General features: G+C 55.0%; 104 protein-coding genes (2 of these 104 running past the window's edge). 77 read left to right on the forward strand and 27 right to left on the reverse strand.

What is annotated here, in order from left to right; all coding sequences use genetic code 11:
- Together dapD and dapC are read right to left on the reverse strand one after the other, a co-directional pair.
- On the reverse strand, positions 1 to 206 hold the beginning of the coding sequence (dapD, locus tag H7U06_RS08460; RefSeq protein WP_124573893.1) for a 2,3,4,5-tetrahydropyridine-2,6-dicarboxylate N-succinyltransferase. Its footprint begins 619 nt before the window's first position; the window shows 206 of its 825 coding nt (coding positions 1-206); its start codon is at positions 204 to 206; its stop codon lies beyond the left edge, outside the window.
- Positions 207 to 248: 42 nt separating this feature from the next.
- Positions 249 to 1,463 (reverse strand): succinyldiaminopimelate transaminase, encoded by a 1,215-nt coding sequence (gene dapC, locus H7U06_RS08465; RefSeq protein ID WP_175625696.1) that lies wholly within the window; start codon positions 1,461 to 1,463, stop codon positions 249 to 251.
- Positions 1,464 to 1,752: 289 nt separating this feature from the next.
- On the opposite strand from dapC, the gene smc reads away from it, so the two are divergent.
- The 5 genes from smc to def all read left to right on the forward strand — a co-directional run bounded on the left by smc (position 1,753) and on the right by def (position 10,262).
- Positions 1,753 to 5,280, forward strand: coding sequence for a chromosome segregation protein SMC (gene smc / locus H7U06_RS08470; protein WP_175625697.1), 3,528 nt, complete (start codon positions 1,753 to 1,755; stop codon positions 5,278 to 5,280).
- Between the two features lie 380 nt (positions 5,281 to 5,660).
- On the forward strand, positions 5,661 to 6,779 hold the full coding sequence (locus tag H7U06_RS08475; RefSeq protein WP_175625698.1) for a cell division protein ZipA C-terminal FtsZ-binding domain-containing protein: 1,119 nt from the start codon (positions 5,661 to 5,663) through the stop codon (positions 6,777 to 6,779).
- A gap of 3 nt (positions 6,780 to 6,782) precedes the next feature.
- Positions 6,783 to 8,867: an NAD-dependent DNA ligase LigA gene (gene ligA / locus H7U06_RS08480; RefSeq protein ID WP_175625699.1), complete on the forward strand. Its 2,085-nt coding sequence runs from the start codon at positions 6,783 to 6,785 to the stop codon at positions 8,865 to 8,867.
- Positions 8,854 to 9,729 carry a UTP--glucose-1-phosphate uridylyltransferase GalU gene (gene galU / locus H7U06_RS08485; protein ID WP_175625700.1) on the forward strand — a complete coding sequence of 292 codons (876 nt, stop codon included), beginning with the start codon at positions 8,854 to 8,856 and terminating at the stop codon, positions 9,727 to 9,729. Before ligA ends, galU begins: the two co-directional genes overlap by 14 nt.
- Complete coding sequence (def, locus tag H7U06_RS08490) at positions 9,726 to 10,262, forward strand: peptide deformylase (protein WP_175625701.1); 537 nt, start codon at positions 9,726 to 9,728, stop codon at positions 10,260 to 10,262. The genes galU and def overlap by 4 nt, the downstream gene beginning before the upstream one ends.
- Before the next feature lie 58 nt (positions 10,263 to 10,320).
- On the opposite strand, the gene H7U06_RS08495 is transcribed toward def, so the two are convergent.
- From H7U06_RS08495 to map, 4 genes are all read right to left on the reverse strand, one after another.
- Entirely contained in the window at positions 10,321 to 11,304 is a 984-nt protein-coding gene (locus H7U06_RS08495) for a porin (RefSeq protein WP_175625702.1), read from the reverse strand.
- A 324-nt stretch (positions 11,305 to 11,628) separates the two neighbouring features.
- On the reverse strand, positions 11,629 to 12,375 hold the full coding sequence (locus tag H7U06_RS08500) for a pseudouridine synthase (RefSeq protein ID WP_175625703.1): 747 nt from the start codon (positions 12,373 to 12,375) through the stop codon (positions 11,629 to 11,631).
- Between the two features lie 58 nt (positions 12,376 to 12,433).
- Positions 12,434 to 14,986 carry a [protein-PII] uridylyltransferase gene (locus H7U06_RS08505; protein WP_175625704.1) on the reverse strand — a complete coding sequence of 851 codons (2,553 nt, stop codon included), beginning with the start codon at positions 14,984 to 14,986 and terminating at the stop codon, positions 12,434 to 12,436.
- A 17-nt stretch (positions 14,987 to 15,003) separates the two neighbouring features.
- Entirely contained in the window at positions 15,004 to 15,840 is an 837-nt protein-coding gene (gene map / locus H7U06_RS08510) for a type I methionyl aminopeptidase (RefSeq protein ID WP_175625705.1), read from the reverse strand.
- Positions 15,841 to 16,125: 285 nt separating this feature from the next.
- On the opposite strand from map, the gene rpsB reads away from it, so the two are divergent.
- The 16 genes from rpsB to H7U06_RS08590 all read left to right on the forward strand — a co-directional run bounded on the left by rpsB (position 16,126) and on the right by H7U06_RS08590 (position 31,591).
- On the forward strand, positions 16,126 to 16,872 hold the full coding sequence (gene rpsB, locus H7U06_RS08515; protein ID WP_175625706.1) for a 30S ribosomal protein S2: 747 nt from the start codon (positions 16,126 to 16,128) through the stop codon (positions 16,870 to 16,872).
- A gap of 130 nt (positions 16,873 to 17,002) precedes the next feature.
- Positions 17,003 to 17,884 carry a translation elongation factor Ts gene (gene tsf / locus H7U06_RS08520; RefSeq protein ID WP_175625707.1) on the forward strand — a complete coding sequence of 294 codons (882 nt, stop codon included), beginning with the start codon at positions 17,003 to 17,005 and terminating at the stop codon, positions 17,882 to 17,884.
- Positions 17,885 to 18,058: 174 nt separating this feature from the next.
- Entirely contained in the window at positions 18,059 to 18,775 is a 717-nt protein-coding gene (gene pyrH, locus H7U06_RS08525; protein WP_124573906.1) for a UMP kinase, read from the forward strand.
- Positions 18,776 to 18,835: 60 nt separating this feature from the next.
- Positions 18,836 to 19,396 carry a ribosome recycling factor gene (frr, locus tag H7U06_RS08530; protein WP_175625708.1) on the forward strand — a complete coding sequence of 187 codons (561 nt, stop codon included), beginning with the start codon at positions 18,836 to 18,838 and terminating at the stop codon, positions 19,394 to 19,396.
- 49 nt (positions 19,397 to 19,445) lie between these two features.
- The gene (gene uppS, locus H7U06_RS08535; RefSeq protein WP_175625709.1) at positions 19,446 to 20,210 is read left to right on the forward strand and encodes a polyprenyl diphosphate synthase; all 765 of its coding nucleotides are present in this window, start codon (positions 19,446 to 19,448) and stop codon (positions 20,208 to 20,210) included.
- Positions 20,204 to 21,022: a phosphatidate cytidylyltransferase gene (locus tag H7U06_RS08540; protein WP_175625710.1), complete on the forward strand. Its 819-nt coding sequence runs from the start codon at positions 20,204 to 20,206 to the stop codon at positions 21,020 to 21,022. The genes uppS and H7U06_RS08540 overlap by 7 nt, the downstream gene beginning before the upstream one ends.
- A 7-nt stretch (positions 21,023 to 21,029) precedes the next feature.
- Complete coding sequence (gene ispC / locus H7U06_RS08545) at positions 21,030 to 22,202, forward strand: 1-deoxy-D-xylulose-5-phosphate reductoisomerase (RefSeq protein ID WP_175625711.1); 1,173 nt, start codon at positions 21,030 to 21,032, stop codon at positions 22,200 to 22,202.
- Positions 22,199 to 23,566, forward strand: coding sequence for an RIP metalloprotease RseP (gene rseP, locus H7U06_RS08550; protein ID WP_175625712.1), 1,368 nt, complete (start codon positions 22,199 to 22,201; stop codon positions 23,564 to 23,566). The genes ispC and rseP overlap by 4 nt, the downstream gene beginning before the upstream one ends.
- Before the next feature lie 56 nt (positions 23,567 to 23,622).
- Positions 23,623 to 26,022, forward strand: coding sequence for an outer membrane protein assembly factor BamA (gene bamA, locus H7U06_RS08555; protein WP_175625713.1), 2,400 nt, complete (start codon positions 23,623 to 23,625; stop codon positions 26,020 to 26,022).
- 93 nt (positions 26,023 to 26,115) lie between these two features.
- Positions 26,116 to 26,595 (forward strand): OmpH family outer membrane protein, encoded by a 480-nt coding sequence (locus tag H7U06_RS08560; protein ID WP_254873210.1) that lies wholly within the window; start codon positions 26,116 to 26,118, stop codon positions 26,593 to 26,595.
- Between the two features lie 15 nt (positions 26,596 to 26,610).
- Complete coding sequence (gene lpxD / locus H7U06_RS08565) at positions 26,611 to 27,663, forward strand: UDP-3-O-(3-hydroxymyristoyl)glucosamine N-acyltransferase (RefSeq protein ID WP_175625715.1); 1,053 nt, start codon at positions 26,611 to 26,613, stop codon at positions 27,661 to 27,663.
- 11 nt (positions 27,664 to 27,674) lie between these two features.
- Positions 27,675 to 28,145: a 3-hydroxyacyl-ACP dehydratase FabZ gene (gene fabZ / locus H7U06_RS08570; RefSeq protein WP_041296526.1), complete on the forward strand. Its 471-nt coding sequence runs from the start codon at positions 27,675 to 27,677 to the stop codon at positions 28,143 to 28,145.
- Positions 28,145 to 28,933, forward strand: a complete 789-nt coding sequence (gene lpxA / locus H7U06_RS08575) for an acyl-ACP--UDP-N-acetylglucosamine O-acyltransferase (RefSeq protein ID WP_175625716.1) — start codon at positions 28,145 to 28,147, stop codon at positions 28,931 to 28,933. The genes fabZ and lpxA overlap by 1 nt, the downstream gene beginning before the upstream one ends.
- Positions 28,917 to 30,116: a lipid-A-disaccharide synthase gene (gene lpxB, locus H7U06_RS08580; RefSeq protein ID WP_255485094.1), complete on the forward strand. Its 1,200-nt coding sequence runs from the start codon at positions 28,917 to 28,919 to the stop codon at positions 30,114 to 30,116. Before lpxA ends, lpxB begins: the two co-directional genes overlap by 17 nt.
- A 77-nt stretch (positions 30,117 to 30,193) precedes the next feature.
- Entirely contained in the window at positions 30,194 to 30,781 is a 588-nt protein-coding gene (rnhB, locus tag H7U06_RS08585; protein WP_175626090.1) for a ribonuclease HII, read from the forward strand.
- An 18-nt stretch (positions 30,782 to 30,799) separates the two neighbouring features.
- The gene (locus H7U06_RS08590; protein WP_175625717.1) at positions 30,800 to 31,591 is read left to right on the forward strand and encodes an RNA methyltransferase; all 792 of its coding nucleotides are present in this window, start codon (positions 30,800 to 30,802) and stop codon (positions 31,589 to 31,591) included.
- 6 nt (positions 31,592 to 31,597) lie between these two features.
- Here H7U06_RS08590 and H7U06_RS08595 read toward each other — a convergent pair whose 3' ends face one another.
- Positions 31,598 to 32,443, reverse strand: a complete 846-nt coding sequence (locus H7U06_RS08595; RefSeq protein WP_175625718.1) for a pyruvate, water dikinase regulatory protein — start codon at positions 32,441 to 32,443, stop codon at positions 31,598 to 31,600.
- 191 nt (positions 32,444 to 32,634) lie between these two features.
- On the opposite strand from H7U06_RS08595, the gene ppsA reads away from it, so the two are divergent.
- From ppsA to H7U06_RS08610, 3 genes are all read left to right on the forward strand, one after another.
- Positions 32,635 to 35,073: a phosphoenolpyruvate synthase gene (gene ppsA, locus H7U06_RS08600; RefSeq protein ID WP_175625719.1), complete on the forward strand. Its 2,439-nt coding sequence runs from the start codon at positions 32,635 to 32,637 to the stop codon at positions 35,071 to 35,073.
- A gap of 162 nt (positions 35,074 to 35,235) precedes the next feature.
- Positions 35,236 to 35,694: an NfeD family protein gene (locus H7U06_RS08605; protein WP_175625720.1), complete on the forward strand. Its 459-nt coding sequence runs from the start codon at positions 35,236 to 35,238 to the stop codon at positions 35,692 to 35,694.
- Positions 35,695 to 35,707: 13 nt separating this feature from the next.
- Positions 35,708 to 36,640 (forward strand): SPFH domain-containing protein, encoded by a 933-nt coding sequence (locus tag H7U06_RS08610; RefSeq protein WP_175625721.1) that lies wholly within the window; start codon positions 35,708 to 35,710, stop codon positions 36,638 to 36,640.
- Positions 36,641 to 36,688: 48 nt separating this feature from the next.
- Here the strand turns inward: H7U06_RS08610 and smpB are convergent, their stop codons facing one another.
- Positions 36,689 to 37,138: an SsrA-binding protein SmpB gene (smpB, locus tag H7U06_RS08615; protein ID WP_175625722.1), complete on the reverse strand. Its 450-nt coding sequence runs from the start codon at positions 37,136 to 37,138 to the stop codon at positions 36,689 to 36,691.
- Positions 37,139 to 37,201: 63 nt separating this feature from the next.
- On the opposite strand from smpB, the gene H7U06_RS08620 reads away from it, so the two are divergent.
- A complete protein-coding gene (locus H7U06_RS08620; protein ID WP_124573922.1) occupies positions 37,202 to 37,633 on the forward strand; it encodes a type II toxin-antitoxin system RatA family toxin in 432 nt (143 codons plus the stop codon).
- On the forward strand, positions 37,626 to 37,931 hold the full coding sequence (locus H7U06_RS08625; RefSeq protein WP_175625723.1) for an RnfH family protein: 306 nt from the start codon (positions 37,626 to 37,628) through the stop codon (positions 37,929 to 37,931). Before H7U06_RS08620 ends, H7U06_RS08625 begins: the two co-directional genes overlap by 8 nt.
- Before the next feature lie 46 nt (positions 37,932 to 37,977).
- Here the strand turns inward: H7U06_RS08625 and H7U06_RS08630 are convergent, their stop codons facing one another.
- A complete protein-coding gene (locus tag H7U06_RS08630) occupies positions 37,978 to 38,481 on the reverse strand; it encodes a DUF4124 domain-containing protein (RefSeq protein WP_175625724.1) in 504 nt (167 codons plus the stop codon).
- Between the two features lie 162 nt (positions 38,482 to 38,643).
- On the opposite strand from H7U06_RS08630, the gene guaB reads away from it, so the two are divergent.
- The 9 genes from guaB to H7U06_RS08675 all read left to right on the forward strand — a co-directional run bounded on the left by guaB (position 38,644) and on the right by H7U06_RS08675 (position 50,744).
- Positions 38,644 to 40,104, forward strand: coding sequence for an IMP dehydrogenase (guaB, locus tag H7U06_RS08635; RefSeq protein WP_175625725.1), 1,461 nt, complete (start codon positions 38,644 to 38,646; stop codon positions 40,102 to 40,104).
- Between the two features lie 9 nt (positions 40,105 to 40,113).
- Positions 40,114 to 40,587 (forward strand): GAF domain-containing protein, encoded by a 474-nt coding sequence (locus H7U06_RS08640; protein ID WP_254873179.1) that lies wholly within the window; start codon positions 40,114 to 40,116, stop codon positions 40,585 to 40,587.
- Between the two features lie 48 nt (positions 40,588 to 40,635).
- Positions 40,636 to 42,255 (forward strand): glutamine-hydrolyzing GMP synthase, encoded by a 1,620-nt coding sequence (gene guaA, locus H7U06_RS08645; RefSeq protein WP_175625726.1) that lies wholly within the window; start codon positions 40,636 to 40,638, stop codon positions 42,253 to 42,255.
- Positions 42,256 to 42,444: 189 nt separating this feature from the next.
- Complete coding sequence (locus H7U06_RS08650; RefSeq protein ID WP_175625727.1) at positions 42,445 to 42,966, forward strand: sigma-70 family RNA polymerase sigma factor; 522 nt, start codon at positions 42,445 to 42,447, stop codon at positions 42,964 to 42,966.
- Positions 42,963 to 43,952 (forward strand): FecR domain-containing protein, encoded by a 990-nt coding sequence (locus tag H7U06_RS08655; RefSeq protein ID WP_175625728.1) that lies wholly within the window; start codon positions 42,963 to 42,965, stop codon positions 43,950 to 43,952. The genes H7U06_RS08650 and H7U06_RS08655 overlap by 4 nt, the downstream gene beginning before the upstream one ends.
- 206 nt (positions 43,953 to 44,158) lie before the next feature.
- Complete coding sequence (locus H7U06_RS08660) at positions 44,159 to 46,483, forward strand: TonB-dependent siderophore receptor (protein ID WP_254873211.1); 2,325 nt, start codon at positions 44,159 to 44,161, stop codon at positions 46,481 to 46,483.
- Positions 46,484 to 46,684: 201 nt separating this feature from the next.
- Positions 46,685 to 47,218, forward strand: coding sequence for a sigma-70 family RNA polymerase sigma factor (locus H7U06_RS08665; protein ID WP_175625730.1), 534 nt, complete (start codon positions 46,685 to 46,687; stop codon positions 47,216 to 47,218).
- A complete protein-coding gene (locus H7U06_RS08670; RefSeq protein WP_175625731.1) occupies positions 47,215 to 48,237 on the forward strand; it encodes a FecR family protein in 1,023 nt (340 codons plus the stop codon). The genes H7U06_RS08665 and H7U06_RS08670 overlap by 4 nt, the downstream gene beginning before the upstream one ends.
- Positions 48,238 to 48,341: 104 nt before the next feature.
- Positions 48,342 to 50,744 carry a TonB-dependent receptor gene (locus H7U06_RS08675; RefSeq protein WP_254873180.1) on the forward strand — a complete coding sequence of 801 codons (2,403 nt, stop codon included), beginning with the start codon at positions 48,342 to 48,344 and terminating at the stop codon, positions 50,742 to 50,744.
- Positions 50,745 to 50,813: 69 nt separating this feature from the next.
- Here H7U06_RS08675 and H7U06_RS08680 read toward each other — a convergent pair whose 3' ends face one another.
- From H7U06_RS08680 to H7U06_RS08690, 3 genes are all read right to left on the reverse strand, one after another.
- Positions 50,814 to 53,291, reverse strand: coding sequence for a TonB-dependent receptor (locus H7U06_RS08680; RefSeq protein WP_175625732.1), 2,478 nt, complete (start codon positions 53,289 to 53,291; stop codon positions 50,814 to 50,816).
- Between the two features lie 88 nt (positions 53,292 to 53,379).
- The gene (locus tag H7U06_RS08685) at positions 53,380 to 54,366 is read right to left on the reverse strand and encodes a FecR family protein (protein WP_175625733.1); all 987 of its coding nucleotides are present in this window, start codon (positions 54,364 to 54,366) and stop codon (positions 53,380 to 53,382) included.
- Positions 54,363 to 54,866 carry a sigma-70 family RNA polymerase sigma factor gene (locus tag H7U06_RS08690; protein ID WP_217703449.1) on the reverse strand — a complete coding sequence of 168 codons (504 nt, stop codon included), beginning with the start codon at positions 54,864 to 54,866 and terminating at the stop codon, positions 54,363 to 54,365. Before H7U06_RS08690 ends, H7U06_RS08685 begins: the two co-directional genes overlap by 4 nt.
- Positions 54,867 to 55,210: 344 nt before the next feature.
- On the opposite strand from H7U06_RS08690, the gene azu reads away from it, so the two are divergent.
- A complete protein-coding gene (gene azu, locus H7U06_RS08695; protein ID WP_175625734.1) occupies positions 55,211 to 55,663 on the forward strand; it encodes an azurin in 453 nt (150 codons plus the stop codon).
- 78 nt (positions 55,664 to 55,741) lie between these two features.
- On the opposite strand, the gene H7U06_RS08700 is transcribed toward azu, so the two are convergent.
- Positions 55,742 to 56,146: a group III truncated hemoglobin gene (locus tag H7U06_RS08700; RefSeq protein ID WP_175625735.1), complete on the reverse strand. Its 405-nt coding sequence runs from the start codon at positions 56,144 to 56,146 to the stop codon at positions 55,742 to 55,744.
- 142 nt (positions 56,147 to 56,288) lie between these two features.
- Complete coding sequence (locus tag H7U06_RS08705; protein WP_175625736.1) at positions 56,289 to 57,185, reverse strand: LysR family transcriptional regulator; 897 nt, start codon at positions 57,183 to 57,185, stop codon at positions 56,289 to 56,291.
- Between the two features lie 115 nt (positions 57,186 to 57,300).
- Here H7U06_RS08705 and H7U06_RS08710 point away from each other — a divergent pair, with 115 nt between their 5' ends.
- The 10 genes from H7U06_RS08710 (at position 57,301) to tadA (ending at position 68,450) form a co-directional block, all read left to right on the forward strand.
- Entirely contained in the window at positions 57,301 to 58,041 is a 741-nt protein-coding gene (locus H7U06_RS08710; RefSeq protein ID WP_175625737.1) for an SDR family oxidoreductase, read from the forward strand.
- A gap of 395 nt (positions 58,042 to 58,436) precedes the next feature.
- Positions 58,437 to 60,113 (forward strand): thiol reductant ABC exporter subunit CydD, encoded by a 1,677-nt coding sequence (gene cydD / locus H7U06_RS08715; protein WP_254873181.1) that lies wholly within the window; start codon positions 58,437 to 58,439, stop codon positions 60,111 to 60,113.
- Positions 60,110 to 61,816 (forward strand): amino acid ABC transporter ATP-binding/permease protein, encoded by a 1,707-nt coding sequence (locus H7U06_RS08720; protein WP_175625739.1) that lies wholly within the window; start codon positions 60,110 to 60,112, stop codon positions 61,814 to 61,816. The genes cydD and H7U06_RS08720 overlap by 4 nt, the downstream gene beginning before the upstream one ends.
- Positions 61,817 to 61,873: 57 nt before the next feature.
- Positions 61,874 to 63,478, forward strand: coding sequence for a cytochrome ubiquinol oxidase subunit I (locus tag H7U06_RS08725; protein ID WP_175625740.1), 1,605 nt, complete (start codon positions 61,874 to 61,876; stop codon positions 63,476 to 63,478).
- Complete coding sequence (cydB, locus tag H7U06_RS08730; RefSeq protein WP_175625741.1) at positions 63,475 to 64,629, forward strand: cytochrome d ubiquinol oxidase subunit II; 1,155 nt, start codon at positions 63,475 to 63,477, stop codon at positions 64,627 to 64,629. Before H7U06_RS08725 ends, cydB begins: the two co-directional genes overlap by 4 nt.
- A 72-nt stretch (positions 64,630 to 64,701) precedes the next feature.
- Complete coding sequence (gene cydX, locus H7U06_RS08735; protein ID WP_012079865.1) at positions 64,702 to 64,827, forward strand: cytochrome bd-I oxidase subunit CydX; 126 nt, start codon at positions 64,702 to 64,704, stop codon at positions 64,825 to 64,827.
- Between the two features lie 202 nt (positions 64,828 to 65,029).
- Positions 65,030 to 66,661, forward strand: coding sequence for a Na+/H+ antiporter (locus tag H7U06_RS08740; protein ID WP_175625742.1), 1,632 nt, complete (start codon positions 65,030 to 65,032; stop codon positions 66,659 to 66,661).
- Between the two features lie 209 nt (positions 66,662 to 66,870).
- Positions 66,871 to 67,506 carry a 7-carboxy-7-deazaguanine synthase gene (gene queE, locus H7U06_RS08745; RefSeq protein ID WP_175625743.1) on the forward strand — a complete coding sequence of 212 codons (636 nt, stop codon included), beginning with the start codon at positions 66,871 to 66,873 and terminating at the stop codon, positions 67,504 to 67,506.
- A gap of 6 nt (positions 67,507 to 67,512) precedes the next feature.
- The gene (gene queD / locus H7U06_RS08750; protein ID WP_175625744.1) at positions 67,513 to 67,962 is read left to right on the forward strand and encodes a 6-carboxytetrahydropterin synthase QueD; all 450 of its coding nucleotides are present in this window, start codon (positions 67,513 to 67,515) and stop codon (positions 67,960 to 67,962) included.
- A gap of 8 nt (positions 67,963 to 67,970) precedes the next feature.
- On the forward strand, positions 67,971 to 68,450 hold the full coding sequence (tadA, locus tag H7U06_RS08755) for a tRNA adenosine(34) deaminase TadA (RefSeq protein WP_175625745.1): 480 nt from the start codon (positions 67,971 to 67,973) through the stop codon (positions 68,448 to 68,450).
- Here tadA and H7U06_RS08760 read toward each other — a convergent pair.
- Together H7U06_RS08760 and H7U06_RS08765 are read right to left on the reverse strand one after the other, a co-directional pair.
- Positions 68,428 to 69,240, reverse strand: a complete 813-nt coding sequence (locus H7U06_RS08760; protein WP_175625746.1) for a YggS family pyridoxal phosphate-dependent enzyme — start codon at positions 69,238 to 69,240, stop codon at positions 68,428 to 68,430. The genes tadA and H7U06_RS08760 overlap by 23 nt on opposite strands.
- A complete protein-coding gene (locus tag H7U06_RS08765; RefSeq protein WP_175625747.1) occupies positions 69,240 to 70,481 on the reverse strand; it encodes a benzoate/H(+) symporter BenE family transporter in 1,242 nt (413 codons plus the stop codon). Before H7U06_RS08765 ends, H7U06_RS08760 begins: the two co-directional genes overlap by 1 nt.
- Before the next feature lie 98 nt (positions 70,482 to 70,579).
- Between H7U06_RS08765 and H7U06_RS08770 the strand changes: the two genes are divergently transcribed.
- From H7U06_RS08770 to nadC, 7 genes are all read left to right on the forward strand, one after another.
- Positions 70,580 to 72,088, forward strand: a complete 1,509-nt coding sequence (locus tag H7U06_RS08770; RefSeq protein WP_175625748.1) for a PLP-dependent aminotransferase family protein — start codon at positions 70,580 to 70,582, stop codon at positions 72,086 to 72,088.
- Positions 72,089 to 72,166: 78 nt separating this feature from the next.
- Positions 72,167 to 72,967 (forward strand): triacylglycerol lipase, encoded by an 801-nt coding sequence (locus H7U06_RS08775; RefSeq protein ID WP_175626094.1) that lies wholly within the window; start codon positions 72,167 to 72,169, stop codon positions 72,965 to 72,967.
- Positions 72,968 to 72,978: 11 nt separating this feature from the next.
- Entirely contained in the window at positions 72,979 to 73,920 is a 942-nt protein-coding gene (locus tag H7U06_RS08780) for an alpha/beta fold hydrolase (RefSeq protein WP_254873182.1), read from the forward strand.
- 3 nt (positions 73,921 to 73,923) lie between these two features.
- The gene (ldcA, locus tag H7U06_RS08785) at positions 73,924 to 74,883 is read left to right on the forward strand and encodes a muramoyltetrapeptide carboxypeptidase (RefSeq protein ID WP_175625749.1); all 960 of its coding nucleotides are present in this window, start codon (positions 73,924 to 73,926) and stop codon (positions 74,881 to 74,883) included.
- 170 nt (positions 74,884 to 75,053) lie between these two features.
- On the forward strand, positions 75,054 to 76,655 hold the full coding sequence (locus tag H7U06_RS08790; protein WP_175625750.1) for an ABC-F family ATPase: 1,602 nt from the start codon (positions 75,054 to 75,056) through the stop codon (positions 76,653 to 76,655).
- A 230-nt stretch (positions 76,656 to 76,885) separates the two neighbouring features.
- Positions 76,886 to 78,025 carry a quinolinate synthase NadA gene (gene nadA / locus H7U06_RS08795; protein ID WP_175625751.1) on the forward strand — a complete coding sequence of 380 codons (1,140 nt, stop codon included), beginning with the start codon at positions 76,886 to 76,888 and terminating at the stop codon, positions 78,023 to 78,025.
- Complete coding sequence (nadC, locus tag H7U06_RS08800; RefSeq protein WP_175625752.1) at positions 78,022 to 78,894, forward strand: carboxylating nicotinate-nucleotide diphosphorylase; 873 nt, start codon at positions 78,022 to 78,024, stop codon at positions 78,892 to 78,894. The genes nadA and nadC overlap by 4 nt, the downstream gene beginning before the upstream one ends.
- Positions 78,895 to 79,322: 428 nt before the next feature.
- On the opposite strand, the gene nadB is transcribed toward nadC, so the two are convergent.
- Positions 79,323 to 80,927, reverse strand: a complete 1,605-nt coding sequence (nadB, locus tag H7U06_RS08805; RefSeq protein ID WP_175625753.1) for an L-aspartate oxidase — start codon at positions 80,925 to 80,927, stop codon at positions 79,323 to 79,325.
- Between the two features lie 413 nt (positions 80,928 to 81,340).
- On the opposite strand from nadB, the gene H7U06_RS08810 reads away from it, so the two are divergent.
- Positions 81,341 to 82,660 carry a dicarboxylate/amino acid:cation symporter gene (locus H7U06_RS08810; protein ID WP_175625754.1) on the forward strand — a complete coding sequence of 440 codons (1,320 nt, stop codon included), beginning with the start codon at positions 81,341 to 81,343 and terminating at the stop codon, positions 82,658 to 82,660.
- 21 nt (positions 82,661 to 82,681) lie between these two features.
- Here the strand turns inward: H7U06_RS08810 and H7U06_RS08815 are convergent, their stop codons facing one another.
- From H7U06_RS08815 to H7U06_RS08825, 3 genes are all read right to left on the reverse strand, one after another.
- Positions 82,682 to 85,312: an EAL domain-containing protein gene (locus tag H7U06_RS08815; RefSeq protein WP_175625755.1), complete on the reverse strand. Its 2,631-nt coding sequence runs from the start codon at positions 85,310 to 85,312 to the stop codon at positions 82,682 to 82,684.
- Positions 85,312 to 86,532 carry a formate-dependent phosphoribosylglycinamide formyltransferase gene (gene purT / locus H7U06_RS08820; RefSeq protein WP_175625756.1) on the reverse strand — a complete coding sequence of 407 codons (1,221 nt, stop codon included), beginning with the start codon at positions 86,530 to 86,532 and terminating at the stop codon, positions 85,312 to 85,314. The genes H7U06_RS08815 and purT overlap by 1 nt, the downstream gene beginning before the upstream one ends.
- 228 nt (positions 86,533 to 86,760) lie before the next feature.
- On the reverse strand, positions 86,761 to 88,422 hold the full coding sequence (locus H7U06_RS08825; RefSeq protein ID WP_175625757.1) for an MFS transporter: 1,662 nt from the start codon (positions 88,420 to 88,422) through the stop codon (positions 86,761 to 86,763).
- Positions 88,423 to 88,684: 262 nt separating this feature from the next.
- On the opposite strand from H7U06_RS08825, the gene H7U06_RS08830 reads away from it, so the two are divergent.
- The gene (locus H7U06_RS08830; RefSeq protein ID WP_175625758.1) at positions 88,685 to 89,119 is read left to right on the forward strand and encodes a PaaI family thioesterase; all 435 of its coding nucleotides are present in this window, start codon (positions 88,685 to 88,687) and stop codon (positions 89,117 to 89,119) included.
- 31 nt (positions 89,120 to 89,150) lie between these two features.
- A complete protein-coding gene (locus tag H7U06_RS08835) occupies positions 89,151 to 90,053 on the forward strand; it encodes an SDR family oxidoreductase (protein ID WP_175625759.1) in 903 nt (300 codons plus the stop codon).
- Between the two features lie 32 nt (positions 90,054 to 90,085).
- Here the strand turns inward: H7U06_RS08835 and H7U06_RS08840 are convergent, their stop codons facing one another.
- From H7U06_RS08840 to H7U06_RS08850, 3 genes are read right to left on the reverse strand one after another with little or no spacing between them, the layout of a single operon-like run.
- Positions 90,086 to 90,820 carry an NRDE family protein gene (locus H7U06_RS08840; protein WP_175625760.1) on the reverse strand — a complete coding sequence of 245 codons (735 nt, stop codon included), beginning with the start codon at positions 90,818 to 90,820 and terminating at the stop codon, positions 90,086 to 90,088.
- Positions 90,811 to 91,098, reverse strand: coding sequence for a DUF4936 family protein (locus H7U06_RS08845; RefSeq protein WP_175625761.1), 288 nt, complete (start codon positions 91,096 to 91,098; stop codon positions 90,811 to 90,813). The genes H7U06_RS08840 and H7U06_RS08845 overlap by 10 nt, the downstream gene beginning before the upstream one ends.
- A gap of 41 nt (positions 91,099 to 91,139) precedes the next feature.
- A complete protein-coding gene (locus H7U06_RS08850) occupies positions 91,140 to 92,189 on the reverse strand; it encodes a folate-binding protein YgfZ (protein ID WP_175625762.1) in 1,050 nt (349 codons plus the stop codon).
- 114 nt (positions 92,190 to 92,303) lie between these two features.
- Between H7U06_RS08850 and mltG the strand changes: the two genes are divergently transcribed.
- The 7 genes from mltG to H7U06_RS08885 all read left to right on the forward strand — a co-directional run bounded on the left by mltG (position 92,304) and on the right by H7U06_RS08885 (position 97,453).
- Positions 92,304 to 93,293, forward strand: coding sequence for an endolytic transglycosylase MltG (gene mltG / locus H7U06_RS08855; protein ID WP_175625763.1), 990 nt, complete (start codon positions 92,304 to 92,306; stop codon positions 93,291 to 93,293).
- 28 nt (positions 93,294 to 93,321) lie between these two features.
- Positions 93,322 to 93,936, forward strand: coding sequence for a dTMP kinase (gene tmk / locus H7U06_RS08860; protein ID WP_175625764.1), 615 nt, complete (start codon positions 93,322 to 93,324; stop codon positions 93,934 to 93,936).
- Entirely contained in the window at positions 93,933 to 94,967 is a 1,035-nt protein-coding gene (locus tag H7U06_RS08865; RefSeq protein ID WP_175625765.1) for a DNA polymerase III subunit delta', read from the forward strand. The genes tmk and H7U06_RS08865 overlap by 4 nt, the downstream gene beginning before the upstream one ends.
- 10 nt (positions 94,968 to 94,977) lie before the next feature.
- Positions 94,978 to 95,355 (forward strand): PilZ domain-containing protein, encoded by a 378-nt coding sequence (locus H7U06_RS08870; protein ID WP_175625766.1) that lies wholly within the window; start codon positions 94,978 to 94,980, stop codon positions 95,353 to 95,355.
- A gap of 39 nt (positions 95,356 to 95,394) precedes the next feature.
- Complete coding sequence (locus H7U06_RS08875; protein ID WP_175625767.1) at positions 95,395 to 95,892, forward strand: GNAT family N-acetyltransferase; 498 nt, start codon at positions 95,395 to 95,397, stop codon at positions 95,890 to 95,892.
- A 78-nt stretch (positions 95,893 to 95,970) separates the two neighbouring features.
- Positions 95,971 to 96,750 (forward strand): TatD family hydrolase, encoded by a 780-nt coding sequence (locus H7U06_RS08880; RefSeq protein ID WP_175625768.1) that lies wholly within the window; start codon positions 95,971 to 95,973, stop codon positions 96,748 to 96,750.
- A 19-nt stretch (positions 96,751 to 96,769) separates the two neighbouring features.
- Positions 96,770 to 97,453 (forward strand): ankyrin repeat domain-containing protein, encoded by a 684-nt coding sequence (locus H7U06_RS08885; protein ID WP_254873186.1) that lies wholly within the window; start codon positions 96,770 to 96,772, stop codon positions 97,451 to 97,453.
- Positions 97,454 to 97,468: 15 nt separating this feature from the next.
- Here H7U06_RS08885 and H7U06_RS08890 read toward each other — a convergent pair whose 3' ends face one another.
- From H7U06_RS08890 to moaA, 4 genes are all read right to left on the reverse strand, one after another.
- Positions 97,469 to 98,323, reverse strand: coding sequence for an HDOD domain-containing protein (locus H7U06_RS08890; protein WP_254873187.1), 855 nt, complete (start codon positions 98,321 to 98,323; stop codon positions 97,469 to 97,471).
- A gap of 250 nt (positions 98,324 to 98,573) precedes the next feature.
- Entirely contained in the window at positions 98,574 to 99,893 is a 1,320-nt protein-coding gene (gene glp, locus H7U06_RS08895) for a gephyrin-like molybdotransferase Glp (RefSeq protein WP_175625770.1), read from the reverse strand.
- 59 nt (positions 99,894 to 99,952) lie between these two features.
- Entirely contained in the window at positions 99,953 to 100,549 is a 597-nt protein-coding gene (gene mobA, locus H7U06_RS08900; RefSeq protein WP_175625771.1) for a molybdenum cofactor guanylyltransferase MobA, read from the reverse strand.
- Positions 100,550 to 100,602: 53 nt separating this feature from the next.
- A complete protein-coding gene (gene moaA / locus H7U06_RS08905; protein WP_175625772.1) occupies positions 100,603 to 101,715 on the reverse strand; it encodes a GTP 3',8-cyclase MoaA in 1,113 nt (370 codons plus the stop codon).
- A 213-nt stretch (positions 101,716 to 101,928) separates the two neighbouring features.
- On the opposite strand from moaA, the gene apbC reads away from it, so the two are divergent.
- From apbC to H7U06_RS08975, 14 genes are all read left to right on the forward strand, one after another.
- Complete coding sequence (gene apbC, locus H7U06_RS08910) at positions 101,929 to 103,017, forward strand: iron-sulfur cluster carrier protein ApbC (RefSeq protein ID WP_175625773.1); 1,089 nt, start codon at positions 101,929 to 101,931, stop codon at positions 103,015 to 103,017.
- Positions 103,018 to 103,224: 207 nt separating this feature from the next.
- Complete coding sequence (locus tag H7U06_RS08915) at positions 103,225 to 103,743, forward strand: DUF3305 domain-containing protein (RefSeq protein WP_175625774.1); 519 nt, start codon at positions 103,225 to 103,227, stop codon at positions 103,741 to 103,743.
- Entirely contained in the window at positions 103,733 to 104,326 is a 594-nt protein-coding gene (locus H7U06_RS08920; RefSeq protein ID WP_175625775.1) for a DUF3306 domain-containing protein, read from the forward strand. The genes H7U06_RS08915 and H7U06_RS08920 overlap by 11 nt, the downstream gene beginning before the upstream one ends.
- A gap of 32 nt (positions 104,327 to 104,358) precedes the next feature.
- On the forward strand, positions 104,359 to 106,461 hold the full coding sequence (locus tag H7U06_RS08925; RefSeq protein ID WP_175625776.1) for a 4Fe-4S binding protein: 2,103 nt from the start codon (positions 104,359 to 104,361) through the stop codon (positions 106,459 to 106,461).
- Between the two features lie 49 nt (positions 106,462 to 106,510).
- On the forward strand, positions 106,511 to 107,131 hold the full coding sequence (locus H7U06_RS08930; protein ID WP_175625777.1) for a molecular chaperone: 621 nt from the start codon (positions 106,511 to 106,513) through the stop codon (positions 107,129 to 107,131).
- Between the two features lie 161 nt (positions 107,132 to 107,292).
- Complete coding sequence (locus tag H7U06_RS08935; protein ID WP_175625778.1) at positions 107,293 to 107,493, forward strand: hypothetical protein; 201 nt, start codon at positions 107,293 to 107,295, stop codon at positions 107,491 to 107,493.
- 14 nt (positions 107,494 to 107,507) lie between these two features.
- Positions 107,508 to 110,471: a formate dehydrogenase subunit alpha gene (locus H7U06_RS08940; RefSeq protein WP_175625779.1), complete on the forward strand. Its 2,964-nt coding sequence runs from the start codon at positions 107,508 to 107,510 to the stop codon at positions 110,469 to 110,471.
- Positions 110,472 to 110,537: 66 nt separating this feature from the next.
- The gene (fdh3B, locus tag H7U06_RS08945; protein WP_124572458.1) at positions 110,538 to 111,167 is read left to right on the forward strand and encodes a formate dehydrogenase FDH3 subunit beta; all 630 of its coding nucleotides are present in this window, start codon (positions 110,538 to 110,540) and stop codon (positions 111,165 to 111,167) included.
- A complete protein-coding gene (locus H7U06_RS08950; protein ID WP_175625780.1) occupies positions 111,164 to 111,391 on the forward strand; it encodes a hypothetical protein in 228 nt (75 codons plus the stop codon). The genes fdh3B and H7U06_RS08950 overlap by 4 nt, the downstream gene beginning before the upstream one ends.
- A gap of 22 nt (positions 111,392 to 111,413) precedes the next feature.
- Positions 111,414 to 112,559, forward strand: a complete 1,146-nt coding sequence (locus H7U06_RS08955; RefSeq protein WP_175625781.1) for a formate dehydrogenase subunit gamma — start codon at positions 111,414 to 111,416, stop codon at positions 112,557 to 112,559.
- 12 nt (positions 112,560 to 112,571) lie between these two features.
- The gene (locus tag H7U06_RS08960) at positions 112,572 to 112,898 is read left to right on the forward strand and encodes a hypothetical protein (RefSeq protein ID WP_175625782.1); all 327 of its coding nucleotides are present in this window, start codon (positions 112,572 to 112,574) and stop codon (positions 112,896 to 112,898) included.
- A gap of 222 nt (positions 112,899 to 113,120) precedes the next feature.
- Entirely contained in the window at positions 113,121 to 113,966 is an 846-nt protein-coding gene (locus tag H7U06_RS08965) for a formate dehydrogenase accessory sulfurtransferase FdhD (RefSeq protein ID WP_175625783.1), read from the forward strand.
- Positions 113,967 to 114,072: 106 nt separating this feature from the next.
- Entirely contained in the window at positions 114,073 to 114,777 is a 705-nt protein-coding gene (locus H7U06_RS08970) for an ABC transporter permease (RefSeq protein WP_175625784.1), read from the forward strand.
- Positions 114,777 to 115,343, forward strand: the 5' portion of a protein-coding gene (locus H7U06_RS08975) for an energy-coupling factor ABC transporter ATP-binding protein (RefSeq protein WP_175625785.1). 123 nt of this gene lie beyond the right edge of the window; the window shows 567 of its 690 coding nt (coding positions 1-567); its start codon is at positions 114,777 to 114,779; its stop codon lies beyond the right edge, outside the window. Before H7U06_RS08970 ends, H7U06_RS08975 begins: the two co-directional genes overlap by 1 nt.

Genomic DNA, 115,343 nt, shown 5'->3' on the forward strand with positions numbered 1-115,343 from the left:
CGGAAGGACAGCAATACCGCTTTTTTGACCCATTGATTGACGACCCACGAGCCGCTGTCTTTTTGCGCTACGCGCAGGGTGCCTTCGTTCAGTTGGGCGATGACTTGCGCGACTGCGTTACGCACATCTGCAGGTGCATTTTTCGGGGAGAAATCCGCACGGTTTTCCCAGGCTTGGTCGATGATCTGTTCGAGTTGTTGAGTCATTTGATGGTCTTGTCAGTTGATAGAAATGATTACTAGGAAAAATTACGCGGCAGTACTGGCCAATTTCTTGGCGAATTCAACTATGCGCTGGGCGGCTTCGAGGCATTCGTCCACTTCGGCGACCAGCGCCATGCGGACCCGGTTCTGTCCCGGATTGATGCCATGTGCTTCGCGGCCCAGATAGCTGCCCGGCAATACCGTGACATTATATTCGGCATACAGGCGCTTCGCGAATTCAACATCGCTGATGTTGACGAGTTTGTCGACCTTGGCCCACAGGTAGAAACCGGCGTCCGGCAGGGAGACATCTAGGACTTCCTGCAGCAAAGGCGTGACCTGATTGAATTTCTTGACGTATTTCTCGCGGTTTTCGATGACGTGCTGTTCGTCATTCCAGGCGGCAATCGACGCGCTTTGCACGGACGGGCTCATCGCGCTGCCGTGATAGGTACGGTACAGCAGGAAGCTCTTGATGATCTCTGCATCGCCGGCGACGAAGCCGGAGCGCATGCCAGGGACATTCGAGCGTTTCGACAGGCTGGAGAAGCCGATCAGGCGCGGATAGCCGGTGCGGCCCAGCTTGTGTGCCGCTTCCAGGCCACCTAAAGGCGCTTCCGTCTTGAAATAGATTTCCGAATAGCATTCATCGGCTGCGATGACAAAGTCATAGCGATCCGACAAGGCGAACAGTTCAGCCCAGTCTTCCAGCGTCAGCACCGCGCCAGCCGGATTGCCCGGAGAGCAGATGTAGACCAGTTGTACGCGCGCCCAGACATCTGCCGGGATGCTGGCAAAGTCAGGGGCAAAGTTGCGCGCCGGGTCGCAATTGACGAAGTAGGGCTCGGCACCGGCCAGGTAGGCGGCACCTTCATAGATTTGGTACAGCGGGTTCGGGCAGACCACCAAAGCCTGTTTGCTCGGATCGATCACCGTCTGCGCCAATGCAAACAAGGCTTCACGCGAACCATTGACTGGCAGCACCTGCGTAGCCGGATTCAGCTTCGGCAGGTTGTAACGACGCTCGAGCCAGCCCGCGATAGTGGCGCGCAGCGCATCGGTGCCAGCGGTGGTCGGATAGACTGCGAGACCGTCGAGGTTATCTGCCAGTGCTTTTTGTATAAAAGCCGGGGTTGGGTGCTTAGGCTCACCGATGCCGAGGCTGATAGGACGATAAGCAGCGTTCGGCGTGACGCTCGCAAACAATTGCTTCAGTTTTTCAAAAGGATAGGGTTGGAGCTGTTTAAGAAGTGGATTCACGGCTGAGGGCAGAAATGTGAGTGTGATGTTCGTAGTCGCTGTTTGCAGCACCGCTTTGCATGAGCGACAACCGCAGGCTTTATTTACACGAGGTTCAAAGTGGCAACATTATACCGCCCATGAGGGCAGAACCGCTGCCTGCGTAAAGTCTGGCTGTAAATGCTTGGAATCGTTGTTCCAAATGCTATGATTAGCCCCTTTTACGGCCTCTTTTGCCGCATCCGCCATGCTGGTCGGATGCTTGATAAATATTTAATTTGCGCTGCATATTCTAGGAACGGTTGATAACGTGCGTCTAACTTCCATTAAATTATCGGGATTCAAGTCTTTTGTTGATCCGACGAATTTTCAGGTGCCGGGTCAATTGGTCGGTGTCGTCGGCCCGAATGGCTGCGGCAAGTCCAATATCATCGATGCTGTGCGCTGGGTTTTGGGTGAATCCAAGGCTTCCGAGCTGCGCGGTGAATCGATGCAGGACGTTATTTTTAACGGTACGACGCACCGCAAACCGGCGGGTCGCTCATCGGTTGAGCTTGTATTTGACAATGGCGAGGGCAAGGCTGCCGGTCAATGGAGTCAGTACGCAGAGATCGCGGTCAAGCGTACGCTGACGCGTGACGGTACCTCGACTTACTACATCAACAATCAGGCGGTACGCCGCCGCGACATCCAGGATATCTTCCTCGGCACCGGTCTGGGCCCACGCGCTTACGCGATCATCGGGCAGGGCATGATTTCGCGCATCATTGAAGCGCGTCCGGAAGAGCTGCGCATCTTCCTGGAAGAGGCTGCCGGTGTGTCGAAGTACAAGGAACGCCGTCGCGAAACCGAGAACCGTTTGCAGGACACGCGTGAAAACTTGTTGCGCGTCGAGGATATCCTGCGCGAGCTGAATACCAACCTGGAAAAGCTGCAAGGCCAGGCTGCTGTCGCGCAAAAATTCCACGAGCTGCAAGCCGACCAGGACGAGAAGCAAAAGCTGCTGTGGCTGCTGCGTAAAAACGAAGCGAAGAATGAGCAGGAAAAATTCTTCCGCGATATCGAAAAAGCGCAGACCGATCTGGAAGAACAAACCGCCAAGCTGCGTCACGTCGAAACCGAGCTCGAGCATATGCGCCAGGCGCATTACTCGGCTGGTGACCGCATGCACCAGGCGCAAGGCCATCTGTATCAGACCAACTCTGAAATCGGCAGCCTGGAAGCGCAAATCAAATTCGTTATCGAATCGCGTACACGCCTGCAATCGCAACTGAATTCGTTAACCGCACAACGCGACCAATGGCAACGCCAGGGCACACAATTCCAGGATGACCTGGTTGAAGCCGAGATGCATCTGGAAGAGCAGGCGATGCGCGTTGAGCAAGCGCAGGAAACCGCACAACGTGAAAACGATCGCTTGCCAGCACTGGAACAGGCATGGCGCGAAGCGCAACTGAAAACCACAGAGTCGCGCGGCAAGATTATGCAGGCGCAACAGCAGATCGAACTGGAATCCGCACACCAGCGTAATGCATCGAATATCTTGTCCAGCCTGACCGTGCGTCGTGAACGTCTGCAGCAGGAAAAGCAGGGCTTGAACCTGCCGGATACTACACATCTGGCTAATCTGAAGATGCAGCTGGAAGAGAAGCAGGCGACGCTGGAAGAAGCGACCGAGCAACTCGAAGTCGCGCAGGAGCAATTGCCCAAGCTGGAAGAAGAACGTCGCGCTGCGCAGGAACAGGTCAACACCGAGACTGCAAACAATGCGCAACTGGAAGCACGCCTGGCTGCACTGAAGCAGTTGCAGGAAAACGTGCAGACCCAGGGCAAAGTACAGCCATGGCTGCAAAAACATGAGCTGGGCGAGTTGCCGCGCCTGTGGCAAAAATTGCAGATAGACCAGGGCTGGGAAACCGCACTGGAATCCGTCTTGCGTGAGCGCACCTCGGCATTGGAAATGTCGAATCTGGATTGGGCCAAAGCCTTCTTCAGCGATGCGCCACCAGCCAAGCTGGCCTTGTTCACACCGAATGCAACCGCATCGGAAGCGGTGGAAACACCGGCTGGCCTGAAGCCTTTCCTGAACCTGCTGCAACTGAACGATCCTGGCCTGCGTGCCTTGATGCAGGACTGGTTGCACAACGTGTATATCGCGGACGATACCGCTGCTGCTTTCGTAGATCGTAACAAGCTGCCGGTCGGCGCGTATTTCGTCACACGCCAGGGCCATGTCATTAGCAAAACCAGTGTGCGTTTCTACGCTTCGGATTCGGAGCAGGACGGCATGCTGGCGCGCCAGCAGGAAATCGAAAACATTACCAAGCAATTGCGTGCGCAGCACATGCTGGCCGATGAAGCAAAATCGCGTTCGATCCGCTCTGAATCAGCAGTGACCCAAGCGACACAGCGTCTGCAAGAAATTCGTCAGCGCGTGAATACGCTGACTCAAGCAGTGCATGGCTTACAAATCGATGTGATGAAGCTGTCCGAAGTACAGGAGCGCTTTAACCAGCGCAGCACGCAGATTGCGACCGATCTGGAAGAGATCGCGATGCAGGAAGCCGAGCAGCAACAAGTCAAGGCAGAATCGGAAGCGAAGTTCGAGCAACTGGATGCCGAGCTGGGCGAACTGCAAGAGACGCATGAAGAAGGTCAGACCGATTATCTGAGCAAAGAGCAGCAACTCAACGATGCGCGCCAACGTGCGCGTGACCTGGAGCGTGCTGCACAGGAAACCGCGTTTGCCGAGAAATCACAGCGTAACAAGATAGAAGAATTGAAGCGCAGCATTGCGACCGCACTGGAACAAGCGGCGCAACTGTTTGCGAATATGCAGCAGGGTAGCCTGGAACTGGAAAGCCTGGACGATCAGGCTGCGCAAGCCGGTTTGCAAACCTTGCTGGATACCCGTAGCGAACAGGAACGCGCGCTGGCGGATGCACGCCATGAACTGGATCAGTTGACGCAGCAATTGCGCGGCCATGACGAAGCACGCATGCAGGCAGAACGCAGCCTGCAGCCACAGCGTGATCGTATTACCGAGCTGCAGTTGAAAGAACAGGCCGCGCGCCTGAATCAGGAACAGTATGCGCAGCAATTGCTGGAAGCCGAAGCAGATGAAGCGGCACTGGCAGAGAAACTGAACAGCGATATGCGTCCATCCTATCTGCAAGGCGAAGTCACACGCCTGACGAATGCGATTGCCGCTCTGGGTGCAGTCAACCTGGCAGCGCTGGACGAATTGGCGACGGCATCGGAACGTAAGAACTTCCTCGATGCACAAAATGCCGATTTGACGGAAGCGATCACGACGCTGGAAGATGCGATTGCCAAGATCGACAAGGAAACACGCGAATTGCTGCAAGACACCTTCGACAAGGTCAATCATCACTTCGGTGAATTGTTCCCTATCCTGTTCGGCGGTGGCCAGGCCAAGCTGACTATGACCGGTGACGAGATCCTCGATTCCGGCGTGCAGGTGATGGCGCAGCCACCAGGCAAAAAGAATGCAACCATCCACTTGCTGTCCGGTGGTGAAAAAGCCCTGACTGCGACGGCGCTGGTGTTCTCGATGTTCCAGCTGAATCCGGCACCGTTCTGTCTGCTGGATGAGGTTGACGCACCGCTTGATGATGCGAATACCGAACGCTTCTGCAATATGGTTAAACGCATGTCCGCGCATACCCAGTTCCTGTTCATCTCGCATAACAAGATTGCGATGGAAATGGCGCAGCAGCTGATAGGTGTGACCATGCAAGAGCAGGGTGTGTCACGTATCGTGGCGGTGGATATGGAATCGGCCGCCGATTTTGCGTCTGAAGCGCAGCTGGCCTGAGTGTAGTTTGCTGCTGACATACTCGTTTTATACAGTAGTGATTAAAAGCAAAAAGTAAGGCGGGCAAGCAAACGATTTGGTGACCGGCAGGTCGGTAAAGGATGCTTACCCGTATGTTTTTCAGAGGGTAGTCTGGCTTGACAAGCCAGATTGCTAAAATTAACCTGAGTGTCTAGTCACACGGGTCGCAAGTGCATCAATGACGCTGGTCGCCGCCATGTAACTTTATCGGCAGGCGCGCGTTATGGATGTATAGATTGACGACCATCCAACCTTTGGATTTTTATGACCCTATCTGCTTTTTCCCGATTTGCTCGCGGCGCGTATAGCGTGCAGCCGAACAGATTTTCCCTGCAATCCACAGTCACGGCAGGTGCAGCATGAATGATCTCCAGACCAGTTTGTTTGTCATCGGTGGCGTGATCGTTGTCGGTGTTATTTCCTACAATAAGTGGCAGGAACACAAAGCCAAGAAAAGCGTGGAGCGTGCTTTTTCTTCATCGCACGATGATGTGCTGATGGCACCGGAAGGACGAGAGTCGCCGGAAGAGCGCCTGGAACCGATCATAGACGGCGAGCGTCACGAGCCTACGTTCTCGGAGAATCCATACGACGACGTGGCACCGGTGCAGCAGGATGCGGCAGCACCGCATGCCGAGGCAGAGATGGATGCGCCGGTTGATTTCGTGCAGCCGGTAGAGGAAAAAGAATTGCCTGTCGATTACCTGATCGATTGCACCATCCCGCTGGCGTTGACGACGCAATTGCGCGGCGAAAAAATCCTGTCTGCCTTGCAGTCGCTGCGCCACGTCGGCAGCAAGCCCGTGCATTTCGCCGGTCAGCACATCGATGGCGGCTGGGAAGCAATCACGCATGGCGGTATCTATAAATCGCTGATGGCTGGTGTGCAGCTGGCGAATCGCAGCAATGCACTGAATGAGCTCGAGTATTCCGAGTTCGTGATGCGCTTGCGTCAGATCGCCGATGACTTCGACGCAGATCCGGATGTGCCGGACATGGCAGAGGTGATGGTGACCGCACGTTCGCTGCATCATTTCGTGACTGAATACGACGCCAAGCTGAGCGTGAATGTACATACCAATGGTGCGCCATGGTCAGTGACGACCTTGCTGGCAGCACTGGAGCGCCAGGGCTTCGACGTGCGTCCGGAAGGTCGTCTGGTGATGCCGGATGGCGATGGTGGCGTGTTGTTCTCGCTGTCTACCAATGTGACGCTGGCGGAAGAAACCACCAGCCGTTTGACCTTGTTGCTGGATGTGCCGGTAGTAGCGCCGGAACGTGATGGCTTCGGTGCGATGACAGCCTGTGCCCGTTCATTGGCAGCGCGTCTGGATGGCACGGTAGTCGATGATGGCGGCCAGCCCTTGTCCGATGCGTCGCTGAATGAAATCTCTGGTCAGATCGAAGCGTTTTATGCCGACATGGAAGCGGCAGATATTCCAGCAGGTTCCACCAGGGCTTTACGCTTATTCAATTAAATTATGCAGCCGGATTTGTTTTCTACGGCATCGCAAACAGATGCAAACGCGACGCCGGAGGAGCCGGATGCCAGCAATCCCCCGGCACGCGCAGCATGGTTACGCGATGAACTGAATCGCCACAATTACGCTTATCACGTCCTCGATAATCCTTCCATTCCTGACGCGGAATACGACAAGCTGTTCCGCGAGCTGCAAGCGCTGGAAGCCGACCATCCCGAACTGCTGGTAGTCGATTCACCTACACAAAGGGTGGGGGCACTGGCTTTGTCCGCTTTCCCGCAAGTGACGCATTCGGTACCTATGCTATCGCTCGGCAATGGCTTTGAAGATGAAGACATCGTTGCCTTTGACCGTCGCGTCTGTGAAGGCCTGAACACCACCGAAGTTGAATATGCGACCGAACTGAAGTTTGACGGCTTGGCGATCAACCTGCGCTATGAAGATGGCGTACTGGTAGAAGCCGCCACGCGCGGTGATGGTGCGACTGGTGAAAACGTCACGACGAATATCCGCACCGTGCGTGCGATACCACTGCGCTTGCATACTAAAACACCACCGAAGGTGCTGGATGTGCGTGGCGAAGTGATGATGTACAAGGCCGACCTTGCCAAGCTGAATGCGCGCCAGCGCGAGGCTGGTGCCAAGGAGTTTGCGAATCCACGCAATGCAGCGGCAGGTAGTTTGCGTCAGTTGGATTCACGTATCACCGCACAGCGTACCTTGCGCTTTTTTGCCTATGGCGTAGGGCTGCTGGAAGGCGCAGAGATGCCGGTTTCGCATTCGGCTTTGCTGGACTGGTATGCCGAGTTGGGTTTGCCGGTCTGCGCCGAACGTGCAGTGGTAAAAGGCGCCGCTGGTTTGCTGGAATTCTACAAAGCGGTCGGGCAGAAGCGTCCGGGTCTGCCGTATGAAATCGATGGCGTGGTCTACAAGGTCAATCGCGTCGAGCAGCAGCAACAGCTGGGTTTTGTCTCGCGTGCTCCGCGTTATGCGATTGCCCATAAATTCCCGGCGGAAGAAGCGTTGACGACCGTGCAGGGCATAGAAGTGCAGGTCGGACGTACTGGTGCAATCACACCGGTAGCCCGGCTGGCGCCGGTGCTGGTTGGCGGCGTGACCGTAACCAACGCGACCCTGCATAATGAAGATGAAGTGCGGCGCAAGGATATCCAGATCGGCGATACCGTGATCGTGCGCCGTGCCGGTGATGTGATTCCTGAAGTAGTCGCCTATGTGCCGGAAAAACGTCCGGCCGATGCGCAGCCGTTTGTCATGCCGACTGCTTGCCCGGTCTGTAACTCTCCTATCGTGAAACTGGAAGATGAAGCGATCGCACGCTGCTCCGGTGGCTGGGTGAAATGTGCGGCGCAACGCAAAGGTGGTTTGCTGCATTTCGTGTCACGCCGTGCGATGGATGTCGAAGGTCTGGGCGATCAACTGGTCGAACAATTGGTCGACAAGCACATCATCACCACCGCAGCGGATTTGTACAAGCTGGGTTTCCGTGCGCTGGCGGAGCTGGATCGCATGGCGGACAAGTCTGCGCAAAACGTATTGGCGGCGCTGGAGAAATCCAAATCGACGACGCTGGCGCGCTTTATTTACGCGCTTGGCATACGTCATGTCGGTGAAGCGACGGCGAAGGAACTGGCGCGTCATTTCGGCAATCTGGACGCCTTGTTGCAGGCGTCCGAAGAGCAGTTGCTGGAAGTGGCGGATATCGGTCCGGTGGTGGCGCAGTCTATCCGCAGCTTCCTCAGCGATCCGCTGAATATGGAATTGATTGAACAATTGCAAGCCGCAGGTGTCAGATGGCCCGAACATGTGGTGGAGAACAAGCCCAAGCCTTTCGCAGGCAAGACCTTCGTTCTGACCGGAACCCTGCCGACACTGAGTCGTGACCAGGCTGCTGAAAAGATAGAGGCGGCGGGTGGCAAGGTCGCCGGTTCCGTCTCCAAGAAAACCAGCTACGTGGTAGCGGGTGCCGAGGCTGGCAGCAAGCTGGCCAAGGCAGAGGAGTTAGGCGTCGCCATACTTGATGAATCTGCATTGCTGCAATTATTGGAATCCCATGAGCAAAATTAGAAAAGCCGTTTTCCCCGTCGCAGGCCTCGGCAGCCGTTTTCTGCCAGCCACCAAAGCACAACCCAAGGAAATGCTGCCTGTCGTCGACAAGCCTTTGATCCAGTATGCGGTGGAAGAAGCGGTCGCGGCCGGGATTACCGATATGGTCTTTATTACCGGTCGCAACAAGCGCGCGATCGAAGATCATTTCGATACCGCTTACGAGTTGGAATCCGAGTTGGAAGCAGCCAACAAGAATGCCTTGCTGGATCTGGTGCGCAACGTCATCCCTAAGAATATCAATTGTATTTACATCCGTCAGTCGGCACCGCTGGGTCTCGGCCACGCCGTCCTGTGCGCACGTCCGGTGATCGGTAACGATCCGTTTGCCGTCTTGCTGGCAGATGACTTCATGGACACTGCCGATGGTGTGAAACCGGTACTCGCGCAGATGACCGACGTGTTCCAGCGCGAAGGACATAGTGTATTGGCAGTGCAAGACGTACCGCGCACCGATACCAAGCAATACGGAATAGTCAGCGCGACCGCTTATCAGCCACAGCTGGAGTTGGTGAATGCGATCGTGGAAAAACCGCAGCCGGATGTAGCGCCATCGACGCTGGCCGTGGTTGGTCGTTATGTGCTGAGTAACAAGATTTTTGATTATCTGGAAACTCTCGGCAAAGGTGCAGGTGGTGAAATACAATTAACCGACGGCATTGCTGCCTTGATGCAGGCCGAGAAGGTGCTGGCGTATCGTTACGACGGCCAGCGCTATGATTGCGGTTCCAAGCTGGGTTACCTGAAGGCGATGGTGGCGATGGGGCTCAAGCATCCTGAAACCGGTGCAGGCTTCACTGAATACTTGAAGACATTGAAATGACGGTAAGAGAAATTTTGAAGATGGGTGATCCACGCTTGTTGCGCGTGGCAGAGCCGGTCAAGGAATTCGGCACGCCCGAACTCGAGGCACTGATTGCCGATATGTTTGACACCATGCATGCGGCGAATGGCGCGGGTCTGGCTGCGCCGCAAATCGGCGTCAACCTGCGCCTGGTGATTTACGGTTTCAAGCAAAACACTCGCTATCCGGATGCACCGCCGGTACCTGAAACCGTGCTGATCAATCCCAAGCTGCGACCACTGTCGGCCGAGATGGTGGATGGCTGGGAAGGTTGTCTGTCAGTGCCGGGTTTGCGTGGCGTGGTGCCACGTTTCAGTGCCTTGCACTATGACGGTTTCGACCAGTACGGCAACGTCATCAGCCGTGATGCGGATGGCTTCCATGCCCGCGTGGTACAACATGAATGCGATCACCTGGATGGCATCCTGTATCCGATGCGGATTACTGACTTATCGCAATTCGGTTATGTCGACATCCTATTCCCCGATCTTGATCCGAACGATGACGACTGATGTGCATTAAGAGATAGACGTAAAAAAGGGCGACTGGATGTCTCCCTTTTTTTTCGGATTAAAACTTGTGTCGAATACCGACATTGAACAGCTTGTCGGTCTTGCCGGGTGCGACCACCCGGTACATGGCATTGTCATCGTTGCTCAGGCGCGCCCAACTGGTATACAAATTGGTGCGTACGGATAGATTGTGGGTGTAGCCGATGGCGATTTGCTTCGCATCGGCATTGTCGGTGTAGCGGTCACGCTTTTGCATATAGGAAGTCATGATGGTATCGGCGCTGGTCAAATTGATCTTCAAACCAAGCAAGGCATCACGCGTGTCCAGCGTGAGGGGGCCTTTGTTTACGGCATAGGCGATAAAGGGCTGTAGCAAACCGAAGTTGTAGTTGCCGCCGATCAGCGTCGTCTTGGCGCTGTCGTTCCCCGTCACGTCCTTGGTGTCCTGGTAGGTCAATACCGTGGCAAGCGGACCGGATGCATAGCCGATGGCGCCGGCCACGGTGCGACTGGCGCTGCTATTGCCTGCTACTTCGCCGAAGCTATAGGCAGCCTGGCCGTTGATGCCGTTCTTCGCGTTAAAACTGTAGTTGACGGTATTGTCTATGCGGCTGCCGCCGTAGTTGAAGATACGCACGGAATCACCGGCCAGGGTATCGGCAAATGGATCGAATACCGCAGAGTTGGTGAAGACCATGGTTTGGACGCGGCCCAGCTTTACTTCGCCAAAGTCACCAGCCAGGCTGACATAGGATTGTCGGTTGAAAAACCGGGTGGCATCACTTTGCGCACCAGTGTCTGCACTGAAGCCTGCTTCTAGGACAAAGTTTGCTTTCAGCCCGTTGCCGAGATCTTCTGTGCCTTTGAAGCCGACACGGCTGACGCTCTGATTGCCGCTATCAATGCCGGTTACTGTGCCAGCGCCAGCATTCTCTATCTTCAGACCCAGATCGACCACACCATACATGGTGACGCTGCTCTGTGCGTAGCTTGCTCCTGCTACCGATGCCAACATTGAAAATGCGCATAGAGTTTTTTTCATTTAGCCACTCCCTTTTGTTTTCAGTTGAAACAACGATCTGATGACAGCGTGCTGCCAGCTTGGGTTGCGTTACTAAACTTAGGTCGGTATTAAATGTAATTCAACAGCATTTTCCCGCGTCGGACTGTCCACGGTGTGACTGGTGTGGATGCAACGGAATGCGTTGATATTGAACCAATATCGATGAAAGAGGGAGATTTATTTGCGAAGTTAACTGTGGTCAACAAATTGTGTTGCGCTTTTGGCGACAGTTACTGGTGCGGGGGACGGACAGATGGGAGATGCGGATGCGGAGAGGGTGGCAAGCCACCCATTAGATCGGATTCAGAACTGTTCGTCTTCGCGCAGATAGCGCCACTGTCCTACCGGCAAATCACCGAGTTTGACATTGCCTATGCGTACCCGTTTCAGGCCGATGACTTTCAGGCCGACCATGTCGCACATGCGGCGGATCTGGCGTTTTTTGCCTTCGCGCAGGATGAAGCTGAGCTGGTCTTCGTTTTGCCATTTGACCTTGGCTGGCAGCAGTTTTTTGCCGTCCAGCGTCAAGCCGTGATTCAGGCGTTTCAAATCGGCTTCCGGCAATTTCCCAGGCTTGGTGTATTGCACACGCACCAGATATTCCTTCTCTACCGATGTATCTTCACCGATCAGGTGTTTGGCGATGCGACCATCCTGCGTCAACACCAGCAAGCCTACTGAATCAATGTCAAGCCGACCTGCAGGTACCAGGCTGCGTAATTGCGTAGGGTGGAACAGGGTAGGGGCTTTATCTTCATTCCAGCGGGTGCTGGCATTGACCAGTGCGACGGCGGGTTTGTAGCCGTCTTCGGCCTGGCCACTGACATAGCCCATCGGCTTGTTGATGAGTACGGTGACGCGTTTGGATTGTTCTGCTGCGGCTTGTCGTTCAACGGTAACGCGCTGCGTAGGCAAGACCTTGCTGCCCAGTTCAGACACGACTTTGCCATCGACCCGCACCCAGCCACGCGCTATCCATTCGTCGGCTTCGCGTCGCGAGCAAAGTCCCAGCTCGGACATACGTTTGGAAAGGCGGAGTGGTTCATTCATGATGGTGCAATTCTATAAATCTGAAATTGAAAAAATGCTGTCCTGCGGAGTGTAACGGTCAGACGCGCAAAGCATCCAGTAAATCTGTTTCCAGCTGGATCTGGCTGCGCGGATTATCGAGTACCTGGCCATCGACCAGGAACACGTCTTCGACGCGCTCGCCCAAGGTCATGACCTTGGCAGTGTGCAGGTTGACTTTGTATTTCGCCAGGATGTTTGCAACCGAATACAGCAAGCCATTCCTGTCATTGGCCGATATCGTCAGCAAATAGTAACGACCACGTTCATCCGGACGGAGGTCGACGGTAGGCGTGGCCGGGAAGTTGCGGCACAGGCGTGAGAGGCGGCCTTTGCAAGGCGAGGGCAAGTCCAGCTGCGCGCTGAGTACTTCTGTCAGCTCATGTTCGATCAGGCTGATCAGGTCACGATAGTTGTCGGCAAAAGCAGGCTCGGTAATCAGGAATGTATCTAGGCCATAACCATGTTTGGTGGTGTGGATCTTCGCATCCAGGATGCTGAAATTTTTACGATCAAAGTAGCTGCAGATACGGGCAAACAGATCAGGCTGATCCTTGACATAGACCGTCACTTGCAAGCCTTCACCTATGGGCGCGAGGCGGCATTTGACGACGGGTGTCGGGCTGTCGATTTTGTCGTATAGCGTGCGGGTTTGCCATGCGATATCAGCTGCATCGTGACGCAGGAAGTAAACCACGTCGAGCTGCTTCCACAAAGCTTCATGCGCATGCGCAGACAAGCCGTACAGACGCAGGGATTTGAGTGCTTCTTCCTGCCGGTTCTTGAGCTCGCGATCAGCCGATGGCGCATCACCGCCGAGCGCGCGCAGCGTCATGTTGTACAAGTCTTCCAGCAACTTGCCTTTCCACGCATTCCATACCTTCGGGCTGGTGCCTCGAATGTCGGCGACGGTCAGCAAGTACAAGGCAGTCAGGTGACGTTCGTCACCGACCAGTTTGGCAAAGTTGCTGATGACTTCCGGATCGGACAGGTCCTGCTTTTGTGCGATCTGCGACATCATCAAATGGTTTTCAACCAGGAACACTACCAGCTCGGTTTCTTCTTCCGTCAGGCCGTGATCGACACAGAAGATGCGCGCATCTTCCTTGCCCAGTTCCGAGTGATCACCACCGCGCCCTTTAGCGATGTCGTGAAAAAGGGCGGCGATGTACAGCAACCAGGGTTGGCTGAAGTTGGCCGCGAGCTGGCTGCAGAATGGGTATTCGTGTGCGTGTTCACTCAGCATGAAGCGGCGCACATTGCGCACCACCATCATGATGTGCTGATCGACGGTGTAGACGTGGAATAAGTCGTGCTGCATCTGGCCGACGATCTTGCGAAAGTTCGGCAGGTAGCGACCCAGGACACTGGTCTGGTTCATGCGACGCAAGGCATGCGTGATGCCCTGCGGCGCCTGCAGGATTTTCATGAACAGCGCACGATTCACCGGATCGCGACGGAATTGATTGTCTATCTTGAAGCGCGCATTCCAGAGTGAACGGAAGGTACGCGCCGTCATGCCTTTCAGTTCCGGATGCAATGACAGCAGCAGGAAAACTTCCAGCATGGTCGATGGTTTGGCCTCAAAGGTGTCGTCATTGGCGATATCGATGAAGCCGTTGACTTCGTTGAAGTCTTCATTGATCGCGACTGGCGAAGTCATTTGTGGGAAGAGCTGCGCCTCGATGTTTTGCAGCAGGATCGCATTCAGTTGTGTGACGGCCTTGGCTGCAAGGTAGTAACGCTGCATCAGGTATTCGCTGGCGCGGCGCGTTTCGGTCGTCTTGAATCCTATCGATTCGGCGATGGCAGTCTGGATGTCGAAGACGAGGCGATCTTCATGGCGATTTGCAATGATGTGCAAACGTATGCGCACATCTTTGAGTGAACGTTCTTTTTGCGTCAACTGACGTGCTTCGGTCGGTGTGATCAAGCCTTGTACTGCCAGCTCGCGCCAGGAGTTGCCGAGTCCGGCTGCTTTCGAGACCCACAGAATGACTTGCAGGTCGCGCAGGCCGCCCGGGCTTTCCTTGCAGTTAGGCTCCAGGCTGTATGGCGTGTCTTCGTACTTGGCGTGACGCTGGCGCAGTTCCAGGGTTTTGGCCTGGAAGAAAGCTTGTGGGTCCATCGCTGCATTGCAGCGGACTTTGAGTAACTGGAACTGGGTGGCGTTGCCTATGACCAGGCGTGCTTCGAGCAAGCTGGTTTGTACCGTGATGTCAGCTTCGGCTTCGTTCAGGCATTCATCTATGGTGCGTATGCTGTGACCAATTTCGAGGCCGATATCCCAGAATAGTTGTACCAGCTCTTCCAGCTTGGCTTGCAGTGCTGCGTTCGGTGCTTCCTGCAGCAGGATCAGGACGTCGACATCGGAATGCGGGAATAGCTCGCCCCGGCCATAACCACCGACCGCAACCAGGGCTGCGCTATCCGGCAGTTCGAAGGCAGTCCATGCTTTGCTGAGCGCTGCGTCAACATTAATTCTGAGCTGCGTCAGCAGGTGCTCTGCCTTGCCATCCTGCAAAAAACGATCAATGACGATTTGACGTTCGGCTTTGAGTTCTTCTTTTAATGCAATGGCAAGTGAGGGCATGGAGCTTAGCTGTGGTTTCAGGCGTTGACGACTTGTGGTGTAGTGGCAGGTGGCACGATGAATTCAGGTGGTGCCGGGGTGCCAGCCGATTGTGTCAGGATTTCGTAGCCGGTTTCGGTGACGAGCACGGTATGTTCCCATTGCGCGGACAGGCTGCGATCCTTGGTTTTGATGGTCCAGCCATCGCCCATTTCACGGATTTCGCGGCGACCTGCATTGATCATCGGCTCGACGGTGAAGATCATGCCTGCTTCGAGTTTTTCCAGGGTGCCGGGACGACCGTAGTGCAGTACTTGCGGCTCTTCGTGGAATACCTTGCCGATGCCATGGCCGCAGAATTCACGTACTACGCTGTAGCCGGCTTTTTCTGCGTGCTGCTGGATGACGTAGCCGATATCGCCCAAATGTGCGCCCGGTTTGATTTTGGAGATGCCCAGCCACATGCACTCATAGGTGATCTGGGTCAGGCGGCGCGCCAGGATGGAAGGCTCGCCGATAAAGAACATGCGGCTGGTGTCGCCGTGATAGCCGTCTTTGATGACGGTAATGTCCAGATTGACAACATCGCCGTTTTTCAGAACTTTATCGCCCGGGATGCCGTGGCAGATGACGTCGTTGACCGAAGTGCAGATTGCCTTGGGGTAAGGGGTGTAGCCTGGCGGGCAGTAATTCAGTGGGGCCGGAATGGTGCCTTGTACGTTGACCATGTATTCGTGGCACAGACGGTCCAGCTCGCCGGTGGTGACGCCGGTTTTGACGAAAGGTGTAATGTAATCAAGGACTTCGGATGCGAGTCGGCCTGCGATGCGCATGCCCTGGATGTCTTCTGCGGTTTTAATTGAAATATTGCCCATAGGAAGCCGGAAATTGCTGGAATGACAGCATGAAAAAATTGTTCGATGAGGAATTATAGACGAGCGGGCATTTATTCGCCGGGCAATGTGGCGGGACACTTGAAAGGAGTGGCGGTTATAGGGTAGAATCTTGGGCTTGCTCGAATTAACTTTTTATTTAATTAAGTCGGGCAAGACTTTATGTAAATCGCGAACTCGTTCGAAAAGGGTGCTGCGGTCAGGCTGAGAACAGCCAAATGACCACGGTGACTGAGCGGGTTCCAGACCTTAACCCTGGAGATATTTATGTCCGTAACAATGCGCGAAATGCTGGAAGCTGGCGTCCACTTTGGTCACCAAACACGCTTCTGGAACCCAAAGATGGCCCCTTTCATTTTCGGCCATCGCAACCGTATTCACATCGTTAACCTCGAAAAAACGATGGGTATGTACCAAGAGGCGATGAAGTATATCCGCCAATTGTCGTCCAATCGTGGCACCGTCCTGTTCGTAGGTACCAAACGTCAAGCACGTGAAACCATCGCAGCTGAAGCGCAACGCGCTGGCATGCCTTACGTCGACCAACGCTGGTTGGGCGGCATGCTGACCAACTTCAAAACGATCAAAACATCGATCAAGCGTTTGAAAGAAATGGAAGCAGCAATCGAAGACGGTTCCGTGCAAAAACTCAGCAAAAAAGAAGCGCTGATGTTTGAACGCGAAAAAATCAAGCTGGAAAAATCCATTGGCGGTATCAAGGATATGGGCGGCATTCCTGACGCAATTTTCGTGGTTGACGTTGGTTACCACAAAGGCGCGATCACTGAAGCAGCGAAGCTGGGCATCCCAGTTATCGGTGTAGTCGATACCAACCACTCGCCAGAAGGCGTTACCTACGTTATCCCAGGTAACGACGATTCCTCCAAAGCGATCATGTTGTACGCTCGCGGCGTTGCAGACGCAATCCTCGAAGGCCGCGCAAACGCGACCAACGATCTGGTTGAGTCGATCAAAGGCGGCGACGACTTCGTTGAGGTTAACGAGCAGGCTTAAACCCTGCCTCTGATGGTTTGAGCGTCAGAACAAAAGGGGCAACAGTGGTTCGCCCCTTTTTTTCGAGCACATTTTGAACGTAATAAGATAGTAGACGCCTGAACTGGCGTCCGATTGTTAGGAGATTATAATGGCCGTTATTACTGCAGCGATGGTTGGTGAACTGCGTGCGCTCACCGATGCGCCGATGATGGAATGTAAAAAAGCATTGACGGAAGCCGATGGCGATCCGGTCAAAGCAGAAGAGATCCTGCGCGTTAAACTCGGTAGCAAAGCTTCGAAAGCAGCTACTCGTGTAACCGCTGAAGGCGTAGTTGCAGCATATGTATCCGGTAATGTTGGCGCGTTGATCGAAGTCAACTGCGAAACCGACTTTGTTACCAAGAATGATGACTTCCTCGGTTTTGCCAACACCCTGGTTAAACTGGTTGCTGACAAAAATCCAGCTGACGTTGCTGCTTTGTCGGCACTGCCACTGGATGACAAAACTGTTGAAGAAACCCGTGCCGCCCTGATCGGCCGTATCGGTGAAAACATGTCTATCCGTCGTTTCGTTCGTTTCGAAACCACCGGTAAACTGGCTTCCTACCTGCACGGTACCCGTATCGGCGTGATGGTCGATTTCGAAGGTGCTGACGACCAGGTTGGTAAAGACGTCGCTATGCACATCGCTGCGATGAAACCAGTTGCATTGTCGTCGGACAACGTTCCAGCAGACCTGATCGCTAAAGAGCGTTCGGTTGCAGAATTGAAAGCAGCTGAGTCGAACAAGCCAGCGGACATCATCGCCAAGATGATCGAAGGCTCGGTACAGAAGTACCTGAAAGAAGTTTCCCTGTTGAACCAATCGTTTGTTAAGAACGACAAACAAACAGTGGAACAAATGCTGAAAGAAACCAAATCGACAGTCAAATCGTTCACGATGTTTGTGGTCGGTGAAGGCATCGAGAAGAAACAGGATGACTTTGCTGCAGAAGTGGCAGCACAAGTAGCCGCAGCAAAACAGGCGTAAGCGAAAAAAATCGGGCCGGAAGGCCCGTTTTTTTAGCATCATCAAGTATCCTTTGATGAGCTGACAGATTAAGATTTCATACGCTGGCTTTTATCGAGCTGGCTATGAACTCTGAAAATCAGGTAAGAACTGTATCCCAGTAAAAACCGGACATAAAAACAAGGAATCCAGCCCATGACAACCCCAGCTTATAAACGCGTTCTTCTCAAACTTTCGGGTGAAGCGTTAATGGGAGACGATCCGTACGGTATCAACCGTGCCACTATCGAGCGTATGGTGGCGGATGTGTCAGAAGTAGCAAAACTGGGTGTGGAACTGGCTATCGTTATCGGTGGCGGCAATATTTTCCGTGGTGTGGCACCAGGCGCGCAAGGGATGGATCGCGCGACGGCTGACTACATGGGTATGCTGGCTACCGTCATGAATTCGCTGGCGCTGGCCGATGCGATGCGTCAGGTCGGTATTACCGCCCGCGTCATGTCGGCGATTGCAATCGAACAGGTTGTTGAACCGTATGTGCGCCCTAAGGCATTGCAGTACCTGGAAGAGGGCAAGATCGTGATCTTCGCCGCCGGTACTGGCAATCCGTTTTTCACCACCGATACTGCAGCAGCGTTGCGCGGTTCAGAAATCGGTGCGGAAATCGTGCTGAAGGCTACGAAGGTGGATGGCGTGTATAGCGCTGATCCAAACAAAGACCCGGACGCAACCCGCTACGCGACGATTTCGTTCGACGAAGCAATCTCCAAACACCTGCAAGTGATGGATGCAACCGCATTCGCACTCTGCCGTGACCAAAAACTGCCGATCAAGGTATTCTCTATCGTTAAGCCGGGCGCGCTGAAAAGCGTGGTCATGGGCGAAGACGAAGGCACCCTGGTCCACGTATAAGATTTAAATCCCGCTGAAATTCTATTCAGGTTTAACTCGTTGTAAAAGAGGAGAACAGTAATGACTGTTGCAGATGCAAAGAAGACAGCCGATCAAAAGATGCAGAAGTCGATAGAGACCCTGAAGGCTGATCTGGCAAAAGTACGTACCGGCCGTGCACACACCGGCATACTTGACCACGTGATGGTTGAATACTACGGCAACCCGACTCATCTGAGCCAGGTTGCGAACGTGACCCTGATCGATGCACGTACCATCGGCGTTCAGCCGTTTGAAAAGAAAATGGTTGCTGTCGTTGAGAAAGCGATCCGTGAAGCCGACCTCGGCCTGAATCCTGCAACCCAGGGTGAATTGATCCGCGTACCAACTCCACCGCTGACCGAAGAACGCCGCAAGGAAATGGTCAAGCTGGTCAAGAGCGAAGCAGAAGACGCGAAGATTGCTGTGCGCAATATCCGTCGTGATGCCAACGAATCGCTGAAAAAGCTGGTCAAGGAAAAAGCCTGCTCGGAAGATGATGAGCGTCGTGCCCAGGACGAAATCCAGAAGCTGACCGATAAATTCGTGCTCGAAATCGACAAACTCGTCGTAGAAAAAGAAAAAGAAGTGTTGACGGTTTGAGTCTGTACTCAATTCCTCCATCCCGCTTTTCGCTGCAGGTCGCTCAACTATGACGTCGCCTAGCTCAACCCTGGTTGTACCGGAAGTCTCGCTGGTGCCGCGTCATATTGCCATCATCATGGATGGCAATGGACGTTGGGCCACCAAGCGTTTCATGCCGCGCGTGGCCGGCCATGTCAAAGGTGTGGAAGCGGTGCGTGGCATCGTCGAAGCATGCGCCCGCCAAGGCGTCGAATATGTGACCTTCTTTGCCTTCAGTTCAGAGAACTGGCGGCGGCCGGAAGATGAAGTATCGCTGCTGATGCGTTTGTTCGTGACGGCACTGGAACGCGAAGTATCGAAGATGCATGCCAATGGCATACGCCTGAAGATAGTCGGTGACCTGAGCCGTTTCGACGATAAGCTGCAGAAGATGATTTCTGCAGCCGAACGCAAGACTGCGGGTAATACGCGCCTGACTGTCACCATTTGCGCCAACTACGGTGGCCGCTGGGACATCATGCAGGCGGTGAATCAAATGCTGGCGGCAAATCCGGGCAGCATTGATTTCAATGAAGAACAGCTGGCACCGTATCTGTCGCTGGCCTATGCGCCCGAGCCTGACCTCTTTATCCGCACTGGCGGGGAAGAGCGCATTTCCAATTTCCTGTTGTGGCAACTGGCTTATACCGAGCTGTATTTCACCGATACTTATTGGCCGGATTTTGACGCGGCCGCATTGGAGTTGGCTATCGCTTCCTATCAGCAACGTGAACGACGTTTCGGTCGTACCAGCGCACAATTGGCCGAGCAATCGCCGGTGGCCAAATGCTAAAAACGCGCATCATCACTGCAGTGGCATTGCTGGCAGTGCTGCTGTTGGTGATTTATTCCGGTTCCTTTGTTGCATTTGCTGTGCTGACGGTCGCGTTCTTCGCGGCAGCAGCATGGGAATGTTTACGCCTGTTCGGCAATAAAAGCCCGCAGGTCGGCGCAGCACTCTGGACCGCTGCATTTGCCTGGCTGATCTATAGTGGCAGCTTCAAGCAAAGCGTGTTTCTGGCAGCGATGTGCGTCGCGATCTGGGCCTTGCGCCTGACCCCGTCGCTGGCGCTCGGCTTGCCCGCGATGAACAGTTTTGCCAATCGTTTGCTCACCGGTATCTACGGCATCGCCATCCTCGGCGCTTTCATTGCCTTGCTGGTTCTCTACAATCACTCCGCGCTGTATATGTTCTCGGTCATGGCTATCGTCTGGATCGCGGATATCGGCGCCTACTTCAGCGGCAAGGCTTTCGGCAAGCGCAAGCTGGCGCCGTCCATCTCCCCGGGCAAGTCGTGGGAAGGCGCGATCGGCGGTGGCATCCTGGTCTTGCTGGCGGCAGTTGCCAGTATGGCAGTGCCTGCGCTGGGCGATACCTTTGCTGTGCGGCTGTACCAGACCTGGGGTGTCGCGGGCTTCCTGGCCATCCTGGTCGTGATGGTGGCGGCCAGCATCGTGGGCGATTTGTTTGAGTCGCAACTCAAGCGCCGCGCCGCTATGAAGGACAGTAGCAACCTGTTGCCTGGTCATGGCGGAGTGCTGGACCGGATCGATGCCTTGATCCCGACCCTGCCGCTGGCAGCACTAATCACTTATTGGATGTAAGGCAGAAATGCAGCAAATCACGATTCTGGGTTCGACCGGTTCTATCGGTGTTTCCACCCTGGATGTTATTGCGCGTCATCCTGAGCGCTATTCGGTTTACGCACTGACTGCGCAAAGCAAGGTTGAAGAACTGGCGCAGCAATGTGTGCGTTTCAAACCGCAGGTCGCGGTCGTAGGTACGGCCGAAGCGGCGAAAAAAATACAGGTATTACTGGATGCGCAGGGCTTGCATACGCAAGTCGCATACGGCGAAGCGGCCTTGTGCGACGTTGCCAGCGCTCCCGAGTGCGATAGTGTCATGGCTGCCATCGTTGGCGGCGCTGGGCTGGCACCTACCTTGGCGGCAGCGCGTGCCGGCAAGCGTGTGCTGCTGGCGAATAAGGAAGCACTGGTGATGTCCGGTCCGCTGTTGATGGAGGCGGTCGCTGCCAGTGGTTCTATCCTGATGCCTATCGATAGCGAACACAACGCTATTTTCCAATGCATGCCTGCTTCCTGCCAGCGTACGCCGCTCGCGCATGGGGTGGAAAAAATCATGTTGACCGCCTCCGGCGGCCCGTTCCTTAAGCGTGACGTCAATACATTGGATCAGGTGACCTGGCAGGAAGCTGTTGCGCATCCGAAGTGGGTGATGGGGCGCAAGATTTCGGTCGATTCCGCCACCATGATGAACAAGGGGCTCGAAGTTATCGAGGCGCATTGGTTATTCGACGTGCCAGCGGACAAGATAGAGGTGGTGATACACCCGCAAAGCGTGGTGCATTCGATGGTTTCCTACGTCGATGGCTCGGTGCTGGCGCAGCTGGGTAACCCGGATATGCGCACCCCGATTGCGCATGCGCTGGCTTATCCGGAACGCATCAATTCCGGGGTCCCGCCGGTGGATTTGATACAAATTGCGCAACTTAGCTTCGAGCGGCCGGATTTGCTGAGATTTCCATGTCTGAAACTGGCGTATGATGCTTTGCAAGCAGGCGGCTCTGCACCTGCGATTATGAATGCCGCCAATGAAATTGCCGTACAGGCATTTCTCGATAGCCGCATCGGTTTCCGTGTGATAGATCAGTTGATTGCGCGTGTGATGGATGCAATGTCGTCGGTGGCGATTACCGATATCGAATCGGTCTTTGCGCAAGATCGTTGCGCCCGTGAACTAGCCAACTCCTTTATACCGTCATGATGCTGCTGCAAACCATACTCGCATTTGCTGTTGTACTCGGCGTACTGGTGATCGTGCATGAGCTTGGTCATTACCTGGTCGCGCGCTGGTGTGGCGTCAAGGTGTTGCGTTTCTCAGTGGGTATGGGCAAGGTGGTTTATTCGCGTCGTTTTGGCGCGGACCAGACCGAGTGGGCGGTTTCCATCCTGCCGCTGGGTGGTTACGTCAAGATGCTGGATGCGCGTGACGATGAACTGGGTGATATCTCGCCAGAGGACATGAAGCGCGAATTCACCCGTCAATCGGTATGGCGTCGGATCGCGATAGTCGCGGCTGGTCCGATCGCTAACTTCCTGCTGGCTATCGCGGTATTTGCCGGTTTGTATAGCTATGGCATCCCGGAACCTGCGCCCAAGCTGCGTGCGCCAGCCGAGAAATCGATCGCGTACCAGTCCGGTTTGCGCGGTAATGAGCTGGTCACCTCAGTCAACGGCGAGCCGGTACAGATCTGGAATGACTTGCGCTGGCAAATGGTGCAGTCCGTCATCAATAAGCAGCCGGTGCGACTGGAAGTGGAAACGCCTGTAGCCGGTTCGCCAGATGCAAAAAACATCCAGACCGTGACACTGCCGGTCGACAGCATTTCTCCAAATGAACTGGAAGGTGATTTTCTCGGCAAGCTCGGGATAGACCTGGCGCGTCCACCAGCCATCCTGGGGCAGGTGGTGCCTGACGGCCCGGCCATGAAGGCGGGTCTGCAAAAGGGTGACCAAGTGCTGCGAGTGAATGGTGCGCCTGTAGCCGATGGTTTGGCCTTGGTGGAACTGGTGCGTGCTTCACCGGGGAAAACTCTTGAACTTGATTTGTTACGTAATGGCCAGCCCGCGAGCCTGCGTGTAGTACCGGAAGAAGTGAATGCAGATGGCCAGGTTTTCGGCCGTATTAAGGTCGAAGTACCGATGGCACCGGACATGGTGGTGGCCCATCATTCGCCGGTTTCAGCCTTGCTGAAGGGCGTGCAAAAAACCTGGGATACCAGTGTTTTGACGATCAAAATGGTCGGCAAAATGATCATCGGCGAGGTTTCCTGGAAAAACGTGACCGGGCCGATTACGATCGCCGATTATGCAGGGCAAACTGCACGTATCGGCTGGATCAGTTACTTGAGCTTTATCGCCTTCGTCAGCATCAGTCTGGGCGTGATGAATCTGCTACCTATCCCAGTGTTGGATGGGGGGCTTTTGCTGTATTATGCTGTGGAAGTTTTAACAGGTCGTCCAGTCTCGGAGCGCTTTGGTGCAATCGCCCAGCGCGCAGGTATAGGGATTTTAATGACCTTGATGCTGGTAGCAGTCTTTAACGATATCAATCGCCTGATCTCCTAGGGATGCAAGCCTTTTTCAGACCAAGGTCTGACTAGTACAACCATTTACGATAGCCAATGAAATTATATTCAGAGCTTTACTCCTTGCCGGTATTTCCCCGTCGTCTTATCGCTATTGCTGCCTTCGCGCTGTGCTCAGGCTATGTACACGCGGCTGATCCTTTCACGGTCAAAGACATCCGCGTTGAAGGTATTCAACGTACCGAAGCCGGTACCGTGTTCAGCTACCTGCCGGTACGCGTAGGCGAAACCTTCACCGACGACAAAGGTGCGGCAGCGATTAAAGCATTGTATGCAACCGGTTTCTTCAAGGATGTACGGATAGAAGTGGAAGGCGATGTGCTGGTGGTGTTTGTCGAAGAACGTCCGGCGATTGCCAGCGTGGAGTTCACCGGTACCAAGGAATTTGAAAAAGACCAGTTGACCAAAGCGCTGAAAGAAATCGGCGTAGGTGAATCCCGTATTTATGACAAGGCGTTGGTTGATCGCGCTGAGCAGGAATTGAAACGTCAGTACCTGTCACGCGGCCTGTACGGCGTGCAGATCACGACTACCGTCACACCGCTGGAGCGTAACCGTGTCTCGGTGACCTTTGCCGTGGATGAAGGCGACGTCGCACGTATCAAGAACATCAACATCATCGGCAACAAGGCGTACAGCGAAAAAGAACTGATCAGCTTGCTCTCCTTGCGTACACCGGGCTGGTTTACCTGGTACTCGAAAGCTGACCAGTATTCGAAGCAAAAACTGGCCGGTGATATCGAATCGCTGAAGTCTTTTTACCTGAATCGCGGTTATCTCGAGATGCAAATCGAATCGACGCAAGTCTCGATTACGCCGGACAAGAAAGATATCTTCATCACCATCAATATCAAGGAAGGTGACAAGTTCAACGTGTCCGACGTTAAGCTGGAAGGCGAAATGCTGGGTCGCGAAGCAGAACTGAACTCGCTGGTGCAACTGAAAAAAGGCGATGTCTTCTCCGGTGAGAAACTGACTGCCAGCACCAAGAACATTTCCGATCGCCTGGGTAACTTTGGCTACGCATTTGCAAACGTGAACGCGAATCCGCAAATTGACCGTGAGAAGAAGGAAGTCGCCTTCACAATCATGATCGATCCGGGCAAGCGCGTGTATGTGCGTAATATCAACATCAGCGGCAATACCAAAACTCGCGATGAAGTGATCCGTCGTGAAATGCGTCAGTTTGAAAACTCATGGTACGACGCTGAAAAAATCAAATTGTCGCGTGACCGTATCGATCGTCTCGATTACTTCAATGACGTGACAGTGGAAACGCCGGACGTTGCAGGCAAGACCGATCAGGTCGACGTCAATATCGGCGTGACCGAGAAGCCGACCGGTAACATCATGCTGGGTGCAGGTTTCTCCAGCGCGGATAAATTGTCGTTGAGTGGTGGTGTGAACCAGGCGAATGCTTTCGGTAGCGGTAATACAGTTGGCGTGAACGTCAATACCAGCCGTTTGAACCGTACCATTGCCTTGTCGAGTACCAATCCATATTTCACGGATGACGGTATCAGCCGTAGCTATGAGGTGTTCCTGCGTACTACGCGTCCGCCTACCATTAATACCGGTGATTACCGTATTCGCACCATGGGTGCAAACATTAAGTTCGGTGTGCCGTTTACTGAATTCGACACGGTGTTTTTCGGCGCTGGTGTTGAGCAAACTGAAGTACAAACATACACAGGCCTTACCAATTACAACGATAGCCCCGATGTCTACAAACGTTACGTTGATAACATTAACGGCGTTTCAAGCAGCACCGATCCTAACAGTGCATTCCAGCAGGGGCAACATGATGCGTCCGCATTAGGCGTTCCATTGACCGCTGCTTGGCAAAGGGATAATCGCGACAGTGCTTTGGTGCCAACCAGAGGACGTTACCAACGTGCTAACTTCGAGATATCTCCCGCTGGTGACTCGAATTATTACCGTGCAACGTATCAGACTCAGTATTTCCAGCCATTATTTAACGGTAGCACCACACTTGCATTGAATGGCGAGGTCAACTACGGTAAGGCACTGGGTGGTAAAGTCTATCCTATTTTCAAGAATTTCTATGGCGGTGGTATCGGCTCGGTGCGTGGCTATGAAAGCTCGTCTCTTGGACCTAAGGCACTTAATGGTGATCCGCTCGGTGGTTCAGCTCGTTTGGTTTTTAATGCTGAATTGCAAATGCCATTTCCAGGTTCAGGCCTAGATCGCAGTCTGCGCTGGTTTACCTTCTTTGATGCAGGTAATGTGTATGCAGATGGATTTGGCGGTGGTGGTGGGCTGAAAACTTCGGTAGGTGTTGGCTTAAGCTGGGTTTCTCCTATCGGTCCACTCAAGCTGAGCTTCGGCAAGGCATTGAATGCTGTTACCGAAGGTACGCCGCAGGAAAAAGATCGCACCCAAGCGTTCCAATTCCAGTTGGGTACAGGTTTCTGATCGCTTGAGGCATAATAGGCGGTCGGTATTAAATTTGAAACACGGAGAATTATTTTGAAGTCCACAATTAAATCGTCAGTAGTCTCCAAAAGCGTGGCAGTTATTGCTGCGGGATTGTGTTTTGTTTCCGTTGTGCAAGCACAGGAAACACGCATAGGTTTCATCAGCACTGAGCGTGTGTTCCGCGAGGCAGCGCCGTACAAGGCAGCACAAGTCAAGCTGGAGCAGGAATTTGCCAAGCGCCAAAAAGAATTGCAGGACATGGCAAATCGCCTGAAGAACCTGGCAGACAAGTTCGACAAGGATGCGCCGGTATTGTCGGATTCGGAACGTGCCAAGCGTCAACGCGAGCTGGCTGATCTGGACAAAGAGTTCCAACGTACACAACGTGAATTCAAGGAAGACCTGAACCAGCGTCGTAACGAGGAAACTGCAAGTGCGATCGAGCGTACCAACAAAGTGATCAAGCAAATCTCGGAAGCAGAAAAATACGATATCGTGTTGCAGGAAGCGGCTTATGTCAGTCCGCGTATCGACATCACCGATAAAGTAATCAAAGCGCTGGGCAAATAATATAAAAAGGCAACGATGAGCACTCGGCTGGGAGAATTAGTCGAACGCTTGGGGGGCCGGTTGATAGGCGATGCGGACATACAGGTTGTTGGCATCGCACCGTTAAACGATGCTGACGCATCGCACATCACGTTTCTTTCCAATCCCAAGTTCAGAGGGCAGGCCGCGCAAACGCACGCGGCCGCTTTAATTTTGTCTGCTGCCGACGATGAGATCGTTGCGGCTGACTATCAGGGCGCGCGCATAGTCACGGCGAATCCTTATGCTTACTTTGCGCGGGCGGCACAGTATTTCGCCAGCTTGCACGCGCATGTCGCGCCGGTCGGCATACATCCCAGCGCGGCGGTCGATCCGAGTGCGCAAGTGGCTGCCAGTGCGTCCATCGGTCCTTTTGTCACGGTAGAGGCGGGCGCGGTAATCGAAGCAGGCTGTGTGGTCGATGCCGGTTGCTTTATAGGACGTGACACCCACCTCGGTGCAAATACCCATTTTTATCCACGTGTCAGCTTCCTGGCTGGTTGCCGGATAGGTGCACGCGGCATTATCCATTCCGGTGCCGTGATAGGCGCGGATGGCTTCGGCTTTGCGAACGAAGGCGGCGCCTGGATCAAGATCCCGCAAACTGGTGCGGTCAGGATAGGTGACGACGTGGAAATCGGCGCAAATACCTCGATAGACCGTGGTGCGCTGGCAGATACCGTGCTGGAAGACGGTGTCAAGCTCGATAACCAGATCCAGATTGGCCATAACTGCCATATCGGTGCACATACGGCGATGGCTGGCTGCGTCGGGGTGGCAGGGAGTGCCATCATAGGCAAATACTGTACTTTTGGCGGTGCAGCGATGGTGCTCGGTCATCTGACCATCGCCGATCATGTCCATATCTCATCGGGCAGCATGGTGTCCCGTTCGATACGTGAGCCGGGGCAATACACGGGTTTTTACCCGTTGGCAAAAAATGCCGAGTGGGAAAAATCAGCGGTCATTGTGCGCAATTTGGCGACGATGCGTGAGAAAATCCGCGAATTAGAAAAAACTATTAAATCGCTAGACGACAAAACAGAATGAATAACACAGAAATGAAAACCCTCGACATCAATCAGATCAAGCAATACCTGCCGCATCGCTATCCTTTGCTGCTGGTTGATCGCGTGTTGAACTGGGAGTCGGGCAAGTCGATTACCGCGATCAAGAACGTTACCGTCAATGAAGAATTCTTTAACGGTCACTTTCCGCACAAACCAGTCATGCCAGGCGTGCTGATGATAGAAGCATTGGCACAAACTGCCGCCTTGCTGTCCTTCCTCACCATGGGCCAAAAGCCGGATGACAATAGCGTGGTCTATTTCATTGGTATCGACGGTGCGCGCTTCAAGCGTCCGGTGGAGCCAGGCGATCAATTGAAAATGGAAGTTGAAATCCTGCGCAATGCGCGTGGTATCTGGAAATACAAGGCGACCGGTTCGGTCGACGGCCAGTTGGCACTGGAAGCGGAACTGATGTGCACCATGCGCACGATTAACGATGCGAGTCCGGCTGCGGGGCAGTAATGTCATTGATCCATCCAACAGCGATTGTTGATCCCAAGGCGCAACTCGACCCTAGCGTCGAAGTCGGGGCCTATAGCGTCATTGGTCCGGACGTCGTCATAGGCGCGGGTAGCAAGATAGGCCCGCATGTGGTGATCGAAGGACACACCACCATAGGTGCGGACAACACAATTTTCCAGTTTGCTTCTATCGGTGCCGCACCGCAGGACAAGAAGTACGCTGGCGAACCGACACTGCTGACCCTAGGTGATCGCAATACCATACGTGAGTTCGTCACCATCAATCTGGGCACGACGCAGGACGTCGGCATTACGCGCCTGGGCAGTGATAACTGGATCATGGCGTATGTGCATATCGCGCATGACTGTCAGCTTGGTGACAACATCATCCTGGCAAATAACGCGACCCTGGCTGGCCATGTCCATCTGGAAGACTGGGTGTTCCTCGGTGGCTTCACTTCGGTGCATCAATTCTGCCGCATAGGCGCGCACGCAATGACTGCGTTTACGGCTGCTGTCAGCCAGGATATTCCGCCATTCGTTACAGCTGCTGGTAATCGTGCGGTACCTGCCGGCATCAACAGCGAAGGCTTGAAACGTCGTGGTTTCAGCAGTGAACAAATTATGGCCATCAAACGTGGCTACAAAACCATCTACCGTTCCGGTTTGCCGTTGGACGAAGCCAAACAAGCTTTGCAGGCAGAAGAAGCCAAATCGCCGGACGCAGCACCTTATCTGCGCCAGTTACGCGAATTCATAGAAGCATCCCCTCGTGGCATCATCCGTTAACAGCACTGGAAGCATCGCCGGAAGTACGGCCATCGCCATGGTCGCCGGTGAAACCTCCGGTGATTTGTTGGCAGGTCGTTTATTATCCGGTTTGCGTCCGCACATGCCGGATGCGTACATGCACGGCATCGGTGGTCCGCACATGGCACAGCATGGCTTTGTCAGTGACTTCCCGATGGAGAAGCTGTCGGTGCGCGGCCTGTTCGAAGTTCTCGCGCACTACCGTGAAATCAAGGGCATACAAGTCGCCTTGCGCGATCAGTTGCTGGCAGAAAAACCTGCGGTATTCATAGGCGTGGATGCGCCGGATTTCAACCTTGGCCTGGAAGCACAACTCAAGAGTGCCGGGATTCCAACCATGCATTTCATCGGCCCGTCGATCTGGGCCTGGCGTGGTGGTCGCATCAAGAAAATCGCACGCGCCGCATCGCATATGCTGGTGATCTTTCCATTTGAGGAAGAGATCTATCGCAAGGCGGGCATACCCGCGACTTATGTCGGCCATCCGCTGGCGCAAGTGATCCCGATGGAGCCGGATCAGGCTGGTGCGCGCACTATGCTGGATTTGCCAGCGAGCGCCCCAGTCGTGGCTATCCTGCCTGGCAGCCGCATGTCCGAATTGAAGTACAACGCGGTGGCTTTTGTGGCAGCGGCAAAAATACTGTTGCAACGCGATCCGAATCTGCGCATCGTGGCGCCGATGGCGGGGGCGGCGCAACGTCGTTATTTTGAAGAACTGATCGCACAAGCCGGTTTGCAGGATGTGCCGGTGCAGATACTGGATGGCCTATCGCATCGTGCACTGGCTGCGGCTGATGCGGTATTGGTGGCATCCGGCACCGCTTCCCTCGAAGTCGCATTGTTCAAGCGGCCTATGGTGATCGCGTACAAGATGATGAGCGCTTCATGGCATATCTTGCGTCATATGGCCTACCAGCCGTGGATAGGTTTGCCTAACATCCTGGCACAGGAATTCCTGGTGCCGGAGTTGTTGCAGGACGCAGCCACCCCGCAAGCTCTGGCAGATGCCTTATGGCCGCAATTGCAGGACAGCGCATTGCGTGAACGCCTGCAGCGTCGCTTCACCGAAATGCACCATAGCTTGTTGCGCGATACGGCGGGAGAGAGCGCACGTGCGGTCATCGAATTGATAGAGCAATCACGTAGCGGCAGCCGCGTTTAAAGTTAACGCCAACCTACGCAGTACAAGAAAGCATCTCCGTGAAAAAAGAAGATCCCAACCTCTCATTGTTCAGCTTCATGGATGAGGACATTATTTGCGGTGTGGATGAAGCCGGACGCGGCCCGCTGGCCGGACCGGTGTTTGCTGCTGCGGTTATCCTGGATCCGCAGCGTCCGATAGATGGTTTGCGTGACTCCAAAAAACTGACCGAAGCAAAGCGTGATGCCTTGGCGCTCGACATCAAGCAATATGCGATGTCCTGGTCGATCGCGCAGTGCTCGGAAGAGGAAATCGATAGCCTGAACATCCTGCAGGCGACCATGCTGGCCATGCGTCGTGCGATCGAAGGTTTGCACGTTCTGCCTACGCTGGCACTGATAGATGGCAATCGCTGCCCAGTAACTACGGTACGTTCCGAAGCCATCATCAAGGGGGATGATAAAGTAGCGGCGATTTCCGCGGCTTCCATTCTCGCCAAAACTGCGCGTGATCATGCACTGGGTATTTTGCATATCCAGTATCCACATTACGCGTTTGATCAGCACAAAGGTTATCCGACCGCCTTACATCTGGAACGTCTGCGTGAACATGGCGTATCGCCGGTACACCGCAAGTCATACGCGCCAGTACGCGCTTTGCTCGGCGATGCTGTCAACAAGCGTTGAGGTGATAGCACGATGACGATGAAAACCATTTCCTCCCGCGACAATCCGCTCTACAAAGAATTAAAGCATCTGGCCGGTAGTTCGCAGGCGCGACGCAAGGCAGGTCGCACCTTGCTGGACGGCGTGCACCTGTGTGAAACGTATCTGGAAAAGCTTGGCCTGCCGCCTCTGTGCATAGTGGGTGAAACGGCTTTGTTGAATGAAGAAGTGAGTATGATCGTTCAGCAGTGCAGCGATAGTCGCACGCAGTGCATCGTTTTGCCGGATGCCTTATTCCATGCCCTGAGCCAGGTTGAGCATGGCGTCGATATCCTGTTTGTGATCGATACACCGGAAATACAGCAACCGTCGCGCCTGACACAATCGGCAGTGCTGCTTGACCGGGTGCAGGATCCGGGTAACTTTGGCTCCATCGTGCGTAGCGCGGCGGCAGCCGGTATCAAGCAGGTCTACTGCAGCGCTGGAACCACTTTTGCGTGGTCGCCGAAAGTATTGCGTGCTGGTATGGGCGCGCACTTTTTGCTGGAGATATTCGAAGGTGTCGATCTGTCTGATCTGCTCGGACGTGCCGACATCCCGGTGATCGCAACCAGTTCGCACGCTGATAAGCAACTCTATGAAGTGGATTTGTGTCAGCCTGTGGCATGGCTGTTCGGGCATGAAGGGCAGGGCGTGGCCGACGAGTTATTGGCACGCGCCACTTATCGCGTTTCGATTCCCCATCTGGGCGAGATTGAATCGCTGAATGTAGCTGCCAGCTCCGCCGTCTGTTTCTTCGAACAAGTGCGGCAGCAAACCTCGACCAAATAATTAGTCTCAGTCGGGTCGCTGGTCCGATTTGATTTCCTGCAAAATCGTCGCCGCGATCTCTTCTATGGATTTGGTGGTCGACGACATCCAGCGTATCCCTTCACGCCGCATCATCCGCTCCGCTTCATTGATTTCATAACGGCAGTTTTGTAAGGCAGCATATTTGCTGCCGGGTAAGCGTTCGTTACGAATTTCTGCAAGCCGGTCTGCGGCGATGGATAGGCCAAAAATCTTGTGCTTGTATTCCTGCAATCCGCTCGGCAATTTACCGCGTTCGAAATCATCCGGGATCAGCGGATAGTTGGCCGCCTTGATGCCGTATTGCATCGCCAGGAACAGGCTGGTAGGTGTTTTTCCGGAGCGCGAGACACCAACCAGGATGACATCCGCAGCAGATAAATTCTTGTGCGATTGCCCATCGTCATGCGCCAGCGAAAAGTTGATCGCCTCGATCCGATTCTTGTATTCCTCTGAATCGGTACTGGTATGGCTGCGGCCTATCGTGTGCGTCGATTTGACACCCAGCTCCTGTTCCAGCGGCTCGACAAAAGTTTGAATTAAATCCATGTGCATCCCCTGGGATTGGCGCACAATGCTGGATAAATCGGATTTCACCAACGTGGAGAAAATGATAGGACGCTGCCCGTCAGCAGCGAAAGTCTCGTTGATTTTCCGCAATGCATCATAAGCCTTGTCCGTCGTGTCGATAAACGGTAAACGGACTTGTTTGAAGCGCATTTCAAACTGGGTTAACACCGAATGACCGAATGTTTCCGCTGTGATGCCCGTGCCATCGGAGACAAAGAAGACGGTGCGCGTGCTGGTCGGACTACGGTCGACAGGGTGGCTCATGAGGTGGTGTAAGGATGCTGTAAGTTAAAAAAATGCTGCGCTGCAGTGCGAACTCGTAAGACTTTGGGTAAAATGTCGGCCAATTGCTCGAACATGTTACGGCCTTACTCGAAGAATAACAAAAACTGTTGCCTATCTGTCGCCTCATAAGGGCGTGCACGAAGATTTCTTTCATCAAAGCAGAGGTTGTTATGTCGATTGCATTACAAGCGGGGAGCAAGTATGACCCGGCAGTAGAAGGAAACTACGTCGTTTCTTTCGACCGTTTACGGATGTCCGATGTGGACTCGGTTGGCGGTAAAAACTCGTCCCTGGGCGAGATGATCAGCCAGCTTGCAGAAGCTGGTGTCAGGGTGCCGGGTGGTTTTGCCACTACAGCACAGGCGTTCAGGGATTTCCTGGCGTATAGCGAAAACGGTGGGCTGAGTCTGGCACAACGTATCGCTGACCGTCTGGAAGGCCTGAATATCGACGATGTACGTGCACTGGCGCAAGCTGGTACCGAGATTCGTCAGTGGATAGTGGAAACACCATTCCAGCCGCAATTGCTGCAAGACATCAAGCAGTACTATCAAGACCTGGCCGCAGATTCCTCCAAGGAAATGTCGTTTGCCGTGCGTTCTTCTGCAACAGCAGAGGATTTGCCGGATGCGTCGTTTGCCGGTCAGCAAGAAACCTTCCTCAACGTGGTCGGCATCGACAATGTGCTTGAAGCCATCAAGCATGTCTTCGCTTCGCTCTACAACGACCGTGCAATTTCCTATCGTGTACACAAAGGCTTTACCCATGCTGAAGTTGCATTGTCAGCAGGCGTACAGCGCATGGTGCGTTCAGATAAGGGCGCAGCCGGTGTGATGTTCACGCTGGATACCGAATCGGGTTTCCAGGATGTGGTCTTCATCACTTCCAGCTATGGTCTGGGCGAAACAGTGGTGCAGGGCGCGGTGAATCCGGATGAATTCTATGTGCACAAGCCTATGCTGGAACTCGGCAAACTGCCTATCATCCGCCGCAATATCGGCTCCAAGCTAATCAAGATGGAATTCACCGAAGAAGCCAAAGCCGGTCGTTCAGTGCGTACTGTCGATGTGCCTATCGGTATGCGTAACCGCTACTCGCTGACCGACGAAGAAATCGTCGAACTGGCGAAGTATGCAGTCATCATCGAGAAGCACTATGGCCGTCCTATGGATATCGAGTGGGGCAAAGACGGTCTGGACGGCAAGCTGTATATCTTGCAGGCACGTCCGGAAACCGTGAAGTCGCAACAAAAAACCACCGACGTCCAGCAACGTTTCAAACTCAAAGGCAGCGGTTCCGTGCTGACCGTAGGTCGCGCCATCGGTCAAAAGATAGGTGCTGGTCCGGTCCGTGTGATCCTCGATCCGGCCGATATGGAGCGTGTGCAGCCAGGCGATGTGCTGGTGGCAGACATGACCGACCCGAACTGGGAACCAGTCATGAAGCGCGCTTCCGCTATCGTCACCAACCGTGGTGGCCGTACCTGCCATGCGGCGATTATCGCGCGTGAGCTGGGTGTGCCTGCGGTGGTGGGTTGCGGTGATGCGACTGAGTTGCTGACGGACGGCACACTGGTCACCGTGTCCTGCGCTGAAGGTGACGAAGGTAAAGTCTACGATGGCTTGCTGGAAACTGAAGTCACTGAATTCGCACGTGGTGATTTGCCCGAGCTGCCATTGAAGATCACCCTCAACGTCGGTAACCCGCAACTCGCATTCGACTTCCAAAGCATACCGAATGCAGGTGTCGGCCTGGCGCGTCTGGAATTCATCATCAACAATAATATCGGTGTCCATCCAAAAGCAATTCTGGAATACCCGCATATCGATGCTGATCTGAAAACCGCGGTGGAATCGGTTGCGCGTGGTCATGCTTCGCCTAAAGCGTTTTACATCGACAAGCTGGCTGAAGGTATTGCCACCATCGGTGCGGCGTTCTGGCCTAAGCCTGTGATCGTGCGTTTGTCCGACTTCAAATCGAATGAGTACAAAAAACTGATCGGCGGCTCCCGTTACGAGCCGGATGAAGAAAATCCTATGCTGGGCTTCCGTGGTGTTGCACGTTACCTGGCACCGGACTTTGCTGAATCCTTCGAAATGGAATGCAAGGCGATGAAGCGCGTGCGTGACGAGATGGGTTTGACCAACGTCGAAATCATGGTGCCATTTGTACGTACGCTGGGTCAGGCGGACAAAGTTATCAAGCTGCTGGAAAAGAACGGTCTGAAGCGCGGCGAAAACGGTTTGCGCATCGTCATGATGTGCGAAGTACCGTCGAACGCGATTTTGGCTGAAGAGTTCCTCAACTACTTCGATGGCTTCTCTATCGGTTCCAACGATTTGACCCAGCTCACATTGGGCCTGGATCGTGATTCCGGTATGGAAATCCTTGCTGCTGATTTCGATGAACGTGATCCGTCGGTACTGGCGATGTTCTCGCGTGCGATTGCTGCATGTCGCAAGCAGGGCAAGTACGTTGGTATCTGCGGCCAGGGTCCATCGGATCATCCTGATTTTGCCGAATGGCTGATGAAGGAAGGCATTACCTCCTTGTCGCTGAATCCTGATTCGGTGATCGAGACATGGCAAAGCCTGGCCAAACGCATTTAATGTTTTAAGGTAGTAAGGCAGTCGGGTGTGTGAATTTATGTTGCTACACGGATTTTTAGTCTAGACTGTGTGCACCCGACTGTTGATAAGTATTATCGTGGTTTCTTAACCCTCGTCGCCCAACGGTCCACGAGGGTTTTTGCTTTTTGGGAGAAAAAACATATGACGGACTGGATGATTTGGTTTGCCGTAGCCTGTGTACTGGTCGTACTGGAAATGGCAACCGGCACCTTCTATCTGTTGATGATAGCCATAGGCACTGCCGCAGCTGGTCTGGCGGCGCTCGGCGGTATGGGCGTACCTGAACAATGCCTGATTGCAGCAGCCGTTGCCGCGCTCGGTACCTTTGCCTTGCGCCGCAGTAAATTCGGCCGTCCTGATCATACTGATGCCGCACGTGATCCGAATGTGAATCTCGATATAGGACAGGCGCTGGAAGTCGCAGAGTGGCAGCAACTCAATGCCAGCTCCTACACGGCGCGCGTCATGTATCGCGGTGCTTTGTGGGATGTGGCGCTAGCAGAAGGCGAGTCGCCGTTGCCGGGCAAATTCATCATACGAGAAGTACAGGGTAGCCGTTTAATCGTCCGTAACAGTGACGCCACCGCTCACGCACAATAAAGGAAATAACACTATGTTCGATACTACTAGCGTCACTATTTTCCTGTTGATAGTCGCCATTGTCTTTGTCATCAAGACCATCAATGTGGTGCCGCAGCAGCATGCATGGGTGGTGGAGCGCCTAGGTAAATACCATGCGACCCTGGGCCCGGGCCTGAAGATCGTGCTGCCTTTCATAGACCGCATCGCATACAAGCATTCGCTGAAAGAAATTCCACTCGACGTGCCTATGCAGGTCTGTATCACCAAAGACAATACGCAGCTCGAAGTAGACGGCATCCTGTACTTTCAGGTGACCGATCCTATGCGTGCTTCCTATGGTTCGTCGAATTACATCTCTGCGATTTCGCAGCTGGCGCAAACCACCTTGCGTTCCGTCATCGGCCGTATGGAGCTGGACAAAACTTTTGAAGAACGCGACCTGATCAATCATGCAGTGGTTGGTGCTGTCGATGAATCGGCGGCAAACTGGGGCGTCAAAGTCTTGCGCTATGAAATCAAGGACCTGACACCACCGAAGGAAATCCTGCATGCGATGCAATCGCAAATTACGGCTGAGCGTGAAAAGCGTGCGCTGATCGCTGCTTCGGAAGGCCGCAAGCAAGAGCAGATCAATATCGCGACTGGTGAACGTGAAGCATCAATTGCACGTTCAGAAGGTGAGAAGCAGGCGGCGATCAACCGTGCGCAGGGTGAAGCATCGGCCATCCTGTCTATCGCTGAAGCGACCGCCGAAGCGATCCGCAAGACAGCATCGGCGATCCGCGAGCCGGGTGGTTCGGATGCAGTTAACCTGAAGGTCGCGGAGCAGTATGTTGAAGCATTTGGCAAACTGGCGAAAACGAATAACTCAATCATCATCCCGGCCAACTTGGGCGATATGAGCGGTTTGATCGCGACTGCGATGCAGGTCGTGAAATCGCAGGGCACTTCGGCCAAATCATAAACAGATGTAAAGCATGACAAATTAAAACGGCGCCTTAGGCGCCGTTTTTTATCGTCGGTTCTGTTTCATGACTGACTGGATTTCACGCTGGGTATCGCGTTGTTTTTCAGTATCGCGTTTATCGTGCTGCTTTTTGCCTTTGGCGAGGCCGATTTCACATTTGATGTAACCGCGCTGGTAGTGCAGGTTGAGCGGTACCAGCGTATAGCCTGAACGCTCGACCTTGGCGCTGAGTTTCTTGATTTCTTCAGATTTCAGCAAGAGCTTGCGTGTACGCACCGGATCAGGCGTAATGTGGGTAGAGGCGGTCGCGAGCGGGCTGATATGCGAGCCGAACAGGAAGATTTCATCGTTGCGGACGATGACATAGGCTTCCTTCAGCTGCACGCGCCCGGCGCGGATGGATTTGGCTTCCCAACCTTGCAATACGATGCCGGCCTCGAAGCGCTCCTCGATAAAGTAATCGTGGAATGCTTTTCTGTTGTCAACAATGCTCATGAGTTTCGGCTAGGGGTCGGTTAAAATGGATACTTCGCGATTCTATCAAACGGTTCATATTCGATGGCGGTAGTACATAAATCAGTCTTGTTGGGTTACAGCGCTGAGCAAATGTTTGCGCTGGTAGACCGGGTCGAGGATTATCCTCAATTTTTGCCATGGTGTGGCGGGGTCGAGGTCAAGCAGCGGGAAGAAGGGCGGCTGGTGGCCAGCATTATGATCAACTACCACGGCGTCAAGCAGAGCTTCACCACGGAAAATACTAATGTGCGCCCGGTATCCATGACCATGCGCCTGCTGGAAGGACCGTTCAAGCAATTGCACGGCACCTGGACCTTCAAGCCTTTGCGGGAAGATGCCTGCAAGATCGACTTCGACCTGCAGTATGAATTCTCGAATCGCCTGATCGAACAAATCATCGGGCCGGTGTTCAATATGATCGCCACCAGCTTTGTCGATTCATTCAGCAAGAGGGCGGATGCAGTATATGGCTGATCCAGCTTCCATCCACATCCAGATTTGCTACGCACGGCCGGACCGGCAATTCCTGCTGGAGCAGACGGTGCCTGCCGGGACTACCATACAGCAAGCTATCCAGAATAGCGGAATTATCCAGCAAGCGCCGGAAATCGATGTCAGCGTCTGGCGTGTGGGCATTTATGGCAAGCTGAAAACCCTGGATACTGTACTACGTGAACATGACCGGGTCGAAATCTACCGGCCACTCATCGCCGACCCCAAGGATACGCGCCGCAAGCGGGCGGATCACAAAGCTGTCAAAAAAACTGCCTGATACCGTTGCCGGTAGCAGGCAGGGATTTTTAGAGCGTCTTCCCTGTTTATTTGCAGTCGTTAAGTACGCGCCGACTCTCTTTTATTTCCTGTTCGCGTTCTTCATCGCTCAGGTAAACCCTTTCCCCAGACTGATCCATGCGGCTGACGCGCTGGCCTGATTCCAGCACACGGTTGTAGGCGGTCGCGCGTTCGCAATTCTTTTTCTGGTCCGCAGCCTGTTTGGCTTTTTGCTCTGCTTCCTTGTCTTTTTCGGCCTGGGCTATCCGGCGCTTCTGGAAATCGACATTCTTGTCAGCCAGCGTAGGCGGGGCTTTCTTTGTCAGATCAGCATCTTTTTCTGCATCATCGGTGCTGGCTTCCGAGGCGGTACGCAGCGGCGTACCCGGGGCTTTGAGGATTTTGCTGGTCGGCACCGAGGTTGGCGGCGGGCGGTCTGAGTACTGTTTCACGCCTTTGTTATCCAGCCAGATATATTGCGCAAAGGTAGCGCTGGCTCCGAGCGAGAGGATGAGTGCGAGGGTGAGGCGGGCAAAACCGGTTGAACGCATGACTAATCCTTCAGGGAGTAGCGATAAATAGTTGTGCGATTTCGCCATGCTTCCAGTCTGCTGTCAATCAATACGGCAATTTGTCGACAAGCTTTTTAGCAAGTGCAAGACGCAGCAAACGGATTTCTGTATAATTCGCTTTTGCGCCACTAGGAAAATACTATGCGTTTATTACAAAAAGCACTCACATTCGATGACGTGCTGCTGGTCCCGGCTTACTCAGACATTCTCCCAAAAGATACTTCCCTTGTTACGCGCCTGAGCCGTAACATCACGCTGAATATCCCTTTGCTGTCGGCAGCGATGGATACTGTGACCGAAGGTCGCCTTGCGATCGCAATGGCACAGGAAGGTGGTATCGGTATCATCCACAAAAACCTGACCGCCAAAGAACAGGCGCGTGAAGTTGCCAAAGTAAAACGTTTTGAATCCGGCGTCGTGCGTGATCCGATCACCATCCCGCCAGACACCAAGATTCGTGACGTGCTTGCCTTGTCGCAGCAACATGGCATCAGTGGTTTCCCTGTCGTTGAAGGCAAAACCGTGGTCGGCATCATCACCAACCGCGATCTGCGCTTTGAAAACGAGCTGGACGCACCTGTCAGCAGCAAAATGACACCGAAGGACAAGCTGGTCTACGTGCCGGACGGCGCTGACCTGGTTGAAGCCAAGCGCCTGATGAACAAGCACCGCCTGGAGCGTGTGCTGGTCGTCAACGACGCCTTCGAACTGCGCGGCCTGATTACCGCCAAAGACATCCAGAAAGCAACCGAACATCCACTCGCATCGAAAGACAGCCAGGGCAAATTGCGCGTAGGCGCGGCAGTCGGCGTCGGTGCTGATAACGACGAGCGCGTAGACCTGTTGGTCAAGGCTGGTGTGGACGTAATCGTGGTGGATACCGCGCACGGTCATTCCAAAGGCGTGCTGGATCGCGTGCGCTGGATCAAGGATAACTACAAGGGTGTAGACGTCATCGGCGGCAATATTGCTACCGCAGCCGCTGCATTGGCACTGGTTGAACACGGCGCGGACGGCGTCAAGGTCGGCATCGGCCCAGGCTCGATCTGCACTACGCGTATCGTCGCTGGTGTAGGCGTGCCGCAAATCACTGCCATCTCGAATGTTGCTGAAGCGCTCAAGGGTACAGGCGTGCCATGTATCGCTGACGGCGGCATCCGCTTCTCCGGCGATATTTCCAAGGCACTGGCAGCAGGTGCTTCCAGCGTCATGATGGGCAGCATGTTTGCCGGTACCGATGAAGCCCCAGGCGAAGTGATCCTGTTCCAGGGCCGTAGCTACAAGGCTTACCGTGGTATGGGTAGCCTGGGTGCGATGGCTGATGGTTCGGCTGATCGCTACTTCCAGGATCCAGCCAACAACGTGGATAAATTCGTGCCGGAAGGTATTGAAGGTCGCGTTGCCTACAAAGGCAGCATGGTCACCATCCTGTATCAACTGGTAGGCGGCGTACGTTCTTCCATGGGTTACTGTGGTTGCTCGACCATCGATGAATTCCGCGAACGTGCCGAGTTTGTAGAAATCACTTCGGCCGGTATGCGTGAATCGCATGTCCATGACGTGCAAATCACCAAGGAAGCGCCGAACTACCGCGCTGAATAAGGTCGCTGCATGGCACTGTCAGCACAACTTGCCAGCCCTGCATTTGATGGCAGCAGGAGCCGGCAGGAAGATCTTTCCCACGCTGTTGCCCGCATAGAGCGGCTGGGGAAACATCTGTTTGGTGTCTCGGCCTGTATCGTTTATTTGCATGCCGCTGATGATTCCGGTTCGTCTTTCGATACCAGTGCACATGCGTTTTGTGCGCAACTGGATCTGACAGATGACTTGCAGGTGGTCCCGGAAAAATCATCGCCATTCCAGGCCGCGCTGGGCAAGATAGACAATCTGGACGTACGCTTTTATGCATTGCAGCCGGTGCGTAATCGCGACGGACAGATAGTCGGCAGGATAGGGCTGATCCATGAGAGGCCGCGCATGTTCACCGAAGGTGACAAGATTTGCCTGCATGACCTGGTCGCTGTGCTGGAACGGGAACTGCATGCCCATGCAAATGCATCGTTCACACTGCCAGCTACAAAGTAGTAAGCCTTAAAATAATTGTTCCACCTAGAAGCATTAGCCAACTATCCCATGCATTCGAAAATACTCATCCTCGATTTCGGTTCCCAAGTCACACAGTTGATCGCACGCCGCGTGCGCGATTCCGGTGTTTTTTCTGAAGTCTATCCATATGACGTCAGCGATGAGTTCGTACGCAACTACGGTGCCGCTGGCGTGATCCTGTCAGGTGGCCCGAACTCGGTCATCGAAGGTGACGAATCGCCGCGTGTACCGCAAGCGGTATTCGAACTGGGTGTGCCGGTGCTGGGTATTTGCTACGGCATGCAGGCGATGGCAGAGCAACTGGGCGGCAAGGTAGAGAACGGCAAGGTACGTGAATTCGGTTACGCCGAAGTGCGCGCGCGTGGCCACACCGCATTACTGAAAGATATCAGCGACTTCACTACCGCCGAAGGTCATGGCATGTTGAAGGTCTGGATGAGCCACGGTGACAAGGTCAATGAAATGCCGCCAGGCTTTAAGCTGATGGCATCGACACCGAATTGCCCGATCGCCGGTATGGCAGATGAAGCGCGTCGCATGTACGCATTCCAGTTCCATCCTGAAGTGACACATACCGTACAAGGTAAAGTCATCATCGCGCGCTTCGTGCATGAAATTTGCGGCTGTAAATCGGACTGGAACATGCCGGATTACATCGCCGAAGCAGTGGAAAAAATCCGCCAGCAAGTCGGCAGCGACGAAGTTATTCTCGGCTTGTCCGGTGGCGTCGACAGCAGTGTGGCTGCTGCGCTGATTCATCGCGCGATTGGCGACCAGCTGACCTGCGTATTTGTCGATCATGGTTTGCTGCGCCTGGATGAAGGCAAAATGGTAATGGAGATGTTTGCCGAGAACCTCGGTGTCAACGTTATCCATATCGATGCAGTCGATCAGTTCATGGGCCATCTGGCTGGTGTCAGCGATCCGGAAGCCAAGCGCAAAATCATTGGTCGTGAATTCGTCGAAGTTTTCCAGGTAGAAGCAGGCAAGCGCAAAAATGCCAAATGGCTGGCGCAAGGCACGATCTATCCGGACGTCATTGAAAGTGCAGGCAAGGGCAAGAAGGGCCACACCATCAAGAGCCACCACAACGTAGGCGGCTTGCCGGAAACCCTGAACCTGCAATTGCTGGAACCACTGCGTGAATTGTTCAAGGACGAAGTGCGTCAACTGGGCGTTGCGCTCGGCTTGCCGCATGACATGGTGTACCGCCACCCATTCCCAGGCCCAGGCCTGGGCGTGCGTATCCTCGGCGAAGTGAAAAAAGAATTTGCCGACCTCTTGCGTCGCGCCGATGCCATCTTTATCGAAGAATTGCGCAAGACGCCATTCGTTGCCACACCGGGTGCTTCGGAAGCGACCGATAACGGTATCCCGCACCGCAACTGGTACGACGCCACCAGCCAGGCATTTGCCGTCTTCCTGCCGGTTAAATCGGTGGGCGTGATGGGTGATGGCCGGACCTATGAGTACGTGGTGGCCTTGCGTGCCGTACAGACGCAGGATTTCATGACAGCACACTGGGCGCATCTGCCGCATGAGTTGCTGGGCAATGTTTCGAATCGCATCATCAATGAAGTGCGTGGCATCAATCGCGTGGTCTACGACATCTCGGGTAAACCACCTGCGACGATTGAGTGGGAATAAGTCAGTACTTTTGCCCGAGAGGGCATCGCGTTCAAAGAAAAACGGTTGCTGCGGCAGCCGTTTTTTTTCGTTGCATCTTTACATCGAGCCGGACGGTATAGATTGCCTCGTCAGCTCACGGTGAATATAATGAGAATCATTATTATTTAAAATGCCGGGCATTCCAATGCACGGCACGCAGAAAATCCAATGTCGGCCCCGGCCCTTAACCCCGTCCTGCAACAGCAGGCCCATACCCTCTACAGCGACCATCATGGTTGGCTGTTTGGCTGGCTGCGCAAAAAGATGGGCTGTACGCATCAGGCGGCGGATCTTGCGCACGATGCCTTCCTGCAAATACTTGGGCGTCCGGAAGCATTGGTGGACGTGCGCGAGCCACGCGCCTACTTAACGACGATTGCGCGCCGGCTGGTATTCGAAAGCTGGCGTCGGCGTGACCTGGAACAGGCCTATCTGGCCGAGCTGGCGGCCTTGCCTGAAGACGTGGCACCTTCCCCGGAAGATCAGGCCCTGGTGCTGGAAACTTTATTGGCTATCGACCGCTTGCTGGACGGGTTGTCAGTCAAGGCGCGCAGTGCATTCCTGATGAGCCAGCTGGATGGCATGACTTATAGCGAAATAGCAGCCGAGCTACATGTATCGGCCAGCCGTGTGCGTCAATATATGGCGCAGGCACTAAGCTGCTGCTATACCGCTGCATTGCCGGCATGAGTACTTTCACTCCTGTTGCATCGGCACCGGCAGTTACCGATCCGATAGTCGAAGCGGCTATCGACTGGATTATCTGCCTGCGCTCCGGCGATGCCGGGCCGGTCCAATACGAAGCCTTCAAACAATGGCGTCTGCAGGACGTACGTCATGACACTGCGATCCGTCATCTGGAGCAGGTGCTCGGTACCTTTGACAGCTTGCCTGCATCTTCCCATGTCCGCAGTTCGGCTCGGCGCGCCTTGCTGAAGTCGCCGGATCGGCGAAAGCTGCTGCGCAATACCTTGGCATTGTTGCTGGTCGGCTCCGGTACCGGTTTGCTCGCACAGCGCATCACGCCATTGAATACGGTAACAGCGGATTTGCGTACCTCTACCGGCCAGCGCAAGCATATGCAACTGGCTGATGGCAGCCAGATATGGCTGAACGCACGTAGCGCGGCTGATATTGATTTCGACGAGAGTACGCGTCGCATCCATTTGCGTAGCGGGGAAATTGTCGTCGACGTTGCTGCAGATGCGCAGCGCCCCTTCATCGTAGAGAGTGCGGAAGGCAGCATGCGTGCGCTGGGAACCCGTTTCCTGGTCAGGCAGGAGGAGGGCGCTACAGTTCTCGCCGTCTTGCATTCATCGGTACGCATCGATGCCAAAGATGGTGCCAGCCGTACCCTGGTTGCAGGAGAAACCGCGCGCTTTGATCAGTCGCAGATAACGGCCATCGATACGGCATCCGGCGCTGCCGCTGCCTGGGTTGATGGTTTTATTGAAGTGCATGATCGTCCGCTGAGCGAAGTGATTGCTGCAATGCGTCCTTATCGTTCCGGCTTTTTGCGCGTCACGCCACAGGCTGGTGCCTTGCGTGTCACCGGGACTTTCCCGCTGGATGACAGTAAGCGGACTCTGGCGGCCCTGGCGGAGACTTTGCCGATAGTTATCCGCAGTCGTACTGATTACTGGATCAGCATCGAGTTGCAGGATTCTGCTTCCTAAGGCCTGGCCTGATTTCCGGCCAAAAATATTTTTCAAATAATGTCGTGGCGGCCCTGTCACTTTTCACTCTTCGTTGCACAAACCAGATGAAGCCTCGTTTATCTCGTTTGTTATAGCGGAGAATTACCTTGATCCCATTTTTTAATATTTCTTCATTGCGGCCATCGGTGCTGGCGGTCTGCCTTGCCCTGGGTTCCCCAGCGCTCATGCAGACGGCGTTTGCACAAAACAACAAATCTGCAGCGCAGTCATTTGACATCCCGGCCGGGCCGCTGGATGCGACCCTGACCAGAATCGCGCGCCAAAGCGGGCAGATCATTTCCATCCAGCCGGAGCAGGTGCAAGCCCGTAAGGCGCCTGCCATCCGGGGTGAAATGAGCGCAGATCAAGCTTATCGCCAGGCTTTGCAAGGAACGGATCTGGAACTGTTCATGAGCGCCAGCGGTGCCTTGAATTTGCGCCCGGTTCCGGCGAAAACGGTTTCTACCTTGCCTGCAATAACGGCAACAGCGAGCCAGGAAACAGCCACCGGTCCTTTTATTGGCTATGCCGCCCGGCGCAGCGCCACCGGCACCAAGACCGACACCCCGATCATCGAAACGCCGCAATCGATCACGGTGATCGGCGCGCAGGAAATTGAGACGCTGAAGTCGCAAAGCCTGCAGGATGCACTGGGATACGTGGCGGGTGTGAGCCGCGCCGAGGGCATGGACCGCACCACGGACAGCTTGTTCCTGCGCGGCTTCCGCACTAGCCTGGGCAACTACTATCGTGATGGCACGCTGTATACGGTGAACATCTACAACGGGCGGCAAGAGCCATACGGCTTGGAGCGCATCGAGTATTTGAAAGGCGCTTCGTCCGTGTTGTACGGCGCGACGCCACCGGGTGGCGTCATCAGCACGATCAGCAAGCGACCCGTCACCGAGCCGCTGCGCGAGTTGAATGTGGAACTGGGGAGCTTCGATCGCAAGCAGCTGTCAGGTGATTTCGGTGGCGCGCTGGATGAGGACGGGCAGTGGTCCTATCGTCTGACGGCGTTGCGGCGCGACAGCAATACTTTCGTCGACCATGTGCCCGACGATCGGACTTATGTGGCGCCAGCCATAAAGTGGCAACCAAACGCCGGCACGTCGCTGACGTTGCTTGGGGAATACCAGCGTGACCATACCGCCTATGCCTATGGCCTGCCGGCCCAGGGCACGGTACTACCCAATCCCAACGGCCGTATTCCACGCGACCGCTTCGGCGGCGAGCCCGGCTTCGACCGCTTCGATCTCAAGCGCACGTCGATCGGATACGTGTTTGAGCATGCCTTTAACGACAGGCTGATCTTGCGCAACAACCTGCGCTATATCCGCGCCGAGAGCGGCTACGATTCCACCAGCATTTGGCAGCTCGCGCCCGACCTGCGCCACACCGCCAGTCGGACCGCCAGCCCGCGCTGGGACCTGTCAACGGCCTTCAACGTCGACACTTCGTTGCAGTACAAGGTGGAGACGGGCGCTATCCAGCACACGGTGCTGGCCGGCTTCGACTATTCGCTGCCCAAGCACGAGACCAAGCGCTATCTGCGGCGGGCCAGCAGCATCGATCTCTACGACCCCGTCTACGGCGGTCCGATGGGACCGGCCACGCCCAACTATGGATCGTCCACCAAGAGCGACACGCGGCGCATGGGCGTCTATATCCAGGACCAGATGAAAATCGAGGACAAATGGGTCGTGTTGCTGGGCGGTCGACAGGACTGGGTCCGCGCCAGCGAAAGCAATGTCTTCACGGGCGAGCAATACGCGGACAACGAGAAGAGCCAGGCCTTCACTGGCCGCGCCGGCCTGGTCTACCTGGCCGACAATGGACTGGCACCGTTCGTCAGCTACAGCCAGTCCTTCGAGCCGACCAGCGGTCAGGACCGCGAGGGCAGCCGCTTCAAGCCCACCGAGGGCGAACAGTATGAGCTTGGCCTGCGCTACCAGCCCGCGGGCTCGGACACCATGCTGTCGGCATCCGTCTATACATTGACACGCAAGAACGTCACCGTCGCGGACCCCATGGATACGTCCTACCAGATCCAGACCGGCAAGGCGCGCTCGCGCGGAGTGGAACTGGAGGCGCGCACCCGCATTGGCCGCAACATCAACCTGATCGCTGCCTATGCCTACACCGACGCGCGCACGCTCAAGGCCAGTCCCTTGCAGCCAGATGCGGAAGGCCGTCGCCTCGACTCGGTGCCGTTGAACCAGTTCTCGATCTGGAGTGATTACGGCTTCGGCTCTTTCGGCCTGCCGGGCTTGCGCGTGGGTGCCGGAATGCGCTATGTGGGTAGTACCTATGGCATGGCGCATGGCACGCGGGTCGAGGTGCCGTCCTTCACGCTGATGGACGCTATGCTCAGCTTTAGCAGGGACCGGTGGAAGTTCGCGTTGAATGCCACCAACCTGGCGGACAAGACTTACATCGGTAGTTGTACCTACGGTTGCTTCTATGGCGAACCGCGGAAACTGATCAGCACCGTCACTTATCGCTGGTAGCCGTATGCTTTTCATAAAGCCCTGATGATGAATCATTAGGGCTTTATGAACTTCTACTCCCGGGGTGTTGCGCTTGCTTCAACACAAGCGAGAAAACAACATCTTGGCAGCCGGTCACAAACCGGATGTAGCCGGAAATAAAAAGTGATGTGATAATGAGAATCATTATCAAACATGGTTTTTGATCCCCATCCGGTTCCCATGCCTCCCGCCACACATCACAACCAGCACGATGCTTTGGATAGCCTGTACAGCGAACATTACGGTTGGCTGTATGGCTGGTTGCGTAAAAAACTGGCTTGCCCGCACAGTGCGGCGGATTTCGCCCAGGACACTTTCTTCCGCCTGTTGTCAGTGCCGTTTGAACTGACGACCCTGCAGACGCCGCGCGCCTACCTGACGACTACGGCGACTCGTTTGATGATAGATGAGACGCGGCGACGCAAGGTTGAGCAGGCCTATCTGGAGGCACTCGCATTGCTGCAGGATGAGGTATATGTCGTAGCACCGGAACAGCAGCTGGAAACGGTGGAGACGCTGACACTGATTGCCCGGATGCTGGAGGACTTGCCGGAAAAACCGCGCCAGGCATTCATGCTGTCGCGTCTCGACAATCTCAGCTATCCGGAAATCGCGACGCGTCTCGGTGTTTCCGCCAGCATGGTCAAACAGTATATTGCCCGTGCCATGGTGCATTGCTATCAGATTGCCTATGCAGGGGAGCGGCTCGCATGAGGTCGGCGACACCGGATATCGACGCGCAAAGCGCATTGCGGCAGGGTACACATCAGCCGCAGGCAGGGTTGACAGCGGATGTCATCGCCCGCGCCGCAGAATGGTATGCACAGCTGCATTCCGGCGATAGCGGGGCGGCAGAACTGGCTGAGTTCGAACGTTGGCGCCAGCAAGATGCGGGTCATGCGGAGGCATATGCGCGCATGGAAAAGCTATGGGCGCGTTTTGATACGGTCAGCAGCAAGCCAGCAGCACTGGCGTTGAACAAGGCCTTGAAGTCCGGTGCAGGCAAACGCAAGAAAGTTGTCATGCAGGCACTTATGCTGTGCATCGCGATTTCCTGCGCATGGTTTGCTTCGCAAACGGGATTGGGCAAATACATGCTGGCGGACTATCACACTGCAATTGGTGAGCAACGTGTGATTGAGCTGGCGGATCAAAGCCGCATCACGTTGAATACACAATCCGCGATCGATATCGACTTCAGTGGCAAAGAACGCCGCATCACGCTACAACGCGGTGAAATCATGATTGAGGTTGCCAAGGATAAGGCGCGCCCATTCATCGTCGAAACGGAACATGGTAGCGCTCGTGCGCTAGGCACCCAATATATGGTCAAGCGTGAAGAGCAGGGCACACGCGTCACGGTACTGGAATCTTCGGTGCGGGCATGCGCAGCGAAAGTGCCGGACTGTGTAGACCTTATACCCGGCGAGCAAACCGTGATGACACCTGATGCAGTACAAGCGGTGAATACGGTCAATGTGGAAGCTGTGTCCGCATGGAGCAAGCACATGCTGGTAGTAGACGACCGGCCGCTGAATCAGGTACTGGCGGAACTGTCGCGCTACCGTTATGGCCGGATTATCTACAATGAAAATGAGATGGCTGGCTTGCGTGTATCCGGTGTGTATGCGCTGGATGATACTGATCGCACGCTGGCGGTATTGCTGGCGACCACGCCGATACGCATCAAGCAATACACACCTTTGCTGGTCGTCGTATCACCTCTTAAGTGACGCCTCTCAAATAACGCGTATTAAATAATTTACCTACCGCACTGTCCCTCCAGTCTTTTGCTTCGTCATCACTTATGAAGACACCAAACAGGAGGGCAATTTCCATGCATCAAGCAATTTTCAAAAAGAAACCATTGGCAGCGGCGATACAGCTTTTGCTGGCTGTGTCGCTGGGCGCCGCTATCGGTATGCCGGCCGTGGTATTTGCACAAACCAGCGCTGCCGAGTCTGCGGCGACACGCAGCTACAGTATTCCGGCTGGCCCTCTGACGCAGGCTTTGAACAGCTTTGCGCAGAGTGCCGGCGTGATGCTTTCCTTCGAGCCTGAGCTGACTGCGGGTAAAACGACCGGCGGTATCAACGGCGTGTACAGCATCAAGCAAGGTTTTGATGTCTTGTTGCAAGGCAGTAGCCTGACGAGCAGTCCTAGCGGTGGCAATGCCTACACTTTGAAACGCATTCCTGTATCACCATCCGGTGCGATGGAAACGACGCTGCCCGAAGTGAAGGTGAGCGGCGTGGTACAAGCGGATGAAGGGCAGCATCTTGCTGCACCAGTCAATAGTGGTGCCCTGGGCAGTCGCACTGTATTGGAAACACCCTTTTCCAGCACAGTAGTGACCAGTGCTGATATAGCCGAGCGCCGGATCACTACGTTGGGAGAGTTGTTTACGACCGATGCCTCGGTATCGGATAACAGCGGCGCTTATGGTGCGTGGGCCAGCTATTTGACAGTGCGAGGCTTGGCGCTGGACTTCCAGAACTCTTATCGCATCGATGGCAAACCTTTCCTCAGCTATGTCATTTCACTGCCGTACGAGCACATGGAGCAGATTGAATTGCTCAAGGGTTCGTCCGGTTTTATGTATGGCTTTGGCTCTCCAGGTGGCCTGATCAACTACGTCACGAAGAAGCCTACGGATACGCCGCTGCGTAGCGTCGGCCTCGGCTATTCATCCAAAGGCCTGATTAGCGAGTATGCCGATTTCGGCGGGCGGGTAGGTGAGAACGGCATGTTTGGTTATCGTCTGAACGCCACGCACGAAGAGGGCAAGACTTTCAACAATGGTTCGTTAAACCGGAATTCGGTATCGCTGGCACTGGATGCGCGCCTGAGTGACAAGCTGACCTGGGATTTTCAGACCATCCTGCAGGATAGAAAAGCGATCGGGCAGGAACCGACGATACGAACCAGTGCTCTTGGCAGTGCACTGCCAGCAGCTATCCGGAATAACAATGCCACCATCGTCGGCGGTGGCACTTATGCCGACAATAACTTCCGTTTTTATTCCACCGGCCTGAGTTATGCGTTGACGTCGGACTGGAAGCTCAGTGCCAGCTATAGCCATAGCTCCACCCGTACGCGCCGTAACGAATCCGTACTACGCCTGAGCGACAGCCTGGGTAATTACCAGGACGACCATTCTGATTACGGCGAAGCCTATCAATTCAATCAATGGCAAACCATGCTGGAAGGAAAATTCCAGACCGGTTCCTTGTCGCATCAGGTCGTATTGGGTACGTCCAATCTGAAGCTGAAGAATGACTACAGTTCGAATGGTTTTTACGGCTTGATCGGTAGTGGCAACCTGGCTGTGCAAAACACCAATAACTACTACAGCAGTGGCGCATTGAGTTTGTATCGTGGCGGTGAAGTGACGCAGAAGGCTTTGTTCGCCAGCGATACGATCAAGCTGTCTGAACGCATTTCGATACTGGCGGGTTTGCGCTATACCGATTACAGCCAGACCAGTTTCAACACCAACGGTAGTGTCTCTTCGACCTATCGTCAGGATGGCGTGAAAACACCGACACTGGCACTGATGTACGCCTTCGCTCCCAATACTATGGCCTACGCCAGTTATATGGAATCGCTGGAGCCAGGTTCTTCTGTTGGTGTCGGCTATGCAAACTATCGCTCCATGCTGGATCCGCTCAAGAGCAAGCAATATGAAGTCGGTGTCAAGACCAATCAAAATGACTGGAGCGCGACTGCAGCCGTATTCCGTATCGAGAAAAAATCAGAGTATGGCAATGCTGCGAATGTATTGGTACAAGATGGTACAGCCATCTATCAGGGGCTGGAGCTGGGTGCAGCGGCACGCCTTGCGAAAAACTGGAATCTGGGTGGTAGCCTGATGCTGCTGGATACCGAGTATCAAAATGGCTTTGCCTTTGCCGGGAATCGCGTCGCAGGTGCGCCCAACACAGTTGCAGCCGCACAGCTTGCTTATACCGTGCCTGAAGTTCCAGGTTTGAAGCTGAATGCCAACATGAAGTACACAGGCGCAACCATGCTGCGACCTAGCAATAACCTACAAGCGCCTGGCTACACTTTGTTGAATGTCGGTGCGACGTATGACACACGCATCAATGGTTACGACACCAGCTTCCGTGTCGCCATCAATAACCTGGCAGATAAGCGCTACTGGATGTTCCAGTATTCCGATTACATCAAAGCGGGTGATCCGCGCTCGCTGACTTTGAATGCTTCGTTGAAATTCTAAGTTTGGTAGCGTATGAAAAAAAGCCCCGATGACGAGCAGTCATCGGGGCTTTTTTATATCGCTGATTTTTTACCAGCGATGCGTGTAGCTAATCGCAAATGTCGTACCAGTTGCAGGCAGGCGGCTGTTGTTGTTACCACTCCGTATCAATTGGCTGTATAGCGGCAGATAGTATTTGTTAAACAGGTTTTCTATGCCCAGTGTGATCGAGTCCTTCTTGCTGAACTTGTAGCGCGATACCAGATCCACGGTGTAATAGCCATCCACGTCGGCACGTGCAAACTGTGTTTTGCCATCGGCCAGGCGATAGTCTTTCGATGCAAACCATGTGAATTGCGCGCGATTGCTCCAGCGTTCATTAGGCTGGTATTGCACATAGGCTGTCACTTTGACAGGTGGGATGCGATAGCCGGTCATTTGCTGATCCTGCTTTGCTCCTGCCGGTAATTCGCGTCCTTGCATCCAGGTGAAGGTGCCGCCGCTTACCCATTTCTCGTTGTCGCTGTAGTAATCGACGGTGGCTTCCACACCGTTGATTTTTTCACTGGTACGTGTAAGTACAAGACCGTTATTGAATGATTGCACGCCGCCCAGATCCGAGCTGGAGCGGAATATGGCGAAGGTCGCCATGGTGTTGCTGAAGCGACCGCGCCAACCCAGTTCATAGCTATCTGTTTTTACCGGTTCCAGTTGTGACGAATTGATGTTGAAGCTGGCATTTGCATTGCGCAATATCACGCCGATATCAGGCAGGTCAAAACCCTGGCTTACCGATCCGTAGAACTCCTGACCTTTGACAGGTTTGAATGTCAGCCCTGCATTGTGTACGACGGCGTCGTAGCTGACCTTGCCACCTTTGATAGTAGTCGGACTTGCCAGCTTGGATTGCGACAATGGCTGGAAGTCATCGAAGGAGGCGCTGGCTTTTTCGTAGCGCAAGCCGCCTTCGGCCGACCATTGTTCATTGAATTTGTATTGCAATTGCGCGAATGCACCCATGCTGCGCGTGGTCAGCCACGGCAGGTAAGTACGTTGTCCGGTCTTGCGGAATACCAGGCCACCGCTGGCATCGTAAGCGGCCGGATCAAAGACATCCAATGGCATGTTGCTGCGTTCCTGGATGAAGTCTGCACCCCACAGCAGTTTTGCTTTCTGGTCGCTGCCCAAAGGTGTATCCATGGTCAGGCGGCCACCAAAGACTTTGTTGTTTTGCATGACCTGATCGATATTGCCGCCACGGTTAACGTTGGCACGTGCATCAAACGGCGTGAAGCGCGTGAAGTTGTCACGTCCATACAGCATCGCGGAAAGCGAGCTGCCAAGGATGTCCTTGTGCTCGTAGCTGGCGCTCAGCAGGGTGTTTTCTACTTCATTCTGATTCACCAGATTCAGTCCCTGGATGGCACGCGCTGTTGCTGTTCCTATAGGTGTACTGGCAATCTTGGGATCAGTGGCGTAGTCAGTATTCTGTTTCGCACGCAGGTAGCTGGCAGAAAGTTGCAGGCGTTGATTTGCATCGATACGAAAGCCCAGTTTGCCGCCGAGACTGTAAGTATTCGAATCGAACAGGTCCCCCTGGCTGGCATCCGGTGCAATGCGGTCGCCATGTGCGTCGTAGGAACCTCCGATGCGGCGATAGGATGCATCGACTTCATAGTCGACTACATCGCCTTTGCCGGAAAAGTAATGTTGTACCTGTGCACCCAAACCGTCTTTACTGAGTTTCGAGAGTGAACCATTCATCGATATTGTGGTTTCTGCGACAGGCTCGCCACCTGGTGGGCGTGTGGTGACCGAAATGATGCCGCCGCTGGCACCGCTGCCGTAGATGGAGCTGCTGCCGCGCAGCACTTCGATGCGGTTGATACGGGCCGGATCGATATTGACCAGGTTGCGTGATGAATCGCGATTGGTATTGAGTGGAATGCCATCTACCAGTATCAGGGCGTTACGCCCGCGCAGAGTCTGACCGTAGTCGGTCAGTGAACGACTGGAGTCCGACAAGCCCGGCACCGCCTTGGTGAGCATGCTGCCTATGCTGTTGGGTGAAATCGCGCGCAGGTCATTGAGTTCCTGGCCTTCGATGACGGTGATCTGGCGTGCCGGTTGTGCCAGGCTGCCGCCCATGCGTTCGTCGGTTACCACGACGGTGGGCATGACTGCGGCGTTTTCGGGTGTGTTGGCATCGCTGATTTCGTCTGCGCTTTTACGGCGTATGCTGAGCGCGCCACCCGGGGTGGTTTCTATCGTCAGGTCAGTACCAGTCAGTGCTTGTCGTACTGCTTCGCCGGAAGAGACGCGGCCATTGATGGCTGGCGCCTGGCGTCCGCTGATAAGAGCCGGGTCGGCAATGATGGTGCGGCCGCTGAGCTGGCCTATGCGGGTGAGGGTGGTGCTGAGTGGTCCTGCCGGGATAGTGAACTGTACGGCGCTAGTCGCGGCAGTCGTCTCGGCGGCTTGTGCCCATGCACCGGCTTGGGTGCAGGCGATAGCAACGGCAAAGGCGATGCGGCTCAGCTTTAAGCGAGGAAGGTGTCGATGCTGCATGTGTAAGTCCCTTAAGGTTGGTTTTCACTAACCATGTGGAACGAAGCAGAAAAACCCCTCATGTTTTTTGAAATAAATTTCGCTCGGGTCAGGCCGACATGAGATCGATGGTGATCAGCCAGTTGCCGTATTGCTGCATTTGCAGCGGTAAAGCATGTACCAGCGTGCGCAAGGTATGGGCCGGATTATCCAGCGGGAAAACGCCGAAGGTACGCAAGGCGGCCGCTTGCGGCGAGATGCGGATGTAGCCGCTGTAATACGGTTTGAGTGCCGTAATGATTTCAGCCAGGCTGGCGTTTTCCACTGCCAGCATGCCATCTGACCAGGCGGCCAGCGCGCTAGCATCGCCGCTGATGCGATTGACGTTTGCTGCATCGAAGACCGCACCTTCGCCTTCGCGCAAGCGTAGTTGCTGGCCGTCGCTGGTACGCAGATCTACGCTGTGTTCCAGCACGACTACCTGCGATAAGGTATCGCGTTGCTGGACCAGGAAGCGGGTGCCGAGTGCCCGCACCATGCCGTGTGTGGTCTGAACGATGAAAGGGCGGTTGCTGTCAGGTGCGACGCTGGCGATCAATTCACCGGCGCGCAAACGCAGCTGGCGGGTGTGCTGATTGAAATCGACGTCGACGGCTGAACGAGCGTTCAGTTGCACGCTACTGCCGTCCGCCAGTGCATATGTTTGTCTTTGTCCGGTACCGGTTTGCAGGTCGGCCATCAGTTGGCCTATGGCGAATTGGCGTTCTGCCAGCAAAGCGGTGCCACCACTTACGCCAGCGAATACGAGTGCACCGCGCAGCAATTTGCGGCGGCGTGTGCTGAGCAGGGTGCGTTGGGCTGCCTGCATCTGCCCCGGCGCACGCAAACCGGCATCGCGCACGACGGCAAATGAGTCGTTCAGTAAACCAGCGACCCGTTTCCACGCCAGCTCATGTGCCGGATCAGCAGCCTTCCATAATTCAAAGGCGCGTTGCTCAGCCTCGGTCACGGTGTTGGATTCAAAGCGTATCAACCAATCGACGGCGGCATGGACGATGCGGTCGTTCGATGGGTAGGCGCTGCCTGCTGTATTCACGGTGCCCATTGCAGACATTCCAATATGGCGCGCTTCATATGGCGCTCGACCGTCGCGAGGGAGATGCCCATGCGTTCGGCGATTTCCGGATAGGTGAGTCTATCCAGGCGGCTATACAGAAATGCAGTTTTAACTGGCAGCGGGAGTGCGTCCAGCGCACGGTCGATTTGTTCTATTGCTTCTATCAGTACTGCGCGTTCTTCGGGGGACAGGGCGACCGCTTCAGGTTGCAGCATCAGCGATTGCAGATAGGTTTTTTCCAGGTCCTGTCGACGCCAGAGATGAAACAGCACGCGTTTGGCAATGGTAGTGAGGAAGGCGCGGGGTTCTGCTATGGCTTCAGGATGTTTGTTTTCGACTACCTGCGCGAAAGTTTCTGCTGTGGCATCTTCCGCATCGGCGCGGCTGGACAAGCGACGCTGCAACCGGGCGAATAACCAGGGTTGATGTTCGATGTAGAGCTTCTCGATAATGGAAGTGGGCGAAAGTAGGTGGTTCACAGCGGGATCCGGATGAGGGATGGTAGATCTATCTGAATAAAGTCTGTAAATGAGAATGATTATTATTGCATGATAGGTCGGTTTAGCTCAATATTTGGATGGTCTGATCAAGGCATCTGGCCGAAAGTGTTGCTAATCGTCCGCATGCGTACTTTGTAAGCCTTTGGGATTTATTTGATATGGCGCAAATCAGCAGTTGCCTATATTCGGCACAATCCATATCAGATTGCATATGTCCGACATAAGGAATCGCATATGTGTATATCGGCCTGCAATGTGAGAATCGGAAGCCTGAGGAAGGTCACAGCTCCGATGCGATGAACCAATAATTGAAGGAGAAGAGAATGAAAGTATGGAAACCAGCACTCGTATTGATGATGGCAGGCTTGAGCAGCCAGGTAATGGCGGCAGATTGTTCAGTCGAGATCAGCAGCAATGATGCCATGCAGTTTGATAAGGCCAGCATCTCGGTACCGCAAAGCTGCAAACAATTCACCGTCAAGCTCAAGCACAGCGGCAAGATGGCCAAGAACATCATGGGCCACAACTGGGTGTTGACCAAGACAGCCGATATGCAAGGTGTGGCCAGCGACGGTATCGCGGCAGGACTGGATAAGAGTTACCTGAAGGCGGGTGATGCACGTGTGATCGCGCATACCAAGGTGATAGGCGGCGGCGAGAGCGATACCATCAGCTTCGCTCCATCCAAGCTGAAAGCAGGCGAGGCTTACTCCTTCTTCTGCTCCTTCCCCGGCCATTCGGGCATCATGAAGGGCACGGTACAAGTGACGAAGTAAGTCACTTGCTACAGGTCGCTGACGAATACGGATTTGTCAGCGACACCTCCCTCTGCTTTGTTTTAAGAGCAAATCTACTCAGTTAAACGTCAAATCAGCCGGTATGCTGTTCGGGCTGCGCGACATTTGGTAGCTATACCAGAGACTCTGAGCAATTCTTTGTGCCGACGCATACGCACGTTCTCCCATGGCCTGATTCGGCTGTTCTTTCGTGGTTTCCAGGAATAAGGCCAGCCAACGCTGGAACAATGCTTCGTCCAGATGTGGCAAGGCGATGTGTTTTTGCATAGGCGTGCCGCTGTAGCGGCCAGTGCCGCGCAGTATGGATGACCAGAAATCCACCAGCTTGCTCAAATGATGATCCCAGTCATCGACCAGGCCATTGAAGATCGGCCCGAGTACTTCATCGCGCCGGACTTTGGCGTAAAAGGCGTGTACCAGTGTTGCGACTTCTTCGTCAGTGCATAGATCTTCTGCAGGCACTTTATTCTCCAGATGGGTGATGGCTAGAACGCATCTCACGGATATTTGTGAAATGAGTTCTAATGAGCCGTATGTACATGATAGACCGCGTACTCTATTAACGCTCATTCCGACTCGGTCGGAATTGATCTGGCTCAAATTCTCATGCCTGGCCGGCGGCTTTGAATATGTCCTGCATCCATTCGGTAAATACGCGTATACGTGCTGATAACTGGCGGTTTTGTGGATAGAGCACCGAGAGTGGCATGCCGGGAGGTGGTGTATCAGGCAGGATCAGTTGCAGGCGACCGTCCTGTATTTCCTGTTCGATGTGGTAGCGCGGCATTTGCACGATGCCGATGCCGGCCAGCGCGCAACCGGTGTATACCTTGGTACCGGTCACCGAGATGGCGGTCGGCAGCACGATGGATTGCATGCGGCCATCCACCATGAATTCCAGCGGGAAGGGTTTGCCGCTGGCGCTGGAGATGTAGTTGACCGCTTTGTGTTGTGCCAGATCTTCTATGTTGCGCGGCTGGCCGTAGCGGGCCAGGTAAGCCGGACTGGCGCAGGTCACTTGTTGCAGCATGGCGATGCGACGTGCGATCAGCGATGAGTCCTGCGGTGTGCCGCCGCGCAGTACGCAATCTATGCCTTCGCGCACCAGGTCGACCAGGCGATCACTTTCATCCATATGCAGTTCTATACCCGGATAGCGGGCGAAGAAAGCGGGCAGCGTAGGCACCAGAAAGTGGGTGGCCACCGTACCCTGCACGCCGACGCGCAGCAAACCTTTGGGCGCAGTATTGCGGAAAGCGCCATCTGCTTCCTCGATATCGGTTAGCAGGCGTACGCAGCGCGTGTAATAGGCATCACCATCCAGCGTCGGAGTAACCAGTCGCGTCGTGCGGTTCAGCAGGCGGGAGCCCAGGCGTTCTTCCAGGCGCGTCATCGCATTGGTGACGGTGGCGCGTGGCAGCTGCAAGTCTTCGGCAGCCTTGGTGAAGCTGCGCCGCTCCATGATGCGCACGAAAATTTGCATTTCCTGGAATCTATCCATGATTTACGGCCTTATTGTTGGTAAATATCGAATAATGATGTCGATTTTAGCCGGATTATCTTTTGTTTGCTTTGTTGCACACTCTCGTCACTCCCACTCATTAAGGAAGAAGACCATGAGCAAGCAAGCAAAAAAAGTAGCCATCATTACCGGCGCATCACGTGGCATAGGTGCAGCAATTGCAGAACGCCTGGCTAACGATGGGTTTGCGGTTGTCATTAACTACGCCAGCAGTGCAGGCGAGGCCGATGCCCTGGTCGCCAAATTGCAGACCGCGCAACATGACGCGATAGCAGTGCAAGCAGACGTAGCCAATTCGGCAGATGTGCGCCGCCTGTTTGATGAAACCGAACAGAAGCTGGGCAAGGTCGATGTGCTGATCAATAACGCCGGGATTCTGCAGATGGCGGCCCTGGCCGATACCAGCGATGAATTGTTTGAGCGTACGCTCAGTATCAATGTACGCGGCACTTTCAATACCTTGCGCGAGGCGGCGACACGTCTGAACGATGGTGGTCGTGTGGTGAATTTTTCCAGCACGACGGTGGCGATGAGTTTGCCTAACTATTCGGTGTATACCGGCAGCAAGGCAGCGGTTGAAGTGTTGACACCTATCTTCGCGAAAGAAATGCGCGGTCGTAATATCACCGTCAACGCAGTGGCACCGGGACCGGTTGCGACTGATCTGTTCTTCAATGGCAAAACCGAAGCGCAGATACAGCAGCTCGCCAACATGCCGCCGCTGCAAAGACTGGGACAGCCGGATGACATCGCGGCGGCTGTGTCCTTTCTGGTAGGACCTGATGGTGGCTGGATTAATGGTCAGGTCTTGCGTGCGAATGGTGGCCTGGCATGAAGTTGTAATGGCCGTATCAGTGCTGCGGAGTTATTCACGACTTGCATCCGGCTTTAAAAATTCAGACAGTAGATCAGCATCGCTTCCTAACGGGAGCGATGCTTTTTTTATGTCTCTCATTCCGAAAATGAATATTTGTGAAATGAGTTCTAGTAAAGCACCTAAATTTGATGTGGCGCAAATGTCGGAATTTTCAGCGCGCGATAATGCTTGCCATGTTGTGACGCCGTCAACGGCTGTGCATGACCCAGAACTGATATGGCTAAACCATCCCCATCTGATCCTGTTTATGCAGGAAGGCCGGGCGTATGCTGTGTTCCACCCCATCGAATACGATGTAATGAAAGAAGTAGTGCCACACAAGAGTGTGGCAATGCGTAATAATGCAAAGCACTATGCATACCAAACCAGCCGCTTTCCAGCGATTGCGATCCGGTACAGGATTCGAGGTCGGAAGTTTGCTGCAAGTCTTTGCATCCTTGCTGTGGTTGCCACAAGCCGGTCTGTTGGCCTATGCACTGCAGCGATTGATGGATGGTGCTGGTATTGCCGCTGTCTATCTTCCCGCCGCCCTGATTTTTATCCTTGGTTTAATCCGTTCTGTTTGTGATGCCGCAGGTGTGCGTCGCATATTCAAAACCGCACGTGCTGAACTGTCCCTCATGCGTGAGCAAGTCGCTGCATCGCTCGCGGCACGTTCACCACTGGATGCCGCCAGGCCTGCATCCGGCCTGGCTGCCAGTGTGATGGCAGAGCAGGCGGAAGCTGTCATCCCTTATCTCACCCGTTATCGTCCGGCCCGCTTGCGCACCATGGTCGTGCCGCTCGCCATCCTGATCGTGGTCACTCCGTTGTCATGGATCGCGGCGCTGGTTCTGCTGGTCGCGGCACCGTTGATTCCTATTTTCATGGCGCTGGTCGGCTGGCGCGCCAAAGCCGCGAGCGAAGCGCAGATGGTGGAGATGGGTGGCATGAATGCCTTCCTGCTGGATCGCCTGCGCGGCCTGGCGACCTTGCGCACACTGGGTGCGATCGAAGCGACTGCCTTGCGTTTGCATGCGTCGGCACAGGCGTTGCGCATGCGTACGATGGCGGTGCTACGCATTGCCTTTCTGTCGTCAGCGGTGCTCGAATTGTTTGCCGCACTTGGTGTCGCCATGGTGGCGGTGTACATCGGTTTTCATTTGCTGGGACAACTCGAATACGGCGCCTGGGGCACGCGTCTGACCCTTGGTCAGGGGGTGTTTATCCTGTTGTTGTCACCCGCTTTCTTTGAACCTTTGCGTGAGTTGTCTGCTGTCTGGCACGACCGTGCAGCAGGTGAAGCTGCGCTGGATGCACTCGACAATTTAACTGCAGACGGTTTGCTATTGCCGGATGCAGGAACAGCTTCAAATACTGCAGCAGCGGCAGTGCGTGCTGCGCCGACAGTCCTTATTCAGCAGCTGTCCTTCGCGCATCAGGGTAGTGGCGCAGCAGTATTTGATTGCTTTGATTTACAGATCGCCGCCGGTGAGCACGTCGCCATCATGGCTGCCAGTGGTGGAGGCAAATCCAGTTTGCTGGCACTGATCGCTGGCCTGTTACCGCTACCGCACGGAAGCATCACCATCGATGGCGTGCACTTGTCTGCGTACAGTGCGGCCGGCCTGCGCAAACGCATGGCATGGATAGGACAGAAGCCACATATCTTCGCCGGTACGGTACATGCCAACGTGGCATTGCGTCGGGATGGAGTCAGCGCCGCAGATGTTGCTGCTGCATTGAAGTTTGCGGAACTTGAAGGTGTCGCACAGGCACGTCCCGGTATCGCACTGGGCGAGGGCGGTGGTGGTTTGTCTGGTGGTGAAGCAGTGCGACTGGCACTGGCGCGTGCCGCAGCCGATCCGCATGCTGGTTTATTGCTGGTCGATGAGCCGACTGCGCATCTGGATCAGGCTACGGCACAACAAGTGACCGAAGCCTTGCTGCAACTCGCACAGGGTAAAACCATGATAGTGGCGACACATGATCCGGTACTGGCTGCCCGCATGGATCGCGTGATCCTGCTGCAGGCGGAGGAGCAGGCATGACGATCTGGCGTGATCTTGCTCCGGTGCTGCGTTTGTTTGCTGACGCCGGTCGCAATAAATTGTTATTGGGGGCGCTGCTGGCTGCGACCACCGTATTGTCCGGCATGGCTTTGCTGGGTTTGTCGGGCTGGTTTATTACAGCGACTGCGATTGCCGGTTTGAATACGACACTCGCATTTACCTTTGATGTCTTCATGCCATCCGCAGGTATACGGTTGTTGGCACTAGGGCGTACTGCTGCACGCTATGGTGAACGACTGGTGACGCATGATGCGACGCTGGAAGTGCTGGCGAGTTTGCGTGTGCGTCTGTTTCGCGCCTGGGCGCGGCCACAGGCAGCGCGTCGTTTGCTGGCGCGACCAGCGCAATTGCTGTTCCGCCTGACAGGCGATATCGATGCACTGGATTCCTTGTACTTGCGTGTACTGGTGCCGCTCGCATCTGCGTTGTGTGCAGCGCTGACGCTGGGCGTGGCGCTGGGCTTGTTGCAATGGTGCTTGGGTCTGGCACTTGCCGCATGGCTGATCGTCACTGGTTTGTTGATTGCACTGATGGTGGCACACAAGGCTAGGCCGGATGCACGTCGTCGCAGTTACGCACTGGAAGCCTTGCGCGCACGCAGCATCGATCTGGTTGCAGGGCAGACCGAATTAATCATGGCCGGGCAACTGGATGCGCAGAAGCAGGCATTGACCATCGCCGATCAGCACCTGGCACGAGCGGACGACGCCTTGAATCGACTTGAGGCGCAGGCTGGTATGGCTTACAGCATAGTCGGCACCATCACGCTGACCGCTACCTTGCTGGTGAGTGCCGCATTGGTAGGTGAGGGCATCTTGAATGTGCCGCTGGCTGCGCTGGCGCTGTTACTGGTGCTGACCGCGACCGAGCCGTTTTCGGCCTTGCGTCGTGGTGCACTCGAACTGGGACGTACCGTACTGGCAGCGCGTCGCCTCGGTGCGCGCATGCACGTTGCCGACGAAAAAACTGTTGTTGCACCACAGCCGCCTGCCGGTTTGGTGCTGCAGTTGACGAATGTCAGCGCCCATCCTGCTGGTGCAGACGCCGATGCCCAGGAGGCCAATATCCTGAAGAACATTTCGCTGGCATTGTCAGCTCGTGAGCGGGTGGCGCTGATCGGTGCCAGCGGTGCCGGTAAATCCACCTTGCTGGCCTTGATCGCAGGTGAGTTGTCAGCGCGCTCCGGCAATGTTTGTGTCGCCCCGCATAGCCTGCTGACGCAGCGCACCGAATTATTCCAGGACAGCTTGCGCGATAACTTGCGCGTGGCGGCTCCGGAGGCCGACGATGCACGCCTGTGGCAGGTATTACACAGCGCGGGGCTGTCCGACGATGTCGTAAATATGCCAAACGGGCTGGATACGCGTTTAGGCGAGGGCGGCCTCGGCTTGTCTGGTGGCCAGTTGCGCCGCCTGGCGCTGGCGCGCCTTTTACTGAGAGATGTACCGCTGTGGCTGCTGGATGAGCCTACTGAAGGGCTGGATCAGGCCACGGCGCACGATGTTTTACTAGGTCTGGATATGCAAGCCGCAGGGCGCGCTTTCCTTCTGGCAACTCATGTCCGGCGTGAAGCTGAACTCGCAGACCGCTTGGTTTGTTTGCAACATGGGCGTATTGTTGCCGAAGTGAAGCGTAGCGATGCAGATTTTGTAGGTGTGTTGAACAGTTTGCGGCCGGATTGAACACGGTCAGTAAACAGTTGAATACGACGAAGAATTCAAGTCATTAAAGGGAGCTACATGGAACTCGATATTGTTTCTTTATCACGGCTACAGTTCGCCGCCACGGCGCTGTATCACTTTCTCTTTGTGCCCCTTACCCTGGGGCTTTCCATCCTGCTGGCTATCATGGAGACGGTCTATGTCATGACCGGCCGCGTCATCTGGCGCGATATGACCAAGTTCTGGGGCACGCTGTTCGGCATTAACTTCGCGATGGGTGTCGCCACTGGTATCGTGATGGAATTCCAGTTCGGCATGAACTGGAGCTATTACAGCCACTACGTCGGCGATATCTTCGGCGCACCGCTGGCGATTGAAGGCTTGATGGCCTTCTTCATGGAAGCTACCTTTGTTGGTCTGTTCTTCTTCGGTTGGGACAAGCTATCAAAGGTTGGCCATCTGATCACCACCTGGGCGGTGGCCATCGGGTCCAACTTCTCGGCATTGTGGATTCTGATTGCAAATGGCTGGATGCAAAATCCGGTCGGTGCAGTCTTCAATCCCGACACCATGCGTATGGAAGTCAGCGACTTCTTCGCAGTGCTGACCAATCCGGTAGCGCAAGCCAAGTTTGTGCACACCGTGTCTGCCGGTTATGTCGCGGCTTCGATTTTTGTGCTCGGTATTTCGGCCTGGTATGTGTTGAAGGGACGTCACCTCGACATCGCCAAACGTTCGATGACGGTCGCCGCTTCCTTCGGTCTGGCAGCATCACTGTCAGTCGTGGTGCTGGGTGACGAGAGCGGTTATCTGTCGACCGAACATCAAAAGATGAAACTGGCTGCGATCGAAGGCATGTGGGAGACACAGGATGCGCCGGCGTCTTTCACCCTGATTGGTTTCCCGGATCAGGAGGCGCGTGAAAATCATTACGCGATTCATATCCCGTTCATCATGGGCCTGATCGGTACGCGTTCGCTGGATACCACCATCCCTGGCATTATCGAATTGGTCGAGCGTGCCGAAGGACGTATCTCGAACGGCCTGAAAGCCTACGACGCCTTGCAACAGATACGCGCGCAGGGCGGCACAAAAAATATCTCGCATGAGCTGCGCGCGCAGTTCGAAGATAACGGTGGCGATCTCGGTTATGCCTTGTTGCTGCGCCGCTATGTGGACGATCCGTTGAAGGCGACACCGGAACAAATTGAGAAGGCAGCCTGGGATACGGTACCGCATGTGTGGCCGCTGTTCTGGAGCTTCCGCATTATGGTGGCGATCGGCATGTTCATGATCGCGCTGACCGCAACTTTCTTTGTGTTGTCGGCACGTCGTCAGCTGGATCGCTATCGCTGGTTGCTGAAGGTAGCCGTATGGTCGATACCACTACCGTGGATAGCGATTGAAGCAGGCTGGCTGGTTGCAGAATTTGGCAGGCAGCCGTGGGTGATCGAAGGAGTATTGCCGACTGCGGTCGCGGTATCGAATCTGGGTATCAAAACACTGCTGATCACGCTCGCGGGTTTCGTCGCGATTTACACGGTGTTGCTGATCATCGAGTTGAAACTGCTGTTCAAGATCATCCGCAAGGGGCCCGTAGATGAGCATGTGCCTGATGAAGGCGTCAATATAGTTCGCGCCAATCCGCCATCCGCACCAACTTCTGTCGTGGAGCCATCATGATTTTGCATACACTTATCGACTATGACACTTTGCGTCTGATCTGGTGGGTCCTGATCGGGGTACTGCTGGTCGGCTTTGCCGTGACTGACGGCTTTGATCTGGGCAGCGGTATTTTGTTGCCTTTCGTTGGACAAACCGACCTGGAACGACGCGTCGTTATCAATAGCGTGGGACCGGTATGGGAAGGCAATCAAGTCTGGCTGATCCTGGGTGGCGGTGCGATTTTCGCCGCCTGGCCGCAGTTGTATGCGGTGGCGTTCTCCGGCTTTTATCTGGCGATGTTTGCCATTCTGACCGGCCTGATCCTGCGTCCGGTTGCGTTCAAATTCCGCAGCAAGCGTGAAGATCCTGCCTGGCGTGCGCGCTGGGACTGGGTCTTGTTCTTCAGTGGCTTTGTACCGACGCTGATCTTTGGTGTAGCACTGGGCAATGTGTTGCAGGGCGTTCCGTTCCGGCTTGAATCCAGCATGCATATCTTTTACGACGGCAGTTTCTTTGGCTTGCTGAATCCATTTGCCGTTCTGTGCGGACTGGTCTCTATCGCGATGCTGGTCATGCATGGTGCTGCATGGTTGCAACTGAAAACAGATGGAGCTGTAGCAGGGCGTGCACGTAACTATGGCAGCGCAGCGGCGCTCGCCACCATCCTCTTCTATGCGGTGGCTGGCTTGCTGTTGTGGAAGTACATCAATGGTTATCGCATTACTAGCGAGATTGATCCGTTCGGACCATCGAATCCTTTGCTGAAAACGGTCGAAGGTCATGCCGGAGCCTGGTTTGCCAATTACGCGGCGCATCCATGGACGATGGCGGCGCCAGCCGCTGGCTTTATCGGTGCATTGGGTGCTTTCTTCGGTTTGCGTTTCCGTCGCGAAATCTTTGCCTTGCTGTGCACCAGCCTGAGTATTAGCGGCATCATCCTCAGCGTAGGCGCTTCGATGTTCCCATTCATCCTGCCTTCGTCGATAGATCCGCGCGCCAGCCTGACGGTATGGGACTCATCATCCAGCCATCTCACGCTATTCATCATGCTGGTGGTGACCGCAGTCTTTATTCCGTTGATCGTCGCTTACACCACCTGGGTGTATCACGTGCTGTGGGGCAAGGTGGATGAAAAAGAGATACGCGAAGAAACCGGACACGCTTATTAGAGCGTGGGCATTTCATCGTTGCTGCCATCTGCGGGTGGCAGCACAGAAGAACTAACGATAAGGAAAAATATTATGTGGTATTTCTCATGGATGCTCGGCTTGCCCCTCGCGGCCGCTTTCGCGGTACTGAATGCGATGTGGTACGAACTGATGGACGATGAGGCGATTCGTAAAGAGAAGCTGAACAAGCCGTCCTGATTTGCAGTAAGCGGATGGACATGGATTGCGCGCTTATTACGCGGCAATTGATGTCCATTTCCGCCAGACGGCGTAAAATCGATACCCTCGCGTATCCGTTCAGATCGGTCTTCGTCCGGCACGGATAGGCGCTCATACTCAGGCGTTGCATGATATGCGGCAGCGCTTTAGCTGATTTGGCTATTCTTGAAACCAGGGTTAGATGCACACCGTCACGATCATCCTCATTTTGCTTCTTGCCGTGGTGGCGAGCGCCTTCGTAGCCCGCCTGCTGCCGATTAAAGTCCCGTTGCCGCTGGTCCAGATTGCCACCGGCATCGTGCTGTCCTACGGTTTTGGCATCAGCGTGCCGCTGGACCCGGAATTCTTTTTCTTGTTCTTCATCCCGCCGTTGCTGTTCCTTGATGGCTGGCGCATCCCTAAAAGTGCTTTCTTCCGTGACGCGCGTCCTATCGTGACGCTGGCGATTGGCCTGGTGCTATTTACGGTCGTTGGCATGGGTTACTTCATCCACTGGATGATTCCGGCGATTCCGCTGGCTGCCGCGTTTGCCCTGGCCGCCATCCTGTCGCCGACCGATCCGGTAGCAGTGTCTGCGATTGCTTCGCAAAGTCCTATTCCTTCGCGCCTGATGCATATCCTGGAAGGTGAGTCGCTGCTGAATGACGCGTCCGGCCTGGTGTGTTTCCGCTTTGCGGTGGCGGCGGTGATTACCGGCAGCTTTTCCCTGCTGGATGCTTCGCTGGAATTCCTGCAGGCGGCTGGCGGTGGTTTGCTGGTTGGTATTGCTGTGGCCTGGCTGATCGGCATCCTGAATCGCTGGCTGGTGGCAGCCGTCGGCGAAGATCCAGGCACACAAATCCTGATCAGCCTGCTGGTGCCGTTCGCCGCTTATCTTGGCGCCGAACATATTGGCAGTTCTGGCATCCTGGCCGCGGCTGCTGCCGGTATCACCATGCACTATGCGGATCTGGTCGGGCGTCGCCTCGCGGCCACCCGCATGCAGCGGCGTGCGGTGTGGGACACCATACAAATGGCCTTGAACGGCGTGATCTTTGTGATCCTGGGGGCGCAGCTGCGCGCGACGGTCGAAGGCTTGCCGGGGATCGCGATAGAAATGGGGCTCAGCACTGCATGGTGGCTGGCTTTCTATGTACTGGCAATTACCGTGGTATTGGCGGTGCTGCGCTTCCTGTGGGTCTGGGGCTCGCTGAAATTTACCGTGTTCAAAGGGAAGCGCAATGAGGACGAAGAAATCGTCAAACCGCCGTTCAAATTGTTGCTGGTGACCGCATTTGCCGGGGTGCGCGGGGCGATTACGCTGGCGGGTATTTTGACTTTGCCTTTCCTGTTGCCGAACGGCGCGGAATTCCCGGCGCGCGATTTACTGATTTTCCTGGCCAAGGGTGTGATCCTGCTGTCCCTGCTGACGGCCAGCATCGCCTTGCCTTTGCTGACCAGTGGCCTTGAATTTTCACCGGAGCCGCTGGTGGGTGCAGCCGAAGGGCAGGCGCGGGCAGCGGCGGCAGAGGCTGCGATACGGCGCATCGAGCAATTGACGCAAACCATGAGCGCGAATGACGCCTACTCTGAGGCCGCAGCACGCATTACCGAGCTGTACCAGCGCCGTCTCGACTATGGCAATGAGGGCGACGAAGCGGCGCGTTTTCAGGCGCAAGCAGAAGCGGAGCGCAGCCTGCGGCTGGAAGCGATACGGGCGGAACGGGATGAATTGTTCCAGATGTGGCTGAATGACAAGCTGGACGATTCGGTGCACCAGCACCTGCTGCGCGAACTGGACCTGATCGAGGGTGCATTATCACGCACGGACTAAGTCCGGTATTTGTCTGGCATAAGGCGTGAAAAGGTCGGCTGGTCTATAATAGCGGCCTTCGACCATGCCATTAAAGCCACATCTGACAGCCAATTGAGCTGTCCGGATAGTCCGGTTCAGCCATCGTGACGGTGGCAGCAAGTCCTTCATTTTTCGCAAACTATGCTGGCTTCTGGCGCATAGGGCATTTAATTACATCGGCACACACAGTGACTTACAGCGTAAAAGAGATTTTTTATACACTACAGGGCGAGGGCGCGCACGCCGGACGGCCTGCGGTGTTTTGCCGCTTTTCCGGTTGTAACCTGTGGACCGGGCGCGAAAGCGACCGCGCGACTGCGGTGTGCCAGTTTTGCGATACCGATTTTGTCGGTACCGATGGCGAAGGTGGTGGCAAGTTTGCTAACGGCACCACGCTGGCGCACACGATCAATGCCTTGTGGCCGGAGTCGTATGCAGCGAGCAAGTATGTCGTCTTTACCGGTGGCGAGCCTTTGCTGCAACTGGATACAGAGCTGATCGATGCGATGCATGCAGTCGGCTTCGAGATTGCCATCGAAACCAATGGCACTTTGCCGGTGCCGACAGGTGTCGACTGGATTTGCGTCAGTCCGAAAATGGGTTCGCAACTGGTCGTGCGCAAAGGCAGTGAATTGAAGGTCGTGATTCCGCAGGCGGAGCAATCGCTGGCGGCCTATGAAGAACTGGATTTCGAGCACTTCTTTGTGCAACCGATGGATGGCCCGCTGGCCGAACAAAATACCAAGCTCGCGATTGATGTCTGCAAACGCAATCCGAAATGGAAGCTGAGTTTGCAGACCCATAAACTTTTACAGATACCGTAAGCCCTTATGTTGACTATTACACGCAAGCTGGAATTCGATGCCGGTCACCGCATTCCCGATCACAAAAGCCAGTGCCGCAATTTGCACGGCCACCGCTATACGCTGGAAATCACGCTGCTGGGTGAGGTGATCGATGTCGAGGGTAGTTCCGATAATGGCATGATCATGGATTTCTCCGACATCAAGGCGCTGGCGAAAGAGCATCTGGTCGATGTCTGGGATCACGCTTTCCTGGTGTATGAAAAAGATGCCAAGGTGAGAGAATTCCTCGAAAGCATACCGGGCCACAAGACCGTCATCATCGATCGTATTCCTACCGTGGAAAACCTGGCGCAAACCGCATTCAATATCCTGAACGCGGCATACAAGGATCGCTACGGCACCGGCCTGCGCCTGCATAAACTGGTGCTGCACGAAACACCGAACTGCTGGGCCGAAATCACGGCTGAAGGCTGATCCCGACCATGCAAGACGCACTTTTCATGCAACAGGCGCTGGAACAGGCGCGCCATGCATGGGCGCTGGGTGAAGTCCCGGTCGGTGCTGTCGTGGTCAAGGATGGTGTCGTTATCGCGACAGGCTATAACCAGCCTATAGGCAAGCACGATCCGACTGCGCATGCAGAAATCATGGCCTTGCGTGCGGCGGCTACTGTCCTTGGTAACTACCGTTTGCCGGGTTGCGAACTCTACGTCACGCTGGAACCTTGCGTGATGTGTTCCGGTGCGATGATGCATGCGCGTCTGGCGCGGGTAGTGTTTGGTGCACCTGATCCCAAGACCGGTGCCTGCGGTTCCGTCCTCAACCTGTTCGAGCAAAACCAGCTCAACCATCACACGCAAATCACTGGCGGCGTACTGGCCGAAGTATGCAGCAGCTTGCTGAAAGAATTCTTTGCCGAACGCCGCAAGGCAGCCAAGTCTATTCCTGCCGAGTCAGACTGATTTCTCCCGGCCAATAGTAACTATCCGGCATAGGTCGTGCGCCAAAGATAGCCTGGCCGACACGTACTACCGTAGCGCCTTCCTCGATCGCAATCTCGTAGTCCCCGGACATACCCATGGACAGTTCATCCAGGCTGATGCCTGCGGGTGCGCTTTGTCTCAGTTGCTCACGCAGCGTGCGTAGCAAGATGAAGCACTGCCGTACCCGTTCCGCTTCACTGGAGAACAGTGCCAGCGTCATCAGGCCGCGCACGCGCAATGCACTGTAGTTTGGTAATGCCCGTACAAAGGCAGCGACGTCGGCCGGAGCCAGGCCGTATTTGCTGGCTTCCCCCGAAGTGTTGACCTGCACGTACACATCCAGCGCGCGGCCTTCGATTTGCAGGCGTCTATCCAGCGCCTCGGCCAGTCGCAGGCTATCCAGTGCCTGGAATTCGGTAGCGAAGCGCGCCACGAGTTTAGCCTTGTTGGTTTGCAGATGACCGATCACTGACCAGTGCAGGTCGCTCAGGTCCTGCATCGCTTCCCATTTATGATGCGCCTCCTGTACCTTGTTCTCGCCGAATGTGCGGCAACCGGCTGCGTAGGCCAGGCGCAGGCTGGATTCAGGTTTGGTCTTGCTGACAGGGAGTAGCCGTACTTCTGCCGGATCACGTCCGACCCGACGGCAGGCCTCAGCTATGCGCCGTTGCACCGTCGTCAGCTTGTGAGCAAAATCTTCTACCGTGGTGGCTTCCGGATAGCGTCCGTGCTGGTCGTGATTGGTGAGGGTGTCAACCGAACCGGACATCATTTGCTCCTCTTGTTGACAGGTGTAGCGGTAAAAGCAGCCTTCCATGCCTTCTGCGGCATACGGCCATGCAATACCGCATACGCGAGCAGGCCGATTACCAGTCCCCAGAATGCACCGCCTATCCCGAGCAGGGTGATGTTGGCAGCGGCCGCCAGAAAGGTGATCAGCGAAGCTTCGCGTGTTTTGGCATCGGCCATTGCGCTGGCCAGGCTGTTGCCTATGGTGCCGAGCAGTGCGAGCCCCGCCAGCGTGGTGATGAAGCTGGCAGGAAACGCCATGAAGACCGCAGCCAGCGTCAGACCGAATACGCCTACCAGGATGTAGCACACACCTGCAGCGATACCTGCGATCCAGCGCCGGGACGGGTCTTCGTGCGCTTCGCGCCCGGTACAAATAGCAGCAGTGATCGCGGCGATATTAAACGCATGCGAACCAAACGGCGCCATCAATAGCGAACCCAGGCCAGTCATGGTCACGATGGGATTGGCACTGGTGCGGTAGCCATCGTTGCGCAGCACCAGCATGCCTGGCATGTATTGGCCGGTCAGCGTAATCAGGAACAGCGGTAGCGCGACGCTCAGCAAGGCGTTGAGTGAGAACATTGGCATGGTAAAGACCGGTGCTGCCAGCTGCAGGCTCAGGCCTGATAAATCAACGCGATCCTGCACTAGCAGCAAGGCCAGTCCCAGCAACAGGATGCCCACCACCGCATAGCGCGGGGCGCAGCGTTTGAACAGCAGATAGGCTGCGATCAGCAAGCCAGTCAGCAACGGATCCAGGCTCATGCCGCCGAAAGCGCCTATGCCAAATTGCAGCAGGATGCCCGCCAGCAGCCCGGCAGCTACACCGTGGGGGATCAGGCGTATCACACGCTCGAACCAGCCCGACAATCCCAGCAATACGAATGCCGCGGCAGAAACCATGTAAGCACCGACCGCTTCGGCATAAGGTGTAGTCGCCAGCGCTGTGACCAGAAATGCTGCTGCCGGGGTCGACCAGGCGGTGATGATGGGCTCGCGCGACATCCAGCTCAGGATGAGTCCGGTCACACCCACACCTATAGAAATTGACCATACCCAGGAAGCGGTCAGTTCTGGGCTGAGGTTGGCCGCCTTCGCCGCCTGGAACACCAGGATAAAAGTGCCGCCGTAATTGACGATGACGGATATCAATCCGGCGACGAGTGGGTGGCTGAGATCGTTCCAGCTTAAGGATGAGCGGGTAGGGATGGATGACATGGCTGCTTGCTGATTTCGGAGAGTGTATGAAGGACTGTATTTATAGCTTTAAAATGGCCGTATATTTCCTGCCATTTTTGCGATGAGGTACAGACCAATTGTTTAAGCACGCCCAACTTGAATCCGTCAAAACCTGGCTGGTCGATCCGGCACACGCAGGTTTGCCGCTGCATGCGCGGGTACAGCGTGCGATACGTCAGCTGATACTGGACGGCGCCCTCGATGTAGGCCGGCCATTGCCTGCATCGCGTGCGCTGGCGCAGTCCCTGGGCGTATCGCGGGATACGGTGGAGTCGGCTTACGGCCAGTTGCATGCAGAAGGCTTTATCGAACGACGTGTCGGTAGTGGCAGCTATGTGTCCGAGCGCATCCAGCGCTTGCCGGGACGGGGGCGACCGCGACGTACGGTGGTGGAGCGCGGGGCTACGACGCGTCTTAGCCAGCGCGGCAAGGCGATGTTGCAGGGTGGGGGCGTGCGTGATTTTTTTACGCCGCGGCCGTTTGCCCCGGGTGTGCCGGAAACCCGCAGCTTTCCGCTCCAGACCTGGGAGCGCTTGCAGCGGCAGGTGTTGAAGGAATACGGTACGCAAGCCTTGTTGCACAGTCCGCCGCAAGGCATGGAGCAGTTGCGACATGCCATCGCCGATTACATCAATCTCGAACGCGGGGCACGCGCCACGCCCGAGCGGGTGCTGGTGCTGACCAGTTCGCAGCAGGCGCTGACCTTGTGCGCGCATGTGTTGCTGGATGCGGGGGAACGCATCTTCATCGAAGACCCGGTCTACCACGGCGCGCGCAAGGCTTTTGATGCAGCCGGGCTGGAGTGCGTGCCGGTGCCGCTGGATGCGGATGGCTTGCGTGTCGAGCGCATGCTGGAACTGGCGCAGCCGACAGAGCAGGCACCGCGCGCCGTGTTCCTGACGCCTTCACACCAGTTTCCTACCGGCGCGACGCTGGCGCTGGACCGGCGGCTGGCCGTCATCGAATGGGCGCGGCAACAGCAGGGCTGGATCATCGAAGACGACTACGACAGCGAGTTCCATTACGCAGGCAAACCTACCGCCTGCGTGCAGGGGCTGGATCCGTATGAGCGGACGATTTACATAGGCACTTTCACCAAATCCCTGTTTCCCGGTTTGCGCATAGGCTATATGGTGCTGCCGTCGCAACTGGTGGCGCCCATGACTGTGGCGCGTACTTTGCTGGATGGACACAGTGCGCCGATACCGCAACTCACGCTGGCGCGCTTCATCGAAGGCGGCCATTTTGGTGCCCATATCCGCACCATGCGCGCGGTCTATGCCGAGCGACGCGATGTGCTGGTGCGCCTGGTAGGGCTACACTTGTCTGACTTCGTGGAGGCGCTGGTACCAACTGGTGGCATGCAAATGCCATGTGTTTTCATCCGTGACATTCCGGAGCGTGCAGCGGTGGACGCGGCACGCAAGGCTGGCATAGACGTGCTGGGTTTGACTGAGTTGCATGCAGCCAAGCGGCACAAGGCAGGTTTCCTTATGGGATTCGCCGCACATGCGCCACATGAACTGGAAATCGCCGTCCGCAAGCTGGCGCAAGTGCTGCGTGCCCTGTGTCCCAAGGACAAATAGGGCTGATTTGGCCCGAGGTTGAACCATAGGCCTATGTCTGCAATCCTATCCTTGATCCCCCGATGAGGAGTGCACATGATGGAAGCAAATCGTTACACTGAGGCAAGCAATGAGGGCAGTACGCTGAAACCGCCGAGTATGTTGTTGCTGGCGCTGGAGGGACGTGCACCGTGGGAGCTGGGTGCGGCGTTGCTGGCAGCGCCCATGCTGAAGGATGTACCGGCCGGAGACGGCCACCCGGTCATGGTGTTGCCAGGTTTGATGGCGGGCGATACCCTGACCTTCTTCCTGCGCAGATTCCTCGATAAATGCGGCTATCAGGCCTATGCCTGGAAGCAGGGGTTGAATCTTGGTCCACGTGATGGTTTGCTTGAGCGCTGCATAGCCCGTACCAAAGAATTGAGCGAGAAGCACGAACAAAAAGTCAGCCTGATAGGCTGGAGCCTCGGTGGAATTTACGCCCGTGAAATCGCCAAGGCCTTGCCGGATCACGTGCGTTGCGTGATCACGCTGGGTTCGCCATTCACCGGTCATCCGACCGCGACCAATGCCTGGCGCTTGTATCAAATGGTCAGCGGCAAACCAGCCATCGATGAAGTGCAAATCGCCGAACTCAAAAAGACACCACCCGTGCCGACTACCTCGATTTTCAGTCGTACCGATGGTATTGTGTCGTGGCAATGCTGCGTAGAGCAGGAAACCGATTTATCGGAAAATATCGAAGTACACGGCAGTCATACCGGCATGGTTGCCAATCCGACCGTCTTGTACGCATTGGCTGACCGGCTGGCGCAGCCCGAAGGTCAATGGCAACGTTTTGATCATCGTGGTCATCAAGGTGTTAAAAAAATCATTTATCGTGATCCGCAACGCACTTAGTGTATACCTGATTGCATCAGTCTTTATTTGAAAGCGCCGCCTTGCCGACTATCCATGTAAATAATGTAGACATTGCATACGAAACCCAGGGCGACCCACGCAATCCGACCATCCTGCTGATCATGGGATTGGGCATGCAGCTCATCTCATGGCCCGCTGCGTTTTGTGACGGCCTGGAGCGCCAGGGGTTTTACGTTATCCGTTTCGACAATCGTGATAGTGGACTGTCCAGCAAACTCCATCATCTGGGCAAACCAAACACGCTGCTGGCCTTGATCAAGATGGCCTTCCACATACCGCTGAAAGCTGGCTATACGCTGGATGATATGGCGGCGGATGCCATCGCCTTGCTGGAAGCACTGGATATCGAACGCGCACACATCGTCGGTGCTTCGATGGGCGGCATGATTGCGCAAATCATCGCAGCCAAATATCCGGAACACACCATCAGCCTTACGTCCATCATGTCCACCAGTGGCAGGCGTGGTTTGCCGGGGCCGACCAAAGCGGCACGCAAAGTCTTGTTCAGCCGTCCGCCTGCGGCCAACGATCAGCAGGGTGTGATCAATCATTTCGTCAATACCATGCAAGTGATCGGCAGCCCGGCTTATCCGGTTGCACATGAAGTCTTGCAGGAACGTATTGCCGAAAGCGTGCAACGCAGCCTGGAGCCGGTCGCCACCAAGCGTCAATTACTGGCGATAGGGGCTTCGGGCGATCGTGTGGCCTTGCTGAAAACAGTGCGCGTGCCGAGCCTGGTGATACATGGTTCCGATGATCCTTTATTGCCGGTCGCCTGCGGACGTGAAACGGCTGAGCTGATACCGAATGCAGTGCTGCAGGAAATCGATGGCATGGGCCATGATTTGCCTGACGGCCTGAACGATCATCTGTCACAGCTGATAGCAGAACATTGTCATGCAGCCGCCAAGCTGTATGGTCCTACTGAATAAAATATGAACGCTGAATTGAATCAGGCTGTACGCATGCTGAATGCGAGTGTAGATGGATCACCGATAGTGATAGGGCTGGTTGCCGCCAGTGGGTATGCGGTGAACCCGGACGCGGTTGCGCACGGCATAGAGAATTTGCAGGCGCAAGGCTGCATAGTGAAAAACTTCAGCGACCCCGAGCGCAAATTCCAGCGCTTTGGTGCGACCGATGAAGAACGCATCGCGCAATTGTATGCCGCAGCAAAAGATCCGGAAGTTGACATCGTACTGGCGCTGCGTGGTGGATATGGTTTGACCCGCTTGCTGCCGGAACTGGACTTCAAATTGCTGGCTGACAGCGGCAAACTATTCGTCGGTCATAGCGACTTCACTGCCTTGCAAATGGGTTTGCTGGCGCACCGTGGCGTGGGCAGTTTTTCCGGTCCTATGCTGTGTGATGACTTCGTGCGCGAAGAATTGAGCGCCTACACGCTGAACAGTTTCTGGCGTTGCATAAGCCAGTCTGAATACACGTTGACAGCACAGGCTGCCGGTAATCCGGAGCTGGAAGTCAGCGGTACCTTATGGGGTGGTAACCTGGCCATGCTGGCGCATCTGGTAGGTTCGTCCTATCTGCCGCGCGTGGAGGGTGGGATCCTGTTTGTCGAAGACGTGAATGAACATCCGTATCGCGTCGAACGCATGGTCTTGCAGTTATTGCATGCCGGTGTGCTGGATAGTCAACAAGCGTTGTTGCTGGGTGATTTCTCTGCCTACCGCCTGACCGATTACGACAATGGCTACGACTTCGAGCAAATGGTGGCCTACCTGCGTACCCATTTGCCGATACCTGTGCTGACTGGCTTGCCGTTCGGACATGGCCGTGACAAGGCAACGCTGGTGGTGGGCGCGCAAGCGACGCTGCACTCGCAGGCGGATGGTTTCAGCCTGAGCATGCAAGGCTATCCCTCACTGAAAAGATAGCAACTTCGCTAGTTTTCAGCTTCGAATCTTGCCGGGAAAGCAATAAATTCCATCTGCAAGCTGGTTCATGCAAGGCCGCTGCGGCCTTGCTCACCCACGTACACGGCTGTTTACCCCCTGAGATGGTAGAATAGACGGTTATTCGATTTATATCCGCAAAGGCTTTATCAGTGTTATCTACAGCTAATATCACCATGCAGTTCGGCCCCAAGCCGCTGTTTGAAAATATTTCCGTCAAATTCGGCGATGGCAATCGTTATGGCCTGATCGGTGCCAACGGTTGCGGTAAATCCACTTTCATGAAAATCCTCGGTGGCGATCTCGATCCGTCGTCGGGTAACGTCATGCTTGATTCGAACGAGCGCCTCGGTAAATTGCGCCAGGACCAGTTTGCGTTTGAAGAAATGCGCGTACTCGATGTGGTCATGATGGGTCACACCGAAATGTGGGCTGCGATGTCTGAACGCGATGCGATCTACGCCAATCCGGATGCGACCGACGACGACTACATGAAGGCGGCCGACCTGGAAGCGAAGTTTGCCGAATACGACGGCTACACTGCAGAAGCACGCGCTGGCGAATTGTTGCTGGGCGTCGGTGTTTCCATTGACCAGCACCAGGGCCCTATGAGCGCAGTTGCGCCGGGCTGGAAGCTGCGTGTCTTGCTGGCGCAGGCCTTGTTCTCGAATCCGGACATCCTGCTGCTCGACGAACCAACCAATAACCTGGACATCAACACCATCCGCTGGCTGGAAGACGTGCTGAATCAGCGCAACTCGACCATGATCATCATTTCCCATGATCGTCACTTCCTGAACCAGGTGTGTACGCACATGGCCGATATGGACTATGGCACGCTGAAGGTCTATCCAGGCAACTACGATGACTACATGCTGGCATCGTCGCAGGCGCGCGCGCAGCAACTGGCGAACAATGCGAAGGCCAAGGACAAGGTCGCTGAGTTGCAGGATTTTGTACGTCGTTTCGCGGCGAACAAATCGAAAGCGCGTCAGGCAACCTCGCGTGCCAAGCAGATCGAAAAGATCAAGGTGGAAGACGTCAAGCCATCCAGTCGTGCCAACCCGTTCATCCGTTTTGACGGTGAAAAGAAACTGCACCGACTTGCAGTTGAAGTGGAAGGCCTCAGCAAAAAATACGACCGCGTCATCTTCAATGACTTCAACCTGATGGTGGAAGCAGGTGAGCGCATCGCCATCATCGGCGCCAACGGTGCCGGTAAAACGACTCTGTTGCGCAGCATCGGTGGCGCTGACATCACTGGCCTCGATCCGGATCACGGTCAGGGCAAGTGGGCGGAAAACGCCAACGTTGGTTATATGCCGCAAGATCCGACCGAAGACTTCGCCAGCGATAAAAACCTCACCGACTGGATGGGTCAATGGACCAAGGAAGGTGATGACGATCAGGCTGTGCGTTCCATCCTCGGTCGTTTGCTGTTCGGCGGCGACGATGTGAAGAAATCGGTCAAAGTCCTGTCCGGTGGTGAAAAAGGTCGCATGACCTACGGCAAGCTGATGCTGGGTCGTCACAACGTTTTGCTGATGGATGAGCCGACCAATCACATGGATATGGAATCCATCGAATCGCTGAACATCGCACTGGAAAAATATGCCGGTACCTTGATCTTCGTTTCGCACGATCGTGAATTCGTCTCCTCGCTGGCGACTCGTGTGCTGGAAGTAAAAGAAGGCGAAATCGTCGACTTCCAGGGTACTTACGAAGAGTATTTGACCAGCCAAGGCATCGAATAAGATTGCGATTGCAAAAAGCGCGACGTGGATTCTTCCCCGTCGCGCTTTTTTACATCCGCCTTCCCTGCGTCATTGTGAGGTCGATAACAACCCTCAGCCGAAAATGGCGCTACAATTCGAGCTCACCGCCACGTCTGCCAGAGCAGGCGCAAACGGATAACCGATTTTGTTCATGCGCAAGCATGACCCCTAGCAACAGATAAACATCGCATTCAATTATTCGACCAGCCATGCAAATCCAGCCAATCAAAACTGTTGAATTCGAACGTCCTGCCATGCAAAGCGGCACCAGCTGCACAGCACAAGCATGGGCGCGAACCCCGGCCGTACCGTCGCCGGAAGAAAAGATTGCACTCAAGGAACGCATCAAGCGTTTGTTGAAAGAGCGCGAAGCCGTCCTGGTCGCGCATTATTACGTTGATTCGGACTTGCAGGACCTGGCCGAAGAAACTGGTGGCTGCGTTTCCGATTCGCTGGAAATGGCGCGCTTCGGCCGCGATCATCCGGCCAAAACACTGGTCGTCGCCGGTGTGAAGTTCATGGGCGAAACCGCCAAAATCCTGAGCCCGGAAAAAACCATCCTCATGCCTGATCTGGATGCGACTTGCTCGCTCGATCTCGGTTGCCCGACGGATGAATTTTCCGCATTCTGCGATGCGCATCCGGATCGCGTCGTGGTGGTCTATGCCAACACCAGCGCTGCAGTTAAAGCGCGCGCTGACTGGATGGTGACTTCCTCCATCGGCCTGAAAATCGTCGCGCACCTGCACGCACAAGGCAAAAAAATCCTGTGGGCACCAGACAAACATCTCGGTGGTTACATCCAGAAGCAAACCGGTGCTGACATGCTGCTGTGGCAGGGTTCCTGCCTGGTACATGATGAGTTCAAGGCAGTGGAACTGGAGTTGCTGAAGAAAGAACATCCACTCGCCAAAGTCCTGGTGCATCCTGAATCGCCAGCTTCTGTGGTGGCACTGGCTGATGCCATCGGCTCGACTTCGCAGCTGATACACGCAGCGCAAACCATGGATGCACCGGAATTCATCGTCGCGACCGACAATGGCATCCTGCACAAGATGAAAGCAGCGGCTCCAGGCAAAATCTTCATCGATGCGCCGACCGCTGGCAACAGCGCCACCTGCAAGAGCTGCGCGCATTGCCCATGGATGGCAATGAATGGTTTGCAAAACCTGGCAGACGTACTGGAATCCGGCCGTAATGAAATCCACGTAGATCCGGAAATCGGCCGCAAGGCGACCGTCTGTATCGATCGTATGCTGGACTTCGCAGCGGCGGAAAAAGCCAATGTGCGTCCATCCAGCGATCTGGCAAAAGAACAAAAACTGTTTTCAGGAATAGGCCCGGCATGAGTTTGTTGCGTAATCCCTTCGCGCCGTTCGATGCAGACTTGGCTGCAGCGTTTGAACGGAATATCGAAACAGCGCTGGCAGAAGATGTCGGCACTGGCGACGTCACCGGCAAGCTGGTGCCAGAGCAGGAAATCGTCCATGCACGCGTGATCGTGCGTGAATCTGCGGTGCTGTGTGGTGCGCCATGGTTTGAAAGCGTCATGAAGCGCCTGGATGCACGCATCAACATCACCTGGCACTATGCCGAAGGTGATGTGATGACGGCTGATAGTGTAGTGTGTGCGATAGAAGCACCGGCACGTGCCTTGCTGACCGCAGAGCGCTCGGCGCTGAACTTCCTGCAATTGTTGTCAGGTGTTGCCAGTGCGACGCGCCAATACGCCGGTATCGTGGCTGGTACCAAGGCCGCCATCCTGGATACGCGTAAAACGCTGCCCGGGCTGCGTCTGGCGCAGAAGTATGCAGTGCGTGTAGGCGGCGGTAAAAATCAGCGTCTGGCGCTGTATGACGGCATCCTGATCAAGGAAAACCACATTGCGGCAGCAGGTGGTGTCGGTGCTGCGATGAAGGCGGCGCTGGCATTGAATGCGGGCGTGACGATACAGATCGAAGTCGAGAATCTGGCTGAATTGCAGGACGCGCTGGCGGCGGGTGCTGAGTCGGTGTTGCTGGACAACTTTTCGCTGGATGATATGCGGGCGGCGGTGGCTTTGACGGCAGGGCGTGCTTTGCTGGAGGCGTCGGGTGGGATTAGCCGGGAGTCGGTGCGGGCGATTGCTGAGACTGGGGTTGACCGGATCTCGATTGGAGCCTTGACTAAGGATGTTAGGGCTACGGATTATTCTTTGCGGATTGTGGGGAGTAAGTAGTTTTCGCTTGAGTGTTTTAAAAAAGCCGCTTTTTAGCGGCTTTTTTATTGGGTGCTTGGTTTGCGTGTTGATGTTGCTGATTCGCTTCTTACTCCGTGGATGAGTACGTTGCCGGGTGTGGCCTGGCGGCCACTCACTTTCTTTGCTTCGCCAAAGAAAGTAAGCAAAGAAAGGCGACCACGGCGCCGCTGCCCCTGCGGGGTCCCCGTTTGTGCAAGACACAAAATGGGAAGTGGACGAAACTCGCTGCGCTAAAGCTCCGCTCAAACACGTCCACTTCTTTTTCCATTTTCTGTCCCGCACAAACGGCATCGTCACAGTGGATAACGGGCACAGCCTCTTTGTGTTGCGGAATGTGGTGGCTAAACTGTTTAAAAAAATGCCGCTCAGTCAAAAACTGAACGGCATTTTTATTAATCCAAATAATCTTACTTCTTGCGATCCGGCGACAACACGCTCGGCAAAGCCTTCGGCAAGGTATCCGGATAATCCCGGCTGTAGTGCAAGCCACGGCTTTCACGACGCGACAGCGCGCTGTTGACGATCAGCGATGCTACTTCCACCAGGTTACGCAGTTCCAGCAGATCTGGTGTGATGCGGAAGTTGGCGTAGTATTCGTCGATTTCTTCCTTCAGCAAACGGATACGATGCTGCGCGCGTTCCAGGCGCTTGGTGGTGCGCACGATGCCGACGTAGTTCCACATGAAGCGACGCAGTTCGTCCCAGTTGTTGGCGATGATGACTTCTTCGTCTGCATCGGTGACGCGGCTTTCATCCCAGGCGGGCAGGGCGCTGAGTTTTTGTTTCGGTTGCTCATCGATGTACTTCGCGGTGGCGCGACCCAGCACCAGGCATTCGAGCAGGGAGTTGCTGGCCAGGCGGTTTGCGCCGTGCAGACCGGTGTAGGTGGCTTCGCCGACCGCGTACAGACCAGGCAAGTCCGTACGGCCCGAGAGGTCGGTGATGATGCCGCCGCAGGTGTAGTGGGCTGCAGGTACGACTGGTATCGGTTGCTTGGTCATGTCTATGCCCAGCTCCAGGCAGCGCGCCATGATGGTCGGGAAGTGTTCCTTCAGGAATTCCGGCGATTTGTCGCTGATGTCGAGGTCGACGTAGTCCAGACCACGTTTTTTCATTTCCGCATCGATGGCACGCGCGACGATGTCGCGTGGTGCCAGTTCGGCGCGTTCGTCATGCGCCGGCATGAAGCGCTTGCCGCCATCGCGACCGGCGCTGGCTGGCAGCTTGAGTACGCCGCCTTCGCCGCGTACCGCTTCCGTGATGAGGAAGGATTTTGCGTATGGGTGATACAGACAGGTCGGGTGGAATTGGATGAATTCCATGTTGGCGATACGGCAGCCTGCTCGCCATGCCATCGCGATGCCGTCGCCGGTCGCGGTGTCAGGGTTGGTGGTGTAGAGATAGACCTTGCCTGCGCCACCAGTGGCCAGCACGGTGTGTTCGGCGGCGATGGTGATGACTTTGCCGCTTTTCACGTCCTGTACATACAGGCCGAGGCAGCGTGGGCCGTTTTTCTTTTGCTCCAGTTTGTCGGAGGTGATGACGTCGATCGCGTAGTGATGCTCGAGCAGCGTGATGTTCGGATGAGCGCGTACTTTTTGTTCCAGCGTGACTTGTACGGCGTGGCCGGTGGCATCCGCTGCGTGGATGATGCGACGCTGGCCGTGGCCGCCTTCACGGGTCAGGTGGAAACCGAGTTCGGCGGTCGGATCAGGGGTAAACGGGACGCCTTGCGCGATTAGCCATTCGATCGCTTCGCGGCCATGTTCGACGATAAAGCGGGTGGCTGCCTCATCGCACAGGCCGCCGCCAGCGACCAGGGTGTCGGCTACGTGTTCGTCTACGCTGTCATTCGAGTCAAGTACGGCGGCGATGCCGCCCTGGGCCCAGCTGCTGGCACCGTCTAGCAATGCACGTTTGGAAATGACCGCAACCTTACGGGTTTCGGCGAGGTGGAGGGCGACGGAGAGGCCTGCCAGTCCACTGCCGACAATCGCGACATCAAATTTCATAGATATTCTTAGTAAAAATAAGTTTGCCCATGAATATATTCGATTTGGCTAAATGTCGTGCATTTAGTGCGCCAAATACGGATTGTCCCGGGGCGAAATGTGAGGAAGATGTTAAAACTGCGAGCCTGACCTTATGGGCGGCTATGGTGCTTAACGGTTTTTGCTATGTTACCGCAATGTGACCGAACTTAAATAGCCTAAATACGCTTGTTTACCAAGGCCTGTCAACGTCGAAGGGGTAAAAACAGGGGGAATTATTTGTCTTGTGCAGGTGAATCTTTTTACACGCCGACTGCCTAAAAGAGGTCTAGCATGGCATTTTTCTAGGCATTCATAGGTAGACATTGAGGATGTGCCTGTCAGCGACGGACATAGGCTCAATCGGTGTGTTCAACTTTCACGAAAAGAACAAAATGAAAAAGCCGCCTCTTTATAAATCCCTGTATGCACAAGTTATCGTCGCCATCATTATCGGTGTCCTGCTAGGGCACTTCCTGCCCGAGACCGGTACTGCGATGAAGCCTCTGGGTGATGGCTTCATCAAACTGATCAAGATGATCATCGCACCTGTCATTTTCTGTACTGTGGTCATCGGTATCGCCGGTATGGAAGATATGAAAAAGGTCGGCAAGACCGGTGGCCTGGCGCTGCTGTACTTCGAGATCATGAGTACGGTCGCCTTGCTGGTAGGCTTGATTATTGTTAACGTTTTGCAACCTGGTGCTGGCATGAATGTCGATATCAGCACGCTCGATACCGCCAGCCTCGCTTCTTATACCGCACCCGGCAAGCTGGAAACCGTGACCGAGTTTGCGATGCATATCATCCCGATGAGCATGATAGATGCGTTCGCCAAAGGTGATGTGCTGCAGGTCTTGCTGGTATCGGTGCTGTTTGGCTTCGCTTTGCAAAAGCTCGGTGGCCGGGGCACGCTGGTGTTTGATTTCATCGAAAAAATCTCGCACGTATTGTTCACCATCGTCGGCTTCATCATGCGTGCAGCGCCTATCGGTGCCTTCGGTGCGATGGCCTTCACTATCGGCAAGTACGGTATTAGTTCACTGCTGTCACTGGGAAAGCTGATGGGGGCGTTCTACCTGACCTGTCTGTTTTTTATCTTCGTGGTACTGGGCATAGTCACACGACTGCACGGCTTCAGCATTTGGAAATTCGTTAAGTACATCAAGGAAGAGTTGCTGATTGTGCTCGGTACTTCTTCATCTGAATCGGTGCTGCCACGCATGATCGCCAAGATGGAAAACATGGGGGCGAAGAAATCGGTGGTCGGCCTGGTCATACCTACCGGTTATTCGTTCAACCTCGATGGCACGGCGATTTACCTGACGATGGCGGCGGTGTTCATCGCACAGGCTACCAACACGCCCATGACCCTGATGCAGCAAGTGACCTTGCTGGCGGTACTGCTGCTGACGTCCAAGGGCGCGGCTGGGATTACCGGGAGTGGCTTTATCGTGCTGGCAGCGACCTTGTCAGCAGTCGGCCACGTGCCGGTTGCGGGGCTGGCGTTGATCCTGGGTATAGATCGCTTCATGTCTGAAGCGCGTGCACTGACCAATACCATTGGTAACGGTGTGGCGACTTTGGTCGTAGCGAAGTGGGTAGGAGATCTGGATATGGATAAGCTGCATGCCGAGCTGGATAATGAAAGTCCACAGGCAGCAGATCAACCGGAAAAGATACTCGACCAGACCAATACCAAACTGGGGGCCTGAAGTATTCCTTATGTTGCCTGCCTAGACCACCACCAGCGGGTAACGATGTGCATGACAGATCAGGGCTTCCGCTTCCTGTGCCGTTAATGGTGCAGAGAACAGGAAGCCCTGTCCCAGATTGCAGCCCATCTTCTTTAACTCGCGGATTTGCTCGAAGTTTTCTACGCCTTCAGCGGTCGTTTGCAGGTTCAGTGTTTGCGCCAGCGCCATCATCAGACGCATGATTTCCATATCGCTTTGATTGTTGCCTATGCTGCGCACAAAGGCTTTGTCTATCTTGAGGATGTCGATAGGCAGTTTTTGCAGGTAGGCCAGCGATGAGTAACCGGTACCAAAATCGTCCAGTGCGAGGCGCACACCCAGTTTCTTCAGCATGGACAGATTTTCCATGGTCTGCAATGGATTCGCCATCGCCGAGGTTTCAGTCAGCTCCAGTTCCACCATCTGCGGAATCACGCCGCTGCTGTCGAGTATGTCGCGTACCTGGCTGAAGAAGGATGCTTGCAGGAGCTGGCGCATCGAGACATTGATGGCCATCGTGATATTGCCCATTTCCGGATACTGCTGTTGCCACGCTGCGAGTTGTTTGCATGCCTGTTCCATCGCCCACATGCCGATAGGCACCACCATGCCCGAGGTTTCGGCGATTGGTATGAATTCATTTGGCGAAATCATGCCGTATTCCGGGCTGTTCCAGCGCAGCAGCAATTCAAAGCCTTGCACGCTGCCATCTGCCAATACCACCTTGGGTTGGTAGGCCACCGATAACTCATTGCGTTCCAGCGCGAAACGCAGTGCCACTTCCATGCGTGCGTGCTTGGTGGTTTTGCTTTGCAGTGCGGCGTCGTATATCTCCGTGCGGTTGCGCCCGCGTTCCTTGGCCTGGTACATCGCAGCGTCCGCATCGCGTATCAAGTCTGCCGGGCTTTGATGGCTGGCATTGAGTTGCGCTATCCCTATGCTGGTTTGTATCTTGACGACGACGTTGTCGAAGATCAGGCGTTCGGATACCACCGCCATGACTGCATTGGCCTTGATGGTGGCTTCTGCCAGCGAGGAGTTGGTGAGGATGACAAATTCGTTACCACCGAAACGTGCGACGAAGTCGTCGGCGGGCAGGGCAGCAACTATGCGTTTGCTGATTTCGATCAGGCATTGGTCGCCGAAGTCATGGCCGTGCGTGTCGTTCACGCTTTTGAAGAAGTCGAGGTCGCAGAACAGCATGGTCAGGCTGGATTGCCGTTGACGGCTGTTTTCCATCGCGGTGCTGAGCGTGTTCACGAGGAAGCGGCGATTCGGCAGGTCGGTCAGCATATCGTGCATGGCCTGGTATTCGATCTGCAATTCTGTCTGCTTGCGCTTGGTGATGTCGCGCGTGACGCCGAGTACGCCTATGGTCTGGCCGCTTACATCCGGCAGCGGATATTTGCTGGTGTGGAACCAGCGATCCATGTCCTGGCGCCAGAAACCACGGACTTCGACATCTTGTATAGGCACGCCAGTCTGCATGATTTGCATGTCTTGCCGCTGGATTTCATCGGCAATTTCCTGCGCGCTCAAGTCGTCGTCGGGATTCGCCATCTTCTCGCATAGATCGTGTGCAGTTTTGCCGCGTAATTCACTTTCACTATTGAAGCCGAAGCGTTTCTGGAAACTTTGATTGCTGATGGTGAAGCGGCCTTCATTATCCTTGGCGTAGATCATCGAAGGATTCAGGTCGAGTACCGAGCGTAGCAGCGCGGTTTCTTCCAGCAGTTTTTGTTCGGCTTCCTTGCGCAGCGTGATGTCTTCTATGCTGAAGACCAGGCCATTGATGGCGGCATCGTGCAGCATGTTGTAGCCGCGTGTTTCCAGCCAGATCCAGTGACCATCCTTGTGACGTGTGCGATGACGCGAAAATACCGTGCTGTGCGGTGTGTCGCGCAGTTCACGCAACTTTTCCTTGTGCTGTGCTTCGTCCTCGCTGTGTAGCTCCGGCTTCATCGCATGACGGATGATTTCATCGATGCTATAGCCTATGACTTCCTGCAATGCAGGGTTGGCGAATTTGATCTTGTAGTGTGCGTCGGTGATGATGAAGATGTGGCGTGTTACTCGTGCTATCGCATTGAAGCGACGCTCATTGGTATGTGCCTGGCTCAGTGTGACACGATTCAGGTTCAGGGTCTTGGCCAGTACGACCGAGAGCCAGCCTATGCAGGCCGTGGCAAAGAAGTCAGGCAACAGGTCTATGGTTTCTGCGCCGAGTTGATTGCCGAGGATGTAGCCCAGTACTGCGAATACGGCAATCGCAATGACGGCACTGCGGGTGCGCAGTACCAGCGGGAAGATACCGGCGATGGCGATCAGCCACGGCATGGGATGGTAGCTGGCGAGCACAATGACGACGCAGCCAGCCAAGGCCATTTCACCCAGATACGTGGCTTCCGCAAATATTTTTGTGCGGAACCAGAAATAGCGTACGAAGGCCGCGAGTAGCAAGCCAGTAAGCACGACAACGGCACCGATGCCGACGGGTGCGAGGGCTAGTTCGCTGTCATAGACCAGTACGACGACGTTAAACAGAAGTGCCGCATACAGTAGCAGGGAGACGGTGCGGAAAATATCACGACCGACGTAAAAATCTATGCCACTGATATGCGGCGTCTTCATTAGCTGGAGGCGACCGGATTAACCTTCGCGGCGGCAGCTTTGGCATTCTTGCGTGCAATCTCGACATCGGCCGCGCTGGCCAAGGCGACGCCCATGCGGCGGCGGGCGAAGGATTCCGGTTTGCCGAATAGACGGATATCGGTACCGGGGATGTGGAGTGCATCTGCCACGCCTTCAAAGGACACCACTTTACCGTCGTGGCGACCATAGATGACAGCAGATGCGGCCGGTGTTTTCAATGCGACATTCACAGGCAGGCCGAGAATGGCTTTGGCGTGCAATTCAAATTCGCTTTGTTCCTGGCTGGCCATGGTGACCATGCCTGTGTCATGTGGACGCGGGCTGACTTCGGAGAACCAGACCATATCGTTCTTGACGAAGAGTTCGACACCAAAGAGGCCCAAGCCACCGAGATTGTCGGTGACGCGTTTGGCGATCTCGTGCGCTTTTTGCAATGCGCCCGGATGCATGCGTTGCGGCTGCCATGATTCAACATAGTCGCCATTCACTTGGACATGACCTATAGGTTCGCAGAAGTGCGTATGGATTGCGCCATCCGCACCCAGTGCGCGTACCGTCAGCAGGGTGATTTCGTATTCAAAATCGATAAAGCCTTCCACAATGACGCGACCCGAATCAACACGGCCGCCAGCGGCTGCGCATTCCCAGGCCGCTTCGATATCGGCGCTGCTGTTGAGTTTGGACTGGCCTTTGCCGGACGACGACATGACAGGTTTGACCACGCATGGGTAGCCGATTTCGGCACATCCGGCCTGCAGCTCTTTCAGGCTGTCGGCAAAGCGATAAGGGGAGGTCGCGCAACCGAGTTCCTCAGCGGCCAGGCGGCGTATGCCTTCGCGATCCATGGTAAGCCACGCGGCGCGCGCGGTCGGGATGACGCGCACAGTACCGGCGTTTTCCAGTTCGACCAGTTTGGCGGTGGCGATGGCTTCGATTTCCGGCACGATCAAATCAGGTTTTTCTTGGTTGATTAATTCAGCCAGCGCGACCTCATCTGTCATGTCTATGACGTAGGAGCGATGCGCAACCTGATGACCGGGTGCGTTGCTGTAGCGGTCAACCGCGATGACTTCCACGCCCAGACGCTGCAATGAAATGATGACTTCTTTGCCCAGCTCGCCGGAGCCAAGCAGCATGACCTTGGTTGCAGTGGCAGACAAGGGGGTGCCGATACGAGGGATGGTGTTGCTTTTAGTCATGAAGGGAATGATAGAGATGGTGCATTCTCGAGCGGGCGAGAACGAGATTATTGACGTACAGACAATAGCAAATCTTGTCAGCTTTGGACAGCGCAAATTATAGGATGGTTGCGCGTTTCCAGAGGGAAATTATTTAAAAATAACGGGTGAAAACATAAGGAAAATAAAAAAGCTGCCAGTGTCAGTGGCAGCTTTTTAGGCAAGACAGAGGTCTATGCGTGGCGATGTTTAGTCGTTGGCATAAATATCATTGTCTTTGGTTTCCCGTACAAACAGCATACCGATCACGAAAGTAATCAGTGCGATGATGATTGGGTACCAGAGGCCGTAGTAAATATCGCCCTTGAATGCGACCAGAGCAAACGCTGTGGTTGGCAACAAGCCACCGAACCAGCCGTTACCGATATGGTAAGGCAGGGACATCGATGTGTAGCGGATACGGGTTGGGAACATTTCAACCAGCATGGCAGCAATCGGACCGTACACCATCGTGACATAGAGCACGAGGATGAACAGCAGCAACAGTGTCATACCGTAGTTGATTTGGTTCGGATCGGCTTTGGTTGGATAACCGTGGGCCTTGATCGCATCGCCCAGCTCTTTCGAGAAGGCTTTGTCTTTTGCAGTTGCGTCTTCTTTCGACAGGCCTTTGGCATCGTAGGATGTCAACAGCGTATCGCCGACTTTAACAGTCGCAACCGTACCTGCAGGTGCTGCTTCGTTCGAGTAAGCAACCGAAGCAGCAGCCAGTTTAGCTTTCACGATGTCGCAAGACGATGTGAATTTTTTGGTGCCGGTTGGGTTGAACTGGAATTGACAGGTAGCAGGATCAGCAACCACGACCACTGGCGAATTTTTCAGTGCTGCTTCCAATGCCGGATTGGCATAGTGGGTCAGTGCGCTGAAGATCGGGAAGTAGGTCAGTGCTGCAATCAGACAGCCCGCCATGATGATAGGTTTGCGGCCGATTTTATCGGACAGGATACCGAAGATCACGAAGAACGGGGTTGCCAGCAACAGCGAAGCTGCGATCAGGATGTTGGCGGTCGGGCCATCGACTTTCAGTGTTTGCGTCAGGAAGAACAAGGCATAGAACTGACCTGTGTACCAGACCACTGCCTGACCTGCGGTCAGACCGATCAGCGCCAGGATAACGATCTTCAGGTTGCCCCATTTTGCAAACGCTTCGGTCAGTGGTGCCTTCGAAGCTTTACCTTCCGATTTCATTTTCAGGAAGGCAGGCGATTCGGACATCGACAAACGGATCCAGACCGAGATACCCAGCAGGAAAACCGAAACCAGGAACGGAATGCGCCAGCCCCAATCGGCAAATGCTTCTTCGCCCATCGCGGTACGTGTACCCAGAATCACCAGCAGGGACATGAACAGACCCATGGTTGCGGTGGTTTGTATCCACGAGGTGAATGCGCCACGTTTGCCGTGCGGTGCATGCTCGGCAACGTAAGTTGCCGCGCCGCCGTACTCACCACCCAGGGCCAGACCTTGCAGGATACGCAGGATGATCAGGATGATAGGAGCAGCGATGCCGATGGAAGCGTAATTCGGCAGCAGGCCGACGACGAATGTCGACGTACCCATAATCACGATAGTGACCAGGAAGGTATATTTACGACCGATCATGTCGCCGAGTCGGCCGAACACGATAGCGCCGAAAGGACGAACAATAAAACCGGCAGCGAAGGCGAGCAGGGCGAAAATAAATGCCGTGTTCGGATCGGTACCAGCAAAGAACTGCTTCGCGATAATTGCAGCTAGTGAGCCGTATAGATAAAAGTCATACCATTCAAATACGGTACCCAGCGAAGAAGCGAAAATAACTTTCCGCTCCTCCGGCGTGATACCGCGATCAGTTGTGGATACTGTCGCCATGTTCGTCTCCTTAATAATTATTAATATTCGACGCACGAGTGGATTCGTACATCGGGTACGCAAATGCAGTGTGCGACGGGAAACTTACGTAGGACTTGCGTGAAACTTACGTAACGCTTACATGCTTGAATTGCAACAAATTAGTATGTTCATGGCTGTAAACAGGTGTGCTGCAGGCGCTGAAACAGGGAGAATTTCACTGCCTGGCTTGCTGGAGCCGGGGATGGCTTAAAATGACGCCCTTTAGTAACGAAAAGCAGCAATGAATAATCTTTCCACTCTGTCTACCCAGCCCGTCATTCCCTTCCTGCAGGAACTTGGTGTTGAAATTGTCGATTTTGGTGGCGGCGAAGGCCAAATCGCTTTGACGCTGGAAGCACGTCATCTGAATGGCTGGCACGTCGCGCATGGCGGTGTCGTCATGACCATGCTGGACAATGTCATGTCGCTGGCCGGTCGCTCGCTCGAGCCAGGCATACGCGGCGGCGTCACGATAGAAATGAAAACCAGCTTTATGCAGCCGGGCGGCGTCGAAGGCGACCGCATGCTGGCCAAAGGCAAAGTGCTGCATGCATCTGCCAGCATTTACTTTTGCGAAGGTGAATTGTGGAATGGAGACAAGCTGGTGGCGAAAGCGAGCGGCACGTTTAAATTCATCCGTCGCACCGACGTCGCCAAAAAATTGCAGCAAGCCTGAGCGCTCGCACATACCTTAACCGAAAGCAGGCATGAAACAATTCAAGGATAGGGTAGCGGTTATCACCGGTGCCGCCAGCGGCTTTGGCCGTGAGTTTGCGTATGCAGGCGCGAAGCTGGGCATGAAACTGGTGCTGGCCGATGTGCAGCAGGATGCGCTGGCCACACTGGAAGCCGAGTTAAGTGGACAGGGCGTTGCGGTGCTGGCAGTGCACTGCGATGTCAGCAAGCCGGAGCAGGTACAGGCGCTGGCTGATGCGACGATGGCGCGCTTTGCTGCGGTCCATCTCTTATTTAATAACGCCGGTGTCGGCTCGGGTGGCTTGATCTGGGAAAATTCGGCCAGCGACTGGGACTGGGTGCTGGGCGTTAATTTGTTTGGCGTGATACACGGTGTGCGCATTTTTACACCGCTGATGCTGGCATGTGCAAAAGACGATCCGGATTACGAAGGGCATATCGTCAATACCGCTTCGGTCGCCGGTTTGCAGAATGCACCGACCATGGGTATTTATAACGTGTCCAAACATGCGGTCGTGTCGGTGACGGAAACGCTGTATCAGGATTTGCAATTGATAGAAGCGCCTATTGGCATATCTTTGCTGTGTCCATACTTTGTACCTACCGGCATCCATCAATCGGAACGCAATCGTCCGACCGAGATGCAGAACGAGGCAGCACCGACCACCAGCCAGCGTGCCGCGCAGGCGTTCTCGGAAAAAGCAGTAGTGTCAGGGAAGATGACAGCTGCACAGGTTGCACAGCTGACGTTTGATGCGATACGCGAAGATCAGTTTTATATTTATTCGGATCTGGAGCCTTTGGCCAGCGTACGCAAGCGTATGGAAGACCTGGTGCAACAGCGCAATCCCTACGATCCGTATGAAGAAGTACCGCATATCAAGCAATTGCTGCGGGCAAAACTGAAACGCTGATACCTGTCTGCTGCCTGCTCAGGCAGCAGTGCTCAGCGCATCGCCAGTGTCGGTCTTTCTATCAGCACGGGTTGCGTGCCGCCATTCAGTTTGACCAGCGTGGAAACACGCGTGCCGTAGTCCGGCGATTCGATGCAAACGGCTGACAACAAACGTTCACGTTCTATGCTGACGCCGGTTTTTGGCAGACGGCAATCCGATGCGCAAGTGGTATCGGTCAACATTTCAAAGTAAGCATCTTCTGGTGCACCCTGGCACAGCAGGCTGGCGAATTGTGCCTTGGTGCGTACGACTTTCGGCCACGCGCAATCGAGCAGCGAGTTGGATAAGCCGTAGATGCCAGGTCCCAATGCCTTGCCATTGCGTTCATCGCCATCGCCGCGATTCGAGTACCACACCAGTTGTTTGCTATCGCCTATCAGCAGGTTGAAGCCGTTGTATTCCTGTTGCTGGGTTTTGAGTTCGGCGACGTATTCATCCGGGCTCATGCTGCCTGCGAGGAAATTCGTTACCAGTGCACCGCGCGATGGTGCATCGTCGCGCATCTCGGATGGAGCGCGGATATTCGTCAATGCGGCAAAGCGTCCTTCGCGGGTCACGCCTATCCAGGTACCGCCGCCTTGCAAATCACGACCTGCGTAGATCTGCGGATAATCTTCCCACCAGTCTGCCGGTTTGGCCGGACGGTCGTAGAACTCATCGCGATTACCGGCGGCGATCAGGGGCATGTCCGGTATCACATGCCATGCAAAGACGATTAAGCACATAAAGATAAATCCAAAAAATGTTCCGTATGGCGTTTGCCATCTATCAAGTCAGCTAACTGGCTGGCGCGTACCGTCTGTTCCAGTTGCGCTGCAAAACCTTCGGCCACATCCAGATAGACCTCCATCCAGGTATGCATACCATCCTGCGCTTCAGGTCGTCGCTTGAGCGCAGTCTGTATGCCATGCAGCCGGGCGAGATTATCTTGCATAGTCAAAACTTTTGCACGCAAGTCTGTCGCATCGGCTACTGCCACCCGATAGTAGATGTAGAGATCCATCGCCTATTGTCCGTGATTTGTTTGGAGTCTGCTGGCGAGGCTCAGGCCGCCGGGTCAGTCAGCGGATATGGCAGCGGCTGGAAGGACAGCAGCGGGCCGCTGGCACTACCCAGGTGCACGGCGCTATCAGTAGCCGCCAGCTTGATCTCTACCAGGCAATCGGTGGTGTCGGCACCGGAGCGCTCGGCATTGACTACCATGCCGCAAGGCTGGTCCGGATCGTCTACGGAAAAGATTTCGGTACCCGCGGCGACCTGGGTGGCGGTGACGCTGGCATGCAGCATGCGACGCTTGAGTTTGCCCAGGTACTGGCTGCGGGCGACGATTTCCTGGCCCGGATAGCAACCTTTTTTGAAGTTCACACCACCCAATAATTCAAAATTGATCATTTGTGGTACGAACTGCTCTTGCGTAGCCGCGGTGATGTGCGGCACGCCGCCGTCGATTTCGGCCAGCTGCCAGGCATCAGCGCCGCTGGCTTGCAGGATTTCTGTCAGGTGCGGCCAGGCTTCGATCGCTTGTTCAACGGTGGTGATCCATTGGTAGCGTGGGACATCGAATGCATTCGAATGACGGATGACGGTGCCGGCTTCATTGTCGACCTTGCCATAGATGGCTACCGGCAGCGTCGGGAACCACGGCATCAGCGCGCTGGCAGCAGCAGGGCCGGCTACACCCAGCATCACGTATTCTTCGCTGACGTCGGCCAGCTTGGCTTTGGCGCGCAGGATGAACATTTGCAAACGCTTCTGGATCGTTGCCTGCAATTCGCGTGGCAATTGCAGCATGATGCGGTCCGCGGTCTGCCAGATCAGGAAACTGGCCAACAGGCGGCCTTTAGGTGAGCAATAGCCTGCCAGTCGTGCTTCCTTGTTGCCGAGGTGTTCAACGTCGTTGGTCAGTTGGTTATGCAGAAAGCTGGCGGCCTCGTCACCGCTGGCCGCGATCAGGCCGAGATGGGTGAGCGGGGTGACAAAGTTGGTTTTAGCAGTTTCACCAGGTATTTCTGCACCGAAAGACGAGACGCGCGGAACCGCGTCGTCACTGATATTTGCGCCTTGGTCAGCCAGAAAAGTAAGCCATGTAGTCATAATTTCAATCAATAAATTGGAGCGTAAGGTGGTTCAGCGATTATCATTAGGGTCTGATTATAGTGGCGTGGGAAAAACGCGTCGGATTGTGTTGGATTTCACTGAGACCTTGTTTTGAAAAAATTATTCAGACGCATCATCCTGCTGGGCATCATCCTCGGCGCATCTTTCATGTTTTGGGCCGAACAGCCGATCCTCCCGGCTGAACAAACCTCCGGTGTAGAGTTCACCATCGCGGCTGGCAGCGGTCTGAAAAGCAGCATGCAGCAAATCGAGGCGGCTGGTGTGCCTGCCAATCCCTTGCTCATGATTGCGCTGGCGCAGATTACCGGCAACAGCACCAAGTTGAAAGCCGGTACCTATGAATTGAAACCCGGCACCACGCCGACTGGCCTGATCAAGCAAATCGTGCGCGGCGAGTTTGTGCAGGAAGCGCTGACCGTCATCGAAGGCTGGAATTTCCGCCAGATGCGCCAGGCCATAGACAAGCATCCTGGTCTGAAGCACGACACCGCAGGTTGGTCGGACCGCGAGCTGATGGCGAAAATCTCGACCGATTTCACAACGCCGGAAGGCTTGTTTTATCCGGACACCTATCTGTTCGCCAAAAATTCCAGTGATCTGCAAATCTACAAGCAGGCACATAGCCTGATGCTCAAGCGCCTGAATGAGGCATGGCTGGCGCGCAGTCAGAATCTGCCGTATGCATCCGCATACGAAGCATTGATCATGGCTTCCATCGTCGAAAAGGAAACCGGCAAGAAGTCGGAGCGCGACATGATCGCTGGCGTTTTCGTGAATCGCCTGCGTCAGGGCATGTTGCTGCAAACTGATCCGACCGTGATCTACGGCATGGGTGAAGACTTCAAGGGCAATATCCGCAAGCGTGATTTGCAGACCGATACCCCGCACAATACCTATACCCGCCTGGGCCTGCCGCCTACGCCTATCGCCTTGCCGGGTGCTGAATCGCTGCACGCCGCGATGAATCCGGCGCAAACCGACGCCTTGTATTTTGTCGCGCGTGGCGATGGCAGCAGCCAGTTTTCAGCGACACTGGATGAGCACAACAATGCGGTCAACAAATACCAGCGTGGCAGATAATAATCATATTCATATAGACGGTTCGCTTATGACGACAGGGAAATTCATCACATTTGAAGGCATAGACGGGGCGGGCAAGTCCACCCACTTGTCCTTCGTCGCCGAGCTGTTGCGCGAGCATAAAAAGACAGTAGTTGTCACCCGTGAACCGGGTGGCACGACTTTGGGCGAACAACTGCGCGAAATCCTGTTGCACGAAAAAATGCATCTGGAAACCGAAGCGCTGCTGATGTTTGCCGCACGTCGTGAACACATAGCGCAAGTGATCGCACCGGCGCTGGAACGCGGCGACTGGGTGATCTCGGATCGCTTTACCGATGCAACGTTTGCCTATCAGGGCGGTGGTCGCAAGCTGGAGCGCGCCAAGCTGGAAGCCCTCGAGCAATGGGTGCACCCGCATTTGCAACCTGATTTAACCTTGCTGTTCGATGTGCCGCTGGAAGTTGCACGTGCACGCCTGGATGCGACCCGTACGCTGGATAAATTCGAACAGGAAAAAGCGGACTTCTTCGCTGCCACGCGCGCTGAATACCTGCGCCGCGCCAGTGAATTCCCGCAACGCTTCCACGTCATCGATTCAACCCAGGCCATTGCTACCATCCAGGAGCAGTTGCGTACCATCGTAGCGGGGATAGACGCTTGAGTACGACGCTCTATCCGTGGCAGCAGGCATCCTGGCAGCAGTTGCAACAGCTGCGCGAGCGCCTGCCGCATGCCATTCTGTTCCATGGTGCAGAAGGCATAGGCAAGACGGCTTTTGCCGAAGCCTTTGCCCAATCCCTGCTGTGCGAAACGCCAAGCGCCGATGGCCATGCCTGCGGTAGCTGTATCGCCTGCGGCTGGTTCGCACAATACAGCCATCCTGATTACCGCCGTGTGCGTCCTGAAATCCTGGATGACGGTGATGCCGCCGAAGGTGAGGATGGCGAAGCGGCAGACACCAAAAAAGCCAAGACGACCAAAGCACCATCCAAGGAAATCAAGATCGACCAGATCCGTGCACTGGGCGACTTCATGAACATTTCCACGCATCGCTCCGGCATGCGTGTGATCGTGCTGTATCCGGCCGAAGTGCTGAATACGGCGGCAGCCAACTCCTTGCTGAAGATGCTGGAAGAGCCGCCGCCGCAAACCATGTTCCTGCTGGTCAGCAATAGCCTGGATCGTTTGTTGCCGACCATCTTGTCGCGTTGCCGTAAATTCGCGCTGGCGATGCCGGGGCACGATGCAGCCTTGCAATGGCTGAAGTCGCAACAAGTCAGCGATGCCGATGGCTGGCTGGCCGAGCAGGGTGGCGCGCCACTGGCTGCATTTGAAGCCTCGCAGGCCGGTACCCGCGAAACTATGGATGACTTCCTGCGGCAACTGGCGCAGCCTGGCGTCGATGGCGCGTTGAAGGCGGCAGACCGTTTGCAAAAGACGCCGGTACCGGATTTAGTCGCGTGGTTGCAACGCTGGTTGTATGACGTGCTTTCCGTCAAACTTTCCGGCACAATCCGTTACTACCCGCGCTACAAAAAAGAGTTGGGCGCACTGGCATCAAGAGTCGAGACTGCAGCCTTGCTGCAGGAGATCAAGGCAGTCAATGACAGGCGCGCAATTGCCGAGCATCCATTGGCACCCAAACTCTTTATCGAAGACATGTTGCTGGAATATTCGACGATTTTTTCCTGAAAGGTTAGAGATGGCAGATAACGCGCTAGCAACAGGCAGTCCGGTCGTCGGCAGGCCGTCGGTGCTGTCTTTGCCGATCAAGGAAAAATCCGCGTTATACGCGGCCTATATTCCATTCCTGACCAATGGCGGCATCTTCGTGCCGTCGACCAAGTCCTACAAGATAGGTGATGAAATCTATCTGATCCTGACCTTGCTGGATGATCCGACCAAATACCCTATCGCGGGCAAGATCGCCTGGATTACCCCGGCGGGCGCAAATAACAACAAGGCACAGGGCATAGGCGTGCAGTTCTCGGCTGACGAAAGCGGCCAGCGCATCAAGCAGCGCATAGAAGAGTTGCTGGGCGCAGCGCTCGGCTCTTCGCGTGCCACGCATACGCTGTAATTCACACACTCTCATTTGCAGGAGCAAGGTTTCCACTCTATGTCGTTGCCGTATCGCCTTGCCACCCTCGACGATTTGCCTGCCATCGTCGCCATCTACAACAGCACCATTCCATCGCGTCAGGTGACAGCTGATATCGAACCGGTCACGGTCGCATCACGCCAGGCCTGGTTTCTTGAGCACACGCCGGAGCAACGTCCGATCTGGGTAGTGGAAGAGCAGGGTCGCATCCTCGGCTGGCTGTCGTATTCCAACTTCCACGCGCGCGCTGCCTATGCGGCCACGGTCGAGCTTTCCATCTACCTGCACGAAGATGCGCGCGGCCAGGGACTGGGCGCTTATCTGCTGCAGGAAGCCATGGTGTATGCGCCCAAGCTGGGCATACATACGCTGGTCGGGCTGATTTTTGGGCACAACCTGCCTAGCCTCAAATTGTTTGAACGTCATGGCTTTGAGCGTTGGGCAAATATGCCGCGCGTGGCTACGCTGGATGGCATTGAGCGTGATCTGGTCATCGTCGGCAAACGCGTCGCCTGATTCTGCTTCCTTGCGGCAAGTGCGCTGCATCTGAGCGTGTGGATGCAGTAAAGCCGCCGTACGCGTACAATTCGGCCTATGTTTATCGATTCCCACTGCCACATTAATTTCCCCGAACTCGCTGCGCGCATGCCTGAAATCCTCGGCAAGATGGCCGAGAATAAAGTCAGCCATGCACTCTGCGTGTCGGTCGATCTGCCTGATTTTCCCAGCGTGCTGGAACTGGCGGAGCGTTATCCGCATATCTACGCTTCGGTAGGCGTGCATCCTGATTACGAAGATACGCCTGAGCCGTCGGTCGAAGACCTGATTCGTTTATCCGAGCATCCGAAGATCATCGCTATAGGCGAAACCGGTCTCGATTACTACCGGCTCGAAGGCGACCTCGAATGGCAGCGTGAACGTTTCCGCCGCCATATCCGCGCCTCGCGTGCGACCGGCAAGCCGCTGATTATCCATACCCGCGCCGCCTCGGAAGATACGATACGCATCATGCGCGAAGAGGGCGCAGGTACCGATGCGGGTGGCGCGGCTGGCGTCATGCATTGCTTTACCGAATCGCTGGAAGTCGCACGCGCTGCGATGGAGATGGGGTTTTATATTTCATTCTCTGGCATCGTCACTTTCAAAAGCGCCAAGGATTTGCAGGCTGTCGCGCGTGAAGTGCCGCTCGAGCAAATGCTGATCGAAACCGACTCGCCCTACCTGGCGCCAGTACCATTCCGCGGCAAGGTAAATGAGCCTGGTCTGGTGCGCCATGTCGGTGAATATCTGGCGACGCTGAAAGGCGTGCCGCTGGAACAGCTGGCGCAACAGACCAGCGATAATTTTTTCAATCTCTTCAAGATCGCACGTTAATCGTATGCCGGATACCAGAATGCAAGCCGCTGAGTTTTTGCCTATGCGCAGGCTGACACTGGCCGCTTTACTAGGCATTGCTGCTTTGTCTTTATGCCCGTCGCTGGCGCGTGCCGGTGCCTATGAAGATTACTTCCGCGCAGTGTCGCTGGATGATGCTCAGACGGTGACGACTTTGCTCAAGCGTGGCTTTGATCCGAATACGATAGAAGCCACACGTGGCGATAGCGGTTTGATTCTTGCGATGCGTGAAGGCTCGATGAAGGTGTTTCCCGTGCTGTTGAATGCGCGTGGCATAGACCTCGAACAGCAGGCGCGCAATGGTGATACCGCTTTGATGATTGCTGCGTTCAAGGCGAATATGCCTGCAGTCCAGGCTTTGCTGGCGAAGGGCGCAGCTGTGAATAAAAGCGGTTGGTCGGCCTTGCATTATGCGGCTGCTTCCGGCGATAGCGAGATCGTGAAAGTGCTGGTCAAGCAGGGCGCAGAACTGGATGCGCGCTCACCAAACAATACAACGCCCATGATGATGGCAGCACGTGGCGGCTTTATCTATTCGGTGAAGGTCTTGTCGGATGCCGGTGCGGATGCCAGTCTGAAGAATGATGTCGGCATGAGTGCGATAGATTTCGCGCGCGAGAATGGCAGCAACGATATCGTTGAGGGTCTGACTTATCGTTTGAAAAAAGCTGGCAAGCTGTAATTCGTAGCGCTCAAATCAGGACATGAGGGGGCTGGAAAAACGCGCCTTCAGGTCGACACAAATCTGTTCCACTTCTTCGTCTGACAAATTCAGTATCTCGCGTGCCTGATGGCCGCCTTCCTGCCATTCAACGGAGGTCGCATGGCGATGCTCCTGTATCGCTTTATCCACCAGATAAAACACAGCTATCAATTGCCTGAGCTTTTCTGAAAAGCTGAGGTCATTGAGGATGCTGTGCGTATGGTGTTTCTTGATCGCGAGTACGACGATGGGGTCCACACTCCAGTGCTCGGCCAGCATGCCGCCAACGACGGCGTGGTTGATGCGGTGGCACTGGTTTTCCAGTTCAATGAAACCACTGGCTTCCATTTTATTGGCGGCATTCAGCGTTTCGGCGTAGTTCGGAAACGAAGCCATCATCAGCGGTATGCCGATATCGGAAAACAGCCCGAAGTTATATGCAAGCTCTGGTGTGCTGACGCGGGTCAGCTTGGCTACATACATCATGCCCCACGAACGCTTTTCTGAAACATCCCAGAAGCGCGGCATCATCATCTTGCCGTGCGATAGCGTGCGTCGCATCATCAGGCTGGTCATCAGTGCATTGCAGTTGTTCAGGCCAATCAACGTGATCGCATCTTCGACGGTTTCTATATGGCGTCCCAGGTTGAACATGGCCGAGTTGGCGATGGCCAGCAAATTGCCGGAGATAGCAACGTCGCGATTGATCAGGCGCGAGATTTTTTTGAGATGAGGTTCTTCCTTGTTCATCTCGTGCTGGACGGCGATGAGCAGAGCCGGGCGTGGCGGGATGTTAACCGGACGTGCGAGTTCTGTCGTTGAAGCAGACGTTCCCTGCGATTTATCCACGATTCCTCCCCCTGAGGTAGCTAAATTGCGTCGCTGTTATTTTTCGCTATTGGTTCTTATTAAGGCCAGCGCGCAAAGTGATTACTTATATGCAAGAGAGCATAGACGAATTGTGCTCGTTTGCATCATTTCCTGTGTGCAAAATGACAAATGTTTGCAATAAATGTGATGAATATAGGGGGAACTGCAGATAAATATTCCCATGTGGAAATATTGGTGCCCCGCAGCATGGCCTGCGGGGCGGAATGGCTTAGATCAAGCCTTCAAACAGGATGACGTTGACCAGGTCACCAGCTTGGACTTCAGCACGATCATGTTCGAGTACGACCATGCAGTTTGCTTCGGACATGGAGCGCAATACACCCGAACCCTGGGAGCCGGTAATGCGTACTTCCTGTATGCCTTCGCTATTGATGCTGAGGATGCCGCGCTGGTATTCGGTACGACCCGGACGTTTGCGTATCGCTGCTTTGGACACGACGCGCATCATAGGCGGTGCTTCCACTGCCGATGCGCCCATCATGTGCAGCAAGGCCTGACGTGCCAGGAAGTAGAAGGTCACCATCACGGCGACCGGATTGCCGGGCAGGCCAAACAGATACGCTTCCTTACCGTGCGACTGGATCTTGCCGAAGGCCATAGGACGACCCGGGCGCATGCCTATTTTCCAGAAGGTGACGTCGCCCAGCTCGGCCATCATTTGCTTGGTGTAATCAGCGGCACCGACCGAGACACCGCCCGAGGTGATGATGGCATCGGCGTTTTCGCATGCAGTGCGGAACGCAGCTTCCAGTGCAGCCGGATCATCCTTGATGACGCCCATGTCGACGATGTCACAACCGAGGCGGGTCAGCATGCCGTGCAATGTGTAGCGATTGCTGTCGTAGACACAGCCTTCGTCCAGTGTTTCGCCGATCGAGCGCAACTCATCACCGGTTGAGAAGAAGGCGACACGCAAGCGGCGTTGTACCGGTACTTCGCCGATGCCGAGTGAAGCCAGCAAGCCGAGATCGGCCGGGCGCAGGATGCGACCCTTTTGCAGCGCCGGGGTGCCGATGGCGAGGTCTTCACCTTTGAGTCGACGGTTGTCGCCAGTGCGCACCACACCTGCCGGTATGGTCACGCCTTGTTCATTCTCGTCGCGTGTAAATTCCTGCGGGATGACGGTATCGCATTCCACCGGCATCACGGCGCCGGTCATGATGCGTACGCATTCACCGCTGGCGACGCTGCCTTCATAGGCGCGACCGGCATAGGCGGTGCCGACTATCTTGAGTGGCAGGTCGTGTTCCTTCTGCAGGTCGCTGCCACGGAAGGCGTAACCATCCATCGCCGAGTTGTCATGCGAAGGTACGTTGATAGGAGAAACGATATCTGCTGCCAGCACGCGATCGAGTGCGCTGCGTATCGCCACTTTTTCTACCGCATTGATAGGCTGTATGAACTGGCGAATGATGGTTTGTGCATCCGGTACCGGCAAGGCATCAGGATCGTAATCCGACAGGCAACTGATGACATTCGACAGTGTCGTACGCGTGGTTTCGGATTCTGCTGGAGTGTCGTTCGGCATGAGTTCGTCTAGATCATTAAGTGCGGCATCGCGCAGGATGTGTGAATAGCGCAGATTCATTATGCGGTGGTCTCGTATTTACGCAAGTCGTCCAGCGTATTGATATTGCGGAAGGCATCCTCATCGTCGAAGTGGACTTCGGCCACTGCCAGCGACGAATACCATTTGTCGAATTTGCGACCACCTTCCTGCAGGTACAGCGTCAGATGCGGTAGCAGCGATGCCTTGACCAGGCAGAAGACCGGATGCGCCTGTTTGGTTCCGCCTGTGCCAGTGACGGCGACTGCAATGTCTGCATTGTTTTGTTCCAGGCCATCCGCCAGTCGCTCGACCAGATCCTTGGGCAGGAAAGGGGAGTCGCACGGCGAAGTGACCAGATAGTCGGTTTCGCAATGGATGAGTCCGGTTTGCAGGCCAGCCAGTGGTCCGGCAAAACCTTGCATTTCATCCTGCCAGACCGGTACGCCGAACGCTTCATATGGCGCAATATTCTGATTGGCGTTGATCATGATGTAGCCGACCTGTGGTGACAGGCGCATCAGCACATGCAGGGCCATAGGCGCATCACGGAACAGCTGCAAACCTTTGTCCACGGTACCCATGCGAGTCCCGCGTCCACCTGCCAATATGAGTCCGGTAATTTGACTGCTATCCATTTTCTTGTCTTGATCCGATATCAGTTGTGTGGGGTGTGCTGAAGGAGGTGTACTCAGCCGCCTATGTAGGACATCTCGACCTTGCGCTCGGATTGCAAGCCATCGGTATTGGCAGTGCGCAATTCGGAATAACGATCAGTACGCGCGCGCCAGATGTGCGCAATCGCGGTCGAGATTTCTTCATCGGTATTGCCGCCGCGCATCAGTGCGCGCAGGTCATGGCCGCCGGTGGCGAACAGGCAGGTGTAGAGCTTGCCTTCAGTTGACAGGCGTGCACGGCTGCAATCGCTGCAGAAGGCTTGTGTGACACTGGAGATGGAGCCGATCTCGCCGCCACCATCAACATAGCGCCAGCGTCCAGCGGTTTCGCTGACGTAGTTGGGTGCAATTGCTTCGAGCGGCATTTCGGCATTGATGCGACGTATCACTTCGGAAGAAGGGATGACTTCATCCATCTTCCAGCCGTTGGAAGCACCGACGTCCATGTATTCGATGAAGCGCAGGATGTATGGGCTGCCTTTGAAGTGGCGCGCCATCGGTACGATTTCCTGATCGTTCATGCCGCCTTTGACGACCATATTGACCTTGATCGGGCCGAGGCCGACGCGATGTGCCGCTTCTATGCCTTCCAGCACATCGGAAACGGCGAAGTCGACATCGTTCATTTGCTTGAAGACTTTGTCGTCCAGTGCATCCAGCGAAACCGTCACGCGCTTGAGTCCTGCATCTTTCAGTGCCTGCGCCTTGCGTGCCAGCAAGGAACCGTTGGTGGTCAGCGTCAGGTCAAGCTCACGGCCATCCGGTGTGCGCAGCGCGCTCAGCATGGCGATCAGTTTTTCCACATTCTTGCGCAGCAGCGGTTCGCCACCGGTCAGGCGGATTTTTTCCACGCCATGGGCGACGAACAGGGAAGTGATGCGGGTGATTTCTTCAAACGAGAGCAAAGAACTTTGCGGCAGGAAGGCGTAATCCTTGTCGAAGACTTCCTTGGGCATGCAATAAACGCAACGGAAATTGCAGCGATCCGTGATCGAGATGCGCAAGTCCTGCAATGGACGCGCACGGGTATCCGCCAGCAAGCCCGTCGGTGCTTCAAGGCGTGCAGGTATGACCGGTATCTTGTTTTGATAGCGGAGGTCTGCGAGCGGAATGATTTTTTCAGTCATGGGGAAAGTCTTCTAAGTACGCCATTGTAAGTCGTACAGCTAGGGCGTGTCGAATCGGTATCGACTGTACTTACTGCTTCATATCGCATTATTTGGCGGCGGAATCGGCTTTTCTCAAGGCGGGAAGTGAAAATATGACCATGCCGGACGGCAAGTCAGCAGCGTAGGACGGGCAATTAGTTTAGACTTGCGCTATAAAATTCAGGAGAACCAATGAGTATTACGATAGATGCAGTAAAAGCAGCGTTGACCGGTGTTATCGACCCGAATACGGGCAAGGATCTGGTCAGCAGCCGTTCCGCAAAAAACATCCAGATCAATGGCGATAACGTCATTTTTGACGTGGAATTGGGTTATCCGGCAAAAAGCCAGATCGATGGCATCCGCAAATCAGCGATTGCTGCGGTGCGCACCATCGAAGGCATAGGCGCAGTCACTGCCAATGTGCACTCGAAAATCGTCGCCCACTCCGCACAACGCGGCGTGAAGCTGATGGCCAATGTCAAAAACATCATCGCTGTTGCTTCCGGCAAGGGCGGCGTCGGCAAATCCACCACTTCGGTCAACCTGGCGCTGGCGCTGGCAGCCGAAGGCGCGCAAGTCGGTATCCTCGATGCAGATATTTATGGCCCGTCGCAGCCGATGATGATGGGCATCTCCGGTCGTCCTGAAACCATGGACGGCAAAACCATGGAGCCGATGGAAAACTACGGTTTGCAGGTGTCGAGTATCGGTTTCATGATCGATCCGGACGAACCTATGGTCTGGCGCGGTCCTATCGTGACGCAAGCCTTGTCGCAGTTGCTGGAGCAAACCAACTGGCGCGACCTGGATTACCTCATCGTTGATATGCCGCCAGGTACCGGCGATATCCAACTGACCATGTCACAAAAGGTGCCGGTTACCGGTGCGGTTATCGTGACTACACCGCAAGACATCGCTTTGCTGGATGCGCGCAAGGGTCTGAAGATGTTTGAAAAAGTCGGCATCCCGATTCTGGGTATCGTCGAAAACATGAGTACACATATCTGCTCGAACTGCGGTCACGCTGAAGCCATCTTCGGCGAAGGTGGTGGTGAAAAAATGTGTGGCGAATATGGCGTCGACTTCCTCGGTGCCTTGCCATTGACGATGTCGATACGTCAGCAGGCCGATTCCGGCAAGCCGACCGTGGTCGCCGATCCGGATGGTCCTATCGCCGTTATCTACAAACAGATCGCACGAAAAATCGCGATCAAGGTGGCGGAAAAGGCGAAGGATATGTCGTCCAAGTTCCCAACGATCGTCGTCAAAAACGATTAATTTTTTCCTCTGCTTCACTTGATACCTGCAATATTTGCAGGTATGGTTGCTTCGAAGTTATTTTCTCTGGTGTGGACACGCAGGTGTTCACACAAGTTTACTCATCGTTCCATTCCGCGATAGCAGTTCCGATCCGGTTTGCAATTTCGGCGCACAATATATCGTGCGTCCCTATCCGAACAGGCAGCTTTGCCGTCATGAGGAAACATGGAGACTGAAGCAATCAGCGTTGGCGTCATCATGCAACGCACACCACTTGCCAATCGCTGGCAACCGTTTCAATGGCTACCCATTGAAATTGTCGGCGCTATTGTTTCCCACGACCACAGCCTGAGTTGCTTGCGCAATGATCCCGACGATATGCGCTGGCTGTTCAGTGGCATACAGGTCAATCTCTCCAGCAGCGAAGCCGAAGGTTACTTCCTGAACATCAGCGCACCCGCACCTTGCTGGTTCATCATGTGGCGCATCGAGGAAGTCGATGGTGTCGAACTGGCCGTTCCGAAGTCGGTGACGCTTTCCTATAATGAAGCAGCACGCCTGATGGATGGTGGCGAGCGCGTCGATACGCTGCCGGCGTCGCCGGAAGTGATAGAACTCCTGACGAACTTTACCGGCGAGTATTACCATCCAGAACCGAAACGCAAACACAAAAAACCATCGTTTGAAGGTGGTGAAGGCGTAGACAAGATGGCGCGTGCGGAAGGTGACGCAAATGGCCGCTGACGAATTTTTTGCGCGTTGGGCGAAGAAGAATGCCGAGTCCGCCAAGGCGAGTGAGAACTTGCCCGATACGGATGCTGGCGCACTTGTGTCGGATAGCGCAGCGTCAGCAGACCTCACACCGGAATCGCAGCCGCTGCCGACTATGGATGACGTCGCCAAACTCACGCATGACTCGGATTACTCTGGCTTCATGGCGCAGGGTGTGGACGAATCGGTCAAGCGTTCAGCGATGAAGAAACTATTCACCGATCCGCATTTCAATATCATGGACGGCCTGGATGTCTACATTGAAGACTTCAATAAATTCGAGCCGATGACACCAGCTTTCATTGCCGGCCTGAGTCATGCCAAGGGCTTGATGGATCCGCTGGCGCAATTGAAATCGCCGTTGATGAAATTGCTGGATATACCGCAGGATGAAGCCAAGACTGAACTACCCGCTATCGAAGCCATGGAAGAAGTGGCTGCGTCAGATGCACCAGATGAAGAAATAAACGACCGGCCATCCGCAGCAGAGATCGAAGGCAGTGAGACAGAAACGAACAAGGAGCCCAGCGTGCCACCGCACGTTGATAAAGATTAAAACTTAGTCCTAGCCAGCATAGAAGCCAGTCAATGACCACAGAATTCAAAGTATGTAATTGCAATCGCACGATGCCGCTGGATGTACAGTCGGGTGTGCAGATGGCGCAAGCGCTCGGCACCGATGCGCCACTGACCATGCATAGCGAGTTATGCCGACGTGAAGTGACTTCGTATATGCAGGCACTCGACGGCGTTGATGATGTTGTGGTCGCCTGTACCCAGGAACGCAGTCTGTTTGGTGAAATCGCGCAGCAAAAAAATACCGTCGCACCGCTACGATTCGTCAACATCCGCGAGACTGGCGGCTGGGGCGCGCAAGCAAATAATTCCCTGCCTAAAATGGCAGCCTTGCTGGCCGCTGCGGCTTTGCCGGATCCAGACCCGGTTCCTACTGTGGACTATCAATCCGGCGGTCACGCATTGCTGATCGGCCCGGCAGATCGCGTACTGCCATGGGCTACGCGCCTGGGTGAGCAACTGGATGTCAGCGTATTGTTGACCGCCAGCGAGACAGGAGAAATGCTGCAAGAACATAGCTTCCCGGTTTTTTCCGGCAATCGTATTGCGATCAATGGCTGGCTAGGTGCATTCACGGTGCAATGGCAGCAAGCTAATCCTATCGACCTGCAGGCGTGCACCCGATGCAATGCCTGCGTCGATGTCTGTCCGGAAAACGCGATCGACCTGACTTACCAAATCGATCTGAGCAAATGCAAATCACATCGTGATTGCGTCAAGGCTTGCGGCACCATAGGCGCGATTGATTTCTCACGTAGCGCGGCGCAACGTAGTGCGGAATTTGATTTGATTTTTGATCTGTCTGACACCCCGGTCCTGACCCTGCATCAGCCACCACAAGGTTACTTTGCGCCGGGCAGTGACACGCAGCAGCAAATGACGGATGCCTTGCGCATCACGCAAATGGTGGGTGAATTCAGCAAACCTAAATTCTTCCTCTATAAAGAAAAACTATGCGCGCATGGCCGTAACGGCAAGGTCGGCTGTACTGCCTGTATCGATGTGTGCTCGGCGGAAGCGGTCAGCCATAACGGCGACCAGATCAAGGTCACGCCTAATCTCTGTGTCGGTTGCGGTGCCTGCACGACGGTATGTCCGTCCGGTGCGCTGGCATATGCGTATCCGCGCGTGGCTGATACCGGCACCAGACTGAAAACCATGTTGACGACCTATGCCAAGGCAGGTGGTACGCAGCCGGCATTGCTGATCCACAACCAGGAGCAGGGTGCTGGATTGATCAATCAATTGGGTCGCCTCGCCAAAGCTAATGGCAAGCTCAAGGGTTTGCCAGCTAATGTGATCCCGCTGGAATTGCATCACATCGCCTCGGTCGGCATCGATTTCTGGCTGACGGCAGTCGCTTACGGCACTACCCACATCTCCATCCTTGTGACGCAGCAGGATGCGCCGCAGTATGTCGCGGCCTTGAATGCGCAGATAGATATCGCGCAAACCATATTAAGCGGCCTCGGTTATACCGGTGTGCATTTGTCGCTGATACAGGCGCAAACACCAGCACAACTGGATACCGGTCTGTCGACGATACAGGCGGCGCAAGTACCGCAACAGCGCGCCTTGTTCAATATTGCTGCGGATAAGCGCAGCGCGCTGGAATTGGCCATCGATCACCTGAGAACTCATGCGCCGCAGCCGGTCGAGCTAATTGCCTTACCGGCTGGCGCACCGTTCGGTCTGGTGACTGTCAACAAGCAAAGCTGCACTTTGTGCATGTCTTGTGTCGGTGCCTGTCCGGAATCTGCGCTGACTGATAACGCCAATTTGCCGCAGCTGCGCTTCATAGAAAAGAATTGCGTGCAATGCGGTCTGTGTGAAAAAACCTGTCCGGAAAATGCAATCAGCCTGACGCCGCGCCTGTTGTTGACGGATGTGGTGAAGCAGCCGGTCGTATTGAATGAGGCGCAACCTTTTCATTGCATCAGTTGTCAGAAGCCTTTCGGTACTGCGCAGATGATAGAAAACATGGTGAGCAAGCTGTCCTTGCATGGCGCGTTTGCGGGCAATGTAGACCGGCTCAAGATGTGTCCTGATTGTCGTGTGGTTGACATGATGGCGAACAAACAGGAAGCGGTCATCACCGATTTGAAGAGACGGTGAGTGTGATGACCAGTCATCTTTTTGAACAATTCATTTACCCAGGAATGCCATGACGACTGCCCAGGCTATCAAATTCGAATCCCAGGATCAGGGCGAAGAAACCGCCCGTGCCGATATCTACGGTTTGCTGGCGACACTCTTGTATGCGCCACCATCGCAGGCCCTGCTGGATACGATAGCTAGCGCGCCAGTGCAGGGTGATAGCGGGCTGGAGTTGGCCTGGGCCGATGTGGTTGCAGCGTGCAAAAGCGCGCAGCAGGAAGCGGTGCGGGAAGAGTATGAGCAACTGTTTATCGGCGTCGGCAAGCCGGAAGTGATGTTGTATGGCTCCTACTACCTGTCCGGCTTTTTAATGGAAAAACCGCTGGCGGAGCTGCGTACCGATCTGATGCAGCTGGGTTTGCAGCGTTCGGATGATGTGGTGGAAAGTGAAGATCATCTGGCGACTTTGTGCGAAGTCATGCGCTATCTGATTGCATCCGATGACGTGCTCCATGCAAACCTGACCACACAAAAAAAATTCTTCAGCGACCACATGCAAGCCTGGGTAGTGGATTGTTGCAATGCAATAGAGGCTAGTCCTAATGCGCGCTTCTATAAGCCGGTTGCACGCCTGGCGCGGCAATTCTTTGAAGTGGAAATGCAGGCTTTTGATATGAGCCTGGATTGACACGCGCTTTTAGGCCGGATTTGCGGCTTTAACGGAAATTTAATTTCCATCCGGACGTTTTTAAGTGTGCAAGTTGCTAAAAGGTATGCTAACTTCTAGTTAGATTTGTTATAAGATAAAAAAAGCATATTACGTCCTGAACCAATTTACAGGAGACGATCATGTCTGAGCAGTCCAAAACCCCTCGTCGTAATTTCCTCGCAGGTTTAGGTGTGGTCGCCGCTGGCGGCGTTGCCGCCAAATTGGCTCCCGAGTCAGTCACTACTGCAGTTTCCAATGTATTTACTACACAAGATCCTGATGGCAAGAGCTATCGGCTGACTGAACACGTCAAAAAATACTACCGCAGCACCACAATTTAATACGGGGTGACAACATGCTGTTAACTCGCAAAAGCAACGCTGTAGAGCGTTCGTCTGCACGTTTCTCATCCAGCCTGGCCGACAGTTTGTCGCGTGCGCTGCCGACCATGGATAGACGTGGTTTCCTTAAACGTTCGGGTATCGGTATCGGCGCGGGTATCGCGGCGGCGCAGCTGGGCCTGATCCAGAAAGCCAGGGCAGCCGATGGTGCCAAAGGTGGCGACGGCAAAAAGATAGAAGTCAAACGCACTGTTTGTACCCATTGCTCGGTGGGCTGTGCCTCCGATGCGATCGTGGAAAACGGTGTGTGGGTGCGCCAGGAGCCAGTGTTTGATTCGCCTATCAATCTCGGCGCGCACTGCGCCAAAGGTGCGGCGCTGCGCGAACATGGCCACGGTGAATACCGCCTGAAATATCCGATGAAGCTGGTCAACGGCAAATACCAGCGCATGAGCTGGGACCAGGCACTGAATGAAATCTCGGCCAAGATGCTGGAGATCCGCAAAGCCAGTGGTCCGGATTCGGTTTACTTTGTAGGCTCGTCCAAGCATAACAACGAGCAGGCTGCGCTGATGCGCAAATTCGTTTCCTTCTTCGGCACCAATAATACCGATCACCAGGCGCGTATCTGTCACTCGACCACGGTTGCTGGCGTTGCCAACACCTGGGGTTATGGCGCGATGACCAACAGCTATAACGACATGCAGAATTCCAAGGCTGCGTTATACATCGGTTCCAACGCGGCTGAAGCGCATCCGGTATCCATGCTGCACATGCTGCATGCGAAGGAAACCGGCACCAAGATGATCGTGGTTGATCCGCGCTACACACGTACTGCGGCGAAAGCAGATCAATACATCCGCATCCGTTCCGGTTCCGACATTCCATTCCTGTGGGGCGTGCTGTATCACATCTTCAAAAACGGCTGGGAAGACAAGAAGTACATCAATGACCGTGTCTATGGCATGGAAAAGGTTAGAGATGAAGTCATGAAATGGACGCCGGAAAAAGTCGAAGAGGCTTGCGGCGTACCTGAAGCGGAAGTATATAAAGCCGCTGAAACCATGGCCATGAATCGTCCTTCGACCATCGTCTGGTGTATGGGCCAGACCCAGCACAGTATCGGTAACGCGATGGTACGCGCGTCCTGCATTCTGCAACTGGCTCTGGGCAACGTTGGTAAATCCGGCGGCGGCACCAACATCTTCCGCGGTCACGATAACGTGCAAGGTGCGACCGACGTCGGTCCTAACCCTGATTCGCTGCCAGGTTACTACGGCCTAGCCACCGGTTCGTGGAAGCACTGGTGCGCAGTGTGGGGCGTCGATTACGAATGGGTCAAGAAACAATACGTCTCGCAAGAGATGATGGAAAAATCCGGCACCACCGTATCGCGCTGGGTCGATGCCGTACTCGAAAAGAGCGAGAACCTGGATCAGGACAATAGCGTTAAAGCGATGCTGTTCTGGGGCCATGCTCCTAACTCGCAAACGCGCGGTCTGGACATGAAGAAGGCCTTCGACAAACTGGACTTGCTGGTCGTGATCGATCCTTATCCATCGGCGACCGCTGCGATGGCAGCGATGAAAGTGGATGGCCAGGAACTGAATCCGAATCGCGCCGTGTACCTGCTGCCGGCTGCGACCCAGTTTGAAACATCGGGTTCGGTGACCGCATCCAACCGTTCCATCCAGTGGCGCGAAAAAGTGATCGAGCCGCTGTTTGAATCGCGTACCGATCACATGATCATGTATCAGCTGGCGCAAAAGCTGGGCTTCGGCAAAGAGCTGGTCGCCAAGATCAAACTGGTGCCTGGCAAGGGCGGCATGATGGAGCCGGAACCGGAAGCCATGCTGGAAGAAATCAATCGTGGTACCTGGACCATCGGTTACACCGGTCAATCGCCGACGCGCCTGAAAGCGCACATGCGCAATATGCATCTGTTTGATGTGAAGACCTTGCGCTGCAAATCAGGCAAGGATGCAGAAACCGGCTACGACATGACGGGCGATTATTTCGGTTTGCCATGGCCATGCTACGGCACACCGGAACTCAAACATCCGGGTTCACCGAACCTGTACGACACTTCGAAGGCAATGATGGATGGCGGCGGTAACTTCCGTGCCAACTTTGGCGTCGAGCGCGACGGTGTCAGCCTGCTGGCGGAAGATGGTTCGCATTCGCTGGGCGCTGACATTACGACTGGCTATCCTGAGTTCGATCACATACTGCTGAAGAAACTCGGCTGGTGGGATGACCTGACCGAAGCGGAGAAAAAAGCGGCGGAAGGAAAGAACTGGAAAACCGATCTTTCCGGAGGTATCCAGCGCGTCACCATGAAAGTGCACGGCGTGCACCCATGGGGTAACGCCAAGGCGCGTGCCGTAGTCTGGAACTTCCCTGATCCGGTGCCGCTGCATCGTGAACCTATCTATGGCACACGTCCTGATCTGGTTGCGAAGTATCCGACCCATGACGACAAGAAAGCGTTCTGGCGCATGCCGACCCTGTACAAAACCTTGCAGGACAAAAACGTCGAGGCCAAGCTATACGAGAAATTCCCGATCATCCTCACTTCGGGACGTCTGGTTGAATATGAGGGTGGTGGTGAAGAAACGCGTTCGAATCCATGGCTGGCTGAGCTGCAGCAAGAGAACTTCGTCGAGATCAATCCTAAGGCCGCCGAGGCCAGGGGCATACGCAATAACGAGTATGTCATCGTCTCCACGCCTACCGGCGCGCGCATCAAGGTCAAGGCTTTGGTGACGGTGCGGGTAGCGGAAGACACGGCCTTTATTCCGTTCCACTTTTCCGGTTGGTGGCAGGGCAAGGACATGCTCGATTCCTATCCGGAAGGGGCACATCCTATCGTGCGCGGTGAAGCGGTGAATACGGCGACCACCTATGGTTATGACTCGGTGACCATGATGCAGGAAACCAAGACCACCATTTGTAATATTGAAAAAGCGACTGCATAGCCGCGGTATCTGGCAATAACGGTGAAATAAAAAACTGACAGATAACCAGGCTAAGGAGAAATCAAAATGGCACGAATGAAATTCATCTGTGATGCAGAGCGCTGTATCGAATGCAATGGCTGCGTAACAGCCTGCAAAAATGAAAACGAAGTTCCGTGGGGCGTGAATCGCCGTCGCGTGGTCACCATCAACGACGGTGTGATCGGCCAGGAAAAATCGATCTCGGTGGCCTGCATGCACTGCTCGGATGCACCTTGTATGGCGGTGTGTCCGGTCGACTGCTTCTACCGTACTGAAGAAGGTGTGGTGCTGCACGATAAGGACATCTGCATCGGTTGCGGCTACTGCTCCTACGCCTGTCCGTTTGGCGCACCGCAATTTCCATCCAACGGCACCTTCGGCCTGCGCGGGAAAATGGACAAGTGCACCTTCTGTGCTGGTGGCCCGGAAGAGAACGGTTCCAAAGCCGAGTTTGAAAAATATGGCCGCAATCGCCTGGCGGAAGGCAAATTGCCAGCCTGTGCAGAAATGTGCTCGACCAAGGCCTTGCTCGGCGGCGATGGTGACGTGATTGCCGATATCCTGCGCACGCGCGTACTGCGACGTGGCAAAGGTAGCGAGGTCTGGGGCTGGGGCACTGCCTACGGCAAATCGCATAACCCTGATGCCAAAGCACCGAACGGAGGCAAATCATGATGCGCGTTTTAATGTTCTCAGTGATGGCGCTGGCCTTGTTCGGTTGTGGCGAGAAGGTGCAGTCGCAGGCGAATGCACGCGACGCGGGTGATGCGGCACCCTGGACCGGTGCGAAGAACGATCCCTACGTGATCAAAGGCTGGACCGCCGGTAATAAAACCGAGTGGGAAACGCAAATCCGTACCCGTGCGCAAACGCAGAACGAGTACGTGAAAGTCAACTAATGCAGCAGCGAGGGGATTTATCATGAATACATGGTTTGCCAAACTCGCCGCCGGATTGACGCTGCTGGCAGCGACTTCCGGCCTGGCGCTGGCCCAGGCGGGTGACCCCGCAGCGGCCAAGCCTGCGGCACCACCTGCCGTGCAAAGTATGTCGAATATTGAGTCCGACGATATTCTTTACATGAAGCAGAACCAGGCCGAACGTACACAGGTGCAAGCAGGTAACCTGGCACCGGTATATCGTCAGGTGAAGGAGGGTGGTGAGCATTACTCCAGCCTGCCGGCACTGGAAGCCGGTGTGCTGATCCAGCCCAAGGCGCAGTTCCCGGGACAAGCCCGTGCGACCACCGCAGGTGAAGCCTGGCGTCTGTATCGCAATGGCCCGCTGACCACCTATGGCGGCTGGCTGATTATCGTGGCGGTACTCGGCATTACCGCGTTTTATTTTGCCGTCGGCACCATCAAACTGAAAAGCGGTCGTACTGGCCGCCTGATCGAGCGCTTTACCTCACTGGAACGCATCACCCACTGGACGGTGGCGATCAGTTTCCTGACGCTGGCTTTCACCGGCTTGCTGATGTTGTTCGGCAAGTACATCGTCCTGCCTGTGTTCGGTCATACGGTATTTGGCTGGCTCGCTTACGCCTGTAAAAACATACACAACTTCGTCGGTCCGGTTTTCACGGTCTCGATCATCGTGATGTTTGCGATCTTCGTGAAAGATAACTTCCCGGGCAAAGGCGATCTGCAATGGCTGAAAAACCTTGGTGGTGCGCGCGGTCATGCCAGTGCAGGGCGTTTTAACGCAGGTGAAAAACTCTGGTTCTGGGGCGGCATGGTATTCCTCGGCCTGATTGTCAGTGCTTCCGGTTTCGTGCTCGATATGCTGGTGCCGGGCATCCTGTACACCCGCGGCAATATGCAGATTGCGCATGTCATCCACCTGGTGGCAGCAGTGCTGGTCTTCAGCGCTTCGCTCGCGCACATCTACATCGGTACGCTCGGTATGGAAGGCGCCTACAAAGCAATGAAGACCGGTTACGTTGATGATGCATGGGCCAAAGAGCATCATGACCTCTGGTACGCCGATATCGAAAGCGGCAAGATTCCACGCGTGCGCACACCTGAAGAAACAGAAAAAGCAGGTACACCGATCAAGGCTGTTTAAGGAGATATGCAGATGAAAAAAATACTGATCGCATTACTCGGCACCGTGGTCATGGCCAGTGCTACAGCCAAATTGCCGCCGCCGAGTGACGAAGCCAAGGCCAAAGCTGCGGAAGCCAAGAACAAGGCAGGCTGGTCGGATAAAGTTGCTGCCTATCAGTTGTGTGAATCACAAAACAAAGTGGCAGCGCAATACTTCAAACGTACCGGCAAGGCCAAGCCGGATATTGCTGTGCCGCCCTGTACCAATCCAGGACCTTATGTAGCACTGCAAGTCGCCACCTCCACAGTTGGTGTTGCCGATTCCAAACCGGTGCCCGCTGCGGGCGCCAAGAAGTAAGTCTAGTCGCTGCCTTCCTGTCGCATACGCCCGTCCGGGCGTATGCGCGTTATATGCTGAAAACAGCCTGATCGCGCGCATACCGTTATAATCCCACCTGCAACACCGAATACCGGATAGTCGAGCTGGCTATTTGCTATTTCACACCTGAGCGCATCATGTTTTACATGATCCCGATAATGGAACAGCGGCATTTTGCGCTGTCCAAGATGAGTTACCGCCATGTCGTATCGCCCCGAATTTTCCAGTACACCGGTCAAGTTGACGTATGAAGTCAATGCGATCGACGAAACCGCACGGACTGCACCGCTGGCGATTCCGGCCGAGCGTCCGTTGACGGTTTACGTGGATCAGCGCGAACTAGTGACGCTGATGACGCTAGGTGCGGCACCGGAAGCATTGACGCTGGGCTATCTGCGCAACCAGCGGCTGGTGCAGGAGATAGAAGAAATCGTGTCTGTGCATGTGGACTGGAACCAGCATGCGGTCTATGTCACCACGCGTGACGGCATAGACAATATCGAAGAACGCACGGCCAAACGGGTCGTAACTACCGGTTGCGGCCAGGGCACGATGTTTGGCGGCCTGATGGATGAAATCGACAGCATCGTGTTGCCAGCAGATGCACGGCTCAAACAATCGACCTTATATAAAATCGTCAACACCATACGGACGCAGGATTCGGTCTATGCCAAAGCGGGTTCGGTACACGGCTGCGGTTTGTTTACGGCTGAAGGCGAGCTGGAATACTTCATCGAAGATGTCGGCCGTCATAATGCCGTCGATTCGATCGCCGGCATCATGTGGCTGGAAAATATCAGCGGTGCCGACAAGGTGTTCTATACCACCGGCCGGCTGACGTCGGAGATGGTGATCAAGGGTGCACAGATGGGTATGCCGTTTTTGATTTCCCGTTCCGGCACCACGCAGATGGGTCATCTGGTTGCAGAAAAAGTGAACATGACTTTGCTGGCGCGCTGCACCGGCAAGCACTTCTTGCTGGTCACAGGCAAGGAACGCATGATCTACGAGCCCCATTTGCTGGATAGTCCACGGCGCGTTGCCTGATCCGTTCTGTTTGTCCCTGGCCGCATTATGTCGGCGCACGCTGGTGGCTGGGTTAGAATTGCGGCTACAAAAATGAATTAGCGACGCTGTAGTCGCATGTCTCCTTATGTCCCTTATTGAAGCTACCCAGGCTGCCTTTGGCTTGCTCTTTTCGGGCGATGCTGTGCTATGGCGTATCATCTGGATCTCGCTCAAGACCTCCATTATCGGCTTGCTGATTGCCACGCCTATCGCCGTGCTGATCGGTTACCTGATTGCGACCCGCGAATTCATTGGTCGTCGCATCGTGATCTGGATCGCACAGGCGGCCTTGTCCCTGCCTACCGTATTGATCGGCCTTTTGCTATATCTGATGCTGTCGCGTCAAGGGCCTATGGGCTCCTTGCAATGGTTGTTTACCCAGTCGAGCATCATTCTCGGTCAGGTTCTCATCGTGCTGCCGGTATTGATTGCCTTCACCTTGTCGGCAGTGCAGGCGGCAGATCCGCGCCTGGCGGAAACCGCGATCGTGCACGGCGCTTCCAACTGGCGCGTGATGCTAACGGTATTGCATGAAGTCCGGTTCGGCGTGATGGCCGCTGTGATCAATGGTTTCGGCCGGGTGATTTCAGAAGTCGGTTGCGCGATGATGGTGGGCGGGAATATTGCCGGTGAAACGCGCACGATTACGACAGCGATCGCGTTGGAAACCAGCAAAGGCGAATTTGCGCAGGGTATCGCATTGGGCATCGTCCTGATTGCCTTCGCCTTGCTGATCAATGCCGCGATGATGTTGTTGCAGGGTGATACGCGCCCAGCGAGGAATATGTAATGGATGCACTTTTATCTATCCAGCGTTTGCAAAAGAGCTTTCATCAGCGCCGCCTGCTTGATATAGAAGATTTGTCGATCGCACAGGCACAGGCGTATGTGCTGACGGGTTCCAACGGTTCGGGCAAGAGCACGCTGATGCGCATACTGGCCGGACTCGAATCGGCGGATACGGCCGAGGTGAAGTTTCAGGGTGAGACCGTCCAGCTGTCACCGTATCCGCGCCTGATGCGCGATGCGATCGTCTATGTGCACCAGCATCCGGTCATGTTTTCCACCAGCGTCGAAGAAAATATCGCCTACGGTTTAACCGTGCGCGGTGTGGCGAAAAACATCATCGCTGAGAAAGTAGAGGAAGCGATTGCATGGGCAGGCATCGCACACTTGCGAGCCAGCATACCGAACTTCCTTTCAGGTGGTGAGAAGCAGCGTGTGGCGCTGGCGCGTGCACGTGTGTTGTCGCCTAAGTTGTTGCTGCTGGATGAGCCGACCGCCAACCTGGATGGTGCAGCGCGTGAACAAGTGATTGCGCTGATTCCGACGCTGGTCAATGAAGGTGGCAGCGTC

It is taken from the genome of Herminiimonas sp. Marseille-P9896, assembly GCF_903993245.1.
In the GTDB taxonomy this organism is placed as follows: Bacteria; Pseudomonadota; Gammaproteobacteria; order Burkholderiales; family Burkholderiaceae_D; genus Oxalicibacterium; species Oxalicibacterium contaminans.

Excerpts from the sequence above, each read along its gene's own strand:
- tmk (WP_175625764.1), top strand. The coding sequence starts at position 93,322 with ATGACGACAGGGAAATTCATCACATTTGAAGGCATAGACGGGGCGGGC.
- H7U06_RS08915 (WP_175625774.1), top strand. The coding sequence starts at position 103,225 with ATGGAGACTGAAGCAATCAGCGTTGGCGTCATCATGCAACGCACACCA.
- uppS (WP_175625709.1), top strand. The coding sequence starts at position 19,446 with ATGACGTCGCCTAGCTCAACCCTGGTTGTACCGGAAGTCTCGCTGGTG.
- def (WP_175625701.1), top strand. The coding sequence starts at position 9,726 with ATGACGGTAAGAGAAATTTTGAAGATGGGTGATCCACGCTTGTTGCGC.
- rseP (WP_175625712.1), top strand. The coding sequence starts at position 22,199 with ATGATGCTGCTGCAAACCATACTCGCATTTGCTGTTGTACTCGGCGTA.
- frr (WP_175625708.1), top strand. The coding sequence starts at position 18,836 with ATGACTGTTGCAGATGCAAAGAAGACAGCCGATCAAAAGATGCAGAAG.
- H7U06_RS08845 (WP_175625761.1), bottom strand. The coding sequence starts at position 91,098 with ATGGATCTCTACATCTACTATCGGGTGGCAGTAGCCGATGCGACAGAC.
- H7U06_RS08665 (WP_175625730.1), top strand. The coding sequence starts at position 46,685 with ATGCCTCCCGCCACACATCACAACCAGCACGATGCTTTGGATAGCCTG.
- H7U06_RS08590 (WP_175625717.1), top strand. The coding sequence starts at position 30,800 with ATGAAAACCATTTCCTCCCGCGACAATCCGCTCTACAAAGAATTAAAG.
- H7U06_RS08835 (WP_175625759.1), top strand. The coding sequence starts at position 89,151 with ATGAAACAATTCAAGGATAGGGTAGCGGTTATCACCGGTGCCGCCAGC.
- pyrH (WP_124573906.1), top strand. The coding sequence starts at position 18,059 with ATGACAACCCCAGCTTATAAACGCGTTCTTCTCAAACTTTCGGGTGAA.
- H7U06_RS08810 (WP_175625754.1), top strand. The coding sequence starts at position 81,341 with ATGAAAAAGCCGCCTCTTTATAAATCCCTGTATGCACAAGTTATCGTC.
- H7U06_RS08970 (WP_175625784.1), top strand. The coding sequence starts at position 114,073 with ATGTCCCTTATTGAAGCTACCCAGGCTGCCTTTGGCTTGCTCTTTTCG.
- H7U06_RS08885 (WP_254873186.1), top strand. The coding sequence starts at position 96,770 with ATGCAAGCCGCTGAGTTTTTGCCTATGCGCAGGCTGACACTGGCCGCT.
- H7U06_RS08740 (WP_175625742.1), top strand. The coding sequence starts at position 65,030 with ATGCACACCGTCACGATCATCCTCATTTTGCTTCTTGCCGTGGTGGCG.
- H7U06_RS08925 (WP_175625776.1), top strand. The coding sequence starts at position 104,359 with ATGACCACAGAATTCAAAGTATGTAATTGCAATCGCACGATGCCGCTG.
- H7U06_RS08875 (WP_175625767.1), top strand. The coding sequence starts at position 95,395 with ATGTCGTTGCCGTATCGCCTTGCCACCCTCGACGATTTGCCTGCCATC.
- cydD (WP_254873181.1), top strand. The coding sequence starts at position 58,437 with ATGCATACCAAACCAGCCGCTTTCCAGCGATTGCGATCCGGTACAGGA.
- rnhB (WP_175626090.1), top strand. The coding sequence starts at position 30,194 with ATGGATGAGGACATTATTTGCGGTGTGGATGAAGCCGGACGCGGCCCG.
- H7U06_RS08710 (WP_175625737.1), top strand. The coding sequence starts at position 57,301 with ATGAGCAAGCAAGCAAAAAAAGTAGCCATCATTACCGGCGCATCACGT.
- H7U06_RS08670 (WP_175625731.1), top strand. The coding sequence starts at position 47,215 with ATGAGGTCGGCGACACCGGATATCGACGCGCAAAGCGCATTGCGGCAG.
- H7U06_RS08495 (WP_175625702.1), bottom strand. The coding sequence starts at position 11,304 with ATGAAAAAAACTCTATGCGCATTTTCAATGTTGGCATCGGTAGCAGGA.
- H7U06_RS08825 (WP_175625757.1), bottom strand. The coding sequence starts at position 88,422 with ATGGCGACAGTATCCACAACTGATCGCGGTATCACGCCGGAGGAGCGG.
- purT (WP_175625756.1), bottom strand. The coding sequence starts at position 86,532 with ATGACTAAAAGCAACACCATCCCTCGTATCGGCACCCCCTTGTCTGCC.
- apbC (WP_175625773.1), top strand. The coding sequence starts at position 101,929 with ATGAGTATTACGATAGATGCAGTAAAAGCAGCGTTGACCGGTGTTATC.
- H7U06_RS08505 (WP_175625704.1), bottom strand. The coding sequence starts at position 14,986 with ATGCCCTCACTTGCCATTGCATTAAAAGAAGAACTCAAAGCCGAACGT.
- H7U06_RS08640 (WP_254873179.1), top strand. The coding sequence starts at position 40,114 with ATGGCACTGTCAGCACAACTTGCCAGCCCTGCATTTGATGGCAGCAGG.
- H7U06_RS08920 (WP_175625775.1), top strand. The coding sequence starts at position 103,733 with ATGGCCGCTGACGAATTTTTTGCGCGTTGGGCGAAGAAGAATGCCGAG.
- H7U06_RS08500 (WP_175625703.1), bottom strand. The coding sequence starts at position 12,375 with ATGAATGAACCACTCCGCCTTTCCAAACGTATGTCCGAGCTGGGACTT.
- glp (WP_175625770.1), bottom strand. The coding sequence starts at position 99,893 with ATGCCGAACGACACTCCAGCAGAATCCGAAACCACGCGTACGACACTG.
- H7U06_RS08660 (WP_254873211.1), top strand. The coding sequence starts at position 44,159 with ATGCAGACGGCGTTTGCACAAAACAACAAATCTGCAGCGCAGTCATTT.
- guaA (WP_175625726.1), top strand. The coding sequence starts at position 40,636 with ATGCATTCGAAAATACTCATCCTCGATTTCGGTTCCCAAGTCACACAG.
- H7U06_RS08605 (WP_175625720.1), top strand. The coding sequence starts at position 35,236 with ATGACGGACTGGATGATTTGGTTTGCCGTAGCCTGTGTACTGGTCGTA.
- galU (WP_175625700.1), top strand. The coding sequence starts at position 8,854 with ATGAGCAAAATTAGAAAAGCCGTTTTCCCCGTCGCAGGCCTCGGCAGC.
- H7U06_RS08650 (WP_175625727.1), top strand. The coding sequence starts at position 42,445 with ATGTCGGCCCCGGCCCTTAACCCCGTCCTGCAACAGCAGGCCCATACC.
- H7U06_RS08840 (WP_175625760.1), bottom strand. The coding sequence starts at position 90,820 with ATGTGCTTAATCGTCTTTGCATGGCATGTGATACCGGACATGCCCCTG.
- H7U06_RS08965 (WP_175625783.1), top strand. The coding sequence starts at position 113,121 with ATGTCGTATCGCCCCGAATTTTCCAGTACACCGGTCAAGTTGACGTAT.
- queD (WP_175625744.1), top strand. The coding sequence starts at position 67,513 with ATGTTGACTATTACACGCAAGCTGGAATTCGATGCCGGTCACCGCATT.
- H7U06_RS08960 (WP_175625782.1), top strand. The coding sequence starts at position 112,572 with ATGAAAAAAATACTGATCGCATTACTCGGCACCGTGGTCATGGCCAGT.
- H7U06_RS08655 (WP_175625728.1), top strand. The coding sequence starts at position 42,963 with ATGAGTACTTTCACTCCTGTTGCATCGGCACCGGCAGTTACCGATCCG.
- tsf (WP_175625707.1), top strand. The coding sequence starts at position 17,003 with ATGGCCGTTATTACTGCAGCGATGGTTGGTGAACTGCGTGCGCTCACC.
- tadA (WP_175625745.1), top strand. The coding sequence starts at position 67,971 with ATGCAAGACGCACTTTTCATGCAACAGGCGCTGGAACAGGCGCGCCAT.
- map (WP_175625705.1), bottom strand. The coding sequence starts at position 15,840 with ATGGGCAATATTTCAATTAAAACCGCAGAAGACATCCAGGGCATGCGC.
- fabZ (WP_041296526.1), top strand. The coding sequence starts at position 27,675 with ATGAAAACCCTCGACATCAATCAGATCAAGCAATACCTGCCGCATCGC.
- mobA (WP_175625771.1), bottom strand. The coding sequence starts at position 100,549 with ATGGATAGCAGTCAAATTACCGGACTCATATTGGCAGGTGGACGCGGG.
- H7U06_RS08725 (WP_175625740.1), top strand. The coding sequence starts at position 61,874 with ATGGAACTCGATATTGTTTCTTTATCACGGCTACAGTTCGCCGCCACG.
- H7U06_RS08680 (WP_175625732.1), bottom strand. The coding sequence starts at position 53,291 with ATGCAGCATCGACACCTTCCTCGCTTAAAGCTGAGCCGCATCGCCTTT.
- H7U06_RS08815 (WP_175625755.1), bottom strand. The coding sequence starts at position 85,312 with ATGAAGACGCCGCATATCAGTGGCATAGATTTTTACGTCGGTCGTGAT.
- nadB (WP_175625753.1), bottom strand. The coding sequence starts at position 80,927 with ATGAAATTTGATGTCGCGATTGTCGGCAGTGGACTGGCAGGCCTCTCC.
- ligA (WP_175625699.1), top strand. The coding sequence starts at position 6,783 with ATGCAGCCGGATTTGTTTTCTACGGCATCGCAAACAGATGCAAACGCG.
- fdh3B (WP_124572458.1), top strand. The coding sequence starts at position 110,538 with ATGGCACGAATGAAATTCATCTGTGATGCAGAGCGCTGTATCGAATGC.
- cydX (WP_012079865.1), top strand. The coding sequence starts at position 64,702 with ATGTGGTATTTCTCATGGATGCTCGGCTTGCCCCTCGCGGCCGCTTTC.
- H7U06_RS08625 (WP_175625723.1), top strand. The coding sequence starts at position 37,626 with ATGGCTGATCCAGCTTCCATCCACATCCAGATTTGCTACGCACGGCCG.
- H7U06_RS08870 (WP_175625766.1), top strand. The coding sequence starts at position 94,978 with ATGGCAGATAACGCGCTAGCAACAGGCAGTCCGGTCGTCGGCAGGCCG.
- H7U06_RS08775 (WP_175626094.1), top strand. The coding sequence starts at position 72,167 with ATGGAAGCAAATCGTTACACTGAGGCAAGCAATGAGGGCAGTACGCTG.
- H7U06_RS08675 (WP_254873180.1), top strand. The coding sequence starts at position 48,342 with ATGCATCAAGCAATTTTCAAAAAGAAACCATTGGCAGCGGCGATACAG.
- H7U06_RS08765 (WP_175625747.1), bottom strand. The coding sequence starts at position 70,481 with ATGTCATCCATCCCTACCCGCTCATCCTTAAGCTGGAACGATCTCAGC.
- ppsA (WP_175625719.1), top strand. The coding sequence starts at position 32,635 with ATGTCGATTGCATTACAAGCGGGGAGCAAGTATGACCCGGCAGTAGAA.
- H7U06_RS08475 (WP_175625698.1), top strand. The coding sequence starts at position 5,661 with ATGAATGATCTCCAGACCAGTTTGTTTGTCATCGGTGGCGTGATCGTT.
- H7U06_RS08760 (WP_175625746.1), bottom strand. The coding sequence starts at position 69,240 with ATGTCCGGTTCGGTTGACACCCTCACCAATCACGACCAGCACGGACGC.
- H7U06_RS08830 (WP_175625758.1), top strand. The coding sequence starts at position 88,685 with ATGAATAATCTTTCCACTCTGTCTACCCAGCCCGTCATTCCCTTCCTG.
- H7U06_RS08935 (WP_175625778.1), top strand. The coding sequence starts at position 107,293 with ATGTCTGAGCAGTCCAAAACCCCTCGTCGTAATTTCCTCGCAGGTTTA.
- H7U06_RS08950 (WP_175625780.1), top strand. The coding sequence starts at position 111,164 with ATGATGCGCGTTTTAATGTTCTCAGTGATGGCGCTGGCCTTGTTCGGT.
- bamA (WP_175625713.1), top strand. The coding sequence starts at position 23,623 with ATGAAATTATATTCAGAGCTTTACTCCTTGCCGGTATTTCCCCGTCGT.
- H7U06_RS08620 (WP_124573922.1), top strand. The coding sequence starts at position 37,202 with ATGGCGGTAGTACATAAATCAGTCTTGTTGGGTTACAGCGCTGAGCAA.
- H7U06_RS08940 (WP_175625779.1), top strand. The coding sequence starts at position 107,508 with ATGCTGTTAACTCGCAAAAGCAACGCTGTAGAGCGTTCGTCTGCACGT.
- moaA (WP_175625772.1), bottom strand. The coding sequence starts at position 101,715 with ATGACTGAAAAAATCATTCCGCTCGCAGACCTCCGCTATCAAAACAAG.
- ldcA (WP_175625749.1), top strand. The coding sequence starts at position 73,924 with ATGAACGCTGAATTGAATCAGGCTGTACGCATGCTGAATGCGAGTGTA.
- azu (WP_175625734.1), top strand. The coding sequence starts at position 55,211 with ATGAAAGTATGGAAACCAGCACTCGTATTGATGATGGCAGGCTTGAGC.
- H7U06_RS08955 (WP_175625781.1), top strand. The coding sequence starts at position 111,414 with ATGAATACATGGTTTGCCAAACTCGCCGCCGGATTGACGCTGCTGGCA.
- rpsB (WP_175625706.1), top strand. The coding sequence starts at position 16,126 with ATGTCCGTAACAATGCGCGAAATGCTGGAAGCTGGCGTCCACTTTGGT.
- H7U06_RS08540 (WP_175625710.1), top strand. The coding sequence starts at position 20,204 with ATGCTAAAAACGCGCATCATCACTGCAGTGGCATTGCTGGCAGTGCTG.
- guaB (WP_175625725.1), top strand. The coding sequence starts at position 38,644 with ATGCGTTTATTACAAAAAGCACTCACATTCGATGACGTGCTGCTGGTC.
- smpB (WP_175625722.1), bottom strand. The coding sequence starts at position 37,138 with ATGAGCATTGTTGACAACAGAAAAGCATTCCACGATTACTTTATCGAG.
- cydB (WP_175625741.1), top strand. The coding sequence starts at position 63,475 with ATGATTTTGCATACACTTATCGACTATGACACTTTGCGTCTGATCTGG.
- lpxA (WP_175625716.1), top strand. The coding sequence starts at position 28,145 with ATGTCATTGATCCATCCAACAGCGATTGTTGATCCCAAGGCGCAACTC.
- H7U06_RS08630 (WP_175625724.1), bottom strand. The coding sequence starts at position 38,481 with ATGCGTTCAACCGGTTTTGCCCGCCTCACCCTCGCACTCATCCTCTCG.
- lpxD (WP_175625715.1), top strand. The coding sequence starts at position 26,611 with ATGAGCACTCGGCTGGGAGAATTAGTCGAACGCTTGGGGGGCCGGTTG.
- ispC (WP_175625711.1), top strand. The coding sequence starts at position 21,030 with ATGCAGCAAATCACGATTCTGGGTTCGACCGGTTCTATCGGTGTTTCC.
- H7U06_RS08610 (WP_175625721.1), top strand. The coding sequence starts at position 35,708 with ATGTTCGATACTACTAGCGTCACTATTTTCCTGTTGATAGTCGCCATT.
- nadA (WP_175625751.1), top strand. The coding sequence starts at position 76,886 with ATGCAAATCCAGCCAATCAAAACTGTTGAATTCGAACGTCCTGCCATG.
- H7U06_RS08930 (WP_175625777.1), top strand. The coding sequence starts at position 106,511 with ATGACGACTGCCCAGGCTATCAAATTCGAATCCCAGGATCAGGGCGAA.
- H7U06_RS08705 (WP_175625736.1), bottom strand. The coding sequence starts at position 57,185 with ATGGATAGATTCCAGGAAATGCAAATTTTCGTGCGCATCATGGAGCGG.
- nadC (WP_175625752.1), top strand. The coding sequence starts at position 78,022 with ATGAGTTTGTTGCGTAATCCCTTCGCGCCGTTCGATGCAGACTTGGCT.
- H7U06_RS08595 (WP_175625718.1), bottom strand. The coding sequence starts at position 32,443 with ATGAGCCACCCTGTCGACCGTAGTCCGACCAGCACGCGCACCGTCTTC.
- H7U06_RS08850 (WP_175625762.1), bottom strand. The coding sequence starts at position 92,189 with ATGACTACATGGCTTACTTTTCTGGCTGACCAAGGCGCAAATATCAGT.
- H7U06_RS08720 (WP_175625739.1), top strand. The coding sequence starts at position 60,110 with ATGACGATCTGGCGTGATCTTGCTCCGGTGCTGCGTTTGTTTGCTGAC.
- H7U06_RS08880 (WP_175625768.1), top strand. The coding sequence starts at position 95,971 with ATGTTTATCGATTCCCACTGCCACATTAATTTCCCCGAACTCGCTGCG.